This is a genomic window from Mesorhizobium australafricanum, from assembly GCF_033977265.1.
Lineage (GTDB): Bacteria > Pseudomonadota > Alphaproteobacteria > Rhizobiales > Rhizobiaceae > Mesorhizobium > Mesorhizobium australafricanum.
Genome location: NZ_JAVIIT010000002.1, coordinates 339,430 through 454,772, shown reverse-complemented (window position 1 = coordinate 454,772; position 115,343 = coordinate 339,430). Strand labels below are relative to the sequence as shown.

Here is a 115,343-nt window from a genome sequence, read left to right as displayed (position 1 = left end):
TTCAGCGTCACCATATATTGCAGGCAGCTTTTGCCGAGCGAGCTCATGCCGATGCGTGGTCTGGACTCGTCGGGTTTCACGACGGCCCGCGCGGCCCCCACCACAGCACCGCTGGCCTGCGACAGCACCGCCTTGCAGGCGCTGTTGAGACCATAGAGGCCGCCCGCCCACAAGATCATCATCAGGTCGGTGGCGATCCGCTCCGGCGGTACCAGATGCGAATAGGCGATCGTCGAGACGACGAATTTCGGCACGCCGAGCGGCAGCGCCAGCGCCACATCGAGCGCAAGGTCGGTGCCCATCGAGCCGCCCAAGGCGATGAAGCCCTCGATCTCGCTCTTGTCGTAGAGCGAGCGCGCGAGCCGCGAGGCGCCGAGCGCCATCAAGGTCATCGCCGAATTCTCGTCACCGCTGGCAATGATCGCCTCGATCGTCGTGTCGGCGGCTTTAGCCACGGCATGCCGGTCGTGTTCCGGTCTATAAGGCGGGTCGCCAAGCACGCTGACGTCCATCATCACTGCGACGCCGCCGACGGCCTCGATGCGCTCGCGCATGAACAGAAGCTCGTCGGCCTTGGTGTCGCCGGTGCCGATAACCAGGATTCGGCGTTTCTCCTCCACGTCAATCTCCCTGCAAGGTGTCGTTGTTGTTACGCGCGCTTGCGGCCGGGCGGGCTCTGTCGCCCGAAAAGCCGCGCGCTGATGTCGCGCGCCGCCATCGCGACGCTGGCGCCATAGTGCTCAATGTCGCCCTTGTTGATACGCACCCGGGGCGCCGCAACCGCGATGGCGCCAATGGCGAAGCCATCGGCGCCGAGGATCGGCGCGGCGACGCTCATGACGCCTTCCTCGAAGCCCTGCGAGCCGGTCGAATGACCGCGTGCGCGGGCAGCAGTGACATGCTCGGCAAGCGTTGCCGCATTGCCGATGGTGAACGGTGTGAAGGCCGGCATCGGTCCGGCCAGGATTGTCTCGCGGATGCGCTCCTCGGTGAAGGCCAGAAAGGCGATCCCCGACGCCGTCGCATGCATCGGCAGCACTTCGCCGGGCGGCACGCTGACCCTGTTGGCTTTGGGCGATTCGACCACATGAACGGTGATCAGGCCGCGCCTTGAATATTCCGACAGATGCACCGTCTCGCCGGTCTCGGCGGCCAGCGCCTCGACCACCGGCACCGACATGCGCAGGAAGGGGAACTGCGCCTCGCGCATCAACGCCAGCCGCGTCAGGCCGGCTCCGAGCCGGTAGAGGCGCGTCGTCTCGTCCTGCTCGACCAAACCCTGGGCAATGAGCGAAACCAGCAGCCGGCGCGTCGTCGCCTTGTCGAAGCCGGCGGCCTTGGCAACATCGGCAAGCGCCGCCTCGGGCGCGCCGCTGCCCAGCATCTCCAGCAGCGAAATGGCTTTGGCCACCGTGCTCATCCCGTGTCTGCTCCTCCTCCAGATACTTAACGTGCGAATTAACTTGACAGCAAGTTGATTCCTTTGCAAGTCTAATATCGAAATGCCGTTGCAAATAATGAAATGAACACCGGCCCTCTCAGAAGGCCCTCGGCATCTCAGGGACACTTGGTTTCCGCTAAGCGGAATGGAGGGAAAAATGACGACCATTGAAGCCGGTTCAGCGAACCGGCTAAGGAAGAACAGCCTTGGCGTCGGCGCCATCACCTTCATGGTGATCTCGGCCGCAGCACCGCTCACGGCTGTCGCCGGCGGCACGCCGCTCGGAATGCTGATGGGCAACGGCGCCGGCTTTGCCGGCACCTATCTGATCGTGACGCTGTTGCTGCTCCTGTTCGCGGTTGGCTATGTCGCCATGTCGCGCCACATCGGCAACGCCGGCGCCTTCTACGCCTATGCCGCGCGCGGCCTCGGCGGCCTTGCCGGCGGCGCCGTCGCGCTGATCGCGATCCTTTCCTACAACGCCATGCAGATCGGCGTCATGGGTCTGCTGGGTGCGGCCACTTCCGGCCTGTTTGCCGGCTGGGGCATCAACCTGCCCTGGTGGGTGTGGAGCTTCATCGCCATCGCCATCGTCGCCGTGCTCGGCTACCGCCAGGTCGATCTGTCAGCCAAGATCCTGACGGTGCTGGTGCTTGCCGAATACATCGTCGTGCTGATCCTCGACCTTACCATCCTCAAGACCGGCGGCGACAGCGGCCTGTCGGCCGCACCGTTCAGCTGGAGCCAGATCACCAGCGGCGCGCCGGCGATCGCCATCCTGTTCTGCTTCGCAGCCTTCATCGGCTTCGAAGCGACGACGATCTATGCCGAGGAGGCGCGCGACCCGAAGGTCACCATTCCGCGAGCGACCTATTTCTCCGTCATCCTCATCGGCCTGTTCTACATGATCACCGCTTGGCTGATGGCGGTCGGCGCCGGCGTCGACAAGCTCTTGCCGTCGCTGCAGGCCTTGCAGGATCCGACCACCTTCCTGTTCGGCCTGTCCGACCGCTACGCCGGAACGCCGCTCACCCACGCCATGAGCATCCTCTTCGTCTCGAGCCTGTTCGCCGGCGTGCTGGCCTTCCACAACGCGGTCGCCCGCTACATCTACGTCGCCGGCCGCGAAAAACTTCTGCCGCAGTCGATCGGCGTGACGCATTCGGCGCATCAGAGCCCGCATGTCGCCTCGGTGATCCAGACCGTGCTCGCGGCCCTCGTCGTTGGGCTGTTCGCGGTGCTCGGCCTCGACCCGGTGCTGGCGCTGTTTTCCTGGTTGACCAACGTTGCGACGCTCGGCGTCATCGTCATGATGGCGGTGGCCTCGCTCGCCGTCGTGATGTACTTCCGCGCCAACCCCTCCAATCAGGAGAACGGGCTGAAGACCACGATCCTGCCGGCGCTGACCTTCATCGCCTTCGTCATCATCATCTATCTGATCGTCATCAATTTCGGCAGCCTGTCGGGGGCCGGCGGCTTCCTCGGCGTGTTTCTGCCGGCGCTGGTGCTGATCGCGGCCGTGGTCGGCCTGCTACTGGCGGCAGCCTTGAAGGGCCGGGACCCGACCGCCTTCGAACGGCTCGGCCAGCCGCTGACCGATTGATGGACAAGTGATTGATGAACAGAGGGGGCGGCGTCCGCGCCGCCCCATCTTAACCGCAGTGGGAAGCAGCGGCTGGGAGTTCCGCGCGCCGGCGACACTTCATGTAGCCTTTGGAGCAGACTGACAATGATCAACCAGGACACCATCGACGCGCTGCGCAAGGCGGAGGTCGGCGCGCGGCGTCTGTTCATCGACGGCGCCCACGCGGATGCCGAGAGTGGCGCAAGCCTTGAGGTGATCTCGCCGATCGACGGCCTCCCCTTCGCCAGCATCGCCGATGGTGGCGCCGCCGATGTCGATCGCGCCGTGGCTTCGGCGCGCAAGGCGTTCGCCAAAGGCTCCTGGTCGTGCGCAGCACCCGCCTTCCGCAAGAAGGTGCTGTTGAAATTCGCCGAGCTGGTCGAAAAGCACGCGCTGGAACTGGCGGTCCTCGGCGTGCGTGACAACGGCACCGAAATCGGCATGGCCTACAAGGCCGAGCCGCTCTCTGCCGCCGGCACCATCCGCTACTACGCCGAGGCGATCGACAAGGTCTATGGCGAGATCGCGCCGACGGCCGACAACGTGCTCGGTCTCGTCCACAAGGAGCCGCTCGGCGTCGTCGGCGTCATCGTGCCGTGGAATTTCCCGCTGATGATCGGCGCCTGGAAGATCGCGCCGGCACTCGCTGCCGGCAACGCCATCGTCGTCAAGCCGCCGGAGATCGCCTCGCTCACATTGCTGCGCCTGGCGGAGCTTGCCGCCGAGGCCGGGCTGCCGGAGGGCGTCTTCAACGTCGTCACCGGCCGCGGCTCCGTCGCCGGCGAGGCGCTCGGCCTGCACATGGATATCGACGCCATCGCCTTCACCGGCTCCGGCCCGGTCGGCCGCCGCCTGCTCGAATACTCGGCGCGCTCGAACCTCAAGCGCGTCTTCCTCGAGCTTGGCGGCAAGTCGCCCAACATCGTCTTTGCCGATGCGCCGAATTTGAAGCAGGCGGCGGTCGTCTCGGCCAACGGCATCTTCCGCAATTCCGGACAGGTCTGCGTCGCCGGCTCGCGGCTGCTGGTCCAGGCCTCGGTCTACGACCGCTTCATGGACGAGCTTCTGAAAGCAACCACGAAGCTGAAGGTCGGCGACCCGCTCGATCTCGGCTCCGACGTCGGCGCGGTGTCGAGCGCCGAACAACTGACCAAGAATCTCGGCTTCGTCGCGAAAGCTTCGGAGGAGGGCGCCCGTCTCGTCACCGGCGGCGAACGGATCCTGACGGAGACCGGCGGCAGCTATATGGCGCCGACCATTTTCGAGAACGTGACCGAGACGATGCAGCTCGCCCGCGAGGAAGTGTTCGGGCCGGTTCTCGGCGTCATGCGCTTCGAGACCGAGGAAGAGGCGGTGCGGCTCGCCAATGCGACCGTTTATGGTCTTGCATCGGCCGTGTGGACCTCGAACCTGTCGACCGCGCACCGCATGGTGCGTGCCATCAACGCCGGCGTCGTCCACGTCAACACTTATGGCGGCGCCGACATCACGGTGCCGCTCGGCGGCTTCAAGCAGTCCGGCTTCGGCCGCGACAAGTCGCTGCATGCCATCGAGAAATACACCGACCTCAAGACGGCGTGGATCAATCTCGGATAGCCTCGACCGTCGAGGGTTTCACCGTTTCCGTGAAACGGTGAAACGCTCTAGGCGTCGCTCACCAGGCTCCGCTGCAAATAGTCGCTGAAGGCGCGGGCCCTCTGCGGCAGGCGGCGTCCGTCGGGAAAGACAGCGTATGCCGTCATCGGTTCGAGCCGATAGTCGGCAAGCACCTCCACCAGTCTGCCGGAGGCCAGTTCATCGGCGCACATCCAGGCCGAAGCGATGGCGATGCCGAGGCCGACGCTGGCGCAGGTGACAGCGCCGATGGCCGCGTGGGTGCGGACCCGCGGTTCGACCCGCTGCATCTCCTCAACGCCATTGCGGCGCGCGGTCCAGTTCTGCTCGCCCTCATCGCCCGGGCCTCCGACGATGTGGTGGAGGCCAAGATCTGCAAGATTCTCAAGCCTGCCGCGGCGGGCGAGATAGGCGGGCGAAGCCACGAACAGGCGGCGGGTCGCGGCGAGCTTGCGCGTCACGAAACTGGAATCCGGCTGGCTGCCGAGGCGAAGTGCCATGTCGGCGCCTTCGGCGATCAGGTTCTCGTAGCGGTCGGACATCATCAGGTCGATCCTGATATCCGGATGCATCTCGAGAAACGCAGGCAGCAGCGGAACGATCTGCCTGACACCGAATGTCGGCGGCATGGCTACGCGCAACATGCCGGACAGCCGGTCCGCTCCGCGCGCGGCATTCTCAGCCTCCTCGACTCCGGCAAGCGCGTCGCGCGCCCGCGCCAGCAACGCCTCGCCGGCATCCGTCAATGAGAGCTGGCGCGTGGTCCTGGCGAGCAGCTTGACGCCGAGCCGATCTTCCAGCGCCGCGACCGTGCGCGACACGGAAGGCTGGGACAGCCCGAATTCTCGCGCCACCCTGGAGAAGCTGCCGGTCTCGACCGTGCGGACGAAGATCGCGAGCTGCTGGAGCCGATCATTCATACGGTCGACGTATATATCATATGACGCTTGTCCCGCTACTCGCTTCGCTACGCATAATCTACCTGTCCGTCAACACGCCGATTGTCGGTGGTTCGAGCAACTAAGGGAGAAAGACCGTGGACGAGTTGAAGGACAAGGTGGCGATCGTGACGGGCGCCTCGAAGGGTATAGGCGCAGCGATCGCGCGGCAGTTCGCCAGGGCCGGCGCAACGGTTGTGGTCAATTACGCGTCCAGCAAGGACGATGCCGACAAGGTGGTGGGCGACATTTTGCGCGATGGCGGCAAGGCTGTCGCGATCCAGGCCGACGTCAGCAAAAGCGCCGATGTGAAGCGACTTTTCGCCGAGACCAAGGCTGCGTTCGGCACGCCCGCCATCCTCGTCAACAACGCCGGCGTATACCGGTTCGCGTCGCTGGAGGAAGTGACTGAAGCCGAATTCCATCGCCAGTTCGACGTCAATGTGCTCAGCATCCTCTTGACCACGCAGGAAGCCGTCAGGGCCTTCGATGGTCACGGCGGCAGCGTGATCAACCTGAGCACGATATCGAGCGCCAATCCGGTGCCGAGTTCGGTTGTGTATTCGGCGTCCAAGAGCGCGGTCGACACCATCACCAGGGCCCTGGCCAATGAGCTTGCCGGGCGCAAGATCAGGGTCAACGCGATCGCCCCCGGCATGACCGAGACCGAAGGCCTCGCCGTGGCGGGCATCGGCGGCGAAATCGCCAAAAACATCGGTGGGACACTGCCGATGGGTCGGGTAGGGCAGCCCGATGACATTGCGCGTGTCGCGGTGTTCCTGGCTTCCGACCAGTCCGCCTGGCTGACCGGCGAACGCATCACCGCCTCGGGTGGACAGCGCTAGTCTGCGTCATGGTCCAAGGATGCAGCGGCAGGATACGGTCGCCCGCCGCTGCATTTGTCCCTACGTTGCCGACGACAAGCGGTGCGCCGGCTTCGTAGCTTACCTAGGATCCGTCAGGACAAAATCGGCGCAGCGGTCGCCGATCATGATGGCCGGCGCGTTGGCGTTGCCGCTGGTGAGGCGCGGCATGATCGAGGCATCCGCGATGCGCAGGCGCGGTACGCCGCGAACGCGAAGCTGCGGGTCGACCACCGCCCGGTCGTCCGTTCCCATCCGGCAGGCACCGCAGGGATGGTAGACGGTCTTGGCGTGGCGGATGATGTGGTCGACTATTGCCTCGTCGCCAAGGTCATCGGCCTTGCCGGGCGAAAGCTCCTCGCGGACGACCTCGCGCAGCGCCGGCTGGCGCAGGATCGCACGGGCGACCTTCATGTCGGCAAGCAACAGGGCAAGATCGTCGGCGTGTGACAGGAAGCCGGTGGTGAAGCGGATCGGGGCGCTTGCATCGGCGGAGCGCAGCCGCACCGAACCGCGCGGCTTTGGCCGCAGCACGCACGGGTTCAGAATTCCCGTCTTTCGCGGGATTGAGAAGCAACGGCAATGCCGATGCAACCGGATAGGAAGTTAACATGCTAATCATCTCCGCCGCAACGGCAGAGATGAGCAATGAACAGGGCCGGCGTTTCGCGCCGGCCCGTTCGTTGATTAGGTCAGGCGGCCTTGACCTTAAGCTCTTCGGCGCCGCGCACCATCCGGGTCACGCCGGCGAAGTCGAGCTTGCCGGAACCGAGCACCGGCACTTTCGGCACCACGCGCACTTCGGCCGGCACCATCAGGTCCATGGCGCCGTTCGCCTTGGCGAAGGCGAGGAACTCCGCGCGGGTGGCGTTGGAGGCCTCGGTGATCAGGATCAGCTTCTCGCCCTTGCGGGCATCGGGCAAGGTAGCGACGGCCGACAGCGAGCCTCTCCACAATTCGCCGGCCAGCGCCTCGACCGCCGCCAGCGAGATCATCTCGCCGCCGATCTTGGCAAAGCGCTTGGCGCGGCCGCGGATCGAGATGAAGCCCGCATCGTCGACGGTGACGACGTCGCCGGTATCGTGCCAGCCATCGGCAAGCGGCTCGATCACGCCCGGATTCTCGGCGCGCAGATAGCCGGCCATGACGTTGGGGCCGCGCACGTAGAGCCGCCCGCCTTCGTCGACGCCAGGCACCGGCTCCAGGCGATACTCCATGCCGGGCATGATTTTACCGACGCTACCCGACCTGTTGTACATCGGCGTGTTGATGGCGATCACCGGCGCGGTCTCGGTCACGCCGTAGCCTTCCAGGATGCGCAGGCCGAACTTCTCCATATAGGTCGTGCGCGTTGCGGCCTTGACCGGCTCGGCGCCGGCGAAGCAGTAGCGCACCGAGCGGAAATCGTAGGGATGCGCGGTGCGCGCATAGCCGGCGAGGAACGTATCGGTGCCGAAAATGATCGTCGCGTTCGACGCATAGATCAGTTCCGGCACGATGCGATAGTGCAGCGGCGAAGGGTAGAAATAGACCGGCACGCCCGAGATCAGCGGCAGCACCGTGCCCGCCGTCATGCCGAAGGAGTGGAAGATCGGCAGCACGTTGAACACCTTGTCGCCCGAGTGGAAGTCGATGCGCGAGGCGGCCTGGGCGGCGTTGGCCAGGATGTTGCGGTGGGTCAGCACCACGCCCTTGGGTGTGCCTTCCGAGCCCGAAGTGAACAGGATCGCCGCCGCGTCATCCGCCTTCCGCGCCACCCGTGGCGTTGCCCTGCGCAATAGACCGAGCAGCTTGTCCTTGAGGCCGATCGTGGCGCGCAGATCGTCGAGCCAGACGATGTCGACCGACCTGCCGATCTCCTCGACCATCGGCCCGAGCTTCGCCTGTTCGACGAAGGCGCGGGAGGTGAGCACGGTGCGTACCTCGGCGGCCTTGCAGGCAGAGACGATGTTCGCGGCGCCCGCGGTGAAGTTGATCATCGCCGGCACCTTGCCGGCCGACATCACACCGAGCAGCGTCGCGCACGAGCCGTTGGCATTGGGCAGCATGATGCCCAGCGTCTGCTGGCCGGCATAGAGATACTCGAACTTCTCGCCGAGCACCGCGGCGGCGGTGAGCAGCTTGCCGTAGCTCAGCGAGCCGGTGACCGGATCCTGCACGGCGAGCTCTTTCATGCCACGCTCGTTGGCCGTCTCGATGATCTTCTGAAGCACGGTCTTGTCGATGTCCTGGGTGCGGAAGACCAGGTCCGACATTACCTGATAGAGGGCGGAGCCCGCCGCGGCGCGGCGCTGGCGGCCCTTCAGCTCCTGCGGCACTTCGAGCTTCACCGGCTCCAGTATGGTCACCTTGACCTTCGGGAACAGGCGGCGGCGCACATGCTGCGAGCTCAGCCGCGAGAAATAGCTCTTCTCCAGCCCCTCGATGCGCACCGGCACCACCATCGAGCTGGTCTTGTCGGCGACCATGGCGGCGCCGTCATAGACCTTCATCAGGCCGCCGGTGACGGTGATGCGTCCCTCCGGGAAGATGACCAGCGGATCGCCGCCCTGCACGATTTTGATCAGCGTGCGCGTCGACATAGGTTTCGCCGGATTGAGCGGCAGCGCGCGGGCAAGCTTCATGAACGGCTTCATCCACCAGGCCTGGGCGATCGTGTAGTCGATGGCGAAGACCGGCTCCTCGTCGGTCAGCGTCAGCGCCAGCGGGCCGTCCAGGAAGCTGACATGGTTGAGCGCCAGGATCGGCGCCTTGCCGGCTGCCTTGAGATTGTCGAGCCCCTCGACCTCCAGGCGCAGGAAGGCGCGAAACAGGATCGAGACGAAATCGCGGAAGGGATTGGTCGGCAGGAATTTCAGCATCAACCAGGCGGCGACGGCATTGGCCGCGACGAGGCCGAACAGGATGCCGCCGATCGAAACGCCCGCCGCCTGGATCGCCGCGACGAGGATGCCGCCAATCGTCATAAAGCCGGCATTGACGATGCTGACCGCGGCAACGACGCGGGCGCGGCGCGCCTCAGGCGACCAGGCCTGCACGGCGGCGAAGGTCGGCACCACGAGGAAGGCGGCCGCGATGGCCATGCCGGCGAGGTCGATGGCGACGCGGATGGTGTTCGGCCCGGCGAAGAAGATCGTAAGCGTCTCGGCCTTCGGCGAAGGCTGCATGCTCCAGATGGTCCAGGCAAGGTGCAGGCCGAACAGCGCGAGCAGCGCCGTGCCGACCGGCGCGGGCAGAAGCACCATGCGCCCTTGCGACATCCAGGCGGCGATCGCCGAGCCGATGGCGATCGAGACGGCGAACACGGCGAGATAGGCGGTGACCGCGATCTCGTTGCCGCCGAGCGAACCCTTGATCATTGCCGGCAGGATCGAAAGCACGATGGCGCCGACCAGCCAGAACCACGAGGTCATCAGGCCGGCGCGCCAGATGCGCGTGTCGGTGCGCAACTCGCTGACTTGCCGCCAGGTCGAACGGAAGATGTTCTTGTCGATGACAAGGTTCGGGGCGGCTGAGCCTGTGGAAGGGATGTAGCGGCTGACGAACCAGCAGCCGACGGCCAAAGCCATCATGATCGGCCCGAATACCCAAACGCCGATGCCGTCGGCGGAGACGACGCCGCCGGCGATGGTGCCGCCGAGAATGGCGGCAAAGGTCGCCGACTCGATCCAGGCGTTGGCCTTGGGCAGTTCCTTGCGTTCCAGGTGATCCGGCAGGATGCCGTATTTGATCGGCCCGAACAGCGCCGAAATGATGCCGAACATCAACAGCGCCGTCATCAGCACCGGGATCGACGACAGCGCGATGCCGACGACGGCGACCGCCGCCGCGGCGATCTCGGTGAATTTCAGCCGGCGTGCGATCAGCGCCTTGTCGAAGCGGTCGGCGATCTCGCCGCCAAGTGCTGACAGCAGCAGGAAGGGCGCCATGAACACGGCGCCGGCCAGCGTCACCAGCGACGCGGCCTGATCCTTCGCCAGCGTGAAGAGAATGAGGAACACCAGTGTGTTCTTCAGGAAATTGTCGTTGAAGGCCGAGAGGAATTGCGTCCAGAAGAGAGGCGCGAAGCGCCGCGACATCATGAGATGGGTGTTCATGGCAATTTCCATTGGGCAAGGCCGTCCGGAGATTCAATTGGAATTGGACGGACACTTGCGCGGTTTGAGCCTCGTTGTATCGGCAAGCGGTTAAACTTCGTTACTGCGATTGATTCCAATCCACTTGTTTCTTGTTCTAGGTGCCCCGCATCTGTCGTCCGCGATTGGTCTCCAGTTTTTCCAGGCGCTCGAATATTTGCGGGCATGGCTGTCGGCGAACATCGATATGATCCTTTCGTTTCAGGGTTGGTGTGGCTCGGCGCAGGCTTGTTTCAGGCCGGATACAATCGGCTTGAACATTGTTCATAAGCGCATCATAGCACGTTATGAACGGCGTTCAAGGCAAAAATGAACGATGTTCACAAACCGAACGCGTAGGTTGAAAACGACCAAAGGCAGGGGCCCGGCGGCTTCGAGCGCCGGTGGGCGCCTCAAGCCTCGCCGGTCAGCCGGGCCGAGATCATGCTTGCCGCCTTGACCGCCGCCTCGCCTTGTCCGGCCGCCGTTGCGTCGTCGACACGCGAGACGGGCGAGGCCACCGCCAGCGTCCCGATCGGCTGGCCGTCGGCGCCGAGGATCGCGGCACCGATGCTATGCACGCCTTCCTCATAGCCCTGGGAGCTGCGCGAATAGCCGCGCGAAGCGGCAAGCGCAATTGCTTTCACCAGCTCGTCCGGCCGGGTCATCGTGAACGAGGTGAAGGCCTGCAATGGCTTTTCGAGATAGGCGCCGACCGCTTCCAGGCGTGATGCGGCAAGGAAGGCGATGCCCGACGCCGTCCCATGCAGCGGCAGCACCTGGCCGACATCGACATTGACGCGGTTGGCCTTGGCCGACAGCTCGACATGGAGCGTGAGCAGCGCGCCGGCGCTGAATTCCGACAGATGCACAGTCTCGCCGGTTTCGAGCGACAACTCGCGGATGACGGGCGCGGCGAGGCGCACGAAGGGAAAATGCGCGTCGCGGATGCGGGCGAGCCGCGACAGGCCGGCGCCCAGCCGGTAGCGGCGGCTCCGCGGCTCCTGCTCGATCAGCCGGTGCGCGGCAAGCGCCATCAAAAGGCGCCTGGCGGTCGCCTTGTCGAGGCCGGCGCGGCGAGCGAGATCGGACAGGCCGATCTCCGGCTCGTGAAGCGTGAACTGCTCCAGCAGCGACACCGCCTTGCCCACCGTGCTCATCGTCCATTCTCCGAGATACTTCGCATGTGAATTAACTTGACAGGCGCCATTCCTGCCTTCAGTGTGCCTATAACATACAAAACACCGGTTCAAATAGTGAACCATCTTGGGAACGGTTGGCGCCCCGGAAGTTTGGCGCGCCAGGGAGAACTCAGCGCCGTGACGGCCGCCAGCAAGACTGCATTGCAACCCGCAACGATCGAAGACCTGCTTGACCGCGAGCAGGCGCGGTTCCTCGACACGCATCCGCGGTCGGCCGTGGCCTGGGAGGAGGGCAGGAAGCACTTCCTCTATGGCGGACCGTCACACTGGATGCGCCGCTGGGCCGGCGGCTTTCCGGTGTATGCCGCTTCGGCGAGCGGCGCGCATATCCGGGACATCGACGGGCACGACTATGTCGATTTCGCGCTTGGCGACACCGGCGGCATGTGCGGCCACGCTCCCGAGGCGGTGACGCGCGCGGCACTGCTCCAATTGCAGAACGGTACCACCATGATGCTGCCCACCGAGGACAGCCTCCGGGTCGGCGCCGAGCTCACGCGCCGCTTCGGCCTGCCTTACTGGACGCTGACCACTTCGGCCACCGACGCCAATCGCGGTGCCATCCGTATTGCGCGCATGATCACCGGCCGCCCGAAAGTGCTGGTCTTTTCCGGCTGCTATCACGGCGGTGTCGAAGAGGCGCATGTCGAGATTCGCGACGGCAAGGTCGGCATGCGCAACATGATCCATCCGAACGGCGTCGATCATTCGGCCGTCTCCAGGGTGGTCGAATTCAACGACGTCGCGGCGTTGGAAGAAGCGCTGTCGCATGGCGACATCGCCTGTGTGCTGACCGAGCCGCTGATGACCAATTTCGGCATGATCCCGGTCGCCGAGGGTTTTCACACGGCACTGCGCGAGATCACGCGCCGCACCGGAACGGTGCTGATCATCGACGAGACGCACACCATCTCCAGCGGCCCCGGCGGTTACACGGCGCTGCACGGTCTGGAGCCGGACATGCTGGTCGCCGGCAAGGCGATCGCCGGCGGTATTCCTGCCGGCATCTTCGGCGTCTCGCGGGAAATCGCCGAGCGGCTTTGGAAAATCGTGCCCATGGTCAATCCGCGCGTGCGCCAGTCGGCGCATCTCGGCATCGGCGGCACGCTGGCCGGCAACGCGCTCACCATCGCCACCATGCGCGCGGTGCTGGAAGAGGTGCTGACGCCGGCCAATTTCGAACTGATGATCGCCAACGCCACGCGGCTGGCCGAGGCCGCCTGGAGCATCATCCGTGCCAACAGCCTGCCATGGCATGTGACGCAGACAGGCGCCCGCGCCGAGATCATGTTCATGCCGAACCCGCCGCGCAACGGCGCCGACGTCATAGCCGGCCGGCGCGGCGACCTCGAGACGCTGCTGCACGCCTTCTACATGAACGAAGGCATACTGGTGACGCCGTTCCACACCATGTTCCTGATGTGCCCGGCGACGTCACCCGCCGATGTCGACCGCCACTCGAAAGTCTTCGGCCGTTTCGTCGATCTCGTCCGTGGCGCGGGCGTCGTCTGAGAAATGGCGAACCCGTTCGATCTCGCGGGCAGGACAGCCCTGGTGACCGGCGGTGGGCGTGGCATCGGCGCTGCCATCGTCACGCGCCTTGCCGAGGCCGGCGCTTCGGTGGTCATCGCCAATCGAACGCTCGATGTCGCCGAGGCGCTTGCGGGCGAACTGTCGGCGCGCGGCCTCTCCGTCCGCGCCGTTGCGCTCGCCGGGCTCGACCGCGCGGCGCTGCATGCTCTCGTCGGCGATATCGTGCGCGAGGCTGGGCGGCTCGATATCGTCGTGCACAACGCCGGCGGCTGCCCCTGGGCCTCGGTCGAGGAGCTCGACGAGGACAAGCTCGAAGAGGCGCTGGCGATCAACCTCAAAGCCTGCTTCTGGTTGGCGCAAGCGGCAGCCCCGGCGATGCGCGCCAACCGCTTCGGCCGCATCCTCGTCACCTCGTCGGTCTCGGCGCGGGTCGCCATGGCCGGCGGCGCGCACTATTCGGCGGCCAAGGCTGGCGTCAATGCGTTCATTCGTGGTGCGGCGTTCGAGTTCGCGCGCGACGGCATCACCGTCAACGGCGTCGAGCCGGGTTTCATCGCCAAGCCCGGGCGCGGCACGATGAGCAAGTCGGAAGTGGCAGACAGGCTCGGACAATTCATTCCCGTGGGCCATCTCGGCGAGGCCGACGACATCGCCTATGCCATGCTTTACCTCGCCTCCGAACAGGCGAAATACACCACAGGCCAGACCATCGTCGTCGACGGCGGCTCGACCCTGCCGGAGACCGGCTACGCCGTCGAGCGGCACTGGGGGCTCGCATGAGCCGCCTCGAAGGCCGCACGGCCCTGGTGACGGGCGCCGCCACCGGCATGGGCCGTGCCACCGCCGAGCTGTTCGGCCGCCACGGCGCAAAAATCATCGCCTTCGGTCACGGCGGGGAGATGCTGGACGAAGCGGCCAAGGCTAGCGGCGGCATCGCCGTGCGTGGCGACATCACCAACGCCGGCGATATCGCGCGCGCCATCGATGCCTGCGACGGCCGCCTCGACATCGTCGTCAACGCCGCCGGCGTGATGATCCTCGACGAGCCGGAAACGCTGAGCGACGAGATCTGGGCGAAGAGCTTTGCCGTCAACGTCACTGGCGCCATGATGGTCTGCCGCACCGCACTGCCGCTGCTGAAGGCGCGCGGCGGCGCGATCGTCAACATCGCCTCGGTCGGCGCCTTCAACGCCAGCGCCCAGAACGCCGCCTATTCGGCGAGCAAGGCCGCACTCGTTTCCTACACCCGCACGCTCGCCTTCGCCCACGGCCCCGACGGCATCCGCGCCAACGCCGTGGCGCCCGGCTGGGTGCGCACGCCGATGAGCGCCTACGAGATGAAAGTGGCGGCAGCCGCCGCCGGCTCGACGCCGGAGGAGGAATTCAAGGCGCTGACCAATCGCATCGCGCTGCGCCGCGTCGCCGAGCCGCAAGAGATCGCCTCCTGCTGCCTGTTCCTTGCGTCCGACGAAGCGTCCTTCGTCACCGGCGCGGTGCTGGTGGCGGATGGCGGCGGCCGCGCGCCGACGCAGAACAGAGCGGTGTGACGTGATCTGAAGTTGGCCCGTTCGGCCGGCGTGGAGGCGCCGACGGACGGGAGAGGAGGAGAGAGAATGCCCGACAGAAATGCCGACCTGGTTTTCACCAATGGCCGCATCTACACGCTCGACCGCAAGCGGCCCTGGGCCTCGGCCGTTGCCGTCAAGGGCGGCCGCATCATCGCGGTCGGCGATGGCGCTGACGTCGCCGCGCTGACGGGCACTCCCACCCGCGTCGTCAACCTCGAGGGCGCGATGATGATGCCGGGCATCGTCGACGTGCATGCGCACCTGATGATGGGCGGCCAGGCCGAGCTCTTCGAATTGCGCTTTCCGCCGACCGCGAGTTTCGAGACACTGATCGCGCGCGTCGGCGAGGCGGTGGCCAAGGCGCCGGAAGGATCCTGGATCATCGGCGGACAATGGGGCAGCGACTTGCTGCCGAAGCTCAACCGGCTGGAGGCGCTGGCGGCGCTCGACCGGGTCAGCCAGGGCCGGCCGGTGATGCTGCGCGACGACACCTATCACAATCGGTGGATCAATTCGGAAGCGCTTGGCTTGGCCGGGCTTTCCGCTTCGTCGCCCGATCCGGAGAAAGGCTCGATCGGCCGCGACGCGGCGACCGGCGCGCTGACCGGCATGATGATCGAATCCGCCGCCGGCATCGTCGAGCGGACCATCGCGCAATCCGGCCATTACACTGAGGAGATGGACCGCGCGGCGATGGCGCGCTCGATCGCGACGCTCAACTCCTACGGCGTCACCGCCTTCCTCGACGCCGCCGCCATGCAGCCGATCCTCGCGGCCCTGAAAGGCCTCGACGACCGCGGCGAGCTCACTGCCTGGTCGGTCTCGGCCATGCCTGCTGTGGAACCGTCTTTCATGTTCGGCATTGCCGGCGACGAGCTGATCGCCCTGCGCGAGCAATATCGCGGCGTTCATGCGAAGCCGGATTTCGTCAAGATCTTTCTCGACGGCGTGCCGGGCGCCCGCACCGCCGCCTTCCACGAGCCCTACACCAAGGATCCGGTGCTCGGCTGCTGCTTCCGCGGCTCGACCATCGTCACCGTGCCGGAGCTGATCCGCTGGGTCGGCAAATGCGAGAAGCTCGGCCTTGGCGTGAAGATCCACTGCGCCGGCGATGCCGCCGTCAGCCAGGCGCTCGACGCGATCGACGTCGTACGTTCCTTCAACGGTCCAACCGAGCTTAAGCACCACATCGCGCATGCGAGCTACATCGCGCCGGACGACATCGCCCGCTTCGCCGAGCTCGGCGTTGTCGCCGATCTCTCGCCCTTCCTGTGGTATCCGACGAGCTTCCTCGAAGGCCACAAGCAGACCATGGGCGAGGCGCGCGCGCTGCGCTTCTGGCCGAACAGGGACCTGCTCGCCGCCGGCGCGCTGCTGGCCGGCGGTTCCGACTGGCCGGTCATGCCGAACCCCGATCCGTGGGACGGCATCGAAGGTCTGGTGACGCGCCGCAACCCGAGCGGCGAGTTTCCGGGCGCGTCGCTTTGGCCGGAGCAGGCGATCGACGTCGCCACCGCGCTGGAAATTTTCACCATTAACTCGGCCCGCGCCATCGGCCTTGCCGACACGGTCGGCTCGATCGAGATCGGCAAGTCGGCCGACCTCATCGTGCTCGATCGCAACGTGCTGGAGACACCGGCCGAGGACCTCGCCGACACCAAGGTGCTGACAACGTATTTCGAGGGGAGGGTGGTTTATGAGCGCGCCTGATCCTGTAAGCGACGCCGGGATCCCGGTGACGATCCTCACCGGCTTCCTGGGCAGCGGCAAGACGACCGTGCTCAACCGCCTGTTGCGCCAGCCGTCGCTGGCAGGTGCCGCCGTCATCGTCAACGAGTTCGGCGCGGTCGGGCTCGATCATTTGCTGATCGAGGCCAGCGAAGAGCAGTTCACGCTGCTCGACAATGGCTGCGTCTGCTGCACCGTGCGCGGCGATCTGGTCGCCACGCTGAAGGAACTCGGCCGCAAGAGCCAGGCCGGCGAAACGCCGCCGCTCAGCCAAGTGATCATCGAAACGACTGGTCTCGCCGACCCGGCGCCGATCCTGCATACGCTGATGGCCGAAGCTGAGCTTATGGCTCGCTTTCGCATCGGTGATGTCGTCACCACCGTCGACGCGGTGAATGGCGCCGCCACGCTCGCCCGTCATTCTGAAGCGGCGAAGCAGGTGGCGGTCGCCGACCGGCTGCTGATCACCAAGACCGATCTGGTCCCGGATAAGGAGCTCCGCGATCTTCGGCAGCGGTTGCGGCATCTCGCGCCGACTGTCGAGCAGGTCGTTGCCCGCAATGGCGAACTAGACGTCGATCTGCTTGCAAGCCGGCCTTCCGATGCGGCGGCCGATGTGACCCGGATCGCCATGCGGCTCGAAGCCGTCGCGCATCACGACCATGGCTGCGGACCGGACTGCCACCATGGTCACGATCATCATCACGGCATCCGGTCCTTCGCCTTCATCATCGACAAGCCGGTCGTGGGGGGCGGCTTTGCCCGCTGGCTCGACTATGTCGCGGCGCTGAAGGGCGAGGACCTGCTGCGCCTCAAGGGCCTGGTGCATGTCACGGACGAGCCGGAACGGCCGCTGGTGCTGCATGGCGTCCAGCATGTCTTCCATCCGCCGGCGCGGCTTGACCGCTGGCCGTCGGAGGACCACCGCACCCGCCTGGTGTTCATCGTCCGCAACATCGAGCGCGAGACCATCGCCCGCACGCTGGTGAAGTTCGCGGCAATCGATGCCGCCAGCATCGCCTCGCCGGCGCTCGCCGCCGCCTGAAACCGAATAACGCATGACAAAAATGGGAGAGTGAACATGCATTGGAAATCGAGACTGCTCGCGGCAGCACTTGCCGGCATAGGGTTTGCGGCCATGGCCGGCACCGCCTCCGCCGCCGGTCCGACCTGCAAGGACGGCGCCATCAAGGTCGGCGCCGTGTCGACCATCACCGGCCCGGCCGATTTCTCGGAAGTGCCGAAGGCAACCCAGGCTGCCTTCGACGCGGTCAACGCGGCCGGCGGTATCAATGGCTGCAAGATCGACTACACCATCGCCGACGACAAGGCCGACCCGGCAGTCGCGGCACAAGCCGCGCGCGACCTGATCGACAACAAGGAGGCAGTGGCGCTGGTCGGCTCCGCCAGCCTTCTCGACTGCGCGGTCAACTCCGCCACCTACAGCCGCAAGAAGATCCTTTCGGTTCAGGGTCTCGGCGTCGACGCCGCCTGCTTCTCCTCGCCCAACGTCGCGCCCGTCAATGTCGGCCCATACACGCTGTCGACTGCGATGGCTTACTACGCCACCAACGAGCTGAAGACGAAGAAGCTCTGCGCCTTCTTCATCATCATCGGCGGCACCCAGGAGGCCTACAAGAAGGCGATCGAGAATTGGGAGAAGATCAGCGGCCAGAAGATTCATCTGATCGACTTGACGCTGCCCTTCCAGGGCGATCTTACGCCCTATGTCATCAAGGCGCGTGACGCCGGCTGCGACGCGGTGCTGACCAACCAGGTCGAGCCGCAGGTGGTGCAGCTGATCAAGACCGTCGATGCCCAGAAGATCACCGGCATCAACTGGCTGTTCCTGGCGCCCGGCTACACCGAGCAGGTCGCCAAGGCGCTGGCCGACACCAAGCAGCCGATCTACGTCGGCACCGAGTGGGAGCCCTTCACCGAGAAGAACTCGGCCGCCAACGCAGAGTGGATTGCCGACATGCAGAAGGCGAACCGGCCGCTGACCGCCTTCTCGCAGGGTGGCTATCTGGCCGCCGAGCTGTTCCTCAAGGTGGTCGCCTCGATCGACGGCGAGGTCACGCGCGAAAGCGTCGCCAAGGCACTGCACGACATGCAGCCGCTCACCAACCCGCTGGCCGGCTGGCCTTACGTGTTCGGCAAGGCCAAGACGCATTCGCCGATGCAGGCCACCAAGGTGATGAAGCTCGAAAACGGCGGCTGGAAAGTCGAGACGCCGGACTGGGTCGTGCTGCCTCAGGCCAAGTAAGATCCTCCCGGGCGTCGGCGCCGCTCTTGCACCCAGCTTCTTTCTCCCCGTTCACGGGGAGAAATGTCCGGCAGGACAATGAGGGGCGGCGCCGACCTCGATAGGCCCTTTCCAGATTGGGAAAAAATGAACGCATTGCTCACATCCGCCGTGGCGGGACTGACGGCCGGGGGCACCTATGCCCTGCTCGGCGTCTGCGCCGTCTTCACCTATCGGCTCGTCGCCGTGGTGAACTTCACCGGGGCCGCGATCGGCGCCGCCGGCACTTTCGTGCTGATCGCGCTCTTCGAGGCCGGCTTCCCCATCTGGCCGTCGGTGCTGGCGGGCATCGCGGCGGGCACGCTGACCGGCGTGGCTATCGGCTATATCATGACCAGATGGTTCGGCGAGGCCGGCGCCTCGACCAAGGCGGCGGTGACGGTGGCGCTGCTGGTCGGGCTGATCGCCGTCGGGCTGCGCCTCACCGGCGGCCAGCATCCGCACAATATGCCGGATCTGTTCCCCGGCTCAGCTTTCCGCCTGGCAGGCGTCGAAGTAACCATCGCCTCGGTGCTCACCATCGGTCTGGCGGTGCTGTTCACCGTCCTCTCCGACCTCTTCCTCAACCGGACCAAGGTCGGCCTCAATCTGCGGGCGCTGGCCGACCGGCCGATGGCGGCGGAGCTGCTCGGCGTGCGCGTGCAGCTCCTGTCGCTGTTGGTGTGGGGCATGACGGGCGCCTTCACCACCTTCGCGCTGATGATCATCGCGCCGCAGCGCTCGCCGAACTTCATGACGCTCAGCCTGCTCGTGGTACCGGCGCTCGCCGCGGCGCTCATCGGCGTCTTCCGCAGCTTCTGGTGGACGCTGGCCGGCGGCATTGCGCTCGGCATCGTCGAAGGGCTGGCAAGCTCCATCGACAGCGTCAGCCAGTATCGCAGCGCCATCCCGTTCCTGGTGGTACTCGCCGTTCTCCTCTGGTCGCAGCGGGAGGCCCGCTGGGATGAAGCGCGCTAGTCTGAGAGCCTCGTTGATCCTCATCGTCCTGGCGCTCATCGCCGGCGGCGTGGCATATGTGGGCCTGCTGCCGTCCTATTGGGTGTTCCTTGCAACCTCGGTGCTGATTACCGGCGTCGCCTTGCAGAGCCTCGGTCTCGTTGCCGGCCGCACCGGCATGATCGCGCTCTGCCAGATGTCCTTCGCCGGCGTCGGCGCCTGGACGGTCGGCTATCTCAATCTCGCCGAGGCGCCGGGCGGCTTGGCCATATGGATCCTGGTCGGCGGCCTTGCGGCGGTGCCGTTCGGCGTTGCCATCGGCCTGCCGGCACTGAGGTTGCGCGGCATCAACCTCGCCATCGTCACGCTCTCTTTCGCCACCGCCTTCGACACCATCCTGGCCACCATGACCTATCCCGGCCAGACCGACTTCCTGCAGGTGCCGAGGCCGGAACTGTTCGACAGCGACGAGGGCTATTTCGTTTTCGTGCTGATCTTCTATGTGGCGATCGCCGTGGCGTTCGAAATCATCGGCCGCTCGCGGCTCGGCGGATCCTGGTTGGCCGTGCGTCACTCGGAGCGCGCCGCCGCCGCGCACGGCGTCAGCATCGCCACTGCCAAGCTCTCGGCCTTCGCGCTGAGCGCCTTCGTCGCCGGCATTTCCGGCGGCCTGCTCGCAGGCTATCTCGGCACGCTGGTCGCCGAGAATTTCGGCATGATGCAGTCGCTCTCGCTCTATGCGGTGTCGGTGATGACCGGCGCGCATTTTGCCGAGGGCGCGATCATCGGCGGCCTGCTGGTCGTCATGTTCCCCGAAATCCTGCGTCGGCTCGACTGGCCGCAGGACATCGGCAACGTTCTGTTCGCCATCGGCGCCACCCAGGCGCTATCGACCGGCGAGACGATGAGCGAAACCTTCCGGCGCCAGTTTCGCAAGCTGCTGCCGGCCCGCGCGCCGAAAGTGGCTGCCGCGTCTGCCTCGGAATTGCCGGCAGCAGTCGAGCGCCCCGCCGGCCCGGCGCTCACCATCGAGGGCCTGACAGTCCGCTATGGCAGCGTGGTCGCGCTGAACAATGTCAGCCTGAGCGTTGCCGCCGGCACGGTGGCTGGACTGATCGGCCCGAACGGCGCCGGCAAGTCGACCTTCATCGATGCGGTCGCCGGCTTCCTGTCTTCCTATCAGGGCAGTGTGCAGCTGGGAGGCGAGCCTCTCGAAGGCGTGCCGGCGCATCAGCGCGCCCGCGAAGGCGTGCGCCGCACCTGGCAGACCAACCGCATCGCGCCGGACCTCACCGTGGGCGGCTATCTGGCTTTAGCCGCCAAGGGCCTGTCGGCGAACGAGACCAAGGCGGTGCTCGACTGGCTGGACTGTCCGCGTCCCGACACGCTGGTTGCTACGGTCGATGCCGGCACCAGGCGGCTGCTCGACGTCGCCGGCGTTGTCGCCGCTCGACCGGCCGTGGTGCTGCTCGACGAGCCAGCCGCCGGCCAGTCGCATGAGGAAACGCTGCGGCTCGGCCAGCGTATCGCCGAGATCCCAAGGTTGTTCGGCTCGGCGGTGCTGCTGGTCGAGCACGACATGGACCTGGTGCGGGCGGTCTGCTCGGAGGTTACCGTGCTCGATTTCGGCCAGGTCATCGCCTCCGGACCGCCGGCCAAGGTGCTCGACGAGCGCGCGGTCAAGAAAGCTTATCTCGGCATCGAGGAAGAGAGCGTGGCGGCATGAGCAGGCTCGTCGTTTCCAACCTGTCGATCAACCGCGCCGAGCTGCCTGTCGTCACCTCGGTCGATCTCGTCGCCGAGAGCGGTGCGATCAGCGTCGTGCTCGGCACCAACGGCGCCGGCAAGACGACGTTGCTCGAAGGCCTGTCGGGCATCATCCCGGTTGCCGGAGGCACCATCGCCATTGATGGCCGCGAGCTCCAGAACGCGCGGCCGGGCGCCCGTTCGCGCGAAGGGCTTGCCCATGTCGAGCAAGGCCGCACCGTCTTCCGCCAGCTCACGACAGAAGAGAATTTGCGCGTCAGCCTGCATCCCGGCGCCGACATCGCGGAAGCCTATGCGCTGTTCCCCGAACTGGTGCAGCGCCACGCCGTGAAAGCGAGCCTGCTTTCCGGCGGCGAGCAGCAGATGCTGGTGATCGCGCGGGCGCTCCTCACCCGGCCGAAGGTGCTGCTGATCGACGAGATGTCGGCCGGTCTCGCCCCGGTCATCGTCACGCGGCTGATGACGGCCGTGCGCAAGCTCGCCGATGACGGTCTGGCCGTCGTGCTGGTCGAGCAGTTCGCCGCGTTGGCACTGTCGATCGGCAACCGCGCCTACGTCATGCGCCGCGGCCGGGTGGTCTACGACGGCGACTGCGCGAAGCTTCGGCAATCGCCGGATGAGCTGCATCGGCTTTATCTGGGGGCGGAAAGCGCTGTGCCGGCCTGACCGGTACTGTCAGGAGAGCAACGCAACGTTAGACAATGTCTCGATTTTGCGGCGGCTGGAGCTACACCAGCGCGCCGCAAACGGCTATCAATCGTCGCGAAATCATGCTTCGGGGTGGTGAGAGGCGCGCGGCTTGCAGCTGGATTTGAAAACAATCGAGGCTTTGGCCCCCGATCAGGCCTCGCTTGGCGCCGCCGCCAAGCTGACCAAACGGTCGAATTGGCCCCGGCTTGAGGCGCATGAGCAGCTGCCGTTGATCTGGGGTGAATGCCAGGGCTCCGGCTCGAATCCCTATCGGGTTGCATTCGATACCTCCGATCACGGCTATAAATGCACCTGTCCCTCACGAAAATTTCCGTGCAAGCACATATTGGCGCTGGCCTGGATCGGCGCCACCGCGCCGGCCAGCTTCGCGCGCGTCGACCAGACGCCCGACTGGGTCAACGACTGGCTCGGCCGGCGCCGCAAGCCCGGCCAATCTCCGATGCAAGCGACGGCCAACTCTGAAGGCAAAAGCATCAACGAGGCGTCGCGGCCCGCGGAAAGCGCGCCGGTCGAGGACGCCGCTGCCGAACGCCGCGAGGCGGCGCAGCGCAAGCGGGCGGAGGACACGCGCAGCGCGGTTTCCGCCGCGCTCGACGAGCTCGACCAGTGGATCGCCGACCAGCTGCGCCTCGGTCTTGCCGGCTTTGTCGATGCCTCGAGCGAGCGCTGCCGCCGCATCGCGGCACGGCTTGTCGATCTGAAGGCGACGGCGCTGGCCGGCCGCATCGACGAATTGCCGGCGCGGCTGATGGCGCTGCGCAGCGAAGAGCGGCCGGACGCCGCGATCCGCGAATTGGGCAAGCTGGTGCTGCTCGCCAAGGCCTGGCGCGCGGCGCCCGACGATGCCGAGCTGAAGCGCCAGGTCTCGACATCGGAGACGCGCGACCAGATCCTCGCCAATCCTGATGCGGTCCCGGTCGAGAGCGACTGGGAGGTGCTCGGCGAGAAGATCGAGACGCGCCGCGACGGCTTGGTCAGCCACGCAACCTGGCTGCTCGATCTGAAGAACGCGGTGCCGCGATTTGCCGTGCTGCTCGATTTCTTCCCGGCCTCGGCAGGGCGGCGGTCCGGCGCTTTCGCGCCGGGGGACCGCTTCAAGGCGAGGCTGGTGTTTTATCCGTCACGCAATCCGCTGCGGGCGCTGGTCGCGGAACGGCTGGGCGATGCGGCGCCGGGCAGTTGGCCTTCCTTCGCGCCGGACACGGCCGGCGATCCGCTGGCCGCTTACGCCGCTTTCCAGGATGGCGCACCATGGCTTGCCGATTGCCCTGTCATCCTGCCGGCCGGCGTGATCGCGCTGGACGAAAAGGATAGCGCCTGGTGGCAAGCGGCGAACGATCCGCATGGTATGGCCCTGCCTGTCGCAGGCTCCGTCAACCAGACTTTGCTCGGCCTCGATCTCACGACGACGGCGGCACTCTGGAACGGCGCCAGGCTCGAGCTTCTGGCGTCGCAAAGCAGCATCGGGAGGCTCGACCTGTCATGAACGAACTCGATCAGGCAGGGCTTGCACGGTTGCGCGACGGTTGGATTTCTGGCGGCGCCGCTTTCGAGCTTGCTCCCGCTGAATGGAAGGAGGTCGCCGCGGCTTCCAGCCCCGACGAGCAGGAGCGGCGTCTGTTGGCCATCGCCGCGCAGGCGCTCGATGTAGCGCTTCGCCCTGCGGCGCCGAAAGCTTTGAAGCGCCGTCCGCCGCTGCCGGTGCTGGCTTTGCCGATGCTTCCCGATCGGCTGCGCCCGCCGCTGCGGGCCGCGCTGAAGCAAGCCGCCGATGCGAGGCGCAAGGCGCAGGTCGTCAAGCTGATCGCCAGCCGCGGCTTCGTCTCCCATCCGATGGACTGGATGCCCGCCGCATCCGACCAGACCGCCCCGGACGTTTACGCGCCCTGGATCGACTGGCAGGCGAGCGCCGAAGAGGAACGGCTCTCGCATGAGAAGCTCACCTTGCAGAACTGGGCCGAGTTCTATCCGGCCGCGCGGCGCGTCGCGCTGGCGGGGATGCGCAGGATCGAACCGGCGGTGGCCAGGCTGCTGATCGAGGCCAAGGGGCCGGCGGAAACGGCCGAGGTCAGGCTGCCGCTGGTCGAGCTCATCCGCATCGGCCTCGGCCCGGACGACGCGCCCTTCCTGAAAAGCCTCGCCACCGATCGCTCTCCCAAGGTCCGTGAGCTGGCTGGCCGCATGCTGGCGATGCTCGGCCAGCACGGCGAAGGCGGCGCGGATGTCCCCGTGGCGGAACTCGCCGGTTTCATCGAGGAAGGCAAAGCTGGCTTCATCCGCCGCCGCACGACTTTCGGCCCGGCGAAAACCAAATCGCATGCGCAAGAGCAGCGCCGCGCCGAGCTGTTCGAACTCTGCAACCTGGTCGATTTGGCTGCCCGCTTTGGCGTGACGGAGATCGACTTCATCACCGGCTGGCAGTTCGGCACCGACAACAATGCCGACATCCTTCTCTCGCGCATGGTCGCCGCCTCGGGCAGCGATGCAGTAGTTGCGCATATGGCCGACACACTTGTCGCAGCGGGCGGTAAGCCGGCGCTCTTGGTGCTGCATCTGGCACCGCGCCTCGACGGCGGCCGCCAGCGCGCCCTCATTCGCCAGATCGTCAAGGACGCGCAGTTTCCCGCCGCGCTCGGCCAGGCGCAGGGCATCGAGGCCGGCTGGCTGGGCTGGGACGACCTTTCAAACGGACGCTTCCTCGCCGTCCTCCGCGACGGCATCTCTGCAAAGGAAGATCCGCCGCGACGGGCAGCCGAGGATGTCGTCGAAACGATCGGCTATCTGGCCACCGCGCCTGCAGCTGCGCGGTTCATCGACGAGGTCGTCGCCGCCGGCCTGCCGCCGGCTTCGCCATCGCTCAGCCTGCTGCGGCTCAACGCGGCGCTGACCGAAAACCCTTCCCAATCCGACAGATGATCAATCCGGAGATGATCGCATGAACGCAGCCATCCGCCTTCCCGCCGAACAAGTCTATGCCGCCGAATTGCAGGCGCTCGCGCGCGGCGACGACCGCCAGAAGCCAGCCGGCTGGAGTCTGTCGCCCAAGGCCGTGCTGACCTATCTGATGGGCGGCAAGGCAAGCGACGGCACGGTGATTTCGCCGAAATATGTTGGCCGCCGGCAATTGATGGAAACGGCGGTCGCCACGCTTGCGACCGACCGGGCGCTGCTTCTGCTCGGCGTTCCCGGAACGGCAAAATCCTGGGTGTCGGAGCATCTCGCCGGCGCCATCATGGGCAATTCAACGCTGGTCGTGCAGTGCACCGCCGGCACCGACGAGAACCAGATCCGCTATGGCTGGAACTATGCCCAGCTTTTGGCAAAGGGGCCGAGCCAGGAGGCGCTGGTGCCGACGCCGCTCTACCGCGCCATGCAGGAAGGCAAGCTCTGCCGCCTGGAAGAGCTGACCCGCATGGGCTCCGACGTGCAGGACACGCTGATCACCGTGCTGTCGGAAAAGATGATGCCGGTGCCGGAGCTGAACACCTCGATCTACGCGCAGCGCGGCTTCAACATCGTCGCCACCGCCAACAATCGCGACAAGGGCGTCAACGAGCTCTCCTCGGCGCTGAAGCGGCGCTTCAACGTCGTGGTGCTGCCTTTGCCGGACGACATGGCGGAAGAAGTTTCGATCGTTTCCCGGCGCGTCGGCGAGATGGCCGGCGGGCTGGACCTGCCAGTGCCGAAGAATGTCGGCGAGGAGATCGCCCGCGTGCTCACCATTTTCCGCGAGCTGCGTTCCGGCTCGACCGCGGACGGCAAGGTAACGCTGAAGACGCCGTCGGGCTCGCTCTCCACCGCCGAAGCGATCGCCACGATGGTCAGCGGCCTCAGCCAGGCGGCATGGTTCGACGATGGCAAGCTCCACGCCGGAGGTCTGGCGCCGAGCCTCGTCGGCGCGATCGTCAAGGACCCGGTGCAGGACAAGGTGGTGCTGGAGGAATATCTGGAGACGGTGCTGAAGAAGCGTCCGGACTATGCCGGCTATTACGCGGCGCTCAACGCGGCCATCTGAACCATGACGCAAGGCGGCATCAGCTATTTCGGCATTCGCCATCACGGGCCGGGCTCCGCCGAGAGCCTGGTCAAGGCGTTGCAGGAATTGCAGCCCGTCGCCGTGTTGATCGAAGGGCCGGTCGATGCCTCGCCGCTGCTGCCGCTGCTCGCCAGTCCCGACATGAAGCCACCGGTGGCGCTGCTTTGCTACCCGGAAGACGACCCTGCTGAGACCAGCTTCTGGCCCTTCGCCGAGTTCTCGCCGGAATATCAGGCGGCGTTATGGGCCGTCGCCAACAAGGCGGCGTTGCGCTTCATCGATCTGCCGTCGGCCGCGCGGCTCGCCGAGAAGACGGCTGAAGGTTCGACCGACACTGATGCCGGCGAAGCAGAGCCCACGGAAGAGCAGGGCGAAGAGCCCACGCGCATCCAGGATCCGATAGGCACTCTGGCGCGCGCCGCGGGCTATGAGGATGGCGAGAGCTGGTGGTCTGACATCATCGAGCAGAATCCCGAACCCGGCCCGATCTTCGCGGCCATCGCCGACGCGATGACGACGCTGCGCGACGGCGAGGGCGCGATCGGCAAATTCGAGGCGATGCGCGAGGCGCATATGCGCCTTGAGATCGCCGCCGCGCGAAAAGAGTTCGACGGGCCGCTGGCGGTCGTTTGCGGTGCCTGGCATGTGCCGGCTTTGCAAGCGGCGCACACGCAAAAGAGCGACCAGGCGCTGCTGAGGGGCATCGGCCGGCGCAAGACCACGATGACTTTCGCGCCATGGACCGCACCGCGCCTGGCGCTGGGTTACGGCTATGGCGCCGGCGTCGTCGCGCCTGGATGGTGCAAGCATCTGTGGCAGACGCGCGGGCAGGACGATGCCTCTATCCTGTGGCTGGCGCGGATCGCCTCGGTGCTGCGGGCCAAGGGCCACATGATTTCCATCGCCTCCCTGATCGAGGCGGAGCGTCTGGCGCGCGCGCTCGCCGCCATCCGCGAGCGGCCGAAGCCGGGCTTCGAGGAATTGCGCGACGCTTCGATCTCGGCGCTCTTCAACGGTGAGGCCTTGCTGTGGAAGATGGTCGAGGCTGAGCTGCTGCTCGGCGCCGATGTCGGCGAGATCCCGCCCGACACGCCGCTTGCGCCGCTGATCGACGATTTGCAGCGCAACCAGAAGGCCGCGCGGCTGAAACCTGAAGCGCTGGAGCGGGAGCTTTCGGTCGACCTCCGCAGCGAGAGCGGACTGTTTCGCTCGACATTGCTGCACCGGCTGAACGTACTCGGCGTCAGCTGGGGCAGGCTGACGGATGTCGGGCGCAGCCGCGGCACGTTCCGCGAGCGTTGGATGCTGGCCTGGCAGCCGGAATACGCCGTCCGCTTGGTCGAAAACCTGGTCTATGGCCCGACCATCGAGAAGGCCGCCAATGGCCGCCTGATCCAGATGATCGGCGCCGCTGCGACACTCGACGCTCTGGCCACGCTGGTCCAGAGCGCGATCACGGCGGCGTTGAGCGAAGCATCCGCTGCCGGCCTTACCGCGCTTGAGGAAAGGGCCGCGCACAGCAGCGAGTGCCTGGAGCTGTTGGCCTCGGTGCCGCCGCTGGCCGACATCATCCGCTACGGCGAAGCGCGCAAGACCGAGACGGAGCGGCTCGCCGGCCTGCTGGAGCGGCTGATCATCGAGGGTTCCATCGCGCTGCCTTACGCGGCGCGCGATCTCGATGCGCAGGTCGCCGCCGCGCTGATGGGCGCGTTGCGCAAGGCCGACGAGGCGATCAAGCTGGTCGAGCCGGACGAACACGTGCTGGAAGCCTGGCGTAACGGGCTGGCGGCCGTGCTCGATTCGTCTCGCTCGACGGCGCTGGTCGCCGGCTGCGCCGCGCATCTGCTCTACGAGGCGGGGCGGCTCTCCGCAGAGGCGACCGCCGATCTTCTGGCAAGGCGCCTGTCGCCTGGAACGCCTGTTCTCGATGCCGCCGCCTTCTTCGAAGGTTTTTTCAGCGGCGCCGGCCAGCGGCTGATCTATGACGAAGGCTTGCGCGGCGCCGTCGATGCCTGGCTGGGGTCGCTCGACGAGGAGGCTTTCGTGGCGCATCTGCCGCTACTGCGCCGCGTCTTTTCCAATCTCGACAGCATGGAGCGCCGGCGGCTGATCGAGGCCGTGCTCGGCAAGAGAGCGAGCCTGCCCGCCGGGCTTACGCCCGCGCCTGACGGTGGCGCGGCGTGGCGCAGGCATTTCGCTCTTCTCGGCAAATTGCTCGCGGGGGAGGCCAGCCATGGTTGATGAAGCCACCGGGCCGGAGCTCGATCCGACCGGAGACAACAGGGAGCGCCGCTGGCGGCTGGCGATCGGCGCCGACGACGCGACATCATCGGCGCTGTCGGCTGAGGACCGGCGCCTATCGGCGGCGCTCGACGCGCTCTATGGCGACGGCAGCGGCGACACCGCCGGCGACCCGCGCAAGCGGCGCGGCGGGCTCGGCCGCTCGGCGCCGCGCGTCGCGCAATGGATGGGCGACATCCGCTCCTTCTTCCCCGAGCAGGTCGTCCAGGTCGTGCAGAAGGACGCCTTCGAGCGCCTGAACCTGAAGCAGATGCTGATGGAGCCGGAATTCCTCAAGGCGATCGAGGCCGACGTCAATCTCGTCGCCGACCTGATCTCGTTGCGCTCGGCAATGCCGGACAAGACCAAGGACATCGCCAGGTCCATCATTTCCGACATTGTCGCCAAGCTGATGCAGCGCCTCGAGCAGAAGACCGCCGAGGCGATCCGCGGCGCGCTCGACCGTTCCAGGCGCACCAACCGGCCGCGCCAACGCGACATTGACTGGCCACGCACCATCACGGCGAACCTTCGCCACTACCAGCCGGAGCACAAGACCGTCGTGCCGGAAAGACTGGTCGGCTTCATGCGGCGCCAGCGCCGCCTGGTCGATCTCGACGAGGTAACGCTCTGCGTCGACCAGTCCGGCTCGATGGCAAGCTCGGTCATCTATGCCTCAATCTTCGCCGCGGTGATGGCTTCGCTGCCGGTGGTGCGGACGAAACTCGTCTGCTTCGACACCGCGATCGTCGACCTGACGGAAGAGCTCAGCGACCCGGTAGAGGTGTTGTTCGGCGTCCAACTCGGCGGCGGCACCGACATCAACCAGGCGGTCGCCTATTGTGCCGAACGCATCGAGCGGCCGACCAAGGCGCATTTCGTGCTGATCACCGACCTCTACGAAGGCGGCAACGGCAAGGAGCTTCTGCAAAGGCTGGCGGCGCTCGTCCGTTCGGGCGTCAATGTCATCGTGCTGCTCGCGCTCACCGACCAGGGGCGTCCGGGCTACGATCCGTCGATGGCCGGTTCGGTCGCGGCGCTGGGCATCCCCGTCTTTGCCTGCACGCCCGATCATTTTCCGGACATGATGGCTGCGGCGCTGCGCCGCGAGGACATCGGCGCCTGGGCGGCCGGAGCCGACATCAAGCTCATCCGGGCGGACGCCGAAACGCCAAACGCGGCCGAGTAAACCTGCCGCTTGCGCTCAGAACGGTTTTTCGCCGATCACCTCGAAGCGCTCGACTTCGCAGTGCTCGCCGACCAGCGCCAGGACGTCCGTCGAAGGTTCGACCGCGTCGGGTTGTCTCCATTGGACATTGAAGGAAAACACGAAACGGTCGCGGTCGGCATCGTGCTCCACGCCGACGAAGCGCGCGTCATAGCCGAGTGGTCGTATCATCTCTTGGAGATCAGGCGGCGAGTTCTTCGGCCATGAAACCGACAGGATCGCCTTGTGGTCGCGGGGGATCTTCAGATCGACCCATTTCAGGGCCTGCAACGTCACCAGGGTCAGCACCGTTGCGATCCCGCCGAGGCCGAACTGGCCGCCGCCGAAGGCCAGCCCGATCATCGTCATGATCCACATCGTGGCGGCGGTGGTGACCCCGGTGACCAGATCGCCGCGCCGCAGGATGGCGCCGCCGCCGATGAAGCCGACGCCGGTGAGCACGCCGAGCGCGAAGCGCATCACGTCCATGCGCACAAAAGAGTCCGGCGCTTTGCCGGAGATATCGAGCAGCATGTTGGCCTGAACCATGGCCACACAAGCCGCCAAACCGACCAATATGGTGGTGCGCAGCCCGGCGGAATGACCGCGGGCTTCCCGGTTCAGGCCGATGAGGAAGCCGGCGAGCAATGTCAGCAGCAGTCGCCCGACAAGATCCGGCCAGGTCGGGTGAAGCGGCATGTCGCAGCAAAGCGGCTCGAACATCTGAGACGTTCAACCAATCAGAGCCGGGGATGGTTCCCTGGTCAACGCCTCGGGCATCTGCACCGCCTTCAATGCGCGGCGAGGCTGACCATCAGCGCCAGCACCATGATGCCGACCAACCCGGCGATGAAAATGATGCGGCGGGTACGCGTGCGCAGGATGATCTCGCCCTGTCGCGCGTCCTGGCCTGAAAAGACCGGTCCTTCGCTGTCGCGATCCTTGCTCATGAAGCGCTCCTTCCCAGCGGGTGAGCGCGGGAGGTATCAGAACAGGAACCGATCTGCCGGCGTGTGGTTCCGCCGAATTCCTATCGGCTGAAAGTGTTCCCGCGACCGGATTCGGTCGGTCGCGGGAAATTGTCAGTTAGCCGAATTTCGGATCCAGGCTGCCCGATTTGTAGCGCTTGGCCATGTCCGCCAACGGGATCGGCTTGATCTTCGGCGCGTTGCCGGCGGTGCCGAACTGCTCGAAGCGCTCCTTGCAGAGCTTCTTCATCGCCGCCATGGCTGGCGTCAGATATTTGCGCGGGTCGAACTCCGACGGATTCTCGGTCAGCACCTTGCGGATCGCGCCGGTCAGCGCCATGCGGTTGTCGGTGTCGATGTTGATCTTGCGCACGCCGTGCTTGATGCCACGCTGGATTTCCTCCACCGGCACGCCCCAGGTCGGCTTCATCTGGCCGCCATATTTGTTGATGATCTCCTGCAGGTCCTCCGGCACCGAAGACGAGCCGTGCATGACGAGATGCATGTTGGGCAGACGGCGGTGGATCTCCTCGATCACGTTCATCGCCAGCACCGCGCCGTCCGGCTTGCGCGAGAATTTATAGGCGCCGTGGCTGGTGCCCATGGCAACGGCCAGCGCATCGACATGCGTGTCGCGCACGAACTGCTCAGCCTGCACCGGGTCGGTCAAAAGCTGATCGTGGCTGATCGCGCCTTCGACGCCGTGGCCGTCTTCCTGCTCGCCGCCGCCGCTCTCCAGCGAGCCCAGCACGCCGATCTCGCCTTCCACCGACACGCCACCCCAATGCGCCATGTCGACGACGCGGCGCGTGATGCCGGAATTATAGGGATAGTCGGCCGGCGACTTGCCGTCTTCCTTCAGCGAGCCGTCCATCATCACCGAAGTGAAGCCGTACTGGATCGCGGTGACGCAGGTCGCTTCGTTGTTGCCGTGGTCGAGATGCATGCAGACCGGGATGTCGGGATGGATCTCGACCAGCGCGTCGATCAGCTTGGCCAGCACCACGTCATTGGCGTAGGCGCGCGCGCCGCGGCTGGCCTGCAGGATGACCGGCGACTTGGTCTCCTCGGCCGCCTCCATGATGGCGAGGCCCTGTTCCATGTTGTTCATGTTGAAGGCCGGCACGCCATAGCCGTGTTCGGCGGCATGGTCGAGCAATTGTCTCAGTGTGATGCGAGCCACCCAATAGTCTCCTGTATTTGGTTGCAGGCTGGTCAGGCTAGGCCCAACCCATTTGCTTCTGGCCGGATTTCCGACGGACCGCAACCACTCTCGTTGCGGCCCTGAAATCCAAATCGGTTTAGTTCCGGCGCACCGGTCGGGCTCAGGCGGCGATGCGTGCGCGCGCGGCAAGGATTTCGAAGCAGGCTCTCGCCGCTTCCTTGCCCTTGACCTCGAAATGCTCGTGGAAGAAGCGGTGATGCTCGACGCTGTCATGGTAGTTGTGTGGCGTCAGCACGGCCGACAGCACCGGCACGCCGGTCGCAAGCTGCACATTCATCATGCCATCCAGAACGGCACCCGCCACGAAGTCGTGGCGATAGATGCCGCCATTGACGACGAAAGCGGTGCCGAGGATCGCCGCATAGCGGTCGGTCTCGGCCAGCGTCTTGGCGTGCAACGGGATCTCGTAGGCTCCCGGCACGTCGAAGACATCGACGGTGAAGCCGCCGAGCGCGGCAAGCTCCGCCTCGAACGCCGTCACGCACTGGTCGACGATGTCGGCATGCCAACGCGCCCGGATGACGGCCACGCGACGGTATGGTTGGTCTTTGGGGAAATGCTGATTCATGGGTCCTTCCTTCCGTTTCGAACCAGAATCAGGACGCACGACGCAAAATGCGGCCCGCGCGAGCGGACCGTCTTCTGCGATCGTTCTCTTTCATCCGGACTGTAACCGTCGGCCCCGGAATTGCACCGGATCTGCTGACCTTTCCGACAGGCTGGAAAGCGCTCGCGGGCTTGGGTCCCGCGCATGACCCCGAAAACCGGAACCCGGTTTTCGGAAAGGAATCATGCGCAACTAGGAGTCCTTACCGCCGGTGGGGACTTTCACCCCGCCCTGAGAACATTGACGCAGGTTTTATGAGAGAGCAGGGCGGCGCTGTCAATTGGCGGCTGGCCAATCTCCCCCCTCGTGGGGGAGATGACCGGTAGGCCAGAGGGGGCTGTCCGCCGGCGTATGCCGTTTGGCTTGGTGCCTCAACTGCACTTCGTCATCCTCGGGCTTGACCCGAGGATCCAAAGCCGTGACTTTGGACGTAGAGTGCAGCGGCGCAGAATTCTGTAACCATTGCAAAGCCTTAGCGTCACGGCATGGATTTCTAGGGTCTGCGCGCGTCGCTTCGCTGCTTGCTCCGCCCTAGGATGACGACTGCAATGGTTCGTGTCCCACATTTGCGAGGAGATCAGCCAATCACTCGCGCTCCGGGAACATCGCCTTCAGCCCCTCGCGCGAGGCCTTCGCCACGCCGCGCTCGGTGATCAACCCTGTCACCAGCCGCGCCGGCGTTACGTCGAAGGCAGGGTTCGCCGCCGGCGTCGCGTCGGGCGAGACGCGCACCTGGGCAATCTTGCCGTCCGCTGTCTTGCCCCAGACCAGCGAAACCTCGTCGCCGGAGCGCTCCTCGATCGGGATTTCGGCAAGCCCGTCGGCCACGGTCCAGTCGATGGTGGGCGACGGCAGCGCGACATAGAAGGGTACGTGATTGTCGGCGGCGGCGAGCGCCTTCAGATAAGTGCCGATCTTGTTGCAGACGTCGCCGTTTGCCGTGGTGCGGTCGGTGCCGACGATCACCATGTCGATGTCGCCATGTTGCATCAGATGGCCGCCGGCATTGTCGACGATCAGCGTGTGCGGCACGCCATGGCCGGCCATCTCCCAGGCGGTCAGCTGGGCGCCCTGGTTGCGCGGCCTGGTCTCGTCGACATAGACATGCACCGGAATGCCAGCCTCGGTCGCCAGATAGATCGGCGCGGTGGCGGTGCCGTAGTCGACCGTCGCCAGCCAGCCGGCATTGCAATGAGTGAGGATGTTGACGCTCTCGCCCGGCTTCTTCTTCGCCGCGATCTCCCTGATGATGGCAAGGCCGTTCTCGCCGATGGCGCGGTTCAGCCCCACGTCCTCATCGGCGATTTCGGCGGCGCGCCGATAAGCGGCGTCCGCGCGCTCGCCCGGCGCGAGCGGCTTCAGAAAGCGCCGCATCTCCTCCAGCGCCCAGCGCAGATTGATCGCGGTCGGCCGCGTCCTGTGCAGCGTCTCCCACACCGCGTCGAGCGCCTCGTCCGAAGGATCGTCCGTCATCTGGATGGCGACGCCATAGGCGGCGGTGACGCCGATCAGCGGCGCGCCGCGCACCCACATGTCGCGGATCGCGGTGGCGATGCCGGCGACGCTTCCTATGGTCTCGACACGGAATTCATGCGGCAGCCAGCGCTGGTCGATGATCTCGACCGAACGCTTGTCGTCGCTGAGCCAGATGGTGCGATAGTGGCGTTCGCCGACGTTCAAAGGCTCGTCTCCTGTTCGATCAGCGCGGCCAGCTTGTTGACCTCGTCGATGCTGTGGATGTGGCGCCGATTGACGGCGATGTGGCGGCCGAAGCGCAAAGCCTTGGCCTCACATGTGGCGCGCAGGTCTTGATCGGCAATGGTCTCGAAATCGGCATTGTGGGCGAGGCCGAGGATGCGCCGGTGCACCTCGATGCCGGCAAAGCCGAGCAGGTCGGTCCAGATGCCGGAAAGCATGTGGTCGAGCGCCTGTTCGGATGCGAGCAGGTCGCCCTGATCCTCGAACAGGCTTTTCTGGTAGAGCATGCCGGTGCGCTCGGTCCGCCACAGATGGGAGAACTCGGCGCGGAACACGGCCCAGGTCTCGGCCGTGACCTCAAGCAGGTAGGCGCGCATCGAGTCCCGGCTGCCTTTCTCCTCATGGCCACGCTGCGAGAAGAAGGCCATCCAGAAATTGGCCAGCAGCATGCCGACATCGAAGGCGATCGGGCCGTAGAAGGCGAATTCCGGATCGATCATCCGGGTCTCTGTGTCGGTCACCATGATCGAGCCGGAATGCAGGTCGCCATGCAGCATTGTTTCGGCATTGGCGGCGAAAAGATGCTTCAGCCGCTGTGCCTCGACCTTGAGGTCGCGATCAGCGCGCAGTTCGGCCACCAGGCCGTCGAGCTGCGGGCTGGTGTGCCGGTTCATCCTGGCGTCGAAATACGGATCGGAAAACACCAGGTTCTCGGTGATGTCGCAGAGCTCGACATTGTCGGCGAATAAAGCGAGATCGGCCTTGCGATCCTTTGCCACCATCGCCAGGTCCGAGCCGCGGAACAGCGTGCGGGCCATGAACAGGCCGATGTCGCGCGCGATGTTCGGCAATTCGCGGCCGTCGATCAGCGCGCGCCTGAGAATAATGTGTGGCGGCGCCAGATATTCCATGACGATAAGCGCCTGTGTTTCGTCGAAATGGTAGATCGCCGGCACCGAGCCAGGCGCACGGCGCTCCTGCCTCGTCAGCGCATGATACTCGAAGAAGGAGCGCTTCAGGGGCAGCGGCCAGCTGTCGCCGACCAGCCGCACATAGGGGAGCGCCTGTTTCACCACCGCCGCGCCCTGGTCGCCCTCGACGATGAAGACGAGGTTGAGATTGCCATCGCCGACCTCGCGGACCTTCCAGCGGCTGGCGTCCTTGCCGATGCGCTCGGTCAGCGCCGCTGTCTCGCCAAGGCGCTTCGGCAGCGTCTCCGCCGACAATGCTTCGAACTTCCCGGTCATTCTCTCCCCTCCTGCTCGTGGTGTCCGACGATAGCGGAGCCACGGCGGCGGGGCCAAGCTAGGAAGCGCTCTGGCAAATGTCAATCGTGTTGACAATTGCCGAATGAGCCCATAGCGTCACGGATCAGGGAGGAACGAATGGGCGCAGATGCCGTGTTCCGTGTGGAGGGCCTGAGGAAATCCTTTGGCCAGAACGAGGTGCTTGGCGGCATCTCGCTCGACCTTTTTGCGGGCGAGGTGACCGTGCTGATGGGCGCCAACGGCGCAGGCAAATCCACCCTGGTCAAGATCGTCAGCGGCGTCTACGCGCACGGCGGCGGGACCATGCGGCTCGCCGGCAAGGCCTTCGACCCGCAGACCCCCGCCGAAGCTATCCGCGCCGGCGTCGTCACCGTGCATCAGAACATCAATGACGGCGTGGTCGCCGATCTCGATGTCGCCACCAATTTGACGCTCGACCGCTTGAGCGGCAAGGGCGCGTCGATGCTGTTCAAGCCGCGCACTGTCCGCGCCGAGGCCAGAGCTGTCGCCGACCGCATGGGGCTCACCATCGATCTCAAGGCGCGCGTTGCCGATCTTGCGCTTGCCGACCGCCAGATGGTGGCGATTGCGCGCGCCATGGCGCATCGGCCCAAGGTGCTGATCCTAGACGAGCCGACCTCGTCGCTGTCGAGCGCCGAGGCCGACCGGCTGTTTGCGCTGATCGACCGGCTGCGCGGGCAGGGGGTCGCCATACTCTACATCTCGCACCGCATGTCCGACATCAGGCGGCTCGCCGATCGTGTCGTATCGATGCGCGACGGCCTCATCTCCGGCGTGTTCGACCAGAAGCCGCTCGATTACGAAGGCGCCGTCAACGCCATGCTCGGCCGCAAGATCCATCTCGACAGGGTGGTGGCGAGAAGCTCGGCCCGCGCGGTCTTCACCGCCGAAGGCGTGCGGCTCGCGCAAGGATCGAAGCCGATCTCGATGACGCTCGGCACCGGCGAGGTGGTGGCGATCACCGGCCTGGTCGGCGTCGGCAAGACGGCTTTGGCCGAGACGCTGTTCGGCGTACGCCGGCCGCTCGCCGGAACCATGCATATGGACGGTAAGCCCTATGCGCCAGGCTCGGCGCGCGAGGCGATCGCCGCCGGCGTCTTTCTTGTCGCCAAGGACCGTGCGGCAAGCGGCATCGTCGGCGACTTCAACATCGAGCGCAACATCAGCCTGCCGTTCCTCAAGCGCATGTCGGGCTTCGGTGTCATGAAGAAGCGTTCCGAGCGCGCTGTCGCGCGCCGCCAGATCGACGAGCTTGGCATCGTCTGCCGGTCCGAGAAGGACGAGCTGTCGGCGTTATCCGGCGGCAACCAGCAGAAGGTGATGGTGGCGCGCTGGATGTCGCAGGCCTCGCGACTCTTCATCCTCGACGAACCGTTCCAGGGCGTCGACATCTCGGCGCGGCGCGACATTGCCGCCAAGCTGAGAGCCAGCGCCGACGGCCGCGCGACGCTGATCTTCGTCACCGAGATCGACGAGGCGCTTGAGACCGCCGACCGCATCCTGGTGATGTCGGAACACACGATCGTAGGCGAACATCGCAACGCCGAAATCGACCTCGACCGGCTGCTGGCGGAAGTGGCCGGCGGACCGCTTCACAGCGCGGCATGAGGTCAATGCATGTTGCCCAAAAGTGCGCAGCGGTTTTGGGAAAACGACATGCATGAAAACAAAGCTTTAGGAATTGCATGAAGTGGAGTTGGAATGAGTTTCTGTCGGACAGCCGCGCGGCGGGGTGCTGAATGATGCGCGACTACGCCATCCGCTACGGCTTCATCGTCCTGCTGGTCGGGCTGATCGCCTATTTCGCTGTTGCCGCCGACGGTTTCGTTTCGCCGCAAAGTGCCGTCTTCATCTTCCAGTCGGTGGCAATCACCGGCGTGCTGGCGCTCGGCGTCACCGCGACGCTTGTCGTCGGCGGTTTTGACCTGTCGATCGGCTCGGTCGCGACCAGCGCCATGATGGCGGCCTCCTACGCCATGGTGGTGCTGGAGCAGAACGCCGTCGTCGCCGTCATCGCCTGCCTGGTCATCGGCGTGCTCGTCGGCCTGATCAATGGCTGGCTGATCGTCTACATGCGTGTGCCCGATCTCCTGGCCACACTCGGGATGATGTTCCTGCTGCTCGGCCTGCAGCGCATCCCCACCGAAGGCCGCTCGATCGCCACCGGCATGACCATGCCCGACGGCTCGGTCGCCAACGGCAAGTTCTCAGAGGCCTTCCTGGCGCTCGGCCGTCACCGCATCGACTTCTTCATCCCGAACCTGATCCCGGTCTCGGTGGTGGTGCTCATCGTGCTCGCGGCGCTGATCTGGTTCTTCCTCGAATACACCCGCTTCGGCCGCATGATGTATGCCGTCGGCAGCAACGAGAGGGCGGCCGAACTCGCTGGCGCGCCTGTCAAGGCATACAAAATCTGGGCCTATGTCATTTCGGGAGTTTTTGCCTCGATCGGCGGGATTTTGCTCGCCGCCCGGCTTGGACGCGGCGACATCGCCTCGGGTAATAATCTCTTGCTCGACGCAGTAGCGGCGGCGCTCATCGGCTACGCGGTGCTCGGCGCCGCCAAGCCCAACGCCTTCGGCACTGCCGTCGGCGCGGTGTTCGTCGGCGTCCTGCTGCAAGGCCTGACGATGATGAACGCCCCTTACTACACGCAGGATTTCGTCAAGGGCGCGGTGCTTGTCGTCGCCCTTGTCTTCACCTTCGCCCTTTCCGGCAGGGGCAAGAGATAGTTTCGACCGGGGGTATTGAGACAAAAACGGAGGAAAACAAAGTGAGCATCACAAGAAGACTTTTGGGGAAGGCGGCACTCGGCCTCGCCGGCGCGGCGCTGCTGATGCAGGGCACGGCATTGGCGGCGGACAAGCCGGCGCCGTTCGACAAGCCCGGCGTCAAGATCGCGCTGGTGCGCTATCTGTCGACCGGTGACTTCTTCCAGGCCTATCTCTCCGGCGTCGAGGCGCAGGCCAAGGCGCTTGGCGTCGACCTGCGCGTGCTCGACAGCCGCCAGGACGCGGCGCTCCAGGCCGACATGGTCGACCAGGCGATCGCGCTCGGCGTCCAGGGCATCATCATCCAGCACGGGCTGACGGAATCGATGAAGGACGCCGCCCAGCGCGCGGTCGATGCAGGCATCAAGGTCGTCGCCTTCGACGTCAATGTCGAGAACCCGAAGATCCCGCAGATCGAACAGTCCGACAAAGACCTCGCCAAGCTCGCGCTCGAGCAGGCCGTCAAGGACAATGGCGACAGCTGGAAGGCCGGCTATGTCTATGTCGCCGGCATCGCCCCGCTCGACCGCCGCAACGAGACCTGGGTCGACGTGAAGAAGAAATACTCGGGCATCGACGAGGTCGCCATGTTCGGCACGCTCGACAACCCGATCGCCAACTCCGTCGCCAACCAGGCGCGCTCGGTGCTGCAGGCGCATCCCGACATCAAGGTGATGTTCGCGCCCTATGACGAGTTCGCCAAGGGCGTGAAGATCGCCGTCGACGAGGCCGGCCTGAACAAGGGCATCAAGATCTATTCGGCCGACATCTCGACCTCGGACATCGCTGCGATGCGCGAGCCGGACAGCGCCTGGGCGGCGACCGCCGCCACCAATCCGGCCGTCGTCGGCCAGGTCTCGGTGCGCGCGCTGGCGCAGCTGCTTGCCGGCGAGGATCCCGGCCACAACGTCATCGTGCCGCCGACGCTGATCACCCAGAAGGAGCTCGTCGACAAGGACATCAAGAACATGGAAGACCTGTCGGCCAGGCTGCCGCAGTTCGCCCATGCCGATGTCGCGATGCCGGCCTGGATGCCGAACCCGAACGCCAAGTAAGGTTCAAGCCACTCGAAAAGGAAAGAGCGGCCCCTGGGGCCGCTCTTTTCGTATTGGCCTTCCAACTCTGCGCTTAAGGCTGGCGCTGCCAGAAAGGCAGCTTCGCGATCTCTTCCTCGACCTGCCGGTTCGTCAGGCCGATGTCGTCGATCAAATGCGGATTGTCCCTGGCCATCCGCTTGAGGTCCAGGCGAAAGCGGGCTCGCTCGCGCGAGGCCGCTATCCTGCTCCGCAAGGCCGTCAGGCAGTAGCGCCAGCGCCCTGCGTGCATCGCCGGGCGTGCGGTCAAGGGTGCGCAAGGCGCAAGAATATCGGTCATGGCAACCTCCATGCGGTTGAAGGTCTGGAGACCTTCGGTCTGAATTGAGATTGCAGTCTGCCGCAGGCGAGCGGCGGCGTAATTAAGCCCATCCAAATAGTTCTCAAAACTTCCAAATCGGCTATAGATGCGCCGCATGCAGGGATCGCGCTTTGCTTTTGGACCGTTCGTGTTTGATCCTGCCGCGGGGACGCTGCTGCGGGGCGATGTTCCCGTCGCCGTCGGCCACCGTGGGCTGAAGCTGCTGGAGGCCCTCGTCGCGCGGCCCGGCGAAATCCTGGCCAAGGCCGAGTTGATGGACGCGGCGTGGCCGGGCACGGCCGTCGAGGAAGGCAATCTCACCGTCCAGATCGCCCAGCTCAGGAAGCTGCTTGGACCGGCGGCCGACGGCGGCGAGTGGATCGCGACGGTGCCGCGCGTCGGCTACCGCTTCACCGGCGCCGTCGAAAAACTCGATGGCACGCAGCAAAGGCCTTTGCCGCTGCCCGACAAACCGTCGATCGCAGTGCTGCCCTTCGTGGCCTTCGGCAGCGATCCCGAGCAGGAGTCCTTCGCGGACGGCTTGACCGAGGATCTGATCACCGACCTCTCCAGGATAGGTGGCCTGTTCGTCATCGCCCGCAACTCGGTGTTTGCCTATAAGGGTAGGGCGATGGATGTGCGCATGATCGCCAAGGACCTTGGCGTGCGCTTCTTGCTGGAAGGCAGCGCACGGCGCGCCGCCGGGCGCGTGCGCATCAATGCCCAGCTGGTCGACGCCGTGAGCGGCGAGCATCTCTGGGCTGAGCGCTTCGATCGCAGCCTGGAAGACATCTTCGCCGTCCAGGACGAAGTGACGGCCAAGATCGTCGAAGCACTGCTCGGCCGGCTGCGCGCGCCGCCGGCGCGCAACCGGCCGCGAAATTTCGAGGCCTATGATCTGTGCGTGCGGGCACGCAAGCTGATCGACGATTCACCGCAGACGGCGCGCGAAGCGCATCTGATGCTGACGCGTGCGATCTCGCTCGATCCGGACTATGCCGAAGCCTACCGCTGGCTTGCCATGAACCATTGGATGGGATGGGTGCATTGGGGCCAACCCGTCGAGCCAAACCGCAGCGTTGCGCTCGAACTGGCGCGCAAGGCCGTCGCGATCGATCCCAACGATGCCGGCTGCCGCTGGGTGCTTGCCAATTTGCTTGCCTATGAGCGCCGCTTCGAGGAGGCGGATACCGAATTCGCCAGGGCAATCGAGCTCGATCCGAACGAGGCCGACACCTGGGCGACATTGTCCGACATCGAAGTGCTGGCCGGGCATGTCGAGGACAGCCTTGAGCACATCCGCAAGGCGTTCCGGCTGAACCCGTATCCGCCGAGCTGGTACTATCTGACGCTCGGCGCGGCGCAATATGCGGCCCGCGAGTACGAAGCCGCCGTCGAGACGCTGCGCCGCGACGAAACCTATCGGACAAGCTCGCGCCGTTTTCTGGCGGCAAGCCTCGCGCAGCTCGGCCGGCTCGACGAGGCGCGCGCGGAGGTCGAGATGTTCCTCGTCGCCAACCCGCATTTCACCACCAGCCACTGGGTCTGGACCGAGCCGTTCCGCGACGACGCGACGCTGAAGCATTTCGTCGATGGCTTCCGCAAGGCCGGTCTGCCGGAGTGACGCGCCGACCCGAGCGGTTGGTCGCTCGTGAGATTTCCTCCGAGCCTTGGCCTCACCGGCCGGCGCGCGCCAGCCCGTGGGCCACCAGCCGGTCGATGACCTCCGGATAGCTGACACCGCTGGCCGCCATGGCCTTGGCGTACATGCTGATGTTGGTGAAGCCGGGAATGGTGTTCAGTTCGTTGATCAGGAACGTCATGTCCGGCGCCAGGAAGAAGTCGACACGGGCCATGCCGTCGCAGCCGAGCGCTCTGAACGCCCTTGCGGCCGTGTCGCGCATGGCTTCCTCGATCTCGGGCGAAAGGTCGGTCGGCACGATCAGGGCCGCGCCATTTTCGTCTATGTACTTGGCGTCGTAGTTGTAGAAGCCGTGACTCCGTGCGGGCACGATCTCGCCCGGCCGCGAGACGAAGAGTTCGCCCGAGGGGGCCTCCAGCACGCTGAATTCTATCTCGCGGCCACGAACGAATTCCTCCGCCAGGAGCTTGCTGTCGTGCCGGAAGGCTTCCGCCAGCGCTCTATCGAATTCCTGGCTGGCATTGACCTTTGCGACGCCGACCGACGAGCCCTGCCGCGCCGGCTTGATGAACAGCGGCAGGCCGAGCTGGTCTTCCAGCTCGGCAAGGGACGGCGCCGCATCCGCATCGATCGTCACCGAGCGTGCGACAGGCAGTCCGGCCGCCTTCAACAGCCGCTTGGCGATATCCTTGTCGAGGGCCGTGGCGGAGCCGAGGATGCCGCAGCCGGCGAGCGGCACGCGCGCTACTTCGGCCAGCCCCTGCACCGCGCCATCCTCGCCATTCAGTCCGTGCAGCACCGGAAACAAAATATCGATGCCAGGCATGTCGTGGGCTGCGCCGCTGGCGGGGATCGCCAGCATTCGTCCGTGCCCGCCCGGCACCAGGCAAAGCTGCGTGCCAACCGACGGTGTGGCCAGCGCGCCATCCTCGAAGCGGCTCAGCAGCCATTGCCCTTCGCGGATGACGAAGATCGGAACGGCATCGTATTTCGCCGGCTCCAGCGCTGCCATGACATTGGTCGCCGAAAGCAACGATACCTCATGCTCGGCGGAGCGCCCTCCGAAGAGCACGCCGATGCGCAGTCTTTTCACGGTCATCGACAACTCCACCAAGGATCAGGATTGGGGCTCGCAGGCGAAACACCAGGCATCCCGTTCAACCGTAGTAAGCCGAGGATTGGAGTGGGACTTTGACCGGTTGCAGCAGTTTTTCAGCAGAAGCGCGAAAGGCTGTCCGACCTGAACGGCGTCGTGTCAGATTTCCAGATCCTTGAACAACTCGTCGGCCGAAGCGAAGCGCTTGCCCTTGCCGTTCTCCAACTCGGCCATGGCCTTGCGGGTGGCTGCGTTGGGCACTTTCACCGGAAAGGGAAACTCCTTGTCGGCGGCAACGCGGACCAGCAGCAGCCGAATGGCGTCGGAAACCGACAAGCCCATGGCCGCCAAGGCTTCCGTTGCCTGATCTTTCGTTGCGGTATCGATCCGAGCGCGGACTACTGTATCTGTTGCCATATGCGACTCCTTGAAGCTACAATGTAGCTACAGAGGATCGTCCTTGCAAGCAGGCGCCCTGTTTTTTTGCAGGATAACCATCACCGCAGCGCTGCCGCGATGTTGCCACCGTCCACCGTCGTCACGTCGGCGGTTGTCCGCTCGGCCAGTGCCTGGTGCAGGAAGGCCTGTGCCACGTCGTCGGCCGTCACTTCCTGTCCGAGCAGATTGCCGGACATGTACTCCTTCTCCGAGACGCCGCGCGCGCCGGACCGGCTGGCGATCATCGCGTCGGTCAAGAGACCCGAGCGGATGCGGTCGGCATTGACCGCATTGGAGCGGATCCCATAGGCGCCGTAGTCAAGCGCATACTGCCGCGACAGGAACAGCGTCGCCGCCTTCGGGATGCCGTAGGCGCCGAATTTCGGCCCGGGATTGATCGCCTGTTTGGAGGTGTTGAAAAGAAGCACGCCGCCGGTGCCCTGTTCCAGCATGATGCGCACCGCGTTCTGCGCCGCCGACTGGTGGGCGAAGAAGTTGAGCTCGAAGCTCTTGCGCAGCGTGGCGTCGTCGAGTTCGCCGATGCGGCCTTCCCAGGCGGCGCCCGCATTCGAGACCAGGATGTCGACGCCGCCATAGACGGCAACCGCCTTGTCGAAGGCGGCGCGCATTTCGGCCGGATTGGTGATGTCGGCACCGACGCCGATCGAATTGTTGCCGGCGGCCTTCGCCGCCTCCGCGGCCTTGGCGGGGTCGAGATCGACGATGACCGCATGCGCGCCGTTGGCGGCGAACAGTTTTGCCGTCGCAGCGCCGATGGCGCCGGCGCCGCCGGTGATCAGCACGACCTGGCCGGTCAGCGGCTTGGGCTTGTTCGAGGCGAGCTTGGCCTGCTCCAGAGACCAGTATTCGAGCGGGAAGAGGTCGGCCTTGGAGAGCGGATGGAAATTGCCTATCGCCTCGGCGCCACGCACCGCCTCGATCCACATCTCGCCGACATCCGACGCGATCCTGGCGTCCTTCAGCGTGCGGCCATGGCCGAACATGCCGAGGCCCGGCACCAGCGTCAGGCGTGGCATCGGGTCGAGCATGGTGCGCTTGACGTCGTCCAGCGCGTCGTTGGTCTCGAAATAGGCGGTGTAGTCGTTGACGAAGGCCTCGACATGGCTGCGGACCACAGACTTGTAGTCGCCGAGCTTGTCGGCATCGGGCGCCGGCACCGCCATCGGCCCGGTCTTGATGCGGATCGACAGATCCGGCGTCGACACGCCACGGCGGGCATAGTCGGCGATCTTCGCCGAATTGATGAAATCGATAACGGCATCGGACGTGCGGAAGTCGCTGATCATGCGGTCGAAGCGGCCTTCGCCGCGCGCCACGGCCACGGCGCCGCGCAGCGTTGGCGCGATGTCGTTCGGCTTGGCGAGCGTCGCCGGCAGCGCCGCCTTGGCCGCCTGCGGCTTGCCGTTCTTCGCGATATAATCCTCGGCCACATTCACGTAGCGGATCATCCGGTCATAGGCCTGCCTGGCATCGTCGCCGAAGGTGAAGATGCCATGCTTGTCGAGGATCAGCCCTTCGACGCTCGGGTCGGCGTCGAAGACTTCCGCGGCGGCTTTGGCAAGGTCGAAGCCCGGCTTGATGTAGGGCACGTAGCCCATCTTGTCGCCGAACACGGTCTTGATCAGCGGTTTGCTGTCTTCCTGGTCGACGATGGCGAGGATCGCGGTCGAATGCGTGTGGTCGACAAATTTGTGCGGCAGGAAGGCGTGCAGCAGTGTTTCGACCGACGGGTTGGGGGAGGCGGGATCGATGAGGTTAGAGCGCTGCAGCGCCACCATGTCCTCGTCGGCGAGCTTGTCCAGGATGCGCGCCTTGAGCAGCGCGCCCATCTTCACCGCCGGCAGGCCTTGCGGTTCGATGACGGCCATGTCCCAGCCGCTGCCCTTGACACAGAGCACGTCCCATTCGTCGCCGACCAGATCGGTGGCCTTGGTCTTGCAGGAAGTGTTGCCGCCGCCATGCAGCACCAGCCGCGGCTCGCCGCCGAGCAGGCGGGTGGTGTAGACGCGCAGCGCAAGGTCGCGGCCGACGCCCTTCCTGGCATAGTCGGCAACCATCTTTTCCGCGTCGGCGTCATTCCAAAGGTTCTTCATGTCGTTGCGTCCGATTCCGTCTTGTGCTGCTCATGAACAGGAAGCCGCGACGTCTTGATGACAGAAGCGGCGAGGGTGGTTTTTCCACAGCATGATGCCGAAAAGTGTGAAGCGGTTTTCGGACGACATCATGCTCTATCTCTTTGATTTAGAGCCGGATTCAGATTTCAGGTCGAACAGACCTGAAATCATCCGGCTCTAGGAGGCCTTTTTGGTTGCCGTGCCGGCGTGCTGGAGCAGGCGCCCGGCCATATGCGCGCCGACCACCAGATGCGTGCAGAGCCCGCCGGCAATTGCCGAAAGCAGCGGCTCGAACTTGGTGTCTTCCTGCACCACCATCAGCCGCTTCCCGATGGCGCGCAGCGAGGCGAGCTCGGCGGAGATGACGCGGCGGTTGTAGCTGCAGTCGAGCACCTCGCCGGCGGCGTCGATGATCTGCCCGGCGATGACGCCGGCAGCGCCCTCGTCACGCAAGGCGGCCATTTCGGCCGCTGACAGCGCGCCGCACTTCACCAGATGGCTGTCGGCGTCGACCGCGCCGACGGAGTAGAGCGCGAGATCGCAGTCGGCGATGCCGGCCAACTGGTCGCGGATCACCGGCTCGGCGCGCAGGCCTTGCGCCAGCGCCTCGGTCGACAGCACCAGCGGCGCGTAGAAGTTCAGGCCCTTGGCGTTGAGCCGCCGCGCGATCTCCATCGTGCATTGGTCGGGCCGGTAGGAATAGGGCGCGCCGAGATTGCCGCAGAGCTGCACCACGGTGACGTCCTGCAGGTCGGCATAGGACATGATGTCGGCGATGGTGTAGACGGTGCGGCCCCAGGCGACGCCGATCCGGTCGCCCTTTTTGACAAGCTCGAGAAAGACGCTCGCCGCCAGCACCGCGATGTCGGTCGAAGGATCGGCCAGATAGGCGTTCTCCGGCGCGATCCAGACGGCGTCGAGGCCGAAAGCATCTTCCAGCCGGCGCGCCATGACGTCGTCGGTGAAGAGCTGGGTCGAGGTCGAGATGTTGACGATGCCGGTCTCGCGCGCCTTGCGCAGATACATGGCAACCGATGCCCTGGAAATGTTGAGCTGGTTCGCCACTTCGTCCTGGCGAAGGCCATGGGCGTAGTAGAGCCAGGCGGCCTTGTGGATGAGCTGTTCTGCCGGTCTGATCGCCATGCCGTCTCCTCGGCTGACATTAGTCACGGCTCTCGACAAAAGTCAAACATGGAAACCGAAGTGACAATCTCCTCGCGGCGCGGATCAATCCGGATCGCCATTCCACCAAGCCGGAGCAGCATAGCATTTTCAGCCATGCGAGGGGGATAGCGCGACGACATGCTCAAGGTTAGAACGTTCGAAAAGGACTTTGGGGAGAACGGGATGGCCAATCCCTACGAACAGGATCTCGACAGGAACGCCGCCAACCACCAGCCGCTGACGCCGCTGACCTATCTTGAGCGGGCGGCCAAGACCTATCCCGACCATGTCGCCATCATCCATGGCAGCCAGCGTATCACCTACCATGATTTCTGGCGCCGCTCGCTGAAGCTCGCCTCGGCGCTGTCGAAACGCGGCATCGGCAAGGGCGATACGGTGACGGTGATGCTGTCCAACACGCCGCCGATGCTGGAAGCCCATTTCGGCGTGCCGATGACCAGGGCGGTGCTGCATTCGCTGAACACCCGCCTCGACGCCGCCGTCATCGCCTTCCAGCTCGACCATGCCGAGAGCAACGTGCTGATCGTCGACCGCGAATTCTCGGGCGTCGTCAAGGAAGCGCTGGCATTGGCCAAGGCCAAGCCATTGGTCATCGACTATGACGATCCCGACTACGCCGCCGATGCCCCCTATCCGAAGGGCGAGCGGATCGGCTCAGCTGACTATGAGGATTTTCTCGCCGGCGGCGACGAGGCTTTCGCCTGGTCGATGCCCGACGACGAATGGGACGCCATCTCGCTCAACTACACCTCGGGCACGACAGGCAATCCGAAGGGCGTCGTCTACCACCATCGCGGCGCGGCGCTGATGGCCTACACCAACACCATCCATGCCGGCATGGCCAAGCACGCGGTCTATCTCTGGACGCTGCCGATGTTCCACTGCAACGGCTGGTGCTTCCCCTGGACGCTCGCCGTGCAGGCCGGCACCCATGTCTGCCTGCGCTGGGTACGGGCGAAGCCGATGTACGACGCCATCGCCGACCACGGCGTCACTCATCTCTGCGGCGCGCCCATCGTCATGTCGGTGCTGATCAACGCCAAGGACGAGGACAAGCGCGCGTTTCCGCAGACCGTCACCTTCAACACCGCCGCAGCACCCCCGCCCGAGGCCGTGCTTTCCGGCATGGCTGACGCCGGCTTCGCCGTCACCCATCTCTACGGCCTGACCGAGACCTACGGCCCGGCCGTCGTCAACGAATGGCACAATGAGTGGGATGGATTGGAGAAGGGCCCAAGGACGGCGAAGAAAGCCCGCCAGGGCGTGCGCTACGCCTCGCTCGAGGGGCTCACGGTGATGGACCCTCAGACGATGCTCGAGACGCCGGCCGATGGCGAGACCATCGGCGAGGTCATGTTCCGCGGCAACATCGTCATGAAGGGCTATCTCAAGAACCGCAATGCGACCAACGAAGCCTTCACCGGCGGCTGGTTCCACTCCGGCGATCTCGGCGTCATGCATCCCGACGGCTACATCCAGCTCAAGGACCGCTCCAAGGACATCATCATTTCGGGCGGCGAGAATATCTCGTCCATCGAGGTCGAGGACGCGCTCTACAAGCATCCCGCCGTCGCCTCGTGTGGGGTGGTTGCCCGCGCTGACGACAAATGGGGCGAGGTGCCGGTCGCCTATGTCGAGCTGAAGCCCGGCAAAGCAGCGACCGAGACCGAGATCATCGAGCACTGCCGCTCACTCTTGGCTCGCTTCAAGGTGCCGAAGGCGGTGGTGTTTGCGGAAATCCCGAAGACCTCGACGGGCAAGATCCAGAAGTTCCGGCTGCGGGAGATGGCGAAGGGGGCATAATTCGCTCCCACGTTCTCTTGGTCAGCAGCCGCGGCGTCGTCATCCTAGGGCGAAGCAAGGAGCGAAGCGACGCGCGCAGACCCTAGGATCCATGCCGTGACGTCGGCCGAAGAACGAAGGCGGATCAAGAAGTTACGCTGATATACACTCGACATAGGCCATAAGCTATTCGCAACCGCCGGAGCGCGGCCGCAAGGTCATGGCATGGATCCTAGGGTTTCCGCGACGTCGCTTCGCGACTGCTCCACCCTAGGATGACGACGGCGCAGAGCCATCGGCTAATCGCGGGCTGCTCGCTTGTTCCTGTCACCATCTGTCACCAAATTATACGCGTACGTCGATTTCGCGTTGACTCATCGCTGCTTTCGTTTTACGACTGATGAAAATTGAAATTCGTCACTCATCAAAACGAAAGTGCCATGTCAGAAGCCGCCAACATCGTGGCAGACCCCGCCAGACAGGAGAATGTGACCCGCATTCTCGACTGCGCCGAGCGGCTGTTCCGCCATTACGGCTACGGCAAGACCAATGTCGCCGACATCGCCCGCGAGCTCGGCATGTCGCCGGCCAACATCTACCGCTTCTTTGCCTCCAAGGTTGAAATCCACCAGGCCGTCTGCGGCCGTATGCTCGGCGCCAGCTACAAGATGGCTTACGAGATCATGCACCTGCCGCTCAGCGCCGAGGAGCGGTTGCGGCGTTACATCCATGCCCAGTACAAGATGACGCTGGAGACCATGCTCGACGAGCAGAAGGTCCATGAGATGGTCATCGTCGCGCTGGAGCGCGATTGGGGCGTGATCGACAAGCATGTCAACAGCATCCACGACCTGTTCGCCGATGTGATCCGCGAGGGCATCGAGGCCGGCGAGTTCAGGCAGCAGGATCCGGAGACGGCTTCGCGCTGCTTCGGCGCCGCCACCGTCATTCTGTGCCACCCGCAGATGGTGGCGCAGTGCCTTGCCAAGACCAATCGGGCGATGCCCGACGAACTTATCGACTACGCCATCAGAGCCTTGAAATAGAAGCTGCCCGCCGGGTGCGGTGTCGAGAAATCATCTCCAGTCCGGGAGTGCTAAGGTGTCTTTGTCCAGTTCCATCCTCCGCAAGCTGCCGGCCACCGGCCTCCCGGCCGTCGGCATCATCGTGGCAGCGCTCGGCCTTGCCGGCTGCAGCCAGGAAAAGGCCGAGGTCGTCCAGGAGGTCGTCCGTCCGGTCAAGGTCGTCGAGATCGGCGAGGCGCAGACCACCCGCCAGCTCGACTATTCCGGTTCGGTGCGCGCCCGCACCGAGATGAACCTCGGCTTCCGCATCGCCGGCAAGGTCACCGAGCGCCTCGTCGACATCGGCCAGCATGTGAACGAGGGCGACGTGCTCGCCCGCGTTGACCCTTCCGACTATGAGCTGTCGGTGAAGAGCGCCGCGGCTAGCCTCGACGCCGCCGAGCGCCAGGTCGAAACCGTCGACCTCGCCAGGAAGCGCGCCGAGCAGCTCTATGCCAAGAATTTCGCGCCGAAGTCGCAGCTCGACCAGGCCCGGCTGACCTACGACCAGGCCGTGGCGACGCGCGATGCCGCCCGCTCGACGCTGGCCCAGGCACAGAACCAGGTCCAGTACGCCGATCTCAAGGCCAGCAAGAGTGGCATCGTCACCGCGATTTCCGCCGATGTCGGCCAGGTTGTCGCCGCCGGCACGCCGGTGATGACTGTCGCCGTCGACGGCGAGAAGGAAGTGTCGATTGCGGTGCCGGAAATGGATATCGCCGGCTTCAAGCCCGGCAAGGAGGTCAAGGCGAGCTTCTGGTCCGACGAAGGGCTTGCCCTTGACGGCAAGGTCCGCGAGGTCGCTGGCAGCGCCGATCCGCAGTCGCGCACCTTCGCGGTCCGGGTTTCCCTGCCCAACGATCCGCGCGTGCTGCTCGGCATGACCGCCAATGTCCAGGCGACCGTGGGCAGCAAGGCGCAGCTCGTGTCGGTCCCGCTGACCGCAATGGCCGAGAAGGATGGCAAGCAGATCGTGTGGACAGTCGATCGCGCCTCCGACACCGTGCATCCGCGTCCGATCAAGGTCGCCAACTTCACCGCCGATGGCGTTGCCGTGGCCGACGGCTTGAAGCAGGGCGATGTCGTGGTCGCAGCCGGCACCCAGTTCATGACCGACAACCTGAAGGTCAAGCTTTCCAGCGACGCCCAGCAGTCCGCCTCGGCGGAGGATGACGTCGCGACCACCAGCAGCCTGCGCTAACCAGGCGTAACAGACGCCTTTCCCGCTCTCGCTGCGTCAAGCCGCGAGCCGGGGAGGGCATGGGTTCCGGGCGGCGAACGCCCGATCGTGAGATGCCGGCATGTTGGCTCCCCCGCAGCAGTGCCGCGTCCAGCGCGATTTGCGAGTCTCTCTCCGCTTGAGGGGTCTCGCCGCCCGGAAGCCCGACCGAGAGTTCACGGGCAATGCCAGGCTGGCATTGCCGATCAATTGGACTGGACTTGCGCCATGACCACCGACAGCAGCACTGAAAAGCGGCCCTTCAACCTCTCGCGCTGGGCGATCGGACATCCGAGCATCGCGCGTTTCCTGTTCGGCCTGATCATCCTCGCCGGCGCGCTCGGCCTCATGCGCATGGGCCAGAAGGAAGACCCGGACTTCACCTTCCGCGTCATGGTGGTGCAGGCGATCTGGCCGGGCGCCTCGATCCAGGACATGGAGGATCAGGTCGTCAACAAGATCGAGCGCAAGCTGCAGGAAACGCCGCATCTCGATTTCGTGCGCTCCTACACGCGAGCCGGCAGCGCCATCATCACGCTCCAGGTGAAAGGCGACACCAATGCCGAGGAGGTGAAGGACGCCTTCTACCAGGTGCGCAAGAAGGTCGGCGACATCGCCAGCGATCTGCCGCAAGGCCTGCTTGGTCCTTATTTCAACGACGAGTTCGGCGATACCTTCATCACCCTGCATTCGATCAGCGGCGACGGCTTCACCTATCCGGAGCTGAAGAAATTCGCCATCCAGGCGCGCGACATGCTGTTGACGACGCCGGGCGTCGAAAAGGCCGTCATCATCGGCGACCAACCGGAGAAGATCTACATCGACGTCTCGTCCAAGGCGCTGTCCGAGCGCGGCCTGACCATCGTCGACCTGCAGAACGCCGTGAAAGGCCAGAACGCCGTCGATCCGGCGGGCTCGGTCGACACTGGCCTGCGCTCGGTGCGCATTTCGGTCGAGGGCGACGTCACCAAGGCCGCCGACATCCGCGAGCTGAGGCTGCGCTCCGGCGATCAGGTGACGCGTCTCGGCGACATCGCCACCGTCTCTTCCGGCCTTGAGGATCCCTACGAGCGCAAGTATCGCTTCAACGGCCACGAGAGCGTCCAGGTCGGCGTTGTCATGGCCAAGGGCTTCAACGTCAGGGATGTCGGCAAGGGTGTCGAGGCGACCTACCAGCGCTTCGAGGCTGGGCTGCCCTACGGCGTTTCGGTCGACCAGATCTCCGACCAGCCCGAGGTCGTCAAGGATGCGGTGAACGAATTCATGGAAGCGCTCGGCGAGGCGCTGCTCATCGTGCTGGCCGTCTCGCTGCTGTCGATCGGCTGGCGCTCCGGCCTGGTGATTGCGATCGCCATCCCGCTGGTGCTCGCCGCGACTTTTGCCATCATGTATGAGATCGGCATCGACCTGCAGCGCATCTCGCTCGGCGCGCTGATCATCGCGCTCGGCCTGTTGGTCGACGACGCCATGATCGTCGTCGAGATGATGGAGCGAAAGCTCGAGGAGGGGCTGGTCAAGATCGAGGCGGCGAGCTTCGCCTATACCTCGACCGCCTTCCCGATGCTCACCGGCACGCTGATCACCACGGCTGGCTTCATCCCGGTCGGCTTCGCGGCGTCCACCGCCGGTGAGTATGTGCGCACGCTCTTCTATGTCGTCGGCATCGCGCTGATCGTGTCGTGGTTCGTCGCGGTCTATTTCACGCCGTGGCTGGGCTACATGATCCTGAAGCAGCGCAAGCACGCCGGCAGCCATCACGATGTCTTCGACACCGGCTTCTACCGCCGCCTGCGCGCGACCGTCACCTGGGCCGTGCGCCATCGCATCATCGTTTTGGTGATGACGCTGGTCACCTTCGCCACCAGCCTGTGGGCCTTCCAGTTTATCCCGCAGAACTTCTTCCCGCAGTCCTCGCGTCCGGAGATCCTGGTCGATCTGTGGCTGCCGGAAGGCACCTCGATCAAGGAGGTCGAGAAGCAGGCCCAGGCGCTGGAAGCCAAGATGATGGACGATCCCGACAAGCGGTTTATCGCCACCTATATCGGTGAAGGCGCCCCGCGCTTCTTCCTGCCGCTCGACCAGCAGCTCCGCAATCCGAACTTCGCCCAGCTGCTGGTGATGGCCAAGGACGAGCCGGCGCGCGAGCGGCTGATCGTCAAGATGCGCGGCATCCTGGCAAAGGATTTCCCCTCCATTCGCGGCAAGGTCGACCGTCTCTTCCTCGGACCGCCGACGGGCTGGCCGGTGCAGATGCGCGTCATGGGTCCGGACCGCCAGGAGGTGCGCCGCATCGCCGACGAGGTGAAGGCGAAGTTCCAGGCCAACCCGCTGCTCGGCGCCATCCATGACGACTGGCTGGAGCCGGTGCCGGCGATGAAGCTGGTGATCGATCAGGATCGTGCCCGCGCTCTCGGCGTCACCTCGCAGCGCATCCGCCAGATGCTGCAGGCCACCATGACCGGCGCGCAGCTCGACGACTTCCGCGACGGCGAGGAGACGGTCTCGATCGTCGCCCGCGAGCCGGAGGCGACCCGCCATCTCTTGTCCTCGGTCGACTCGGTCTACATACCGACCGACTTCGGCGGCTCTGTGCCGCTGTCGCAGGTGGCCAAGGTCGTGCCCGTCATGGAGCAGGGCATAGAATGGCGGCGCGACCGCCTGCCGACGATTAGCGTGCGCGCCACGCTGCCGGACGGCGTGCAGTCGAACGACGTCGTCACCAAGATGTACAACGACATGAAGGATCTGCGCGCTGGCCTTGCGCCCGGCTACAAGGTCGAGATCCAGGGCGGCGCCGAGGATTCGGCCGAGAGCCAGGCCTCGATCGCGGCCAAGGCGCCGATTATGCTCGCCATCATCGTCGTGCTTCTGATGGTCCAGCTGCAGCATTTCGGCAAGTCGATGCTGGTGCTGGCCACCGGCCCGCTCGGCATCATCGGTGCCGCGGCGGCACTGCTGATCAGCGGCGCGCCGTTCGGCTTCGTCGCCATTCTCGGCGTCATCGCGCTGCTCGGCATCATCATGCGCAACTCGATCATCCTGGTCGACCAGATCGACCAGGATATCGCGGCCGGCATGGAACGATCGGAAGCGATCGTGGGTGCTGCCGTGCGCCGCTTCCGGCCGATCATGCTGACCGCGCTGACCGCGGTTCTGGCGCTGATCCCGATCTCGCGCGCCGTCTTCTGGGGGCCGCTGGCCTACGCCATGATGGGCGGCATTCTCGTCGCCACCGTGCTCACCATCCTGGTGCTGCCGGCGGGTTATGCCCTGTTCTTCGGCCGCGCGCCCAAGCAGGCCAAGACTGACGAGCAGGCACCGGAGCCGGAGAAGGTCGAAGGCATCGAAAGACCGCAGCTGGCCTTGGCTGCAGAGTAGGGCATGATCCCGAAAGGGCGCGCGGCGGTTTTGCTTCGCTGAACATGCTGAAACGATAAGGTGGCAACCTCGGATCATCCGCCATCGGTGAAAGCCGGTGGCGGATGAACCACAACAAAAGGTCCCGCCGGGCGAAAATGCTCTGCGGGAAGGTTGCAGCAAAACAGAATTCCTTTTCATTCCTTTTTAGCAACGCGACGCAGGCCGATCCCCTATCTGCCTGCCGGCTCGACGATTTCGCCGAAAAGGTGGTGCCCGAGCTGCAGCGGCGCGGCATATTCAGGCGCCAATATGAAGGATCGACGCTGCGCGAGAATCTCGGCCTGAAGCGGCCGCTCAACCGGTTCTTCGAAGAAGCGGTGGTCCGTAAGGCCGGCTGATGAGACCGTAAAAAGAAACGGGCGCGCCGAGGCGCGCCCGTTATTTTCAGGCCGTCACTGTCAGATGACGAACACCCAGTTGGCGATCAGCATTACCGCCACGCCCGCCGCAAGCGTCAGGTAGGGCAGCATCCCCGCCTTCTTGACCGAGAGGTCGGCTCCCGCCATGCCGAGATCGGCCAGCATGTGGTCGGGGAATTTGCCGCCGTCCTGAATGTAGTGGCGGAAGCAGAACACCGGGATGATCAAAGCCGCGGTGATCAGGCCGGCCCACAACGCCATCGGGTTCCAGACCTTGGCGCCGGCGCCCATGAAGATGGCGTTGACATAGGCGAAGATCGCTCCGATGCCGAGCAGCCAGGACGGCGCCCGCCACGGCCGGTTGATATGGCCGTTGTCGATGCGGTGAATCCAGCCCGCATTGAGGTTGAGGAAGTTGAAGATGATGTAGCCGCAGTTCGACACGGCGAGGATGAAGAAGAAGCTCGTCGCGTCGGCCGAGGCAATGGCCAGCACGATCAGGTTGAAGCAGAGGTCGGTCCACATCGCCCGCGTCGGCGCGCCGTGCTCGTTGACATGGCTGAGATAGCGCGGCAGCCAGCCGTCGACCGAGCCTTGGTAGAGCGTGCGCGAGGAGCCGGCCATCGCCGTCATGATGCACAGCACCAGCGCCAGGATCATCAGCATGACCAGCAGGCTGTGGATGATCTTGCCGCCGCCGACCATATCGGCCAGCGCGTCAGCCACGCCCGAGCCGTCGACGATCGGCGTCGCCAGCATGCCGTTCAAGCCAAGCGCGCCCTGGAAGGTGAAGGGCACCAGGATGAACAAAAGCATGCAGAGCAGGCCTGAGTAGAAGATCGCCTTGAAGGTGTCGGTGCCCGGGTTCTTGAACTCCGACGTGTAGCAGACGGCGGTCTCGAAGCCGTAGGTCGACCAGGCCGCGATGAACATGCCGCCGAGCGCCAGTGTCCAGCCGGCGATGTTCCATGATCCCGGATCGGGAGCGTAGGCGGCGGCGAGCGGCACCAGCGGCGAGAAATTCGCCCAGTCGATTTGGCCGGTGAAGATCGGCACGACGCCGACGATCAGCATCGGGATGATGACGAGCAGGCCGATATACTTCTGCACATTGGCCGTGCCCAGGATGCCGCGATGCTGGATGGCGAAGATGATCAGCATCAGCACGGCGCCGATGAAGAAGGTCGCGTTGAACGTGAACGAGACCGGCCCCAACGTGTGGCTGAACAGCGTCCAGTTGCGGATGGCGGGCGTCGCGGCGGCAGTCACCGCCGCAATGGCGTCGGCCGGAGCCGTCCCTACATGCGCGGCGATATAGGCGACCACCTCCGGTGAGGTCTCGCTGAAGATCGGGATGGGCGCCAGCGCATTGAGGATATAGGCGGCGGCGATCGAGCAACCGAGCGACAGCACCGGCGACCAGGCGAACCAATTGCACCACACCGACAGCGGCGCGATGAATTTCGAATAGCGCAGCCAGGCCGTGGCGCCGTAGATCGACGCGCCGCCCGACTTGTTAGGAAACAGGCCGGCGATCTCTGCATAGGTGAAGGATTGCAGGAAGCCCATGATCATGGATACCGTCCAGATCAGGAAGGCGAGCTTTCCTGTCGTGCCGGCAATGCCGCCGATCGAGAACAGGACCAGCGCCGGGACGCCGCTCGCCACCCAGAAGGCGCCACGCCAGTCGATATGCCTAAGCAGCTTGCTTTCGGCAGGCTGCTCCAGGGCCGTGCTTATGGTGCTCATATGTTTGTATTCCCCTTTTTGTTGTTCCCCGCCAGCGATGCTTCGGCTCTCGCGAAGCTTGCTCCCCGGCTGTGATCGGCACGACTGTCATGTTTCCACTCAGTCGTATTTTTTTCTTAACAGTGAAGATTGATCCGACGCGCTTTCGCGTCAAGCGTTTTGTGAATGTCATGCACATCACGCTTGCGAAACAGGCTCTTACCTTCTCCTACAGGGGGAAAAGGGCAAAGGTTGCAACCATCAGGAGCGTGGCTTGGTCTTCTGCGGATCGTAGTGGGCGAAGGCCACGACGCGTGCCGGCAGCCGCTTGGACTGGCCGTCGAGCTTGCCGATCTCGACCTCCGTGCCGATGTCGGCGTGGGTGACGTCGAGCCTTGCCAGCGCGATGGTCTTGCCGAGCACCGGCGAGCGCATGCCGGACGTGACGACGCCGATCTGGGCGCGGCCGACATGGACGCAGTCGCCATGGCCGACGGCGACGTTGGCATCGATGTCGAGCCCGACAAGCTTGTGCTGGGGATGCTCCTTGCGCCGGATCAGCGCTTCGCGGCCGATGAAGTCGTCCGCCTTGGTCTTGAGCGGCACGGTGAAGCCGATACCGGCCTCGAACGGATCGGTCTGGTCGGAGAATTCGTAACCGGCGAAGATCAGCCCGGCTTCGATGCGCACCATGTCGAGCGCCTGCAGGCCCATCGGCTTCAGCCCATGCGGCTGCCCTGCCTCCCACACGGCGTCGAACACCTTTTCGGCGTCGCGCGGATGGCACCAGATCTCGTAGCCGAGCTCGCCCGTATAGCCGGTGCGCGAGACCACGACGGGCACGCCGTTGCCGCCGCCGATGCGTGCAACGGCGAAACGGAACCATTCGAGCTCGCCGATCGAGGGCTGCACCGGCGAGGTCCAGACGACCTCCTTCAATATGTCGCGGCTCTTCGGCCCTTGTACGGCGATGTTGTGCATCTGGTCGGTGGACGAGCGCACCAGCACGTTGAGGCCGAGTTTCCTGGCGGTCTCGCGCAGCCATTCGCCGGACAGGTCGTCGCCGCCTACCCAGCGGAAATTGTCCTTGCCGAGTCGCAGCAGCGTGCCGTCGTCGATCATGCCGCCATGCTCGTAGCACATCGCCGTATAGACGACCTGGCCGACGCCGAGCTTCTTGACGTCGCGGGTCAGCGTGTATTGCAGCAACGCTTCGGCATCGGGTCCGGTGACCTCGAATTTGCGCAGCGGCGACAGGTCCATGATCACCGCGTCCTGCCGGCAGGCCCAGTATTCGTCGATGGGGCCTTGCCTGGCGAAGGAATTGGCGAGCCAATAGCCCCTGTATTCGACGAAGTCGCGCGTGTGCTTGGCAAAGCTCGAATGAAAGGCTGTCTCGCGGGTCATTTTCGGTTCCGAGTCGGGCTTCATGCGTCTGGCGATCGCTCGCGAGAATTTGTGCTGGCCGGAATAGCTGCGCACATGGATGTCGGTCAGGTCCCAGCCATTGGCGGGCGTCGTGTCGTCCGGGCAGGCCGAGGACACGCAGACGATATCGGTCAGGGCTCTCAGAAGCACATAGTCGCCCGGTCGCGACCACGGCTCGTCCGACACCATTACGCCATGCGCGTCGATCGCCGTGTTGAAGAAGAAGTTGATCGCCATCCAGCCGGCGCGGGGCGTCACACCCTTGTCCGAGAGCGCCTTGTTGAAATTCTCCGAGCAGTTGGTGTGGCCGGGATAGCCGATATCGTCGTAGTATTTGGCAGCACAGGCGAGCGCGAAGGCGTCGTGCCGGCCGCATGTGTCCTGCACCACCTCGACCAGCGGCTCCATGTCCTGGTCGTAATATTTGGAATGCAGTCCGGGCATCGGATAGGCCGCGCCCATCAGCGTGCGGGTCGTCGTCACGTCGAGCGGCAGGTCACGCCCCTTGTCAAGCTTGCGCGCCGAAAAACACTGGAAGTCGGTGCACTGGCGCCCGTCGACATCGATGATCTGCAGGTAGTCGCCGGCCTTGACGAAATAGGCCTCGGCGGTCGCCGACTTCACTCGAAGATCGAGCACCGGATCGGCGAGCGGATCGGCAAGCTGCCCTCTTGTCTTCAGCCGGATCGTGGCGCGGCGCACCATGACGGTCAGCGGCGTTGCGGTGTTGTGGCTGTCGACCAGCATCGGCCCGCCAGGCGCCGCGATCAGCAGCGCACCGTCGCGCTGTATCGAAAAGCTCTGCTCGGTGCCGGCCGGCGTGGCGCCGCCGAACACGCGCACGGCCTTCGGCTGGTCGAGCTGCACCTTGCGGCGCTCGAGTTTCAGCCGCAGCGCCGACAGACTGTCGTCGCCTTCGGCAAGCAGCGCCTTGACGCCGGCCGCGTTGCTGTTGGCCCGTTCGCCAAAAATGCCGGGATCGGTGGCGCCGGATTTGTCCCAGGCCAGCAGCTCGCAAGGCTGGCCGCCCTCGACATTGCTCACGCTGACGCTGTCGCCGGCCTCGACATCGACCAGCACCGCGCCATTGCCTTGCACGGTGTAGCGCTCGAGGCCAGGCGGCAGCGCAATCTCGCCAGGTCTCAGGATCACGCTCGGGCGCGGCGGTCCGGATAGGACGGCAGGGTAGGGCGACTGGCTCATCTCAAACCCTCCTCCGAGCGAGAAACTAGTTTGCCTGTGTGTGAAATTATTTTAGCAGCGTGAATGGGTTTGGCAAGCACTGGCTCCACCTTCTCCCCTTGTGGGAGAAGGTGGCCGCGCAGCGGCCGGATGAGGGGTGCTCCAGGGAAAGCCGACGTCTCACTCCGCTGGAACACCCTTCATCCGTCTCGGCGCTTCGCGCCGATCCACCTACCCCCACAAGGGGAGAAGGGGAAACCGCGCATCTACACCAATTCCTCGGAATGGCCGATCGTGACACCGTACTCCGCAGCCGAGTCCAGCATCGTGTGCCACAGGCTCTCGGCGAAAGTCGCGAACACCAGCAGATTGAACACCGCCTGTCCATCCGCCCGATCCTTGCCGCGCCAGAGCGTGATGCTGGTGTGATCCATCGACGTGGCCGCCGCCGCGCCGACCGCAAACAGCTCGGGATGCAGGTCGATCGACGACAGCTTGGCGAGCATCGCGCGCGCCTTGTCGCCGGAAACGCTGATCAGTGCTCGCGCATGCGATTGGTCGCAAAGCGAGGCTGACCCGGCGAAGCCGGGCAAAAGTGCCTCCATCGTGTGCTTGCCGCCTTTCGACAGCACAAAAAACTGATCCGGTCCCGACCAGATCAGCGTCGCGTCGGAAGCGCCGACCGCCTTGGGCGTTTCCGGCGCGACGACGCCGAACTGTGCCTTAGCGGCCTTCGCCATCTCGCCTGCCTTGCCGCGCCGCGCCATAAGCTGGACGAGGCCGACATTGCGGATCTCTGACAGCGATACGCCGGCTTCGCCCTGCGCGCCGTAAGGGCCGGCGACCAGCGCGCGGTCGAGCGGGCTGCGGACCTCCCAGGAAAAATCAACCACGCTGGCGCCCCCCATCCGGATCGTAGAAGACGGAATTGCAGAGCTCGACATCGTAGTCCTCGCCGCGCAACGGATCATGCGCGCGCACGATCTCGCCGATGCGCTCGCGCCCGCGCTCGACGAGCCCCAGCCCGATCCACTGGTCGAGCACCGGCGAGAAGCAGACCGAGGTGACATAGCCCTGGTCGTTGTCGGGGCCAGGGGTCTCGCCCTTTGGAATGATATGCGCGCCGGAGCGCAGTCGGCGCGCCTTGTCGGTCGGCTTGATGCCGACGACCACCTGCCGGTTCGGCGCGACCAGCGCCTCGCGGCCGGCCATGACGCGCCCGATGAAGTCCTTCTTGGTCGACATCATCTTGCCGAGGCCGAGATCGGCCGCGGTGGTCGTGCCGTTGAGTTCGGGGCCGGCGACATGGCCCTTTTCGATGCGCATCACGCCGAGCGCCTCGGTGCCGTAAGGCGTCACGCCGAATGGCATGCCGGCAATCATCAGATTGCGCGCCATGGCCTCGCCATAGCGTGCCGGCACCGAAATCTCGAACGCCATCTCGCCGGAGAAGGAAATGCGGAACAGCCGCGCCTTGATGCCGCCGCGCAATTTGACTTCGCGCGCGCCCATGAACGGAAAACCTTCGTTCGAAAGGTCTTCGGCCGGATCGACGACCTCCTTCAAGAGATCGCGGGTCTTCGGTCCGGCGATCGAGAACTGCGCCCACTGATCGGAGACCGAGGTCAACTGCACGTCGAGCTCGGGGAACAGCACCTGCCGGCAAAATTCGAGATGCTGCATCACCAGTCCGGCCTTGGCCGTTGTGGTGGTCAGGAAGTAATGGTCCTCGGCCAGGCGCGAGGTCGTGCCGTCGTCATAAACAAGGCCGTCCTCGCGCAGCATCAGCCCGTAGCGCGCCTTGCCGACGGCAAGGCTGGAGAAGGCGTTGATGTAGACCCGGTCGAGGAAGCCGCCGGCATCGGGCCCGTGCACGTCGATCTTGCCGAGCGTCGAGACATCGCAGAAGCCGACGCCGCCGCGCACCGCCTTGACCTCGCGGGTCACCGATTCCAGCCAGTCCTTCTCGCCGGCGCGCGGATACCATTGCGCGCGCTTCCACAGCCCGGTGTCGACAAACACCGCGCCCTGTTCGGCCGCCCAGTGATGCGACGGCGTCAGCCGCGTCGCATGGAAATTCTCGTCGCGGTGATGGCCGGCGAAGGCGCCGATGGCGACCGGCACATAAGGCGGCCGGTAAATCGTCGTGCCCGTCTCGGGGATCGACTTGCCGGTGACGGCCGCCATGATGGCCAGGCCGGCGACATTCGAGGTCTTGCCCTGGTCGGTCGCCATGCCGAGCGTCGTGTAGCGCTTCAGGTGCTCGACCGATTGAAAACCCTCGCGCTGCGCCAGTTCGACATCGGAAGCGGTGACATCATGCTGCTGGTCGACGAAGGCTTTGCCCTTGCCCGCGACATGCCAGAGCGGCGTCAGCGAGAAAGCCGCGTCGTCGGCGACCGGCATGGAGCTCGTGCTGCCGCTGCGTCCGGCATCGCGCGCGGCGGCGGCACCGGCCTCGAAACCTTCGCGCAGGCAGGCGCCAAGCCCGAAGGCGCCGTTGGCCGCACCCGCGGCGACCATGCCGGGCGGTGCGCCACCCGGCACGAAGGCGGCGATGTCGTCGCGCCATTTCGGCCGGCCGCGATGGTAGGAGGTGAGGCCGACCGTCGGGTTCCAGCCACCGGACACGGCAAGCCCGTCGGCCTCGACTTCGGCGCGGGCGCCACCGGTCAGCGACACGGAAATCTTGCGCACGCCGTTCTTGCCGCCGTCGACGCCGGCAACGGAGCCATGCAGCACCGGGAAGCCACCCTTGCTGGCAAGCGAGCGATGGGCCGGCGAAACGTCCGGCCGCGCATCGATCACCGCCGCCACCTGCAGTCCCGCGGCGATCGCCGTTTCGGCCGTCCGCCAGCCATCCTCATTGTTCGTGAACAGCGCGATGCGCCTGGCCGGCGTGGCAGCGTAGCGGTTGATGTAGCTGCGCATGGCCGACGCCATCATCACGCCCGGCGTGTCGTTGCCGGCAAAGACGATGGGACGTTCGATCGAGCCGGCCGCGACCACGCAGCGCTTGGCGACGATACGCCATAGCCGCTGGCGCACCTGATGCTCCGGCGGCACCGGCAGATGGTCGTTGACGCGCTCGATGGCGCCATAGGTGCCGCCGTCAAAGACGCCGAACAGCGTCGTGCGCGTCATGATGCGCACATCCGGCATCGAGCCAAGTTCGGCCAGCGTGCGCGACAGCCACTCAGCCGCCGGCAATCCGTCGATCGTGCCGCCATCGGCAAGCAGGCGTCCGCCGGGGACGAAATCCTCCTCGCACAGGATCACGCGCGCGCCGCTACGTCCCGCGGCAAGGGCGGCCGCCAGGCCGGCAGGACCGGAACCCGCGACCACCACATCGCAATGCGCCCAGGCCTTGTCATAGTGGTCGGGATCGGAAACGACAGCGGCGCGGCCGAGGCCGGCGGCGCGGCGGATCGCCGGCTCGTAGATCGCCTCCCAGAACTTTGCCGGCCACATGAAGGTCTTGTAGTAGAAGCCGGCGACGAAGATCGGCGCGAACAGCTGGTTGACCGACATCACGTCGAAATTGAGCGAAGGCCAGCGGTTCTGGCTGGCGGCCTCAAGGCCGTCATAGAGCTCGGCCGTCGTCGCCCTGGTGTTCGGCTCGCGCCTCGGGCCGCCGCGCAATTCGACCAGCGCGTTGGGCTCCTCCGAGCCTGCCGTCAGGATGCCGCGCGGGCGGTGATACTTGAACGAGCGGCCGACGAGCTTGACGCCATTGGCGACCAGCGCGGACGCCAGCGTGTCGCCCTTGAAGCCCGAAAAAGTCTTGCCGTCGAAACGGAAGCTGAGCGGCGTCGAGCGGTCGATGAGACCGCCGGATGTCAGCCGGTTTGCCTGGTTGTCGTCCATCACGCACCAACCTTGGCGGCGCCGGCGCCCGCCGCCGGCTCGACTGCCGAAATCTCATGCGTCAGCGTGTTGCGGGTGACCTTCAGCCAGGACCGGCAGCCGCCGCCATGGTACCAATGCTCGCTCATCACGCCGGCGATGTTGTCGCGCAGGTAGACGTAGTCGTAGACGACGTCCTCGCCGGCATCCGCCGCGGGGCGCTGTGGCTTGGCGTCGCCGAGATAGGTGAACTCGCCGAGTTCGCGTTCGCCGCAGAAGGGACAGACTATGCGCATCTTGTTCCGGCCGCCTTCAATGCAGGTTCGGTTGGGCGCCCTGGCCCTTCTCGTCGATCATGGCGCCGCGCTGGAACCGGTCGAGGCGGAAGCGGGCAGCCTCCTTGTGTGATTCGCCGCGGGCCAGCAGATGGGCAAAGACGAAGCCCGAGCCGGGGGTCGCCTTGAAGCCGCCATAGCACCAGCCGGCATTGACATAGAGGCCGTCGACCGGGCTCTTGTCGATGATCGGCGAGCCGTCCATCGACATGTCCATGATGCCGCCCCACTGGCGCAGGAGCCGCACGCGGCCGATCATCGGGATCAGCGCCATGCCGCCCTCGCAGACATCTTCCATCACAGGCAGATTGCCGCGCTGGGCATAGGAATTGTAGCCGTCGATGTCGCCGCCAAAGACCAGGCCGCCCTTGTCGGACTGGCTGACATAGAAGTGCCCGGCACCGAAGGTCATGACACCGGGGATGAGCGGCTTGATCGCTTCGGAGACGAAGGCCTGCAGCACATGGCTTTCGATCGGCAGGCGTAGTCCCGCCATCGCCGCGACGCGCGACGAGGAGCCGGCGACCGCCATGCCGACCTTGCCGGCGCCGATCTTGCCGCGTGAGGTCTCGACGCCGCTCACCTTGCCGTTGGCGTCGCGCGTGAAGCCGGTGACCTCGCAGTTCTGGATGATGTCGACGCCAAGTTCGCTCGCCGCATGGGCGTAGCCCCAGACCACGGCGTCGTGCCGTGCCGTGCCGCCGCGCCGCTGCAGGAGCCCGCCTTGCACGGGGAAGCGCGCATTGTCGAAGTTCAGGAACGGCAGCATCTTCCTCAGCGCCGCCTGGTCGAGCAGTTCGGCGTCGATGCCGTTGATGCGCATGGTGTTGCCGCGCCGGGCGAAGGCGTCGCGCTGTGCGTCGGAATGATAGAGGTTCAGCACGCCGCGCTGGCTGACCATAGCGTTGTAGTTGAGGTCCTGCTCCATCTTCTCCCACAGCTTCATCGACAATTCGTAGAAGCCGGTGTTGCCGGGCAGGCCGTAATTGGAGCGGATGATTGTGGTGTTGCGGCCGGCATTGCCGGAACCGATCCAGCCTTTCTCCAGCACGGCGACATTGCGGATGCCGAACTCGCTGGCGAGGAACCAGGCGGTGGCGAGCCCGTGGCCGCCGCCGCCGATGATGATCACGTCATAGCGATCCTTGGGCGATGCGTCGCGCCAGGTCGGATTCCAGTTCTTGTGGCCGGTGAGAGCGGCGCGGGCGAGCGAGAAGATCGAATATTTCATCAGTTCATTCCGAGGTCGCCCGCACCGCCGTGATACCTAGATATCCAGCGTGTGGTCGCGCTCCCACTGCGTGAAGTGCGAAGCATAGGAATTCCATTCCTGTTGCTTCAGCTTTAGGTATGCCGACGAGAATTCCTCACCCAGCGCCGCCTTCAGCGATTTGTCGTGGTCGAACTCGCGCAACGCGTCGAGCAGGTTGAGCGGCAGTTTCGGCGCATCCGTGACGGTATGGCCGAGCTGGTACATGTCGATGTCGTAGCGCTTGCCGGGATCGGCCTTGGAGCGGATGCCGTCTAGGCCGGCGGCGATGATGACGGCCTGCAGCAGATAAGGGTTGGCCGCGCCGTCGGGCAGGCGCAGTTCGAAGCGGCCGGGGCCTGGCACGCGCACCATGTGGGTGCGGTTGTTGCCGGTCCAGGTCACCGTGTTCGGCGCCCAGGTCGCGCCCGAAATGGTGCGCGGCGCGTTGATGCGCTTGTAGGAATTCACCGTCGGATTGGTGATCGCGGCAAGCGCCGAGGCATGTTTCATGATGCCGCCGAGAAAGTTCTTGCCCTTGGCCGAGAGGCCGAGTTCCATTGAGTTGTCGGCAAATACATTGGTCTTGCCGGTCTCGTCCCACACCGAGATATGGGCATGGCAGCCATTGCCGGTCAGGCCCTGAAACGGCTTCGGCATGAAAGTCGCGCGCAGGCCGTGCTTTTCCGCGATCGACTTGACCATGAACTTGAAGAAGGAGTGCTTGTCGGCCGTCGCCAGCGCGTGGTCGAAGGACCAGTTCATCTCGAACTGGCCGTTGGCGTCCTCATGGTCGTTCTGGTACGGGCCCCAGCCCAGCGCCAGCATATGGTCGCAGATCTCGGCGATCACGTCGTAGCGGCGCATCACCGCCTGCTGGTCGTAGCAGGGCTTCGAGGCGGTGTCGTATTGGTCGGAAATGGCCGTGCCGTCCGGCGAGATCAGGAAGAATTCGGCCTCGACGCCGGTCTTGACATGCATGCCGTCGCGGGCGGCTTCCGCGATCAGTCGCTTCAGCGTGTTGCGCGGCGCCTGGTCGACCTCCTTGTCGTCCATGATGCAGTTGGCGGCGACCCAGGCGACGTCGGGCTTCCACGGCAGCTGGATCACCGAAGCCGGATCCGGCACGGCCAGCATGTCCGGATGCGCCGGCGTCAGGTCGAGCCAGGTCGCGAAACCGGCAAAGCCCGCACCGTCCTTCTGCATGTCGGCGATCGCCTGCGCCGGTACCAGCTTGGCGCGCTGGCCGCTGAACAGGTCGGTGTAGGAGATCATGAAATATTTGACGCCGTTCTCCTTGGCGAATGCGGCGAGATCGTTCCCCATTATAATTCCTCGCAGTGGTGTTTTTGCTGATGTCCTAGAAGCCGTTCTTCCCCGGTATCCAGTTGGTGCCGGCGAGCGGCACGCCGGCCATGGCGGCGGCTTCGATCGAGAGCGCCACGAGATCCTCGGGCTCGAGATGGTGCAGGCTGTTCTTGCCGCAGGCGCGAGCGATGGTCTGAGCCTCCAGCGTCATCACCTTGAGATAGTTCGCGAGCCGCCGTCCGGCCGCGATCGGATCGACCCGCTTCATCAATTCCGGGTCCTGCGTGGTGATGCCGGCCGGGTCGCGGCCCTCGTGCCAGTCGTCATAGGCGCCGGCGGTGCTGCCGAGCGCGTTGTACTCCGCCTCCCAGCGCGGATCGTTGTCGCCGAGCGCGACGAGTGCCGCCGTGCCGATGGACACCGCGTCGACGCCGAGCGCCAGCGCCTTGGCGACATCGGCGCCGTTGCGGATGCCGCCGGAGACGACAAGCTGCACCTTGCGGTGCATGCCGAGGTCCTGCAGCGCCTGCACCGCCGGCCTGATGCAGGCAAGCGTCGGCTGGCCGACATTTTCGATGAACACTTCCTGGGTCGCCGCCGTGCCGCCCTGCATGCCGTCGACCACGACGACGTCGGCGCCGGCCTTCACCGCGAGCGCGGTGTCGTAATAGGGACGGGCGCCGCCGACCTTGACGTAGATCGGCTTTTCCCAGTCGGTGATCTCGCGCAGCTCGAGGATCTTGATCTCGAGATCGTCCGGCCCGGTCCAATCGGGATGGCGCGAGGCCGAGCGCTGGTCGATGCCCTTGGGCAGCGTGCGCATCTCGGCGACGCGGTCGGAAATCTTCTGTCCCAACAGCATGCCGCCGCCGCCGGGCTTGGCGCCCTGGCCGACCACCACTTCGATGGCATCGGCGCGGCGCAGGTCGCGCGGGTTCATGCCGTAGCGCGATGGCAGATACTGGTAGACCAGTTGCTTGGAATGGCCGCGCTCTTCCTCGGTCATGCCGCCGTCGCCGGTCGTGGTCGAGGTGCCGGAAAGCGTGGCGCCGCGCCCCAAGGCTTCCTTCGCCGGGCCGGAGAGCGACCCAAAGCTCATGCCGGCGATGGTGATCGGGATCTTCAGCTCGATCGGCTTCCTGGCATGGCGCGAGCCGAGCACCACCGAGGTGTCGCAGCGCTCGCGGTAGCCTTCCAGCGGATAGCGCGAGATCGAGGCGCCAAGGAACAGAAGGTCGTCGAAATGCGGCAGCTTGCGCTTGGCTCCGGCACCGCGGATATCATAGATGCCGGTCGCCGCGGCGCGGCGGATTTCGGACAGCGTGTAGTCGTCGAAGGTCGCGGATTTGCGCGGCGTCGTCGGCGGGTTGCGGTAGGTCATCTTGCCTCAATACGCGTCGGCGTTGTCGATATTGAAATTGTAGAGTTTGCGGGCCGAGCCGTAGCGCTTGAACTCCGACGCCTTGACGCCGGTAACGCCGGCCTTGTCGAGCAGGCCCTGCACCAATTCGATATGCTCCGGCCGCATCTCCTTGGCGATGCAGTCGGCGCCGAGGCTTTCGACCTTGCCGCGCACGAAGAGCCGGGCCTCGTAGATGGAATCGCCCAGCGCGTCACCGGCGTCGCCCAGCACCACCAGATTGCCGGACTGCGCCATGAAGGCCGACATGTGGCCGATATTGCCGTGCACGACGATGTTGATGCCTTTCATCGAGATGCCGCAACGCGACGAGGCGTTGCCCTCGATGACCAGCAGCCCGCCGCGGCCGGTGGCGCCGGCATACTGGCTGGCGTCGCCCTTGATGACGATCGAGCCCGACATCATGTTCTCGCCGACGCCGGGGCCGGCCGAGCCATGCACGGTGATCGCGGCACCGTCATTCATGCCGGCGCAGTAATAGCCGACGCTGCCGCGCACATCGATGGTGACCGGCTGGTCGACGCCGACGGCCACCGAGTGGCTGCCCTTCGGGTTGAGCACTTCCCAGGCGGTCTCGTTCGAGCCGGGCGCGAGCTTGTGCAGCGCCTGGTTCAACTCGCGCAGCGAAAGTTCGGAGAGGTCGAAGACCCTCGCATTGCCTTGCTCGCGCTCGGCTTTCGACATCGTGTTTGCCGGCATCGGCTCAATGCTCCCAGAAATAAACGGTTGCGGGCTCCGGCTCCCAGACCCGCGCATTGTCGATGCCGGGCAGCTTGGTGAGCGCGCGATATTCCGAGCCGAAGGCGACATACTGGTCGGTCTCGGCCATCACGGCGGGCTTGCAGGCAATCGGATCGCGCACTACGCCGAAGCCGTTCTTGGTGCCGACGACGAAAGTGAAGAAGCCGTCGAGATCGGAGAGCGTGCCTTCCAGCGCCTCGCCAAGATTCTTGCCATGCGCCATCCGGTTGGAGAGATAGGCGGCCGCCACTTCGGTGTCGTTCTCGGTCTCGAACCTCATGCCGTCGCGGATGAGTTCCCGGCGCACATTGTTGTGGTTGGAGAGCGAGCCATTATGCACCAGGCACTGGTCGGCGCCGGTCGAGAATGGATGCGCGCCCATCGTCGTCACCGCCGATTCCGTCGCCATGCGGGTATGGCCGATGCCGTGCGTGCCGGTCATGGAGCGCACGTCGAAGCGATCGACGACGGCTTCGGGCAGGCCGACTTCCTTGTAGATCTCCACCGCCTCGCCAGCGCCCATGATGCGGATGTCGGGCCGCAGCGACTGCAGCGCCTGGCGCGCCGTGTCCACCTTGTCCGGCGTGGTCCTGATGACCGCATGCGTCGATTTCACGGCGACGCTAACCGGCGCGCCGATCGCCTTGGCGAGCTCGGCGTCGAGACCGCGGAAATCGCGATCGGGCTTCGGCGACTGCACGGTGATCTTGGCCTCATTGCCGGTGGCGGCGCCGTAGATGGCGATGCCGGCGCTGTCAGGGCCGCGGTCGCTGAGCGACACCAGCATCTCCGACAGCATCGCGCCGAGCTTCGGCTCCAGCGCCTTGTCCTTCAAGAAAAGTCCGACGATTCCGCACATGCCAGCCTCCGACGTTTTTTGGCTCTCAGATTGATGTACCGAATGAGTTTGCCGAATTCAATGGTATGAAAGAAATTTTCCTGTCGTTATATATTGGATGGCGCATTGCTCTTGGCACTATCGCCGTCCCGACGCGCCTTGTGAACCCAGACCGCATGGCGGATGCGCGCGATCCTGTAGGCGTCGAGGATCGAGAGGGCATAGATCAGGAAGCCGCCGGCATGGCGGCCGATGAAGCCGGCGTCGGCCGGCGCCAGCTTGGTCGTTATCCAGCCAAGGATCACCATGAAGAACAGGAACTGCAGGCCGCGCACCGGCACGCCGAGCACGACATGGCCGCTTGCCGGCAAAACGATCGCCGCGCCGAGCACGAGATACGGATTGGCCGGGGAGGAGGAAGCGGCTCCGTCGGTCATGCTGCCTGCCTTTCGCGCCGGTTGATGGCTTCGCGGAGATCGGACGCCACGTCGAGCAATCGTTCGACCAAGGCGGGATCGATGCTGGCATCGCTGAAGGCGGCCTGCCGGAACACGCCATAACGAGCACGCTCGGCTTCGGCCAGCAGCCAGACGATGCGCACGCCCTTCGGCGTGATCAGCAATTCCTTGGCGCGGCTTTCGGCAAAAATATCGGTGTGCGACGCGATCAGATCCTGCGGGAAGGCGACGCCCTTCTTGTCGGTGCGCAGCACCGCTTCGGCGGGAAGGCCGAGCACCTTCGGCAGCGTGTGCGCAAGATGGTCGAAATTGGAGAATGTCGTCGCCGAATTTGGCCGCATCATCATGTCGAAAATACCCGGTACCGCAACCGGCTCGGTGATCGAAACGGCGAGCCAGCGCGTCGGCAGCTTTCGCGTCGCCAGCGTGTCGACGATGGTGCGCAGCTGAACGCGCTGACCGTTCCAGGAACCGGCCCAGGTGACGACGCCGGCCGTGCCATCGGAAATGTCGGCGGCATCGCGAATGACGCTGCGAACGCTGGCCATATCATCGGCCAAGGCTGCCTTCGCCCTGTTACGGCCGGCACGCGCGAGCCAGGCGATATGGGCGACGACGACCAATGCGATCGCCCCGACAAGCAATACTGACGTCAGCTCGGACATCTCGACACGCCACGGCCCGCCGTCAACAGGCGGGCCTTACTCCACTCAGTAACCCTGCGGCTTCGGCCACGGCATGGAGAACTGGTCGCCGCGACGCACGAATTTGTAGCGGTAGAAGTGGAACCACACCGAAATCAGGAAATAGAAGACGGTCATCGCGATCAGCTGCGAGCCGAAGCCGAGGAAGATGGCGAAGAAGGTCACCATGCACAGGCAGAACAGGACGATTGCCGGCAGCGGATGGAAGGGGTGCGTGTAGCCGCGACGGATTGTGCCCAGCGGCCACTTCTTGCGGAACATCATGATGTTGATGCTCATGAAGGTGTATTGCAGCACGCCCGACAGGATCGAGAAGGTGATTGCCTGGTTGAGGTCGGCGATGAAAGCGAAGGCCAGCGCGATCGGCAGCAGGAACAGGATCGAGCGATAAGGCGTGCGATACCTCGGATGCACTGCCGAAAACCAGCTTGGCAGATAACGGTCGCGGCCGAGCGAGAACCAGGCGCGCGCCGCGTCGTTGATGCAGCCATTGGCGGAAGCGAGTGCCGCAAGCAGCGTCGCGACGAACAAGAGGTTCTCCAAGAGCGGGCTGCCGGTTAATTTGCCGGCGTCCCACAACGGATAATAGGTGATGCCGAGATATTCCCAGGGCATCAGCGAGGCGCAGACATACCAGGTCATCGCGGCGGCGATCAGCAACGTGATCATGCCGGCCATCGTGCCATAGGGCAGGGAGCGCGCCGGCGAGCGCACTTCCTCGGCCGCCTGGGTCGTCCCTTCGATGCCGAGGTAATACCAGATGCCGAACTGGAAGGCGGCGATCACGCCGATCCAGCCATAGGGCAGCGCATTGGCGGGGGTGACCAGTTCGTTGAGCTTCAGCACCGCCCCTTGCGTCCACGGGCTGACGGAAAAGAACAGGATGACGATCGAGACATAGGCGATCGCGGTGATGACGAAGTTGACGTTGAGCGTCATCAGCACGCCGCGATAGTTGAGCCAGGCGAGCACGACGATGGTGGCGGCGATGAAGGAATTATGCGTCAGCCCTTCGACGCCGGCCTTGGCGACGATCGTATCGCCGAGCAGGATCGCGTCCGACACTTCGAGCATTGTGTAGGCAAACACCAGAAACAGCGCAACGTTGAAGGCCATCAGCGGTCCGATGATATGCTTGGCCTGCGCGTACTGGCCGCCGGCGGCGGCGACCGTGGACGTCACCTCGGAGTCGATCATGGCGACCGATGTATAGAGCAGCCCGACGACCCAACAGACGATCAGCGCCGCGAGCGCGCCGCCCTTGTCGGCGGAGAAGTTCCAGCCGGTGAACTCGCCGACCAGCACGATGCCGACGCCGAGCGCCCACACATGCGCGGGGCCGAGCACCCGAAGCAGCGAGACCCTGTCGCCGTGGATCGTCGTGGTTTGTGCCGTTTCAACCGCAGCCGTCATGTCAGTCCCCACTCAGATCCGGTGTTTTTCGGAAACGGCTTCAAGCTCGCCCTCGCGCGAGGAGGTCAGCACGGCCTCGGAATAGGTCGTGTCGACCTTGAACCAGTCGTAGAGCATCCACGACGCAAGCACGACCGAGATGCCCCAGCAAACGTAAGACAGTCCCATCCACATGGTGTTTTCCCCGAACTATTTGTCGTCGTCGTCGAAAATCTATTTGTCGTCGAACTTCTCGTTGATGACCTCGCGATATTCCTTGTCGGAGGCGCGGAACAGGAAGACGAAATAGGCGATCAGCACGATCGCCATGATGATCAGCGTCGGCCAGTCGATGATGTAATGGAAGTGGTTCTGGATGATGTCGTGCGCCGTCTCCGGAGTGTAGCCGAGCTTCTCCCAGATCGAGGCCATGGTCGCGTTCTGGCCGAGCGCATCCCATGTCTTGGTGTCAAGCGGGTCGATCGACTTCGCCGCTCCGGCGAAGCCGAGTTCCAGCGGCAGCCAGAGCGCCACGAAAATAGCGACCACCACGACCGCGATGTCGAAGACCTGTCCGGCCTTGCTCTGAACGGGCGGGATATAGCGGGCCATGGTTTCTCCCCTCAGGATTGACGGTTGCGGGCAGCGTCGGCGTTCTTGATGTCGAGCCCGTAGATGAAGTCCTTGTCTTCCTTGTAGTGGTTGAGCATGGCGAGGATCGCCGCGGTGTTGAAGATCAGCACCGCGGCGGCTGCAACCGCCACCACGAGCTTGATCCCGCCGTGCGGGATGTATGGCCATGTCATCAGGAGGACGAAGAGGATCGTTGCCCACAGGCACACGATCAGGAGCACGGATCCGCGCACGTCGGAACGGTACAGCGCTTCGACGCGCTGCTGCAGGTCGGACATAGGTTTTTCCCCTTCTGGCGACGTCCGGCCCCGAAATCGACCGGGCGTCCACTCTTTCAACAGAGTGAAATTTTTTTCATAAGTTCTGCCCGATCTCCGGAATTGTCAAGCCGGATTTACGCGCCGTAAACTGTTTGTTCCAGGCAAGAAATTTGCCTGACAATGAAATTATTTGCTTCAAGGGGATTGCAGGGCTTCGCCGTTTGCGGTCAATATTCACCCAAGCTCCGCCGCCAAGCAGGAGCAGGGAACAGCAACGACTTAAACGCACGGAGGACGATCGGATGACGGCATCCTGGAGATTCTCGACCCTGGCGGATCGCCATCGCGCGCTCGGCTCGAAACTCGAGGACTGGAGCGGCATGGGCACCGCCTGGACCTACGACAAGGATGCCGACGAGGAATATGTCGCGATCCGCACCAAGGCCGGACTGATGGATGTCTCCGGCCTGAAGAAGGTCCACATCACCGGGCCGCATGCCTCGCATCTGATCGACCTCGCCACGACGCGCGACGTGGAAAAAATCTATCCCGGCAAGTCGGCCTATGCCTGCATGCTGAACGAGGCCGGAAAATTCACCGACGACTGCATCCTCTACCGCACCGGCCCGAACGCCTGGATGGTCGTGCACGGCTCCGGCACAGGCCATGAGGAACTGCAGCGTGCGTCCGTTGGGCGTGATGTGTCGCTGCGTTTCGACGACAATCTGCATGACCTTTCGCTGCAGGGCCCGACTGCGGTCGATTATCTGGCCAAGCATGTGCCCGGCATCCGCGACCTAAACTATTTCCATCACATGCAGACGCAGCTCTTCGGTTTCCCGGTGATGATCTCGCGCACCGGCTACACCGGCGAGCGCGGCTACGAGATTTTCTGCCGCGGCCAGGATGCCGGCACGATCTGGGACAGAATCCTCGAGGAGGGCAAGAGCGCCGGCATCATCCCTTGCCGCTTCACCACGCTCGACATGCTGCGCGTCGAGAGCTACCTGCTCTTCTACCCCTACGACAATTCGCAGAAATATCCGTTCGAGAATGAAGGCCCCGGCGACACTCTGTGGGAGCTCGGCCTCGACTTCACCGTCAGCCCCGGCAAGACCGGCTTCCGCGGCGCCGAGGAGCATTACCGGCTGAAAGGCAAGGAACGCTTCAAGATCTATGGCGTGCTGCTCGACGGCAAGGAGCCGGCCGACGAGGGCGCGCCTGTCTACCGCGACGGCAAAAAGGTCGGCGTGGTGACCTGCGCCATGTATTCGCCGCTGGTCGAGAAATCGATGGGCATCGCCCGGCTCGACGTCGACTGCGCCGTCAAGGACACCAAGCTCGAGATCCGCAACAAGAGCGGGTCCATCAAGGCGACGGCGCAGCCATTGCCGTTCGATGATCCGAAGAAGACCAAGCGCACCGCCAAAGGTTGAGGCATCATCAACGGGGAGGGATTTCGAGGCACTAGAGCATGATCCCGAAAAGTGGGAACCGGTTTTCGGAAAAGATCATGCTCCAACAGGGAGTTAGATCAGAGTGGCGATTCAACGATACGTCACCCTGATCCAAGAGAGAATGGCAGCCAAGACGATCATCAGCCGGCCCATCTACGGAACCCTGTCTCCGCAGCCCGGCAAGCATCACCTCTTCATCGCCGATGCCGAAGGCGCGCTCGCGATTATCGACATGGCTGGCAAGGCCCCGTCCGGCTTTTTCGACGGCGCGGAAATCGTCTTCATTCCAGGCGCCGAGGGCAAGCACATCGCTGGCCTCGAAGCGCTGAAGCCGATGCAGCTCCATGTCGCGCCGTCCTTCGCCAGCCTCTTGCCGCGGCTGAAGCAGACGTTGGCCAACGCCCATATGGGGCTGCGCGTCTATCTTGCCGGCACCGAGGGCCTGATCGGCCAGGCCATGCAGGCGGCGCTCGAGGCCGGTATCGACCACACCTCGATGCAGACCGAGCATCGCGGCTCGCTGGCGCGGCGCATGCAATGCGTGCACTGCAAGGGCATCACCGAGAATGTGACGACGCAGCCGGCCACTTGTTCGCATTGCGGCCTGCTGCTTCTGGTGCGCGATCACTATTCGCGCCGGCTGGCCGCGTTCCAGGGCGTGTGCATTAATGCCGAGGATCGCTCCGAGATTCCTCCGATGGAGGAGGCCTTCCCGTGAGCACCGGCACCACCAAGCTCGATGTCGTCGTCAGCGACGTCGTTCCCGTCAACGACCTCGTCACCCGCTTCCATTTCCGCCGCCGCGATGGCGAGCTGCTGCCGACCTTTTCCGGCGGCGCCCATGTCGTGGTCGAGATGCGCGATGGCGACCGCACCAGGCTCAATCCCTATTCGCTGATGGGCTCGCCGCTCGACACGCGCGAATACACGATCTCGGTGCGGCGCGACGATGTCGGCCGCGGCGGCTCGCTGTTCATGCACCGTCAGGTCAAGCCCGGCCTGGAAATGGTGATCAGCTATCCGGTCAACCTGTTCTCGCTAGACCTTAGGGCGAAAAAACACCTGATGCTGGCCGGCGGCATCGGCATCACGCCTTTCATGGCGCAGACGTCGCAACTGGCGGGCGCCGGCGGCAATTTCGAATTGCACTACACTTGCCGCACCGCTTCGCTGGGCACCTATGCCGATGTGCTGCGAGAGCGCTATGGCAGCCGGGTCCGGCTCTATCACGACGACCGCGAGGAGCGTATCGACATCGAGCGGCTCTTGTCCTCGCAGCCGCTCGGCACGCATCTCTATGTCTGCGGCCCGGCCGGCATGATCAACTGGGTACGCGATCGCGCCGCCGCGCTCGGCTGGCCGCCGGAGACGGTGCATTTCGAGCATTTCGCGGCACCCCAGCCCGGCGCGCCTTTCGATGTGACCTTGGCCGTCAGCGGCAAGACGATCCATGTCGGCGAGCAGCAGAGCCTGCTCGAAGCCATCGAAGCCGCCGGCGTCGACCCGCCTTACCTGTGCCGCGGCGGCGTCTGCGGCCAGTGCGAGACCAATGTGATCTCGTATGACGGCAAGTTCATCCACAACGATCACTGGCTGAGCGAGCAAGACCATCGTTCCGGCTGCAAGATCATGCCTTGCGTCTCGCGCTTCGAGGGCAAGTCGCTGGTCTTGGAAAGATAGGAGGCGAGCATGGGTATCACCTTTCGCAAGGAAACCTTCCGCGACGACTTCACCTTCCGGAACAGCCCGGAATATGTCAGGCGCTTTCCCTTCCCGTTCAACGAAGACGCCTACATGTATGCCGTCAACATCGAGCCGCATGTCGTCGGACCGAAAGGCAGCGTTCTCGAAAACCTGATCGACGTCGACGAGCACTATGTCGCCGAGATGCAGGACCGTGCGCTGGTGCTGGCCGAGGATCCGCTGCGCTGCCAGTCTCTGCCCCACATGACGCTCGCCGGCTGGGATCTGCTCGAGCTTCTGATGGAGCAGCAGGCGCTCGGCTACCCTGAGCATTTCACGCTGACGCGCGACGGCGACCGCTGGCGCTGGATCAACCGGCCGCTCGGCATCGACGACACCTTCACCTTCGGCGACACCTCGACGCTGCCTTATGGCCCGATGGAATACATCACTCGCCAGAGCCAGGGCGACTTCTGCATCCTCGACCAGCGCGACGGCAATCTGTGGATGGATGCCGGCATGGTCACCACCCAGGCCGACTGGTCGCTCGATTTCGACATCGGCATGAATTTCTTCGAATGGCATGCGCCGGTGCCGCTGGCGCATGAAAAGGGGATTTTCACCCGCGCGCTGAAATTCCTCACCAACATCCAGCAAGGCAAGCCGGCCAGGCGTCTCAACTGGACGATGACCATCAATCCGCGCCTCGATACCAGCCCTGAGAATTATCACAAATGGGGTCCGGACCGCGCCACCGTCACGCCCGAGAATGTCGGCGACAAGGTGCATCTGCGCGTCGAACTGCAAAGCTTCTGGCGGCTGCCTCGTTCCAACGGCATCGTCTTCCCGATCCGCTGCTACCTGATCAAGATGGACGAACTGGTCACGCAGCCGAAATGGGCGCGGCGCCTCCACCGCGTCATCCGCGATCTGCCCGAGGAACTCGCGACCTACAAAGGCCTGACCCGCTACCGCCCGACGCTGGTCGAGTGGCTGTCCAAGCTCGACGACGGCAGCCCGACGTCACCGGGGTTTGGGCCGGACTGAGCAAGGCCCCCTCATCCGGCCCTTCGGGCCACCTTCTCCCCGAGGGGAGAAGAGACTTCGCGCGCCGGCGCCAGCTCTTCCTCTCCCCTCGGGGAGAGGTCGGATTGCCCCGAATTGCACTTCGCAATCCGGGTGAGGGGGCTTTCTTAGAGTTCCACTCATCCCGCGCTGTTCTGCGGATAGCAGATGATCGACAGATAGCGCATCGGCAGTTGCGTCAGCTCTTCCGGTCCGTGCGGCGCGTCGGCGTCGAAGAACAGGCTGTCGCCCGGCTTCATCGGATAGAGGTTGTTGCCGTGCCGGTAAACGACTTCGCCTTCGAGCATGTAGAGGAACTCCATGCCCGCATGCTGGAAAGTCGGGAACACGTCCGAATTCTCGGTCAGCGTGATGAGATAGGGCTCGACGACGACGCCGCTGGTGTTGGCACCGATATGTCCCAGCAGATTGTACTGATGCCCGGCGCGCGTGCCGCGCCGTTCGACATCGACGCCTTCGCCGGCCTTGACGAAAACCGCGCTGTGCTCTTCCTCGAAGCGGCGGAAGAAGGCGGTCACCGGAACCCCCAACGCCCGCGACAGCGCCTGCAGCGTCGTCAGCGACGGCGAGGTGATGCCGTTTTCGATCTTCGACAGCATGCCGAGCGAGATATCGGTTGCCGCGGCGAGATCGGCGACGGTGATGCCGAGCTTCTTGCGGAAAGCACGCACCTCATGGCCGATCGCCACTTCGAGCACCTTTTCGCGTGTGTCGCGGATGGCGTGCGGATCTTGCGTCAGCGGCGTGCGGATCGTGCGCCCGTCCACCGAAACACGCTTCGGCGGCGCCTTGCCCTTGGCGACCGAATCGCGGGGCTTTGGGTCAGAAGTCTTGTTCGCCATGTCGCCCTCGATTCCCACGATTTATTTCACTCAAGGTGAACATATTCGGTGCCGGTACAGAAGCGCAACCACCACGACAGGCCGCCGGATGTAGCAGCCAGGGTCTCCGGCATTTCCGTTGCCACAGCTTTTCCGCCGGAAACCCGTTTTGCGCAAAGCCCTTATCCCAGATGTCTGTTGACAGCACCGAAGGGCCAATTAATGTCACTGTCAGTGAAATTTGTTTCGCTGGGGAAATCAAAAAGAGGAGGCCCGCAATGAAAACTCGTGTCGCCGTCATCGGAGCCGGACCGTCGGGCCTGGCGCAGCTGAGGGCCTTCAAGTCGGCTGCCGACAAGGGTGCCGAGATCCCGGAGATCGTCTGCTTCGAAAAGCAGAGCGACTGGGGCGGCCTGTGGAACTACACTTGGCGCACCGGCCTCGACGAGCATGGCGATCCCGTGCACGGCTCGATGTACCGCTATCTGTGGTCGAACGGCCCGAAGGAATGCCTCGAATTCGCTGACTACACCTTCGAGGAGCATTTCGGCCGGCCGATCGCCTCCTATCCGCCGCGCGCCGTGCTGTGGGATTACATCAAGGGCCGCGTCGAGAAATCCGGCTTGCGCGAATGGGTGCGTTTCAACAGCCCGGTGCGCATGGTGACCTATTCCGACGAGACGAAGAAATTCACCGTCACCGCGCATGACCGCACCAACGACGTGACCTACTCGGAAGAGTTCGACAACGTCGTCGTCGCTTCAGGCCACTTCTCGGTGCCGAATGTGCCCTTCTTCGAGGGCTTTCCGACCTTCAACGGCCGCATCCTGCACAGCCACGATTTCCGCGACGCGATGGAATTCAAGGGCAAGGACATATTGATCATCGGCCGTTCCTATTCGGCCGAGGATATCGGTTCGCAATGCTACAAATACGGCGCCAAGTCGATCACTTCCAGCTACCGCTCCAAGCCGATGGGCTTCAAATGGCCGGAGAACTGGAAGGAAGTGCCACTCTTGCAGAAGGTCGTCGGCAAGACGGCGCACTTCAAGGACGGCACCACCAAGGACGTCGACGCCATCATCCTGTGCACCGGCTACCTGCATTCCTTCCCCTTCCTCACCGACGACCTCAAGCTCAAGACCGCCAACCGCATGTGGCCGCTCGATCTTTATGAAGGCGTCGTGTGGGAGAAGAACCCGAAACTGTTTTATATCGGCATGCAGGACCAGTTCTACACCTTCAACATGTTCGACGCGCAGGCCTGGTACGCGCGCGACGTCATCATGGGCCGCATCAAGCTGCCATCGGCCGAGGCCATGGCCGAGCACGGCGCAAAGTGGCGGGCACGTGAGGAGACGCTCGAGGACGCCGAGCAGATGATCTGGTTCCAGGGCGACTACACCAAGGAACTGATGGACCAGACCGATTATCCTGGCTTCGACGTCGAGGCGGTCAACCACACCTTCATGGAGTGGGAACACCACAAGATGGAAGACATCATGGGCTTCCGTGACCATGCCTACCGCTCACTGATGACCGGCACGATGGCACCGCTGCATCACACGCCGTGGCTGCAGGCGCTGGACGATTCGATGGAGAGCTATCTCGAAGTGAAAGGGGTGGCGGCCGAATAGAACGGCGCGCTCACGCCAACGTTCCCGAAGCGAAATCGGCAACGTGTGGGGTGTCTCGCGGGGACACCCCATCGGTCTACCAGCAGACGTAGCCGCCATCGACGATGAGGTCGAGGCCGGTAACGAAGCTGGACGCGCGGCTGGCCAGGAACACGGTCGGTCCGACCATTTCCTCCGGCGTCGCCATGCGGCCCATCGGCGTGTCGCGCTTGAAGATTTTTATCTCCTCCGCCACTTCGGGCCGCTTGTTCATCGGCGTCAGCGTGTAGCCCGGGCTGACGACATTGACGCGCAGGCCGCGATCGGCCCACTCCATGGCCAAGCTCTTCGACATGTGGATGACGGCGGCCTTGGAGGAGTTGTAATGCGCCTGCGTCAGCCCCCGGTTGACGATGGTGCCCGACATGGAGGCGATGTTGATGATGGAGCCGGCGCCCCGAGGCAGCATGACGCGCGCTTCGGCCTGACAGGACAGGAACACGCCTGCTACATTGACCTCGTGCACCTTGCGCCATGTCTCCAGTGACATGGTCTCAGCCGCTTCCGAGCCGGCGATGCCGGCGTTGTTGACGGCGACGGTCAGCGCGCCGAGTTCAGCTTCGACGCGATCGATCGCCATGGCCAGGTCGGCCTCGGATGTCACACTGCCTGTCAGCACCAGCGCCTTGCGGCCGAGCGCCTTGACCTTCTCGGCCGTCTGCTCCAGTCCGCCGTTCGAGGCATGCCCGAAACAGGCAACAGCGGCCCCGGCTTCCGCAAGCCCGATGGCGATCGCCTGGCCGATACCACTGCCGGCGCCCGTTACCAGCGCCACGCCGCCGTCCAACGAAAACAGATCCATGATACCCTCCCAATGCAGCGAGGGTATTCGCTAACCTGTCTTCCGATCAACCTCTTCAGAAATCGCAGGCCTTTGGGCGCATTTCAGAGGACCAGTCCTTCAGCGGCACCGGCCTGAACTTGCCCTTGATCGGCTTGCCCTCTTCCAGATCCTTGGAGGCGGTGGCCCTGCCGGTGAGATAGTTGATGTCGCAATCGCCAAGCGTCGTCTCGACGCCGCCTGATGTCTGCTGGTTCCAGTCCCAGTTTCGGCTATAGCCGCCGATCAGAAACTTGCCGTGGCGATTGACGATCGTCAGCGTCTCTTCCGTCGACTTGCTGGCGCCGCAGCCGAAGCAGGAAGTGACCGCCAGCGATCCCTTGCCCTTGCTTTCGAGGCCGATGAATCCGGTCTTCTGTCAGCCCTTTCCTGACGAAATTCGGCTGGCGCGCGGGATCGGGCTGCTCCTCGTCAAGATAGATGTAGAGATCGGCGGGACCGCCGGCTTCCTGTATCACGACCGCCCGGTCGGTCTTGCCGTCCTGGTCGATGTCGAGCTTCAGTTCGAGACCGGGAGCATTTTCGGCAAGCACCGGCATCGGCGTCGCCGCCAGGACGACAAGGCAGGGCCAAACCGCATGATGGAATGCTTTCCTCATAAGCAGACGTCCGCCGCGCGCCGCAAAATAGCATCGCCGCGGACGGACACAAACTCCAATCCCAAGCTGGACGAGATTCTGGGCGGCCCGAGCGTGAAGGTCAGAAATACCCGTCCGACGCCGCCGTCGCTTCCTTCGGGATCTCCACCCCGTCGACCAGGATCTTGTCGACCAGTTCGTGATGGAAGCACACCAGGCCCTTGATGCGCTCGGCCTCATGCACCGGCTCCGGATAATACCAGACCAGGTTCTCGTGCCGCTTCTTCGGTGTCGTCACATGGTAATAGTTGGAGATGCCCTTGTAGGGGCAGCGCGAGATGTAGCGGCTGGGCGAAAACATATCGAGCCGTGTGTCCGAGATCGGCAGATAGTGGCGCACCGGGTGGCCGGTCTCGAACAGGAACACGCCGCGCCGTGAATCGGCCACCTGCTCGCCATCGAGGATCACCTGCACGCGCCGCGACGAAGGCAGGCAGTCGACGCGGCGGAATGGATCGCGGGCGTGGACGAAAATCTCTTCGTCCTCTTCAAACCAGTGGGTCATCTTCGGCCAGTAGAAGGAGATGTAGTCGGCGATCGGCGGGCAGCCCTTGACGGGGTCGAGGTAGCGCCAGGCGCCGTCCTCGACCAGCGTGATGCCGGTGTTGAGCGAGTAATGCGTGGCGGTGCCCTTGAACGGGTCTTCCGTCGTCGTCCGGCTCGGCAGCAGGAACTCCTCGCGCACGTCGCTCATCGGGAAGTAATAGACCGGCAGATGATCGCTCTCCTGGAACACCAGCGCCTTGGTGGTGTCGGCGACGATCATCGGGCCGACCTGCACGCGCAGCCGCTTGGGCGAGGGCATGGTGAAGGCGACATAGCCCGGTTCGAACTCATACTGCACGATATTGTCGAGCACCGGGAAATGCGGCCCGCGGCCGCGCAGATGGGGCTTGCGAATGGTCGTCGTCCTCTTCTCGTCGTTTTCCGCCGGGTTCTTTCGCGCAACCATGCTCATGACGCCACCGATACGCGATCGAGCAGCAGGCCGGCGGCGATCGGCGGCACGCCGCTGACATTCTTGCGCACCGGCACCAGAAGGTCCGGGAAATAGCTGAAGATCACCGGCGTCTCGTCGAGCAGCAGCTTCTGGATGTCGGAAGCCGCCTTACGCTGCGCGTCGAGGTCGAGCGCCTTGAGATAGCCGGCGACCAGCCCGTCATAGGTCGCGTTCTTGAAATGCGCCGCGTTCCACGGACCGTCGCTGACCAGCGGGCTCTTCAGGAAGACGTTCGGCACGCTGCGATGCGCGTAGTCGGTGATGCCGAGCGGGCTGTCCAGCCAGTCCGACTGGCCGAACACCGCCTTGCCGTAATATTTGTCCTGGTCCTCGATGTTGAGCGAGATGCGGGCGCCGATCTCCTTGGCGAAATTCTGGAAAAGCTGCGCGTAGCCGGGAATGTCGGAATAGCGCAGCGTGGTCAGCGTCATGTCGAAGCCGCTCCCGAGCCCCGCCGCCTCCATCAGTTGCTTGGCCTTGGCGATGTCCTGCGTACGCTGCGGCACCGACTTGTCGGTGACGGGGAAGGCCGGCGCGAACGGGCTGTCATTGCCGGTGGCCGCCATGCCGCGGCAGAGACCGTCGACCAGCTTGGAGCGGTCGATGCACAGCGCCAGCGCCTGGCGCACGCGCTTGTCGGTGAAGGGCGCCATGTCGCAGCGCATGTGCAACTGGCGATGCGCGGTCGAGGCGACGCGCAGCACGGTGATGTCGGGGTTGCCGAGCACCACCTGGCTTACGTCGAGCGGAATGGCGTCGAGCACGTCGACCTCGCCCGCCTGCAGCGCCAGGATGCGCGGCTGCACGTCGGCATAGAACTTGAATTCGAGCCGGTCGGGCAGCGCCTTTTCGCCCCAGTAGTCGGGATTGCGCACGAAGCTCGCACCGACCTTGGGCGTGTAGCTTTCGAGCCGGAACGGACCCGTGCCTTCAAACGTCTTCTCGTAGTCGCCCTTGTAGCTCGCCGGCAGGATGACGGCGTTGTAATTGTCGATCGACACCGAATAGGGGAAGCTGCCGTTCGGCGCGTCGAGATGGAATTCCACTGTGTGGTCGTCGACCTTGCGCGTACCGCCTTTCGACAGCAGGCCCTTGAACACCGACAGCGCGTTGGATGTGCCGCTCGGATCGGCAAGGCGATCGAAGGTCGCCACGACGTCGTCGGCCTTGAAAACCTCGCCATTGTGGAATTTCACGCCCTTGCGCAGCTTGAAGGTCCACACGCTGCCGTCGGCATTGGGCGACCAGCTCTCGGCCAGCACCGGCTTCAGCGTCAGGTCCGGCTGCGTCACGCACAGGAACTCAGCCACCTGGAAGACGAGCTGGTAGCTGCCGCTGTCATAGAAAGTGACCGGGTCGATGGCGCCGCCGGGCACCGCAATGCCGGCGCGCACCGTGCCGCCCGGCTTGCCTTGCGCGCGCGCCTGCGGAGCGCCGAGGCCGACCGCCGAAGCGATGCCGCCGAGGAAGGGCAGCGACAGGCCCAGCACGCTGCCATGGCGCAGGAATTCGCGCCTGCCGATCTTGCCGGTGAGCAATTCATCGATAGCGGAATTTTCGATTGCGCTGAGAGTTTTGCGAGCGGCATCGATCGTCCTGAAATGCTTCGGCATGGCTGCATTCCTCGCTTCTTGTGGGTGTGCCGTCATTTAGGTCACTGTTGACCGCAGCCGGAAAGCGATATTTTTTGATTGCAGCCATCGAAATTTTCGATGGCGATCCACTGAAAGGCCGGAAGCGATGGACACCGAGAATCTGCGCAGCTTCCTGGAGGTTGCCGCGCATGGCAGCTTCACCGTCGCGGCCAGTCGCCTGAACCTTGCCCAGTCGACGGTCAGCGCGCGCATTCGCGGCCTGGAAGAGCAACTGGGGCGCAAGCTGTTCGTCCGCGACAGCGACGGCGTCACGCTGACGCCCGCCGGCCGGCAGTTTTTGCCGCATGCCTCGACGATCACCCGCACCTGGGAGCAGTCGCGCCAGGACATCGCCGTTCCCGATGGCTACGAAACGCTGCTCAGGCTGACCGCTCCCGCCTATCTTTGGGACAGCATAACCTCGCCCTGGATCAGCTGGATGCGGGAGAGGCGGCCGAATGTGGCGCTGCGGCTGGAAGGCAGTTTCCCGGACCTCGCGATCGACCAGATAGCCGAAGGACTGCTCGATATCTGCATCCTCTATCTGCCCAAGCCGCATCCGGGCATCGTCTATGAGACCTTGGCCGTCGACCAGGTGGTTCTCGTCCAGCACACCGAGCAGCCCGGATCGTGGACCGACAATTACATCCTGATGGATTGGGGGCTCGAGTTCCGCATCGAGCACGACCGTGCCTTTGCCGGTATCGTGAAGCCCGCCATCTCGGCCGGGCTGGTTTTCATCGGGCTGCAGCACGTCCTGTCGCAGAAGGCGGCCGCTTACCTGCCGCTCAGCGCGGTGAGCGCGCATATCGAGCGCGGCGAGCTGAAGCGCATCGAGGGCACCCCGGTGTTCCAGCGCCCGATCTATCTCGCCTATCCCGCCAATCCGGCATCGTCCGACGCTCTCGACATTGCGCTGAAGGGCCTGCGCATGCTGGTCAGGGACTGGGCGGATGCAAGCGGCTTTGCCGAGGGCGACCGCGCCCACAGCATGGCGGATGCGTTCGTGCCCTAAGCCGGCTCCATGGTCTTCGGCTTCTGCAGCCTTGCCAGTTCCGCATAGGGGATATGGCAGCGGATCGTGTGGCCGGGCTGGGCCTCGGTGAGATGAGGCTCCTGCGTCTCGCAGATCGTGCCGATCTTGCGCGGGCAGCGCGTGTGGAAGACGCAGCCCTTCGGCGGATTGGCGGCACTTGGGATTTCGCCGTCGAGGCGGATGCGCGAGGTTTCCGCCCGGTCGAGCTTCGGCACGGCCGACAGAAGCGCTTCCGTGTAGGGATGGTGCGGGCCGGAGAACACCGCTTCCGACGGCCCGAACTCCATGATGCGGCCGAGATAGAGAACGGCGATCTTGTCGGAGAGATAGCGCACCACGCCGAGATCATGCGAGATGAAGATGTAGCTGACATCCTGCTTCGACTGCAGGTCGGCCAGAAGGTTGAGGATCGCCGCCTGCACCGACACGTCGAGCGCCGAGGTCGGCTCGTCGCAGACGACGATGCGCGGATCGCCGGCGAAGGCGCGCGCGATCGCCACGCGCTGCTTCAGCCCGCCCGAGAGCTGGCGCGGCTTGACCGCCAGATGCCGGTCGGTAAGCCGCACCGAGCGAACGAGCTCTTCGAGACGCGTGGCCAGCGTCTTGCCGGTGAGCCCGCCCAGCCGCTTCAAGGCGCGGCTCAGGATATGCCGGATCGAATGCGAGCGGTTGAGCGCGGAGTCTGGATTCTGGAAGACGATCTGCACCGCCTTGACCTGGTCCTCCGAGCGGCTGGCAAGCCGTGGCGCGAGCTTCTTGCCTTCGAGCTCGATCGACCCGCCGTCGTCCGGCGGGACAAGGCCAAGCAGCAGCCTGGCGAAGGTCGTCTTGCCGCTGCCCGATTCGCCGACCAACCCGAGCGTCTCGCCAGGTCTCAGGCTGACCGAGACATCCTTGACTGCCCTGAGCGGATGGCCATGGCTGCCATAGGTCTTGCTCAGCCCTTCGACCTGCAGCACGGGCCGCGCATGCTTCGCCACGACGGCCGGAACGTCGGCCGGCGTGGCGCGCGGCAGCGACTGCGCCTTGTCGTGGTAGTGGCAGCGCGACAGCCGGCCGTTGCCCAGGTCATAGAGCGGCGGCGGCTCGGCGCGGCAGCGTTCGGTCGCCAGCGCGCAGCGGTCGGCAAAGGCGCAGCCGACGATGGTGGCGCCGATGCCGGGCAGGAAGCCCGGAATGGTGTCGAGCCGGCCCTGGTCCTTGCGCTGGCCGCCGCGCGGCAGGCAGCGCAGCAGCGCCACCGTGTAAGGATGGCGCGGATCGTTGAAGACGTCCTTGGTCGAGCCTTCCTCGACCAGCATTCCGGCATAAAGCACGCCGACGCGGTCGCACATGTTGGAGACGACGGCGAGATTATGGCTGATGAACAGGATCGAGGCCGACAGCTCGCGCCGCAGCTGCCCGATCAGGTCGAGCACCTCGGCTTCGACGGTGGCGTCGAGGCCGGTGGTCGGCTCGTCGAGGATCAGCATCGAGGGGTCGTTGGCCAAAGCCATCGCGATCGCCACGCGCTGCTGCATGCCGCCGGAGAGCTGGTGCGGATAGCGCTGCATGACGCTGACCGGATCGGAGATGCGCACCCGGTTCAGCATCGCGGTCGCCTTCTCGGTGGCTGCTTGTCCGGTGATGCCGGCGAGTTCGAAAATCTCAGTCAGCTGGCGGCCGATGCGCAGCGACGGGTTCAGCGCCTTGCCGGGATCCTGATAGACCATCGACACGCTGTCGGCGCGGGCACGCCGCAGCGCCTCGCTGTCGAGCTTCATGACATCCTGGCCGTCGAGCGAGATCGAGCCGCCGGTGATCGAGCCGTTGCGCGGCAGATAGCGCACCACCGAAAGTGCGACGGTCGACTTGCCGCAGCCGGATTCGCCGACCAGCCCATAGGCCTCGCCGGCCTTGATGGTCAGGTTGACGTTGCGCAGCACGGCGCGGTTGCGGCGGCCAACGCGATAGGCGACCGAAAGGTCCTTCAGTTCGAGCGCGTTGGCGGCTTGGCTGGGCTCAGTCATTGAACGCTCCATGCACACCGTCGGCCACCAGGTTGACGCCGATCACCAGCGAGGCGATGGCCAAGGCATCGAACAGCACCGTCCACCAGAAGCCGCCGCCGATCATGCCGTAATTGGAGGAGATCGAGAGGCCCCAGTCGGGCGAGGGCGGCTGGATGCCGAAGCCCATGAAGGAGAGCGTGGCGACGGCGAAGATGGCGTAGCCAAGCCGCACCGTCGTCTCGACCAGGATCGGCGGGATGACGTTGGGCAGGATCTCGACGAACATCGTATGCAGCGCGCCCTCATGGCGCAGCTTTGCCGCCGCGACATAGTCGAGCTCGCGTTCGGCCAGCACCGCCGAGCGCACCGTGCGGGCGATGATCGGCGCGAAGCTAAGCCCGATGACGACGATGACGGTCACCTTCGACGTGCCGAGCGCGACGATGGCGAGCAGCGCGATGATCACCACCGGGATCGCCATGAAGGCCTCCAGCACGCGGCTGACGATGTCGTCGACGATGCCGCGGAAATAACCGATCAGCAGGCCGAGCGCGGTGCCGGCCATGGTCGCCAGGATTGTCGCCAGCGGCGCCACCGTCAGGATGTCGCGCGAGCCGACGATGACGCGCGAGAAGACGTCGCGGCCGAGCTGGTCGGTGCCGAACCAATGATCGGCCGCCGGCGGCGTCAGCGCGTTGATGATGTCGCTTGCCAGCGGATCGTAGGGGACGAAGTGCTGGCCGAACAGCGCGCAGACGACCCAGAACAACAGGATGAAAAGTCCGGTCAGGAAGGTGCCGGACCTGGAGAGCGAATGCAGCACCTCACCCCAGGGGCTGCGCTGTGCGGTGTCGGGTGCAGAGGGCGCCGGCAGGTGGGCGGGCGTGTCGGTTGCGCTCATTGCTCTGCTCCCAGGCGGATGCGCGGATTGAGCACGGAATAGAGGAAGTCGGCGACCAGCGTCGCCACCGCATAGACGATGCCGATGGTCAGGATGCCGGCCTCCAGCATTGGAAAGTCCTTGCCGCGCGCGGCGGTGAAGATCAGCGAGCCGATGCCCTGATAGCGGAACAGCGTCTCGATCACGACCAGGCCGCCGATGAGATAGCCGGTCTGGGTGGCGATCACGGTGATGGTCGGCAGAAGCGCGTTGCGCAGCACATGGCGCCAGATCACCGTGCGCCACGGCAGGCCTTTGAGCACCGCGGTGCGCGTATAGTCGGAATCGAGCGCCTCGATCATGCCGGACCGCGCCATGCGCGCGATGTAGCCGAACAGCACCAGGAACAGCGGCAGCGAGGGGAGGATCAGGTAGTAGAGCTGGGTTAAGAAGCCGGCGCCTTTCGGCCAGGCGGCGGCGATCGGCAGCCAGCGCAGCCAGACCCCGAAGATCAGGATCAGGATGATGCCGGTGACGAACTCGGGCAGCACCGTGACCGACAGGCCGCCGAGGCTGATGATGCGGTCGAGCGGCCGGTTGAAATTGAGCGCGGCAATCACGCCGCCGAGGATGCCGATCGGCACCACCAGCACGAAGGCGACCAGCGCCAGCTTCATCGAGTTGCCCAAGGCATCGATGACGAACGGCGCCACCGGCGCGCGGAAGACGTAGGAGGTGCCCATGTCGCCATGCAGGAAATTCCAGATCCAGCTTCCGTACTGGACGAGCAGCGGCCGGTCGACGCCGAGCGAATGGTTGAGCGCATCGACCGCGCGCTGGTCGGCGAACGGCCCGAGAATGGCCCGCCCGACATTGCCGGGCAGCACCTGGCCGCCGAGGAACACCATGACGCTGAGCAGGAACAGCGTGATGAGCGACAGAGCCAGGCGTCGGGTGAGGAAAGCTAGAATGGCAGCGTCTCCTTACGAAAGACCTTTGCGCCCGGGCAGATCGGACGCATCGGACAAGCTCATAGTGGCAGGCGGATCGAATGCTGTCACCGGCGGAACGGGTCCCGCAAACCGCGACACCTGAACCAGCGTCGAATTGCAGGTCGGCGACTGCGCAAGCCGCGACGTGCCGCGATCGGGTGTCAGCACGTTCGGATTGCCGTGCTTTTCGAGGCCCTGCGGTTCGCCCGGACGGGCCGGATCGAACCAGGCGCCCGTCGGCAGTTGCACGACGCCCGGGATCAGGCTGTCGGTCAGCACGGCGCCGGCAAGGCATGATCCGCGCTCGTTGAAGACCAGGACCACCGCGCCGTCGGCGATGCCGCGTGCCGCCGCGTCCTTGCGATTGATCAGCAGTGGCGCGCGGCCCGCGACCTTGCTCGCCCGGCTGACCGATCCGTGGTCGTACTGGCTGTGCAGCTTGTCGGCCGGTTGCGGCGACAACAGATGCAGCGGAAACCGTTCCGCCAGGCTGTCATTGCCCAGCCACTCCCGCGGCTCGCGCCACACGGCGTGGCCAGGGCAGTCGTCATAGCCGAAGGACTCGACCGTCGCGGAGAAAAGCTCGATGCGTCCGGACGGTGTCGCCAATGGATGCCGCTCGGGATCGCCGCGGAACGCGCCAAGGAAGGTCTGCGAGGTCACCGAACGGGCAAGCTCGGCATGGCCGTCCTGCCAGAAGCGGTCGAAGGGCGGCATCTCCACGCCGGCAGCATTGGCATTCGCTGCCGCCTGGGCATAGAGATGCCGGATCCATTCGTCGGCGCCGCGCCCTTCGGTGAAGGCATCGCTCGTGCCGAGCCGCGCCGCGAGACCGGCGAAGATGGCAAAATCGTCGCGCGCCTCCTGGAACGGCTCGATCGCCTGCTTCATGGCGACGATGAGGTTTTCGCGGTTCGAGAAGGCGAGATCGTTGCGCTCCAGCGGCGTCGTCACCGGCAGCACGATATCGGTGTGACGCGCCGTCGCTGTCCAGAACTGCTCGTTGACGATGATCGTTTCGGGTCGCTGCCAGGCCTCGACCAGGCGGTTGAGATCCTGATGGTGATGGAACGGATTGCCGCCGGCCCAGTAGACCAGCCGGATGTCGGGATAGGTCAAGGCTGCCCCGTTGAAGTCGAACGACCCGCCCGGATTGAGCAGCATGTCGGCCACGCGCGCGACAGGTATGAAATGCGCCACGGCGTTCCTGCCTTGTGGCACCGAAGGCCAGCGGAACCCCATCTCCGGCCTGCCGGCGCCGTTCGTGGACGAATAGCCGAAGCCGATGCCGCCGCCCGGCAGTCCGATCTGGCCGAGCAGCGCGGCGAGCGTGATCGCGGCCCAATAGGGCTGCTCGCCATGGTCGGCGCGCTGCAGCGACCAACTGACCATCAGCATCGTGCGCTTTGCGGCCATCTCTCGGGCGAGTGCATCGATCGTTGCCGCGTCGACGCCGCTGAGTTTCGCCGCCCATGCCGGATCCTTTGGCTGGCCGTCGCTTTCGCCCAGTATATAGGCGCGCACCGTCTCGAAGCCGGTGCAGTAGCGCGCGAGGAACGCCTCGTCGTGCAGGCCATCGCTGATCAGCACATGGCAGAGTGCCAGCATCACGGCGGTGTCGCTGTTCGGCCGCAGCGGCAGCCATTCGGTCTCGACCCCGCGCGGCGCGTCGTCGCGCACTGGCGAGACGTTGATGAGCCGCGCGCCGTTGGCGAAGGCGTTGCGCAAAGCCGCCGACGCCTCGTGCCGCGCCGAACCGCCGCCCTGCACCTGCGTGTTGCGCCAAGGCAGCCCGCCAAAGGCGACGATCAGCTTGGCATGGCTTTCGATCCCGTCCCAGGTGGTGTGGTTGCCGGTCAGAGCATCGGTGCTGCCCAGCACATGCGGCAGGATGATCTCCGCCGCGCCATAGGAATAGCTCAGCACCGAACCGGTATAGCCGCCGATCGTGTTGAGGAAGCGGTGGACCTGGCCCTGCGCATGGTGGAAGCGCCCGGCGCTCGCCCATCCATACGAGCCGGCATAGATAGCGCTGTTCCCATACGACGAGCGAACGCGATCGAGCTCCGCCGCGACGATGTCCAGCGCCGTCTCCCAGGAGACTTCGATGAAGGGCTCGTCGCTTCGCCTGCTAGCCGGACCGGACCTGTCTCCCTCCAGCCAGCCGCGCCTGATGGCGGGGCGGGCGACGCGCAGCTCGCCTTGCACCGTGCCGAGCATCGATCGGCCGATCGGCGACGGGTCGGGATCGCCGCTCCACGGCTCGACGCCGACGAGCCGGCCGTTCTCGGCGCGGACTTCGTACGTCCCCCAATGCATGGTGGTGAGCAAGGTTGCGGTTCCCATGCGACGCATCATCCCGCCGCGGCGGCTGAGGGCAGGGCGCCTGGCGCCCTGTCCCGGCCGGCCACGAACCACCAGCCCCTCGGGGCAGGCGGTTCGGGATCTATGCTTGCCTCATGCTCAGCCTTTCGACGCCTTGTCGAGGAAAAGCTGCGACATGGCGGTGGGCTGCACGCCCGCCACGCCTTTCGCCGTCGCCGTCAGATAGTCGTAGAAATAGCCGAAGATCACAGGCGTTTCCTCAAGCAGCAGCTTCTGGATCTTGCCGGCGGTGGCCTTCTGCGCCTCGAGGTCGAGGGCTCCGATATAGCTCGCCGCCATCTGGTCGTAGTCCTTGTTCTTGAAATGGGCGGCATTCCAGGTGCCGTCGCTCTTCAAGGGTGCCGCGAGATAGACGTTGGGCACGCCGCGGTGGCCGTAGTCGGTGATGCCCATCGCCGAATCCAGCCAGTTCGACTTGCCGAACACGGCATCGCCGTAATAGGCGCCCTGGTCGAGGATGTTGAGCTCGAGCTCGATGCCGATTTCCTTGACCCAGTTCTGGATGAGCTGGGCGTATTCCGGGATCTCCAGATAGCGCTCGGTGGTGAGCGTCATCTTGAAGCCCTGGGCGACGCCGGCCGCTTCCATCAGCTGCTTGGCTTGGGCGATATCCTGCTTGCGCTGCGGCACGCTGGTGTCGGTCGAGGGGTAGACGGCGGCGAACGGGCTGTCATTGCCGAGCGACGCGCGGCCCTTCATCAGGCCGGCGGCGAGTTTCTCGCGATCGAGGCAGAGCGCGATGGCGCGGCGCACGCGGGCGTCCTTCGTCGGGCCTTCGTCGCAATGCATATGCAACTGCTGATGCGCGGACGACTTCAGGCTGATGACGTCGACATTCGGATCGTTGAGGACGGCCACGCCCGCCAGCACCGGCATCTGATTGATGATGTCGATCTGGCCGCCCTGCAGCGCCAGGATCTGCGGCTGAATGTCTGTGAAGAAGGTGAATTCGGTGCGATCCGGCAGCGCCTTGTCGCCCCAGTAATCGTCATTGCGCACGAAGGAGGCGCCGACCTTCGGCGTGTATTTCTCGAGCTTGAACGGACCGGTGCCGTCGAAGCTCTGTTCGTAGCCGCCCTTGTAGCTCGCCGGAATGATGACGGCGTTGTAGTTGTCGGACGACACCATGTAGGGGAAGTTGCCATTCGGCGCGTCGAGATGGAATTCGACGGTGTAGTCGTCGACCTTCTTGGTGTTGCCTTTCTGCAGGATGCCGCTGAACACCGACAGCGCGTTGGACGAATTGGCCGGATCGGCGAGCCGGTCGATGCTGGCCACCACGTCTTCGGCCTTCATCTCGCCGCCTGAGTGGAACTTCACGCCCTTGCGCAGCGTGAAGGTCCACACCGTGCCATCGGCATTCGGCTTCCAGCTTTCCGCCAGCGCGGGCTTCAGCACCAGGTCGGGACCGTCGACGCAGAGGAATTCGGCCACCTGCTGCATCACAACTAGGCCGCCGGCGTCGGCGATGGTCACGGGATCGATCGCCGCTGCCGGCACGCTGCTGCCGACGCGGATGGTGGCGCCGGCGGCACCGGCGGCACGAGCGAGCGAGGGCGCGGAGCCGAAGCCGGCCGCCATGCCGATGCGGCCGAGCAGCGGCAGCGACAGGCCAAGCAGGCTGCCGTGGCGCACGAATTCGCGGCGGCTGATGCGGCCGTCGATCAGGCCGTCGATGAGATGGTTTTCGAGCGGCGTGCGGCCGCGCCGGATGAGATCGAGAATGCGATAGTTCTTGCTCATGGGTCTAAGCCCTTTCCCCAGTTCCTGTGGTTGGCGAGTGCATTCAATTTGTGAGTTCCGTGGAGTTCTCCTGTTCCCGGCCCTCATCAGTATCGGTCGATGGACTGTAGCATGCGGTTCCGACCGGTCCATCCGCTCGTTGGGACGGAAAGGTCAGATTTTCTTGATGAATTGTCTGTCGGCCAAGCGGCGCATGGCCGCCCTTTTCCAGATAAATCCTGCTTGCTTTTCGACACCCTCCTAATTCAGCGGCAGTCTGCGGTAGGTCCCGGGCTTTTCCGGGTCGTGATACTTGTTGCAGGGGCCGTTCTCGGCGAAATCGCGATGGCAGGCGGCGAGCTTCTCCTGCGACAGCGTGACCCCGAGGCCGTGGCCTTCGGGCACCGGCACGGTATTGTTCTTCGGCGCGAACGGGCCTTCCTCGATGATATCCATCGGCTGCATGCGAAACAGCGACTGGTTGGGCTCCCTGATCCAGCCGAGCGCGGCACAAAGATGCAGGTAGCAGGCGCTGCCGATGCCGGTGTCGCCGCTGTAGCACCAGTAGTCGATGCTCGCATGCTCGCAGGCGCCGACGAAGCGCAGCATCCGGTTAATGCCGCCATGCGCCGTCGGGTTGCCGACGAAGGCGTCCGGCACCTTCAGCGCCATGGCGCGCGCGATGTCGATATTGTGGGTCGAGAACGGGATCGAGGTGTGACGGCGCAGCTCGCGCATCTCCTCGATGGTGGCCACCGGATCTTCCCAATTGCGCACGCCGAGCTCTTCGAGCGGCCGCGCCAATTGCCGGGCGGTGGCCAGCGAATAGGCTTGGTTGGAATCGATGCGGATCATCGCATCGTCGCCGAGCTTCCTGCGGATCAGCTCGACCATCTTCATCGAGACCTTTGGGTCCTGCGTCGAGAATTTGCCCTCGAAGAAGGTCGTGCCGTGGCGCTCGTTGAGTTCGACGCAGTAGTCGGCCACTTCTTCCGGCGTCTTCTCGCCCTTCATCCTGGCGCCGTCGCCGCGCAGCGAGAAATAATCGGTGAAGGGGATTTCCTTGCGCACCGCGCCGCCGAGCAACTGGTAGAGCGGCTGCTTCCAGGCCTTGCCGCGCAGGTCCCACAGCGCCATTTCGACGGCGCCGAAAGCCATGATGCGGCTGCGGTCGTTGATCGACTGCACGCCGCTCCAGAAGGGAAGGCAGACTTCCTCGGCGCCGGCGATGTCGAAGGCGTCGCGGCCGGCGAGCCTCGGCGCCAGCACATCGTTGATGATGGCCGCCGCGCCCGCCGTTGGCGCCTCGCCGATGCCGACGAGCCCATCCTCGGTCTCGACCTCGACAATGGTCGGCGAGAAGCCGTCGAGCTCGCCGAAGACCCAGACGTAAGGCGCCTCCAGCCGGTAGTTGATCGGGGTTGCCTTGACGCGCCTGATCTTCATGTCAGCCGATCTCGAAGAAAGGTTCGCCAAGCAGGCTCGGATCCACGTCGATGCCGAGGCCGGGGCCGTCGGGAACGCCCATATGGCTGCCTGTCACCGGCGGCGCGTTGGTGGCCGTGCGCACCGTCACCCATTCGTGGAAGGCGATGGCATGCAGCCGGCGCTCCGCTGGCGTCGACAGCGACAGATGCGCCATGGCGGCGGTGTCGATCTCGGCGCCGCCGGTGTCCTCCACCGTGATCATGAAGCCGAGATCGACGGCGACGTCACGGATCAGGCGGGTCTGCGTGACGCCGCCCAGCCGCGAGATCTTCAGCGTCAGCCCATCGGCCGCGCCACGGCGATGGATTTCCAGCATCTCGCCCAGCGAGGTGACGGATTCGTCGAGCACCATCGGCTTGTCGAGCATGCGGCGCACCGACATGTTCTCCTCGATCGTGGTGCAGGGCTGCTCGAACGTATAGTCGATGCCGCGCGTCGCGTCGGCGAACTGGCGCGCCTGATAGGGCGTCCAGCCGGCATTGGCGTCGCAGAAGATCACCGTGCCCTTCGGCACCGCGGCGGCAACCGTCGTCACCCGCTCGATGTCGTCGCGCACATTGCCGCCGACCTTGACCTGCAGGCGACGGCAGCCTTCGGCGATGATCCGCTTGGCCAAAGCCGCCATCTGATCGAGCGTGCCGTGGGTGACGACCCGATAGGTTTCCGCCATATCGCTTTCGCGGCCGCCAAGCATGGTCACCAGCGGCACGTCGGCCGCTCGCGCCGCCAGGTCCCAGCACGCCATGTCCAGCGCCGACTTGATGTAGGGATGGCCCTTGAACACCGTGTCCATCAGCCTGCCGATGCCGGCAAACCCGCGCGGATCCTGGCCGATGAGATGCGGCGCGATTTCCGGCACGCCCGCCCGCGTTCCCGCCGGAAACGCGGCCGAGTAGAAATTGCCGAGCGGCGCCATCTCGCCCCAGCCGGTCACGCCGCTGTCGGAGGTGATGGCGACGATCACCGCGTCGAAGCAGTCGGCGACGCGCCCTTTGGACATGCGGTAGGGCCCGTCCACGAAGGGCTGCACGACATGATAGGCCTTTATGCTCTTGATCTTCACTTTGCTGTCCGTTGTCCGCTGCGTTTCAGTTCTTCGATGCGCGCTTTTCGAGGCCGCGCGCATAGGAAAGCAGCTCCTCGAAATCGAGATCGATATGCTCGCGCGCATGGCGCTGGGCGGCGTGCATGTCCGAGCCCTTGAGAAGCGTCACATAGGTCTCGTGCACATCCTCGGCCGGAACCGGCTCGTTGCGCGCGCGCTGGTGCAGGGCGAAATACATCTGCAGCCGGCTCGTCAGCCGCTGCCAGGTTTCGAGCAGCACCGAATTGTCGGCCCACTCATAGATCAGCCCATGCAGTTGCAGCGCGGTTTCAATCTGGCGCGTGGTGTCCAGTGCCCGCGTCGCCTGCTTCACCGCTTCATGGCGGCGGTCGAGCTCGTCGAAGAAGCGCTGGTCGCGCTGCGGCCAGGTCTGCTCGATGGCGAATTCGTCCAGCACCTGGTTCAGGGAGTATGCGTCGACGATATCCTTGGCGGTGACGTCGATGACGAAGGTTCCGGCATAAGGGATGCTGGTCAGGATGCCTTCCTGCACCAGCTCGCGCATCGCCTCGCGCAACGGCGCGCGGCTCACCCGCATCTGCTCGGAAATCCTGAGCTCGTTGAGCTTCTGCCCAGGCTCCAGCTGTCCGGTCAGGATGGCGCGCCTGAGCAGGGCGACGATCTCCGCCCTGCGCGTCGTATCCGCGATCGGACTGAAATCCAGTTTTGCCATAGTCGACCCTCAACAGGAATTTCTGCAAGACAAGCAGATTGTCGACAATCTAACAAGAGCCGATTTTTACGACCTCCGGATTTTAATTGCAGTTTCAGGCCGCCCGGCCGTAGAAGCCGATCCGCTCCTCGTCGGTGAACATCACGCCCGGCCGCTCATAGTAGGAGAACACCGCGATCATGCGCTCGCGATTGCCTTCGACGGTGGTGACGCGGTGCGCGGTGTTCTTGCCGCGGAAGACATTCAGCGTGCCGGCCTTGATGCGCAGGATCTTGGCCTCCGGGTCGCGCCCCTCGAGCAACTGCGCCACGCCGTCATAGTTCGGGTCGCTGTCCGAGCGCAGGTCGGTGCGGTACTCGAAATCGCCGCCGATCTCCGGGGCCTGCAAAAGCAGCGTCGTGGTGAATTCCGAGCGATCGAAATGCCAGTTCAGCGCTTCGCCGGCGCGGTAGCCCATGACGTTGGCACGGGCCAGCGGATCCTGCATGACATGCAATTGCGGCTTGTCCATCGTTGCCGCCAGGAATCGCACCAGCGGTTCGTATTCGTAGATCGACAAAACCGTGCTGCCCGGGATCTGGTCGGCGCAGACCGTATGGCTGATCGTCTCGACCTTGCGCAGCGCCGGATGGTCCGGTGCGAGTTCCGGGATCGAGGGCTTGAAGTAGATGTTGTGCATGCGCCTGTGGACATGCGAGCGCGTGTCCATCACCGGCCGGATTTCGGCGACGGCCTTCTCGGCGACGCCGGGGCGCAGGAAGCCTTCCAGGTTGAACATGCCGTTGGCCGCGAGCGCCGCCTTGGACTTGTCCACCAGCCGCTGCCATTCGGCACTGCCTTCGCGGTTCAGCGGATAGCGGTCCAGGTCGAGAATGGTTTCGATCATTTGCATCCTCCAAAATCCGAAATCACTACACCGCAAGGAAAACTTTGCCGCAACGCGGAAAATTGTTAGGCTCTCGCAAGAAAATCTTTCGAGGATGGCGCGTGGAAAAGCTTCCGCCTTTGAACGCGATGCGGGCCTTCGAGGTCGCGGCCCGCGCCGGCTCCTTCACGCTCGCCGCGGGCGAGCTTGGTGTCTCCTCGGCCGCGGTCAGCCAGCAGATCCGCAACCTGGAAGACTGGTTCGGCAAGCAGCTCTTCGTGCGCAACGGCAACCGCATCGCGCTGACCGACGCGGGCCACGCCATCTATCCGCAGACGGCGCATGCGCTGGGCGAGATCGCGGCGGTCGGCCGGCGCATGCTGGAAGGCGGCTTGCGCACGCGCCTCGTGGTGAGCGTGCCGTTTTCGCTGGCAGAGCTCTGGCTGGCGCCAAGGCTTGCGGTGCTGCTCGACGGTTTTCCGCAAATGGCGATCGATGTCCGGGTCGAGGACGATCCCGTCGATGTGGTGCGCCAGAACATTGACCTGCGCATCAGCTACGGCGATTACCACTATCCGGCGCTGAAAATGGTCAGGCTCGTCCATGACGAGGTGTTGCCGGTCGCAGCCCCTGAGTTTTGGCAACGCTACGGCCAAGGAGCTGCCGGCTTGGCCGATATGCATGAGAGCCATTTCATTCACACCAACTGGGGTCCCAACTACGCCTCGCATCCGAGCTGGGCGGATTGGTTCGCCGCCGCCAGCGGCAACCGCGCGCCCGACCCGTCGCATGGCCGCCGCGTCGGCCTGTCCAGCCTGGCGATCGGCGCCGCGCGGCTGGGGCTGGGGATAGCTTTGGGGCAGAAGGTGATGGCGAACGCCGATCTGGAGGCGGGCCGATTGATCGCGCTGTCTTCCGTCTCCGTCCGCTTGGGCCAGTCCTATTGCGCCTTCATGCTGCCGGCCAAGGCCGAGAGGGCGGATATTGCCGGATTGGTCGCGCTGCTTGCAGGCAATGCGGCGAAGCCGGGAGCCGTCTGAGACCTCATAACAAAACGGCACCCTCGACGTGGGAGTCGAGGGCGCCGTCGGACCGGAAACTGATGGGGGTTATCAGCTGGCCGGTTTCGGTTGCGGCAAGGGAGAAACCGGCATTCCGGGTCCGATCTTCTGCAGATTGCCCGTGATCACCTGGTCGGTCTCGGAGATGCCGGAGGTCACGGAAATCAGGTCGCCGTCGGTCGGCCCAAGCGACACCAGCTTCTGATCGACGGTGTTGCCCTTGCCGATGACATAGAGGTACTTGCCGAGCTGGCTGGAACCCAGCGCCACCTGCGGCACCATCAGCGTGTTGGGCTGCTCCTTCACATGCAGCCGCACCCGCACATATTGCCCGGGCAGCAGCGTGAACTTGGCGTTGCCGATCGTGGCGCGCGCCGTGATCGTGCCGGTCGAGTGGTCGATCGTGTTGTCGATGAAGGTCAGCTCACCCTTCTGGCTGGGCTGCGTCTCGCCGGGCAGGAGCACGTCGACGGCGATCGGGCCATTGGCCTTCGCCTGCTCGATCTGCACGAGGTCCGTCTCGCTCGGATTGAAGGTCACATAGATCGGGTCGAGCTGCACCAGCGTGTTGAGCACCGTGCCGGCGACGCTGACCAGCGCGCCGACCGAGGCCTGGTTACGGCCGATGCGGCCCGGGAACGGCGCCTTGATCTCGGCATAGCCGAGATTGAGCTCGGCCGTCCGTACCGCCGCCTGGTCGACGGCAAGGGCGGCCTGGGCCGTGCGCAGATTGCTGGTGCGCTGGTCGAAGCTGTCCTTGTCGAGATAGCCGGCCTTGGCGAGGTCGGTGCCGCGGCCGAGATTGGACTTTGCATAGTCGAGCGTCGCGGCATCGCGCTGCACCTGCGCCTTCGCCTGGTCGAGCGCGGCCTGATAATCCTCCGGCGCGATGCGGTAGAGCAGGTCGCCCTGCTTGACGTCGCTGCCGTCGGCCGCGGTCTGCTCCTGCAGATAGCCCGGCACGCGCGCCTGCAGCGTGATGCTGCGGATCGACTCCACCCGCGCGGCATAGTCGAGATAGATCGGCAGCGTCTTCTTCACGACATTCACCACCGGCACCGGCATGACGAAGGCCGCCGGGGCGGGCGCCGCGCCCGCCGTGCCGCCGCCGAGATACCCCGGATTCAGCAGGTGAACGCTTGCCACCGACACTGCGCCCACCGCGACGGCGGCGCCTAAAGCGATTTTCCATCTACGCATTTTGGTCTCCAATCCTATTCGGCCGCCTGGGCGAGCGGCTGAAGCGCCGGCTCGGCGGTCGATTCAATTTCCTTTGACTCAGGGGCGTCGTGGTGTCCCTCGGCTGGTTGCTTTTCGCCGCGTTCGCGCAGCTGTTCGATCACCGCGTAGAAGACGGGCACGAAGACCAGCGACAGGATGGTCGCCGCCACCATGCCGCCGAAGACCGTGGTGCCGATCGACTGCCGGCTGGCGGCGCCCGCGCCGGTCGCGAACATCAGCGGCAGCACGCCGAGGATGAAGGCGAAGGCGGTCATCAGGATCGGCCGCAGCCTCAGCCGCGCGGCCTCCATCGAGGCCTCGACGATGGTGAGACCCTCCTCGCGCCGGCGTCTGGCGAACTCGACGATCAGGATCGCGTTCTTGGCCGCGAGGCCGATCAGCATGACGAAGCCGATCTGCGAGTAGACGTCGATCTGCATGCCGCGCAGCAGGAGCACCACGAAGGCGCCGAACAGAGCGAGCGGCACGGCGAGCAGCACCATGAACGGCATCGCCCAGCTTTCATACTGCGCCGCCAGGATCAGGAAGACGAAGACGATCGCCAGCCCGAAGACGACAGAGGCGATCGATCCGGCCTTGAGCTCCTGGAAGGTGATGCCGGTCCATTCATAGCCGAAGTCGCGCGGCAGCACGTTCGCTGCCGCCCGCTCCATGGCCGCCACCGCCTGTCCGGACGAGAAGCCGGGGGCTGCGCCGCCATTGATCAGGGCCGAGGCATTGTTGTTGTAATGCGGCACGGTCTCCGGTCCGACGATCGGCACCAGCTTGCCCAGCGTGCTCAGCGGCACCATGCCGCCAGACGCGTTGCGCACATAGAGCCTGGAGATGTCGGTCGCGTCGGCGCGCGCGTCCTTGTCGGCCTGGATGGTCACACGGAAGGTGCGTCCGAACAGGTTGAAGTCGTTGACGTAGAGCGAGCCGAGATAGATCTGCAGCGTGTTGAAGACGTCCGGCAGGTTGAGGCCGAGAAGCTTCGCCTTGCTGCGGTCGAGGTCGTAGTTGAACTGCGGCGTCGAGGTCGAGAAGGACGAGAACAGCTGCTGCGGATTGAGCTCGGGCTGCTTGCGCGCCTCCGCGATCAGCGCCTGCGTGACATCGTTCAGCGCAGCGCTGCCGCGTCCCGACAGATCCTCCACCTGGAACTCGAAACCGCCGGTGGTGCCGAGGCCCGGGATCGACGGTGGATCGAAGGACAGCGCGAAGGCTTCCGGAATCTGCAGGAGCTTGTTGCGCGCATCGGCGACAAGCTTCGAGGCGCTCTGGTCCGGTCCGCGCTCGTCCCACGGCTTCAGGATGGCGAACTCCACCGCCGAGTTCGACTGCGCGGCGCTGGTGAGGAAGTTCAGGCCGCTGATCGAGCCGACGATGTCGACGCCGGGGGTGTTCTGCAGGATGTCGCGCGCCTTCTGCGCCACCGCGTCGGTGCGTTCGAGCGAAGCGCCGTCCGGCAGCTGGATGACGACGAAGAAATAGCCCTGGTCCTCCACGGGGAGGAAGGTCGAGGGCAATTTCTGCCAGACGAAATAGGTGGCGACGAGACCGGCCGCGAACAGGCCGAGCATGATCCAGCGCAGCTTGATCAGGATGCGCACGCCATGCGCATAGGCATGCGACAGCCAGTCGAAGCCGGCGTTGAACCAGCGGAACAGCACGAATTGGGTTTCGCCGCGATGGCGCAGGAACGCGGCGCTCAGCGCCGGCGACAGCGTCAGCGAGTTGAAGGCAGAGATGCCGACCGAGATCGCGACGGTGAGCGCGAACTGATTGTAGAGCCGGCCTGAGACGCCCGGGATGAAGGCGACGGGGACGAACACCGCCATCAGCACCGCCGTGGTGGCGATGATCGGCCCGGTGACTTCGGCCATGGCCGCGCGTGTCGCGGCAAGCGGCTTCAAGCCCGCTTCCAGCTGTCGCTCGACATTCTCCACCACCACGATCGCGTCGTCGACGACAAGGCCGATCGCCAGCACCATGCCGAGCAGGGAGAGCATGTTGAGCGAGAAGCCCAGCATATACATGATCGCCAGCGTCGCGATCAGCGACACGGGGATGGCGATGGTCGGGATGATGGTGGTGCGCCAGCTCTGCAGGAAGATGAACACCACCGCCACAACCAGCACCAGCGCTTCGCCGAGCGTGATCAGCACGTCATGCATCGAGGCCGACACAAAGCGCGTCGTGTCGTAATGCATGGCGTAGTGGACGCCCTTCGGGAAGCGCTGCGACAGCTCCTGCATCTTGTCCTTGACCCGCTGCTGCAGGTCGAGGGCGTTGGAGCCGGGCATCTGGTAGACGGCGAGCACCACGGTTGGGTCCTTGCCGAAGAAGGCGGATGACGAATATTGCAGCGCGCCGAGCTCGATGCGGGCGACATCGCGCAGCCGCACGAGCGAGCCGTTCTGCGAATTGGCGCGCACGACGATGTCGCCGAATTCCTTCGGGTCGCTCAGGCGGCCGACGGCATTGACCTGCATTTCGAAGGCGGTGCCGGCAGGCGCCGGCGACTGGCCGATCTTGCCGGCGGCCACCTGCACGTTCTGCTCGGCGATGGCGTTCTGGACGTCGACGGCGGTGATGCCGAGATTGGCGAGCTTATCTGGGTCGAGCCAGACGCGCATCGAATAGCGGCGCTCGCCGAAGATCTGCACGTCGCCGACACCGGCCAACCGCTTCAGCGGATCGACGACCTGCAGATAGGCAAGGTTGCTCAGCGCCACCGGATCGACGGAACCGTCCGGCGAGGTGAGGTCGACGATCAGCACGAAATTGGGGTTCTGCTTCTTGATCGTCACGCCGCCCTGGTTGACGATTGCCGGCAGCGAGGACGCCGCCTGGCTGACGCGATTCTGCACGTCGACGGCCGCCGTGCTCAGCGGATAGCCGACATCGAAGGTGATGGTGATGGTGGACGAGCCGTCGTTCGAGCTGGTCGACGACATGTAGGTCATGCCCTGCACGCCGTTGATCTGCTGCTCGAGCGGCGTGGTGACCGTATCGGCCACGACCTGCGCGCTGGCGCCGGGATAGTGGGCGCTGACCACGACCTGCGGCGGCGTGATGTCGGGGAACTGCGAGACCGGCAGCAGGAAATAGGCGATCGCGCCGGCAAGCACCATGATGATGGCGATCGCCGACGCAAAAATCGGGCGGTGGACGAAGAAGTTTACCATGATGCGCTCACCTCGCCGAGTGGCTTTGCGAAATGGCGCAGGCGCCGGGTCCGGCCGGAACCGGAATCCTGCAGGAAGGAAGGCAGGACGTCATCGTCCGGCGCCTGTTCCGCCGCGCGCTGGCGCAGCAGCCGTTCGAAGGCTTTGGGGTCGATTCCGTCCGCCTTCATCACCAGCCGGATCATCGGATCCCGGATGGCTTCGTCGATCGTCAGGTCTTTGCGCTTTTGCATAGGAGCGGCTCCTTGCTCGGTCCGCATCGATTGATCACGGACCGCTTTTCTCTCTTTTCACCGGCCGAAGCCGCATGACAGGCTGTTTTTTCGTCCTATCTCACTCTGGCAGGCTATCGGAGGGCCTTGTCGTTTGACGGGGAGTGATATAGGTGTTACCAGTAAGTAACATCTAAAAGTTACAGACCGGTAACACCCTAGTCAAGAGGTGGCGACGGTTTTTTTGGAAACGACGAAAGGAGATCATCATGAGTGACGGCGTCGCGGAGCGTTCCCGCCCCCGGGATCGGATCCTGGAGACGGCGCAGGACATGTTCCACAAGCACGGCATCAAGGGCGTTGGCGTCGACGCCATCACCGAGGCTGCCGGCACCAACAAGATGACGCTTTACCGCCATTTCGAGTCCAAGGACGAGCTGGTCGTTGAATGCCTGCGCGCCACGGCGGCGAAGGCTTCAAGAATATGGGACGAGTTCGAGGCCCAGCATCCCGGCGACAAGCTCGCCCAGCTGCACGCCTGGGTTCAAAAGGCTTCGCAATTGCTCAGCGCCGACAGCCGTGGCTGCGACATGGCCAATGCCGCGGTCGAGCTCACCGAGACCGACCACCCGGCCAGGCGCGTCATCAAGGAACTGAAGGAAGCCCAGCGCGAGAAGCTGGTAGCGCTTTGCCGCGATGCCGGCATCGGCCAGGCGGAACTGCTTGCCGACACGCTGTCGCTGCTGCTCGAAGGCGCCCGCGTCTCGATGCAGAGCGTCGGCGCCGAAGGCCCAAGCGCGCAATTCGTGCGCATGGCCGAAAGCCTGATCGCCTCGTTCCGCGCGCGCTGATCTCTTCGCCTCGTCCTGATTCTGTTATGCTGTCCCGGAAACGGGCGCTAGACGATGGGTCAGGCAAGTTTTCCGGAGATGTACGAGCGCTGGCTCGTGGGGCCTCTCTTCCGCCCCTGGGCCGAAGCGACCTTCGAAGAGCTGAAGCTCTCTCCAGGCCACCGCGTGTTGGACATCGCCTGCGGCACGGGAATAGTCGCGCGCGTTGCCAGGGAACGGCTCGGTGCCGCCGGCTATGTTGTCGGCATCGACATCAACGTGGATATGCTTGCGGTCGCGCGCACCGTGGCGCCAGACATCGATTGGCGCGTAGGTAACGCCGGTGCGCTGCCGCTCCGCGACAGAGAGCAGTTCGACGTGGTCGTCTGTCAGCAGGGGCTGCAGTTCTTTCCTGACAAGCCCGCCGCGGCTGCGCAGATGCGGCGAGCTTTGGCGCAGGGTGGCCGGTTGGCAGTTGCCACGTGGCGCCCCGATGAGGAAATCCCCTTCTTTCGCGATCTCCGCCGCGTCGCCGAGCGACTCCTGGGCCCGATCGTGGACCTGCGCCACAGCTTTGGCAATGCGGCGCTGATCGAGGCGCTGCTCCGGGACGCCGGCTTCCACGACGTTCGATCAAGGACGATATCGCGCAGGATACGCTTTGAGGACGGGGCGCCGCTCCTTCGATTGAACACGATGGCGTTGGTCGGCATGAGTGCTGCCGGCAAGGCAATGGCCGATCAGGAACGCAAGCGCGTCGTGGAGGATATAGTGGGCGGGAGTGCGCCCGTGCTGCAGTCCTACGCCGATGGATCGGGAGTCGCTTTCGAACTCAGCTCCAATCTGGTGACAGCGAAAGGCTAGAGCAATTCCAGGAAAAGTGTGAGCGGTTTTCCGTCCGGAATTGCGTTAATCAAAGAGATAGCTCGTACCTGCTCAGCATCAGATGGGCTGGCTTCTCCCGCCTTATTGCGCGCAAAGAAAAAGCCCGCTGCCGGGAGGAGGTGGCAGCGGGCTTGATTTCGAATACGGCACGGGAGGAGGTGTACCGTACTCAGCGTCAGCATCACATCTGGGAGGAGGAGATGGCCGACACCCGGATAAATACGGGGTGCCTAACGATTCGGCAATTGCGAAACGTGCATAGCTGCTGTGCAGAATTGCGGGATCAATCGTCAGACAAATCCGAAAAGCCACCCGCCGGCACCCGTCGCCGGCCTACTGCACCGGCACGTTTTCCTTGAAGATCAGCCGCGGCTCGATGAATTTCTTCGTCAAATAGGGCGCCGAGGAGGCGATCGAGCCGAGCAGGCGGATCACCGACTGCTCGGCGATCAGCCGCGCATTCTGGTCGATGACGACGTCGGCGAGATCGTCGACGAGATAGCGCCGTGTCTCCTTGGTCAGGTCGTGGCAGATGAAGACCGGCTTCCTGCGCGGCTTGGCTTCCAGCAACGCCTTGGCGACGCCGGAGCGTCCGGCGCCGACACAGTAGATGCCGAGCAGATCCGGTTCGTCGTGCAGCGCCTTGATGGTGGCGCGGTAGCTGGCGTCCGGCTCGTCATTGATCTCGACGGCGCTGGACACGGTGAGGTTGGGGAACTCCTCGCTCAGCACCGAGCGAAAGCCCATCTCGCGCTCCTCATGGCCGCGATAGGAGCGCGAGCCGACCATCATCGCCAGATGCCCGGTGCGGCCGCCGAGGAAGCGGCCCATCAGCAGCGCCGCTGTGCGGCCGGCCACGCGGTTGTCGATGCCGACATAGGCCGAGCGCGGTGCTGCCGGCACGTCCGAGACCAGCGTGACCAGCCTGATTCCCGCCTCGACCAGCTCGCGCAGGATGTTGCGCGTGCGCGGGTGGTCCACGGCGATGACGCCGACGCCATTGGCCTTGAGCGACAGATTCTCCACCGCGCCCTGCAGCGCGCCGGGCGAGATGCCGGCAAGGTTGTGGATGCGGCAGGACGCGACCAGGGGCAGGCGCGCCGCATAATCCTCGATGTGGTGGGCAAGATCGGCCATGAAGGCGTTGGAGCCGATCGGCAGGAAGAATTCGAGATGCGCCGGCTTCGACGGCAGCACGACCTGGTCGAGCGTCGGCAGATAGCCGAGCTGCTTGGCCGCTTCCATCACCCGCTGCCGGTTGGCCGCGCTTGCGCCCGGACGGTTGTTGAGCACCCTGTCGACGGTCGCGGTCGACAGGCCGCAGCTCCTGGCGATGTCGGCTACGGTGGCTTTCATGGGTCCAGTCATAGGATGGGATGCGAGCCCCTGTCACGCCAAGTCAAAGTCAGCCGAAATCAACCATGCGAGTCCCGGCCGTCTGAAATCGCATCGCGGATTTCCTTGTCCGACATGCCGGTGATGACGCGCTCGACCTCGGCCACCGTCGTCTTCTTCGGATCGATGTCGTCGGCCACCACCTTGCCCCGGCGCATCACCACGATGCGGTCGACCACCTGGAAGACGTGGTGGATGTTATGCGCGATGAAAATGCAGGAATGGCCTGAATCGCGGGCGCTGCGCACGAAGCTCAAGACACCTTGCGTCTCGGCGACGCCGAGATTGTTGGTCGGCTCGTCGAGGATGATGAGGTCGCTGTCGAAATGCATGGCGCGCGCGATCGCCACCGCCTGCCGCTCGCCGCCCGACAGCGAGCCGATCGGCGTCGTCGGCGGGATGTTCTTGGTGATGCCGACTTGCCGCAGAAGGTCGCGCGCCACCGCGTTCATCGCCTCCTGGTCCATTCGGTTGAGGAAGCGCGGCGGCTTGATCGGCTCGCGCCCGAGGAACAGGTTGCGCGCGATCGACAGCTGCGTGACGAGCGCCGAGTCCTGGTAGATCGTCTCGATGCCATGCGCGATGGCATCGCTGGTCGAGCGGAGCGTGACCTTCTTGCCGCGAATGAAGATGTCGCCGCTGGTCAGCGGCACGGCGCCCGACAGCACCTTGATCAATGTCGACTTGCCGGCGCCGTTGTCGCCGAGCAGGCCGACGATCTCCTTTTCGTTGACGTGGAAATTGGCATCCACCAGCGCCTGCACGCGCCCGTAGGACTTGCGGATGTTTGCCATGCGGATCAGAGGCTCGGCCATCGTCTTAAGTCCCTGCCTGGTGCCGGCGTTCGAGCCATGAATGCAGCGCCATCATGCCGAGGATGATCGCGCCGATGAAGATGTTGTAGGCGAGCCCCGGCACCCCGATCAGCACGATGCCGTTGCGCATGACGCGCAGGATCAGGATGCCGAGCACCGTGCCGATGATGGTGCCGCGTCCGCCGGTCAGCGCCGTGCCGCCGATCACCACCATGGCGATGACCTCGAGCTCATAGCCTGTGCCGCTGTTGGGATTGGCCGCGGAGGTGCGCAGCGACGAGATCACGCCGGCGAGCGAGGCCATCACCGCCGACAGGACGAACAGGCCGACCTTGACGCGGTTGACGTTGACGCCACGCGCACGCGCCGCGCTGGGATTGCCGCCGGCGGCCTGGATCCAGTTGCCGGTTCGGCTCTGCGTCAGCACATAGCCCAGCACAATCGCTGCGCCAGTGAACCAGAACAGCGAGGCATAGATGCGGAACGGACCGACATAGAAGTCGCCGACCAGGATGTTCGCCAGCCAGCTGCCTTCGGCGCTCCAGGTCCGTTGCGGGAAGCCGTCGGTGATGAACAATGCCGTGCCGCGCACGACCAGCAGCATGCCGAGCGTCACCAGGAAGGACGGGATCTTGAGCTGGGTCACGAACCAGCCATTCACCAGCCCGATCAGCGCGGCGACGACCAGCGCGATCAGCAGCCCCACTTCCAGCGAGGTGACGCCGCTGTTGTAGAGCGTCCACATCAGCACCGGCGAGAAGCCGAACAGCGAGCCGACGGAAAGATCGAATTCACCTGATGTCATCAGCAGCGTCATCGCCAGCGCGATCAGGCCGAGCTCGACGGTGAAGGCCAGGATGTTGGAGATGTTCTGCGGCGACAGGAAGTCGGGATTGATGCCCCAGAAGACGGCGAGCTCGACGATGAGCAGAACCAGCGGACCGAATTCGGGCCGCGCGATCAGGCGTTGGACGAAGGAACGGTTTTCCATTGAACCCGCGACGTGAGGGCCGGCCTGCCTGCGAAGGCGGGCGCGGCGGGACAGGAAAAGGCGGTCGCGGCGTTGCCGTCGCGACCGCTCGGATCAGGGGTTATTTGCCGGACAGGATCTTGTCGTAGACGCCGGCCGTGTCCTTCTCATAGAGCGCGCCGGTGATGACGTTGAAGCCCGGAGGGATGCCGCTCGCGGCCATGTTGGCCAGCGACAGCGCCACATAGCTGGTCGCCTGCGGGTCCTGCCACTGCGCGGCGTTGACATAGCCGTTCAGCACTTCCTGCGTGGTGTCGAGCGAGTTGCCCCAGCCGACGACCGGGATCTCGCCCGGCTTGACGCCGACCTGGTCGAACACGCGCTTGATCGATCCGGTGACGAGGTCGCCGAGGCCGATGATGGCCTTCACCTTGCCCTTGTGAGCGGTGAGGTAGTCGACCATGCGGTTGATCACCTCGGCCTGGTCGAGCGTGGCTTCGGTCACTTCGTAAGTGATGCCGGCCGGCCCGAACACGCTCTTGATGCCTTCCTCTTCCTGCACGCCATAGGTGGCGCCGGGGATCTCGACCGGCATCCAGACGAAGTCGCCCTGCTTCACCAGGCCCTTGTCGACCAGGTATTGCGCCCAGTGCTTGCCGAAGGTGACGTTGTCGCCGCCGACATAGGCGTTGAAGTTGGCTTTCGGGTCGGGCGTGTTGAAGTTGATGATCGGGATGTTGGCCGCGCGCGCTTCCTTGGCGAGCTCGATCAGGCTGCCCGGATCGGGGCTGGTGGTGACGATGCCGTCGGCCTTGGCCGAGATGGCGGCGCGGATCGCCTCCTGCTGCGAGGCAACGTCGCCATTGTGGAAGGACGTGTTGACCTTGTTGCCGGTGTCGCTTGCCCATTGCTTGGCGCCGGCCAGAAAGTAGGTCCAGACCGGATCAGCCGGTCCGCCATGCGAAATCCAGTAGAACGTCTTGGCCTCAGCCATCGCCGGAATGGCGATGAGCGCGATCAAGCCAAGCACGAGCAGTCTTAGCCGCGAAAGCATTCGATTTCCTCCCATGTTGAAACTCTCCTCCATCAAGCGCGATGCGGCCCTCGGACCACATCTCCTGCCAGCGCCGAACGGGACGCCCAGAGCATTCCCTTTTTCGGGCGGTGGCAAGCCTCCGTCGCCAATGGATGTTGGGTGAGGCGCGCACGCCATCAGCAATCCCATCAGATTGCATCAGTTCAGGCGCTATTTTCTCGGGCAGGCGGTGCCGTTAGCGCTCGCTCTCTGCGACGGGCTTGGTCAACGCCGCGTCGGTTGCGCGCTAGAGAAGATTGGCCTTTGCCAGGTCGCGCATGAGGTGGCTGGCGCCGTAGGTCCAGTGCGGACAGTCCGGCGACAGGCGCACGCGGTTGGTGAGCGCGCCGAGCTTTTCCGACGAGATGGTGACGATATCGCCGACCTTGTGGGTGAAGCCCTTGCCCTTCTCGCCGCGATCCTTCGACGGCACGAACATCGTGCCGAGATAGAGCGCCAGCCCGTCGGGATATTGGTGATGCGGTCCCATCGCCGCCTTGACCAGCTCTTCCGGCGAACGGCTGATTTCGGCCATCGAACTAGCGCCTTCCAGCGAGAACCCGTCCTCGCCCTCGACGCTGAGCCGCACCGTGGCGCGCTTCACGTCGGCGATGGAAAAGGTCTCGTCGAACAGCCGGATGAAAGGCCCGAGCGCTGCCGAAGCATTATTGTCCTTGGCCTTGCCGAGCAGCAGCGCCGAGCGTCCCTCGACATCGCGCAGATTGACGTCGTTGCCGAGCGTCGCGCCGACGATGCGGCCCGAGCTGTCGGCGATCATGGCGATCTCCGGCTCGGGATTGTTCCAGGTGGAGACGGGGTGCAGCCCGACATCGGCGCCGAAGCCGACCGAGGCCATCGGCTGGCATTTGGTGAAGATCTCCGCGTCCGGGCCGATGCCCACTTCCAGATATTGCGACCAGGCGCCGCGCGAAATCAGCTTGGCCTTGATCTCTATCGCTTCCGGCGAGCCGGGTTTGAGCTTGGAGAGGTCATGACCGATCAGTCCGGCGATGTCTGAGCGGATGGCCTCGGCTTTCTCCGCCGAGCCGCGCGCCTGCTCCTCGATGACGCGCTCGAGCAGGCTGACAACGAAGGTGACGCCGGAAGCCTTCACCGCCTGCAGGTCGACCGGTGAGAGCAGGATCGGCTTCCTGGCGTCCCGTTCGGCCGCGAAACTGTTCGCCGCGATGTCGGCGAGCGCGCCGATCGCCTTGCCCTTTGCCGAACGCAGATAATCGGCCGGATCCTTCAACTCGCAAAGGTCCCGCACCGTGGGCGCCGCGCTCGAGGTGATGTCGATCACCTGGCCGTCGCGCACCGTGACCAGCAGCGGATGGGAGACAGCCGGCAATCGAGCGCGGCCGAGAAAAGCGCCGTCGGCGGGGAGGTTCGTTATGTTCGTCATCGTTCTCTCATTAGGCAAGTCTGTTCAGATCGTGAAATTCCGACGGTCTCTTCTTCAAGTCAATTCGCGCCGAAGGAAATACGACGCTGACAATTTACGGGGCGAAACGCTCATTCCACGCTGTGGTCTTGCCGGCATCAAAACTCGTGGCAATCCATTCGCATTTGCGAGGTCATCGATTCCCCCGGCTCGAGTGTCCTCAGGCCGCCGGTGTGATGAGCATCCACGCTATGCGAGACAGGTTCGAAACAAAAGAAATCAGCGTCTCGCGCCGGCGAATAGAGAATGAAGACGTTCAGCGCCGGCGATGCCTCGATCGAGATGGCTACGGCATCATCGGGCTGGACGATCGAGGCGCGTCCATCCCAGCCCTCGAACGCATTGTTTATCCAGGCATCGGGAAGCGGCGCATGTTTCGAGAAACCCCAGCCGGGGTGGGCGGTGAGGGGCACAATCCTGGTCGGCAAGTGGTTTTCATCTTCAAGCCAGACGCTGTTGGCCGATGCCTGGAGCAATGTGCGCGCGGTGCGCGGAAACCAGGGATGGAAGCCAAGCCCATATGGCAGTCGAATGTCGGCCCGGTTCTCTACGGTCAGAATAGTACTCAACGCGCCGTCCTCCAGTGTGTAGAGCACGCTCGCACAGTAGCGATAAGGCCCGATCGCCCCATCCCTCAGAACTAATTCCGCCTCGGTCCCGGTCCGCCGAGCCAGACGCCAGGGCTTCTGAAAAGCGTCGCCATGAAGCGGAAACGGCTCGCCTTCGACGTTGGGTTCTATCGCATGGAAACGCTTGTCGAACTCGAAGCCCCCGCCGGAGATCCGGTTCGACCACGGCGCCAGCAACTGGGAGCCGAATTTCAGCAGTCCTTCCGACGGTTTTATCAGGGGCGTGAACACGCCATCGGAGCGAAGCGCGTCGTAGCGCAGGATCGCTGCGCCCCGGTGAGGGCTGACAACCACCTTGGCGCGCTCGTCGGCAAGTTCGATCGCATCGACGTTCATCATCGACTAAATGACACGACTACCAGCCACCATCGATGTGGACGTTCTGACCGCTGATCATGTCCGCGGCAGGCGAAACAAGAAACAGCACGAGATCGGCGACGTGATGTGGCTCAATGCGGCGCTTCAGGCTCTGATTGCCCATGATCCAGTCACTGTACTCCTTGAGCCGCTCCCCGAAGACGCGTTCCTCCGCTTCGGAAACGACGGCGCCCGGAGACACTGCATTTACGGTGATACCATGCGGCCCCAGTTCCCGCGCCAGCGACTTCGTCAGACCCAGCATGGCGCCCTTCGACGCGACATAGGGCACATAGCCGTCCCAGCGGCCGTTCAGCGTTATCGAGCAGAAGTTGACGATCTTGCCATATGCCTTCGCCTTCATGCCTGGCGAGCAGGCCCTGGCCAGCGCGAAGGCGGCCGAGGAATTGACGCGGATCTGGTCCTCGTACTCGGACAGCGAGAACGCCTCGAACGGCCGGTTGATGATCAGCGCGGCGTTGTTGATCAGGATGTCGATGCCGCCTTCCCTTTGCGCCAGCGCTGCGACATCGGCCTCTGCCTCGGCAAGCCGGTTGAGATCGCAGCCGACGAAGGCGATGTCGCCGCCGGCCTCGCCGGCCAGCGCCTCGACGATCTTCGGCCCATCCGCGATCTCGGGGCGATCGAGCACCAGCACGCGCGCACCGGCGCGGGCCAGCGTCACTGCCTGGGCCCGGCCGAGCGAGCCCAGTCCGCCCGTCAGCAGCACGACACGATCGGCAAGCATCGTCATCACCGCCTCACAAGACGCCGTGGACTTCATCGATCGAGGTGTCCTCGATGCGATTGTCCAGCACCACCTCGCCACGCGCCATCGCCACCACGCGGTCGCAGCATTCGAAGACGTGATGCATGTTGTGGCTGATGAAGACGCCGGTGACGCCCTGCTCCTTGAGGCCGCGCACGAAGCCGATCACTTTTTTCGTCTCCTTGACCGAGAGATGGTTGGTCGGCTCGTCGAGGATCATCACCTTCGACTTGAAATGCATGGCGCGGGCAATCGCTACGCCCTGGCGCTGGCCACCGGAGAGCTCGCCGACAAGCGCTTCGGGCGAGCGCAGATGCAGGTCGACATTGGCGATGGCGCGGATGCTTTCTTCAGCCATCTTCTTCTGGTCGAGGATGCCGACGCCGAGGACCGAGAGGCGGGTCGGCTCACGGCCGATGAACAAGTTCCTGGCGATCGACATGGTTGGAACCATGGAATTGTATTGGTAGATGGTCTCGATGCCGAGATCCATCGCGTCGCGCGGGGTGGCGATCGAGACCGGCTTGCCCTCGACCTTGATCTCGCCCTGGTCGGCGCGGTGGACACCGGACAGGATGTTGATCAGGGTAGACTTGCCGGCGCCGTTGTCGCCGACGAGGCCGAGCGCCTCGCCGCGCTTGAAGTCGAGGGTCACGCCCTTCAGCGCATGGACGCCGGAATACCATTTGTGGAGGTTGCGTACGGAGATGATCGCATCGGTCATCGTCTTAGCGCTCCATCTTGATCGCCTTGGCGCGCTTGCGCATCCAGGCGTTGGCGACGACGGCGAAGATGGTCAGGAAGCCGATGGCGAACTTGAACCAGTTGGCGTCGACATGGCTGAGCACAAGACCGTTGTCGATGACGCGGATCAGCGTCGTGCCGATTATGCCGCCCATGACCGTGCCGATGCCGCCGGCGAGCGAGGCGCCGCCGATGACGGCCGACGCCACTGCCTGCAGTTCCATGCCCTCGCCGATCGACGGCAGCGGCGAGCCCAGCCGCAGCACCTGCAGCATGCCGGCAAAGCCGGACAGGATCGAGCAGAGCATGAAGCAGATGATCTTGACCCTGGCGGTCGGGATACCCATCGAGGCGGCGGCCGGCAGGAAGCCGCCGGTGGCCTTGATCCAGTTGCCGAAATTGGTGCGCGACAGCATCAGCGATGTGAGCACGGCTATGCCGGCAAACCACAGGAACGACATGCGGAACATGTTGCCGGGGCCGACGAAGGAGGTGAACAGCCAGTTGGGCAGGTCCGCCGGCAGCAATGGCGGGAAGCCACCCGAGACGACGACGGTGAGCGAGCGCGCCATGAACAGCATGCCGAGCGTGGTGATGAAGCTGGGGATCGCGAAGCGGATCGTGATGTAGCCGTTGATGAAGCCGATCGCCGCGCAGACCAGCAGCCCGACGAGCAGCGCCAGCGGGAACGGCCAGCCATGCACCATCAGCACCGCCATCGTCATAGGCATCAGCGCGAAGACCGAGCCGACCGAGAGGTCGAACTCGCCGCTGATCATCAGGATGGTGACGCCGATGGCGACGAGGCCGGCCTCCGGCAGGATGCCGAGGATGCCGCGCAGATTGTCGGCGTTGAGGAACACGCCATGCGAGCGGACCTGGAACACCACTATGAGCAACACCAGCAGGATCAGCCCGGCCAGTTCCGGTTTTTCGAGATAGGTCTTGAACAGGCGCTTCAACGAAAGGCTCCGGCGGTTGATTTTCAAGACGGATCGGCGGCGCCACGCACCGCCGATCGAAGAGCTGTCGGCAGGAGACTTAGCGCATGCCTTGCGCGGACAGCGCCATGATGCTGTCGGCCTCCTTCGGCCGCACGATGCCCTGGCCGGTGTCGATGTCGGAAGGAGCCAAGCCGATCTTCTTGTTGAGATAGGCCTCCATCACCGGCATGAAGCCCTGCATGTAGGGCTGCTGGTCGACGAGCGCCTGAACATAGCCCTTCTGCATCTGCTGCAGCACCTCGGGCACCAGGTCGAAGCCGCCGAGCAGGACCTTGCCCGGCGCCACGCCGCGATCGGCCAGCACGCGCGCCACGCCGGCGCACCAGAAGCCGGTATCGAAATAGGCCGTGGTGTCGGGATGCGCGTTGAGATGGGCGCCGACGCGGTCGGAGGTGATGGCGAGGTCGGTGCCGCTGTCGATGCGCTCCCACGACACGTCGCGGTCCTTATGAGCGGCCTTGTATTCCTCGAGGAACTGCATGACGCCTGCGCCACGGCTTTCCGACCAGTTCTGGCCGGGAGCGGAGATGCCGACCAGTACCTTGATCGGGCCATCCTTCGGGAAGCTCTCAGAAATGGCCTTGGCCAGCGAGTAGCCGGCCGGCTTGAAGCCCTGGCCGACGAAAGCCTGGCGGGCATTGCCCTTGGCGCCTTCGGTGTCGTCGACATTGACCGCGATCACCAGCACACCGGCGTCGCGCGCCTCCTTGATGACATCGTCGAAGGCATGGTCGTCGACGATGGAGGTTAGAAGCGCGTCGGGTTTGGCGGCAAGTGCGGCGCGCATGTTGGCAACCTGCTGCTCGACCGAACCCTCGGTCTGGGTGAAGACCATGTTGCAGTTCGCCTCGACCTTGGTACAGGCATCGTCAAAGCCCTTCTTCACCGCCTGCCAGAATGTGTTCGAGGCCGAGGAATGGTGGGTGAAGACGATGTTGAGGCCGTCGGCGCGGGCGGCGGATTGCCCGCCAAGCAGGGCTGCGCCAAGCAGAAGCATTGCAGTCAGTTTTCTCATGTCTGTTCCTCCCGTTGATTCTCTCAGATGTCCGCCTTGTCGCTGACGCGGCGGTGGACGGTGTAGGCCTTGCCAAGATCGGGGTTGAGCGCCAGCCCGAGTCCAGGTCCAGGCGGCACGGTGATCATGCCGTTCTTCACTTCCGGCAGCGCGGTTACCAGGTCGCGGTACCAGGTACGGTAGAAGGCGCGTACGCTTTCCTGGACGAGCGCGTTGGGCGCGTTGAGCGACAGATGGGTGGACGCGGCAAGAACGACTGGACCGGTGCAGTCATGTGGGGCGACCGGCAGCCGCCAGGCCTCGGCCATCGAGGCGATCTTGCGCGCCTCCGACAGGCCGCCGCACCAGGAGATATCGAGCATGACGATGCCGGCCGCCCCGGTTTCCAAAAGGTCGCGGAAGGCCCAGCGGCTGCCAAGCGTCTCCGATGCCGAGATTGGCGCGGGGCTGACCGCGGCGTAGCGCTTCAAATCGCCGAGGCTGTCCATGCGGATTGGATCCTCGTGCCAGTAGGTGGCGAAGGGCCTCAGCGCTTCGGCGATCTTGATCGCCGGCAGGAGCTGCCACATCGAATGGAACTCGACCATGACATCCATCTTGTCGCCGACGGCTTTGCGAATCTTTTCAAAAGGCTCGAGCGCAGCCTTCAGGTCGGCTGGCGAAATGTCGTTGCCGCGCGTCTTTTCCGCTGCATGGTCGAACGGCCAGATCTTCATGGCCGTGATGCCGTCCTCCAACAGTTCCTCGGCTAGTTCACCGGCGCGGGTGAGGAAGCCATTCAAGTCGTCATAGTCCCGCCGTGCGCCGATGCCGTAATTGGCCGTCGTCTGGCCTTTGGCGTCCTTGATGTATTCGGTGCCGGCGCAGGTGTTGTAGGTGCGGATCGACTGGCGGCTGAAGCCGCCGAGCAGCTGTGCGACCGGCTGACCGGTAGTCTTGCCGAAAATGTCCCATAGCGCGATGTCGAAGGCGGAGTTGCCGCGCACCTCAGCGCCGCTGGAGCGGAAGCCGAGATAGCCGACCAGATCGGCGGCCAGGAGATCGATCTGCAGCGGATCGCGGCCGATAACGCGTGGCGCGACATATTCGTGCAGGTATTCCTCGACGGTACGCGACAGGAAGAAAGTCTCACCGAGCCCGGTGATGCCTTCATCTGTGCGGACCTCGACCCAAAGCAGGTTGGGCCGTTCCTCGATACGGATGGTTTCGATTGCAGTGATCTTCATGTCAGGCAATTCCAGCGTCGAGAAGCGCTTTGACGCTCTTGTCGAAATGTTGCGCCATATGCTCGGCGGCGAGCCGCGGATCGCCCTTGAGGATCGCTTCGGCTATGTCCTCGTGCCCCTTGATCATCTTGAGCTGGTCTTCGTCGGACGAACGGGTTCGCCAGCCGATCACCCAGGTACGCCGCGTGACCCCGCTGAAGGCGGTGACGATCAGCGAGAAGACCGGGTTGTGCGAGGCCGCCGCGATCGCCTCGTGGAAAGCGATGTCATGCTCCATGACGGTTTCAGGGTTCTTGAAGCTTTCGCGCATCAGTCTTGCCGAGCTGGCGATCGCGGCGGCTTCCGCATCGGTGCGCCGCAATGCCGCGAGCGCCACGGTGCGCATCTCGATCGTGCGCCTGACGTCATAGACCTGATGGACACTGATCTGCTGGGTGGTGATGCCATGCTCGATGACCATCGACATGGCGCCGGTGTCCAGCTTGGCGACCGTGGCGCGGCGCCCGGCGCTCATGTCGATCAGACGCATGGCTGAAAGCGAGCGGAAGGCTTCGCGCACCACGGTGCGGGAGACGTTGAGCTGGCGCGTCATAGCGGCTTCGCTGGGCAGCGCATCTCCCGGCGCCAGACCCTCGTGGCGGATATGCTGAGTAATCGCCTGGATCGCCGCGCTCACCAGGCCGGGGCTCGGCTCACCCGCTGTGTCCGTCCGATTCTGCATCTCGCTCTCGCAAAACCTGTATGACAAGTTCGTATGTAATTGCTCATATTTCAGCAGGAAGATATATGTCAAGATGATTTGTGGATAGCTTGACTGGAGGAACCTCATGAGCAACACGCAAGC

97 protein-coding genes, 1 pseudogene and 1 riboswitch (2 of these 99 only partly in view) are annotated in these 115,343 nt (G+C 64.7%); of the genes and pseudogenes, 36 read left to right on the top strand and 62 right to left on the bottom strand.

Features of this window, described 5'->3' with window-relative positions:
- Together RFM98_RS05605 and RFM98_RS05600 are read right to left on the bottom strand one after the other, a co-directional pair.
- A protein-coding gene (locus RFM98_RS05605) for a Tm-1-like ATP-binding domain-containing protein (protein WP_320307902.1) crosses the window boundary here: on the bottom strand, positions 1-620 show its 5' portion. Its footprint begins 631 nt before the window's first position; 620 of the gene's 1,251 nt are visible here — the first part of the coding sequence; it begins with the start codon at positions 618-620; the stop codon falls past the left edge of the window.
- A 29-nt stretch (positions 621-649) separates the two neighbouring features.
- On the bottom strand, positions 650-1,420 hold the full coding sequence (locus tag RFM98_RS05600) for an IclR family transcriptional regulator (RefSeq protein WP_320307901.1): 771 nt from the start codon (positions 1,418-1,420) through the stop codon (positions 650-652).
- A 178-nt stretch (positions 1,421-1,598) separates the two neighbouring features.
- On the opposite strand from RFM98_RS05600, the gene RFM98_RS05595 reads away from it, so the two are divergent.
- Positions 1,599-3,044, top strand: coding sequence for an APC family permease (locus RFM98_RS05595; RefSeq protein WP_320307900.1), 1,446 nt, complete (start codon positions 1,599-1,601; stop codon positions 3,042-3,044).
- A 126-nt stretch (positions 3,045-3,170) separates the two neighbouring features.
- Complete coding sequence (locus RFM98_RS05590) at positions 3,171-4,661, top strand: aldehyde dehydrogenase (protein WP_320307899.1); 1,491 nt, start codon at positions 3,171-3,173, stop codon at positions 4,659-4,661.
- Positions 4,662-4,708: 47 nt separating this feature from the next.
- Here the strand turns inward: RFM98_RS05590 and RFM98_RS05585 are convergent, their stop codons facing one another.
- Entirely contained in the window at positions 4,709-5,599 is an 891-nt protein-coding gene (locus tag RFM98_RS05585; RefSeq protein ID WP_320307898.1) for a LysR family transcriptional regulator, read from the bottom strand.
- 116 nt (positions 5,600-5,715) lie between these two features.
- On the opposite strand from RFM98_RS05585, the gene RFM98_RS05580 reads away from it, so the two are divergent.
- Positions 5,716-6,462: an SDR family NAD(P)-dependent oxidoreductase gene (locus RFM98_RS05580; RefSeq protein WP_320307897.1), complete on the top strand. Its 747-nt coding sequence runs from the start codon at positions 5,716-5,718 to the stop codon at positions 6,460-6,462.
- 99 nt (positions 6,463-6,561) lie between these two features.
- On the opposite strand, the gene RFM98_RS05575 is transcribed toward RFM98_RS05580, so the two are convergent.
- The 3 genes from RFM98_RS05575 to RFM98_RS05565 all read right to left on the bottom strand — a co-directional run bounded on the left by RFM98_RS05575 (position 6,562) and on the right by RFM98_RS05565 (position 11,755).
- Positions 6,562-7,014, bottom strand: coding sequence for a GMC oxidoreductase (locus RFM98_RS05575; protein WP_320307896.1), 453 nt, complete (start codon positions 7,012-7,014; stop codon positions 6,562-6,564).
- Positions 7,015-7,172: 158 nt separating this feature from the next.
- Positions 7,173-10,577, bottom strand: coding sequence for an acyl-[ACP]--phospholipid O-acyltransferase (locus tag RFM98_RS05570; RefSeq protein ID WP_320307895.1), 3,405 nt, complete (start codon positions 10,575-10,577; stop codon positions 7,173-7,175).
- 431 nt (positions 10,578-11,008) lie between these two features.
- Complete coding sequence (locus RFM98_RS05565; RefSeq protein WP_320307894.1) at positions 11,009-11,755, bottom strand: IclR family transcriptional regulator; 747 nt, start codon at positions 11,753-11,755, stop codon at positions 11,009-11,011.
- Between the two features lie 159 nt (positions 11,756-11,914).
- Here RFM98_RS05565 and RFM98_RS05560 point away from each other — a divergent pair, with 159 nt between their 5' ends.
- The 14 genes from RFM98_RS05560 (at position 11,915) to RFM98_RS05495 (ending at position 29,850) form a co-directional block, all read left to right on the top strand.
- Complete coding sequence (locus tag RFM98_RS05560; RefSeq protein WP_320307893.1) at positions 11,915-13,309, top strand: transaminase; 1,395 nt, start codon at positions 11,915-11,917, stop codon at positions 13,307-13,309.
- A 3-nt stretch (positions 13,310-13,312) separates the two neighbouring features.
- Entirely contained in the window at positions 13,313-14,110 is a 798-nt protein-coding gene (locus RFM98_RS05555; RefSeq protein ID WP_320307892.1) for an SDR family oxidoreductase, read from the top strand.
- Complete coding sequence (locus RFM98_RS05550) at positions 14,107-14,877, top strand: SDR family NAD(P)-dependent oxidoreductase (protein WP_320307891.1); 771 nt, start codon at positions 14,107-14,109, stop codon at positions 14,875-14,877. The genes RFM98_RS05555 and RFM98_RS05550 overlap by 4 nt, the downstream gene beginning before the upstream one ends.
- A gap of 66 nt (positions 14,878-14,943) precedes the next feature.
- Positions 14,944-16,608, top strand: coding sequence for an amidohydrolase (locus tag RFM98_RS05545; protein WP_320307890.1), 1,665 nt, complete (start codon positions 14,944-14,946; stop codon positions 16,606-16,608).
- On the top strand, positions 16,595-17,671 hold the full coding sequence (locus tag RFM98_RS05540; protein ID WP_320307889.1) for a CobW family GTP-binding protein: 1,077 nt from the start codon (positions 16,595-16,597) through the stop codon (positions 17,669-17,671). The genes RFM98_RS05545 and RFM98_RS05540 overlap by 14 nt, the downstream gene beginning before the upstream one ends.
- Positions 17,672-17,707: 36 nt before the next feature.
- Positions 17,708-18,892, top strand: coding sequence for an ABC transporter substrate-binding protein (locus RFM98_RS05535; protein ID WP_320307888.1), 1,185 nt, complete (start codon positions 17,708-17,710; stop codon positions 18,890-18,892).
- A gap of 126 nt (positions 18,893-19,018) precedes the next feature.
- The gene (locus RFM98_RS05530) at positions 19,019-19,888 is read left to right on the top strand and encodes a branched-chain amino acid ABC transporter permease (RefSeq protein WP_320307887.1); all 870 of its coding nucleotides are present in this window, start codon (positions 19,019-19,021) and stop codon (positions 19,886-19,888) included.
- A complete protein-coding gene (locus RFM98_RS05525; RefSeq protein WP_320307886.1) occupies positions 19,875-21,593 on the top strand; it encodes a branched-chain amino acid ABC transporter ATP-binding protein/permease in 1,719 nt (572 codons plus the stop codon). The genes RFM98_RS05530 and RFM98_RS05525 overlap by 14 nt, the downstream gene beginning before the upstream one ends.
- Positions 21,590-22,300 carry an ABC transporter ATP-binding protein gene (locus RFM98_RS05520; protein ID WP_320307885.1) on the top strand — a complete coding sequence of 237 codons (711 nt, stop codon included), beginning with the start codon at positions 21,590-21,592 and terminating at the stop codon, positions 22,298-22,300. The genes RFM98_RS05525 and RFM98_RS05520 overlap by 4 nt, the downstream gene beginning before the upstream one ends.
- A 145-nt stretch (positions 22,301-22,445) precedes the next feature.
- Entirely contained in the window at positions 22,446-23,831 is a 1,386-nt protein-coding gene (locus tag RFM98_RS05515) for an SWIM zinc finger family protein (RefSeq protein ID WP_320307884.1), read from the top strand.
- Positions 23,828-25,261, top strand: coding sequence for a DUF5691 domain-containing protein (locus RFM98_RS05510; RefSeq protein ID WP_320307883.1), 1,434 nt, complete (start codon positions 23,828-23,830; stop codon positions 25,259-25,261). The genes RFM98_RS05515 and RFM98_RS05510 overlap by 4 nt, the downstream gene beginning before the upstream one ends.
- Before the next feature lie 19 nt (positions 25,262-25,280).
- Positions 25,281-26,360 carry an ATP-binding protein gene (locus RFM98_RS05505; RefSeq protein ID WP_320307882.1) on the top strand — a complete coding sequence of 360 codons (1,080 nt, stop codon included), beginning with the start codon at positions 25,281-25,283 and terminating at the stop codon, positions 26,358-26,360.
- A gap of 3 nt (positions 26,361-26,363) precedes the next feature.
- A complete protein-coding gene (locus RFM98_RS05500; protein WP_320307881.1) occupies positions 26,364-28,622 on the top strand; it encodes a DUF5682 family protein in 2,259 nt (752 codons plus the stop codon).
- Positions 28,615-29,850: a VWA domain-containing protein gene (locus RFM98_RS05495; protein ID WP_320307880.1), complete on the top strand. Its 1,236-nt coding sequence runs from the start codon at positions 28,615-28,617 to the stop codon at positions 29,848-29,850. The genes RFM98_RS05500 and RFM98_RS05495 overlap by 8 nt, the downstream gene beginning before the upstream one ends.
- 15 nt (positions 29,851-29,865) lie before the next feature.
- Here RFM98_RS05495 and RFM98_RS05490 read toward each other — a convergent pair whose 3' ends face one another.
- The 6 genes from RFM98_RS05490 to mtnK form a co-directional block, all read right to left on the bottom strand.
- On the bottom strand, positions 29,866-30,591 hold the full coding sequence (locus RFM98_RS05490) for an MgtC/SapB family protein (protein WP_320307879.1): 726 nt from the start codon (positions 30,589-30,591) through the stop codon (positions 29,866-29,868).
- Positions 30,592-30,659: 68 nt separating this feature from the next.
- Complete coding sequence (locus RFM98_RS05485) at positions 30,660-30,818, bottom strand: peptide ABC transporter permease (RefSeq protein ID WP_320307878.1); 159 nt, start codon at positions 30,816-30,818, stop codon at positions 30,660-30,662.
- A gap of 136 nt (positions 30,819-30,954) precedes the next feature.
- Positions 30,955-32,019 (bottom strand): class II fructose-bisphosphate aldolase, encoded by a 1,065-nt coding sequence (gene fba / locus RFM98_RS05480; RefSeq protein WP_320307877.1) that lies wholly within the window; start codon positions 32,017-32,019, stop codon positions 30,955-30,957.
- A gap of 142 nt (positions 32,020-32,161) precedes the next feature.
- A complete protein-coding gene (locus tag RFM98_RS05475; protein WP_320307876.1) occupies positions 32,162-32,629 on the bottom strand; it encodes a 6,7-dimethyl-8-ribityllumazine synthase in 468 nt (155 codons plus the stop codon).
- Positions 32,630-32,707: 78 nt separating this feature from the next.
- Positions 32,708-32,911, bottom strand: a riboswitch (FMN riboswitch).
- A 342-nt stretch (positions 32,912-33,253) separates the two neighbouring features.
- Positions 33,254-34,348 (bottom strand): S-methyl-5-thioribose-1-phosphate isomerase, encoded by a 1,095-nt coding sequence (gene mtnA, locus RFM98_RS05470; protein WP_320307875.1) that lies wholly within the window; start codon positions 34,346-34,348, stop codon positions 33,254-33,256.
- Positions 34,345-35,613, bottom strand: a complete 1,269-nt coding sequence (mtnK, locus tag RFM98_RS05465; protein WP_320307874.1) for an S-methyl-5-thioribose kinase — start codon at positions 35,611-35,613, stop codon at positions 34,345-34,347. The genes mtnA and mtnK overlap by 4 nt, the downstream gene beginning before the upstream one ends.
- Before the next feature lie 138 nt (positions 35,614-35,751).
- Here mtnK and RFM98_RS05460 point away from each other — a divergent pair, with 138 nt between their 5' ends.
- The 3 genes from RFM98_RS05460 to RFM98_RS05450 all read left to right on the top strand — a co-directional run bounded on the left by RFM98_RS05460 (position 35,752) and on the right by RFM98_RS05450 (position 39,481).
- Entirely contained in the window at positions 35,752-37,263 is a 1,512-nt protein-coding gene (locus RFM98_RS05460) for a sugar ABC transporter ATP-binding protein (RefSeq protein ID WP_320307873.1), read from the top strand.
- Between the two features lie 131 nt (positions 37,264-37,394).
- Positions 37,395-38,387 (top strand): ABC transporter permease, encoded by a 993-nt coding sequence (locus RFM98_RS05455; RefSeq protein WP_320307872.1) that lies wholly within the window; start codon positions 37,395-37,397, stop codon positions 38,385-38,387.
- Between the two features lie 41 nt (positions 38,388-38,428).
- Entirely contained in the window at positions 38,429-39,481 is a 1,053-nt protein-coding gene (locus RFM98_RS05450; RefSeq protein WP_320307871.1) for a substrate-binding domain-containing protein, read from the top strand.
- 73 nt (positions 39,482-39,554) lie between these two features.
- Here RFM98_RS05450 and RFM98_RS31345 read toward each other — a convergent pair whose 3' ends face one another.
- Positions 39,555-39,938 (bottom strand): DUF1127 domain-containing protein, encoded by a 384-nt coding sequence (locus tag RFM98_RS31345; protein ID WP_430682259.1) that lies wholly within the window; start codon positions 39,936-39,938, stop codon positions 39,555-39,557.
- On the opposite strand from RFM98_RS31345, the gene RFM98_RS05440 reads away from it, so the two are divergent.
- Complete coding sequence (locus tag RFM98_RS05440) at positions 39,928-41,445, top strand: winged helix-turn-helix domain-containing tetratricopeptide repeat protein (protein WP_320307870.1); 1,518 nt, start codon at positions 39,928-39,930, stop codon at positions 41,443-41,445. The genes RFM98_RS31345 and RFM98_RS05440 overlap by 11 nt on opposite strands.
- Before the next feature lie 52 nt (positions 41,446-41,497).
- Here RFM98_RS05440 and RFM98_RS05435 read toward each other — a convergent pair whose 3' ends face one another.
- From RFM98_RS05435 to RFM98_RS05420, 4 genes are all read right to left on the bottom strand, one after another.
- On the bottom strand, positions 41,498-42,562 hold the full coding sequence (locus tag RFM98_RS05435; RefSeq protein ID WP_430682258.1) for a D-alanine--D-alanine ligase family protein: 1,065 nt from the start codon (positions 42,560-42,562) through the stop codon (positions 41,498-41,500).
- Positions 42,563-42,718: 156 nt separating this feature from the next.
- The gene (locus RFM98_RS05430) at positions 42,719-42,976 is read right to left on the bottom strand and encodes a type II toxin-antitoxin system RelB/DinJ family antitoxin (protein WP_320307868.1); all 258 of its coding nucleotides are present in this window, start codon (positions 42,974-42,976) and stop codon (positions 42,719-42,721) included.
- Positions 42,977-43,056: 80 nt separating this feature from the next.
- Positions 43,057-45,111: a bifunctional aldolase/short-chain dehydrogenase gene (locus RFM98_RS05425; RefSeq protein WP_320307867.1), complete on the bottom strand. Its 2,055-nt coding sequence runs from the start codon at positions 45,109-45,111 to the stop codon at positions 43,057-43,059.
- A 198-nt stretch (positions 45,112-45,309) separates the two neighbouring features.
- Positions 45,310-46,275 (bottom strand): sugar-binding transcriptional regulator, encoded by a 966-nt coding sequence (locus RFM98_RS05420; RefSeq protein WP_320307866.1) that lies wholly within the window; start codon positions 46,273-46,275, stop codon positions 45,310-45,312.
- A 204-nt stretch (positions 46,276-46,479) separates the two neighbouring features.
- Between RFM98_RS05420 and RFM98_RS05415 the strand changes: the two genes are divergently transcribed.
- From RFM98_RS05415 to RFM98_RS05395, 5 genes and pseudogenes are all read left to right on the top strand, one after another.
- Positions 46,480-48,120, top strand: a complete 1,641-nt coding sequence (locus RFM98_RS05415; RefSeq protein ID WP_320307865.1) for an acyl-CoA synthetase — start codon at positions 46,480-46,482, stop codon at positions 48,118-48,120.
- 419 nt (positions 48,121-48,539) lie between these two features.
- Positions 48,540-49,145: a TetR/AcrR family transcriptional regulator gene (locus RFM98_RS05410; RefSeq protein WP_320307864.1), complete on the top strand. Its 606-nt coding sequence runs from the start codon at positions 48,540-48,542 to the stop codon at positions 49,143-49,145.
- Positions 49,146-49,200: 55 nt separating this feature from the next.
- Positions 49,201-50,364, top strand: coding sequence for an efflux RND transporter periplasmic adaptor subunit (locus RFM98_RS05405; protein WP_430682257.1), 1,164 nt, complete (start codon positions 49,201-49,203; stop codon positions 50,362-50,364).
- Between the two features lie 246 nt (positions 50,365-50,610).
- Complete coding sequence (locus RFM98_RS05400) at positions 50,611-53,760, top strand: efflux RND transporter permease subunit (RefSeq protein ID WP_320307863.1); 3,150 nt, start codon at positions 50,611-50,613, stop codon at positions 53,758-53,760.
- A gap of 210 nt (positions 53,761-53,970) precedes the next feature.
- Positions 53,971-54,140, top strand: a pseudogene (locus RFM98_RS05395) (LLM class flavin-dependent oxidoreductase); the annotation flags it as partial.
- A gap of 60 nt (positions 54,141-54,200) precedes the next feature.
- Here RFM98_RS05395 and RFM98_RS05390 read toward each other — a convergent pair.
- The 16 genes from RFM98_RS05390 to RFM98_RS05315 form a co-directional block, all read right to left on the bottom strand.
- Positions 54,201-55,910 (bottom strand): trimethylamine N-oxide permease, encoded by a 1,710-nt coding sequence (locus RFM98_RS05390; protein ID WP_320212014.1) that lies wholly within the window; start codon positions 55,908-55,910, stop codon positions 54,201-54,203.
- Positions 55,911-56,150: 240 nt separating this feature from the next.
- Complete coding sequence (locus RFM98_RS05385) at positions 56,151-58,520, bottom strand: trimethylamine N-oxide demethylase (protein WP_320307862.1); 2,370 nt, start codon at positions 58,518-58,520, stop codon at positions 56,151-56,153.
- 245 nt (positions 58,521-58,765) lie between these two features.
- Complete coding sequence (locus RFM98_RS05380) at positions 58,766-59,392, bottom strand: sarcosine oxidase subunit gamma (RefSeq protein ID WP_320307861.1); 627 nt, start codon at positions 59,390-59,392, stop codon at positions 58,766-58,768.
- Complete coding sequence (locus tag RFM98_RS05375) at positions 59,385-62,366, bottom strand: sarcosine oxidase subunit alpha (RefSeq protein WP_320307860.1); 2,982 nt, start codon at positions 62,364-62,366, stop codon at positions 59,385-59,387. Before RFM98_RS05375 ends, RFM98_RS05380 begins: the two co-directional genes overlap by 8 nt.
- The gene (locus RFM98_RS05370; RefSeq protein ID WP_320307859.1) at positions 62,366-62,641 is read right to left on the bottom strand and encodes a sarcosine oxidase subunit delta; all 276 of its coding nucleotides are present in this window, start codon (positions 62,639-62,641) and stop codon (positions 62,366-62,368) included. Before RFM98_RS05370 ends, RFM98_RS05375 begins: the two co-directional genes overlap by 1 nt.
- Before the next feature lie 16 nt (positions 62,642-62,657).
- Positions 62,658-63,911 (bottom strand): sarcosine oxidase subunit beta family protein, encoded by a 1,254-nt coding sequence (locus tag RFM98_RS05365; protein WP_320307858.1) that lies wholly within the window; start codon positions 63,909-63,911, stop codon positions 62,658-62,660.
- 36 nt (positions 63,912-63,947) lie between these two features.
- A complete protein-coding gene (gene glnT / locus RFM98_RS05360; protein ID WP_320307857.1) occupies positions 63,948-65,255 on the bottom strand; it encodes a type III glutamate--ammonia ligase in 1,308 nt (435 codons plus the stop codon).
- A 34-nt stretch (positions 65,256-65,289) separates the two neighbouring features.
- Positions 65,290-66,618 carry an FMN-binding glutamate synthase family protein gene (locus RFM98_RS05355; protein WP_320307856.1) on the bottom strand — a complete coding sequence of 443 codons (1,329 nt, stop codon included), beginning with the start codon at positions 66,616-66,618 and terminating at the stop codon, positions 65,290-65,292.
- 6 nt (positions 66,619-66,624) lie between these two features.
- A complete protein-coding gene (locus tag RFM98_RS05350; RefSeq protein WP_320212006.1) occupies positions 66,625-67,356 on the bottom strand; it encodes a GltB/FmdC/FwdC-like GXGXG domain-containing protein in 732 nt (243 codons plus the stop codon).
- Between the two features lie 4 nt (positions 67,357-67,360).
- A complete protein-coding gene (locus RFM98_RS05345; protein ID WP_320307855.1) occupies positions 67,361-68,257 on the bottom strand; it encodes a class II glutamine amidotransferase in 897 nt (298 codons plus the stop codon).
- Positions 68,258-68,343: 86 nt separating this feature from the next.
- The gene (locus RFM98_RS05340) at positions 68,344-68,673 is read right to left on the bottom strand and encodes a hypothetical protein (RefSeq protein WP_320307854.1); all 330 of its coding nucleotides are present in this window, start codon (positions 68,671-68,673) and stop codon (positions 68,344-68,346) included.
- On the bottom strand, positions 68,670-69,359 hold the full coding sequence (locus RFM98_RS05335) for a hypothetical protein (protein ID WP_320307853.1): 690 nt from the start codon (positions 69,357-69,359) through the stop codon (positions 68,670-68,672). Before RFM98_RS05335 ends, RFM98_RS05340 begins: the two co-directional genes overlap by 4 nt.
- 45 nt (positions 69,360-69,404) lie before the next feature.
- A complete protein-coding gene (locus tag RFM98_RS05330) occupies positions 69,405-70,811 on the bottom strand; it encodes an APC family permease (protein ID WP_320307852.1) in 1,407 nt (468 codons plus the stop codon).
- A gap of 12 nt (positions 70,812-70,823) precedes the next feature.
- Positions 70,824-70,985 (bottom strand): hypothetical protein, encoded by a 162-nt coding sequence (locus RFM98_RS05325; protein WP_320307851.1) that lies wholly within the window; start codon positions 70,983-70,985, stop codon positions 70,824-70,826.
- A gap of 39 nt (positions 70,986-71,024) precedes the next feature.
- Entirely contained in the window at positions 71,025-71,402 is a 378-nt protein-coding gene (locus RFM98_RS05320; protein ID WP_320307850.1) for a hypothetical protein, read from the bottom strand.
- 11 nt (positions 71,403-71,413) lie between these two features.
- Complete coding sequence (locus RFM98_RS05315; RefSeq protein ID WP_320307849.1) at positions 71,414-71,701, bottom strand: hypothetical protein; 288 nt, start codon at positions 71,699-71,701, stop codon at positions 71,414-71,416.
- A gap of 284 nt (positions 71,702-71,985) precedes the next feature.
- Between RFM98_RS05315 and RFM98_RS05310 the strand changes: the two genes are divergently transcribed.
- The 4 genes from RFM98_RS05310 (at position 71,986) to RFM98_RS05295 (ending at position 75,870) form a co-directional block, all read left to right on the top strand.
- Entirely contained in the window at positions 71,986-73,119 is a 1,134-nt protein-coding gene (locus tag RFM98_RS05310) for an aminomethyl transferase family protein (protein ID WP_320307848.1), read from the top strand.
- 142 nt (positions 73,120-73,261) lie between these two features.
- On the top strand, positions 73,262-73,858 hold the full coding sequence (locus tag RFM98_RS05305) for a dimethylamine monooxygenase subunit DmmA family protein (RefSeq protein ID WP_320307847.1): 597 nt from the start codon (positions 73,262-73,264) through the stop codon (positions 73,856-73,858).
- A complete protein-coding gene (locus RFM98_RS05300) occupies positions 73,855-74,820 on the top strand; it encodes a PDR/VanB family oxidoreductase (RefSeq protein WP_320307846.1) in 966 nt (321 codons plus the stop codon). Before RFM98_RS05305 ends, RFM98_RS05300 begins: the two co-directional genes overlap by 4 nt.
- 9 nt (positions 74,821-74,829) lie before the next feature.
- Positions 74,830-75,870: a heme-dependent oxidative N-demethylase family protein gene (locus RFM98_RS05295; RefSeq protein WP_320307845.1), complete on the top strand. Its 1,041-nt coding sequence runs from the start codon at positions 74,830-74,832 to the stop codon at positions 75,868-75,870.
- A 158-nt stretch (positions 75,871-76,028) separates the two neighbouring features.
- Here the strand turns inward: RFM98_RS05295 and RFM98_RS05290 are convergent, their stop codons facing one another.
- Complete coding sequence (locus RFM98_RS05290) at positions 76,029-76,751, bottom strand: helix-turn-helix domain-containing protein (RefSeq protein ID WP_320307844.1); 723 nt, start codon at positions 76,749-76,751, stop codon at positions 76,029-76,031.
- 257 nt (positions 76,752-77,008) lie between these two features.
- On the opposite strand from RFM98_RS05290, the gene RFM98_RS05285 reads away from it, so the two are divergent.
- Positions 77,009-78,367, top strand: a complete 1,359-nt coding sequence (locus RFM98_RS05285) for a trimethylamine monooxygenase (protein ID WP_320211993.1) — start codon at positions 77,009-77,011, stop codon at positions 78,365-78,367.
- 76 nt (positions 78,368-78,443) lie between these two features.
- Here RFM98_RS05285 and RFM98_RS05280 read toward each other — a convergent pair whose 3' ends face one another.
- From RFM98_RS05280 to RFM98_RS05265, 4 genes are all read right to left on the bottom strand, one after another.
- The gene (locus RFM98_RS05280) at positions 78,444-79,208 is read right to left on the bottom strand and encodes an SDR family oxidoreductase (RefSeq protein WP_320307843.1); all 765 of its coding nucleotides are present in this window, start codon (positions 79,206-79,208) and stop codon (positions 78,444-78,446) included.
- A gap of 251 nt (positions 79,209-79,459) precedes the next feature.
- A complete protein-coding gene (locus RFM98_RS05275) occupies positions 79,460-79,786 on the bottom strand; it encodes a hypothetical protein (RefSeq protein WP_320307842.1) in 327 nt (108 codons plus the stop codon).
- 160 nt (positions 79,787-79,946) lie between these two features.
- Positions 79,947-80,837 (bottom strand): DUF427 domain-containing protein, encoded by an 891-nt coding sequence (locus tag RFM98_RS05270; protein ID WP_320308141.1) that lies wholly within the window; start codon positions 80,835-80,837, stop codon positions 79,947-79,949.
- A 2-nt stretch (positions 80,838-80,839) separates the two neighbouring features.
- Positions 80,840-82,498 carry an ABC transporter substrate-binding protein gene (locus tag RFM98_RS05265; protein ID WP_320307841.1) on the bottom strand — a complete coding sequence of 553 codons (1,659 nt, stop codon included), beginning with the start codon at positions 82,496-82,498 and terminating at the stop codon, positions 80,840-80,842.
- 127 nt (positions 82,499-82,625) lie between these two features.
- Between RFM98_RS05265 and RFM98_RS05260 the strand changes: the two genes are divergently transcribed.
- The gene (locus RFM98_RS05260) at positions 82,626-83,534 is read left to right on the top strand and encodes a LysR family transcriptional regulator (protein ID WP_320307840.1); all 909 of its coding nucleotides are present in this window, start codon (positions 82,626-82,628) and stop codon (positions 83,532-83,534) included.
- Here RFM98_RS05260 and RFM98_RS05255 read toward each other — a convergent pair.
- The 9 genes from RFM98_RS05255 to RFM98_RS05215 all read right to left on the bottom strand — a co-directional run bounded on the left by RFM98_RS05255 (position 83,531) and on the right by RFM98_RS05215 (position 95,677).
- Positions 83,531-85,564, bottom strand: coding sequence for a dipeptide ABC transporter ATP-binding protein (locus RFM98_RS05255; protein ID WP_320307839.1), 2,034 nt, complete (start codon positions 85,562-85,564; stop codon positions 83,531-83,533). The two genes, RFM98_RS05260 and RFM98_RS05255, sit on opposite strands and share 4 nt — an antisense overlap.
- Positions 85,557-86,447 (bottom strand): ABC transporter permease, encoded by an 891-nt coding sequence (locus RFM98_RS05250; RefSeq protein ID WP_320307838.1) that lies wholly within the window; start codon positions 86,445-86,447, stop codon positions 85,557-85,559. Before RFM98_RS05250 ends, RFM98_RS05255 begins: the two co-directional genes overlap by 8 nt.
- Entirely contained in the window at positions 86,444-87,397 is a 954-nt protein-coding gene (locus RFM98_RS05245) for an ABC transporter permease (protein ID WP_320308140.1), read from the bottom strand. The genes RFM98_RS05250 and RFM98_RS05245 overlap by 4 nt, the downstream gene beginning before the upstream one ends.
- Before the next feature lie 12 nt (positions 87,398-87,409).
- A complete protein-coding gene (locus RFM98_RS05240) occupies positions 87,410-89,764 on the bottom strand; it encodes a molybdopterin guanine dinucleotide-containing S/N-oxide reductase (protein ID WP_320307837.1) in 2,355 nt (784 codons plus the stop codon).
- 117 nt (positions 89,765-89,881) lie between these two features.
- Positions 89,882-91,546 carry an ABC transporter substrate-binding protein gene (locus RFM98_RS05235; RefSeq protein WP_320307836.1) on the bottom strand — a complete coding sequence of 555 codons (1,665 nt, stop codon included), beginning with the start codon at positions 91,544-91,546 and terminating at the stop codon, positions 89,882-89,884.
- 240 nt (positions 91,547-91,786) lie between these two features.
- Complete coding sequence (locus RFM98_RS05230; RefSeq protein ID WP_320307835.1) at positions 91,787-92,971, bottom strand: mandelate racemase/muconate lactonizing enzyme family protein; 1,185 nt, start codon at positions 92,969-92,971, stop codon at positions 91,787-91,789.
- Between the two features lies 1 nt (position 92,972).
- Positions 92,973-94,076 carry a mandelate racemase/muconate lactonizing enzyme family protein gene (locus tag RFM98_RS05225; protein WP_320307834.1) on the bottom strand — a complete coding sequence of 368 codons (1,104 nt, stop codon included), beginning with the start codon at positions 94,074-94,076 and terminating at the stop codon, positions 92,973-92,975.
- Between the two features lie 25 nt (positions 94,077-94,101).
- A complete protein-coding gene (locus RFM98_RS05220; RefSeq protein ID WP_320307833.1) occupies positions 94,102-94,791 on the bottom strand; it encodes a GntR family transcriptional regulator in 690 nt (229 codons plus the stop codon).
- Positions 94,792-94,885: 94 nt separating this feature from the next.
- Positions 94,886-95,677 carry a HalD/BesD family halogenase gene (locus tag RFM98_RS05215; protein WP_320307832.1) on the bottom strand — a complete coding sequence of 264 codons (792 nt, stop codon included), beginning with the start codon at positions 95,675-95,677 and terminating at the stop codon, positions 94,886-94,888.
- A 101-nt stretch (positions 95,678-95,778) separates the two neighbouring features.
- Between RFM98_RS05215 and RFM98_RS05210 the strand changes: the two genes are divergently transcribed.
- Entirely contained in the window at positions 95,779-96,696 is a 918-nt protein-coding gene (locus RFM98_RS05210; RefSeq protein WP_320307831.1) for a LysR substrate-binding domain-containing protein, read from the top strand.
- Between the two features lie 72 nt (positions 96,697-96,768).
- On the opposite strand, the gene RFM98_RS05205 is transcribed toward RFM98_RS05210, so the two are convergent.
- From RFM98_RS05205 to RFM98_RS05195, 3 genes are read right to left on the bottom strand one after another with little or no spacing between them, the layout of a single operon-like run.
- Positions 96,769-97,917: an efflux RND transporter periplasmic adaptor subunit gene (locus RFM98_RS05205; protein WP_320307830.1), complete on the bottom strand. Its 1,149-nt coding sequence runs from the start codon at positions 97,915-97,917 to the stop codon at positions 96,769-96,771.
- A gap of 14 nt (positions 97,918-97,931) precedes the next feature.
- Complete coding sequence (locus RFM98_RS05200; protein ID WP_320307829.1) at positions 97,932-101,129, bottom strand: efflux RND transporter permease subunit; 3,198 nt, start codon at positions 101,127-101,129, stop codon at positions 97,932-97,934.
- Positions 101,123-101,362 carry a hypothetical protein gene (locus tag RFM98_RS05195; RefSeq protein WP_320307828.1) on the bottom strand — a complete coding sequence of 80 codons (240 nt, stop codon included), beginning with the start codon at positions 101,360-101,362 and terminating at the stop codon, positions 101,123-101,125. The genes RFM98_RS05200 and RFM98_RS05195 overlap by 7 nt, the downstream gene beginning before the upstream one ends.
- 248 nt (positions 101,363-101,610) lie before the next feature.
- Here RFM98_RS05195 and RFM98_RS05190 point away from each other — a divergent pair, with 248 nt between their 5' ends.
- Together RFM98_RS05190 and RFM98_RS05185 are read left to right on the top strand one after the other, a co-directional pair.
- Positions 101,611-102,192 (top strand): TetR/AcrR family transcriptional regulator, encoded by a 582-nt coding sequence (locus RFM98_RS05190; protein WP_320307827.1) that lies wholly within the window; start codon positions 101,611-101,613, stop codon positions 102,190-102,192.
- Positions 102,193-102,246: 54 nt separating this feature from the next.
- Positions 102,247-103,035, top strand: a complete 789-nt coding sequence (locus RFM98_RS05185) for a class I SAM-dependent methyltransferase (RefSeq protein ID WP_320307826.1) — start codon at positions 102,247-102,249, stop codon at positions 103,033-103,035.
- A 354-nt stretch (positions 103,036-103,389) separates the two neighbouring features.
- Here RFM98_RS05185 and RFM98_RS05180 read toward each other — a convergent pair whose 3' ends face one another.
- The 12 genes from RFM98_RS05180 to RFM98_RS05125 all read right to left on the bottom strand — a co-directional run bounded on the left by RFM98_RS05180 (position 103,390) and on the right by RFM98_RS05125 (position 115,220).
- Positions 103,390-104,412, bottom strand: coding sequence for a LacI family DNA-binding transcriptional regulator (locus tag RFM98_RS05180; RefSeq protein WP_320307825.1), 1,023 nt, complete (start codon positions 104,410-104,412; stop codon positions 103,390-103,392).
- Positions 104,413-104,471: 59 nt separating this feature from the next.
- Positions 104,472-105,266 carry an ATP-binding cassette domain-containing protein gene (locus tag RFM98_RS05175; protein WP_320307824.1) on the bottom strand — a complete coding sequence of 265 codons (795 nt, stop codon included), beginning with the start codon at positions 105,264-105,266 and terminating at the stop codon, positions 104,472-104,474.
- 4 nt (positions 105,267-105,270) lie between these two features.
- On the bottom strand, positions 105,271-106,257 hold the full coding sequence (locus RFM98_RS05170; RefSeq protein WP_320307823.1) for an ABC transporter permease: 987 nt from the start codon (positions 106,255-106,257) through the stop codon (positions 105,271-105,273).
- A 100-nt stretch (positions 106,258-106,357) separates the two neighbouring features.
- Positions 106,358-107,290 (bottom strand): sugar ABC transporter substrate-binding protein, encoded by a 933-nt coding sequence (locus tag RFM98_RS05165; protein WP_320307822.1) that lies wholly within the window; start codon positions 107,288-107,290, stop codon positions 106,358-106,360.
- A 268-nt stretch (positions 107,291-107,558) separates the two neighbouring features.
- Positions 107,559-108,716, bottom strand: a complete 1,158-nt coding sequence (locus RFM98_RS05160) for a fumarylacetoacetate hydrolase family protein (protein ID WP_320307821.1) — start codon at positions 108,714-108,716, stop codon at positions 107,559-107,561.
- A gap of 137 nt (positions 108,717-108,853) precedes the next feature.
- Positions 108,854-109,723: an aldose 1-epimerase gene (locus tag RFM98_RS05155; RefSeq protein ID WP_320307820.1), complete on the bottom strand. Its 870-nt coding sequence runs from the start codon at positions 109,721-109,723 to the stop codon at positions 108,854-108,856.
- Positions 109,724-109,739: 16 nt separating this feature from the next.
- Complete coding sequence (locus RFM98_RS05150) at positions 109,740-110,495, bottom strand: SDR family oxidoreductase (protein ID WP_320308139.1); 756 nt, start codon at positions 110,493-110,495, stop codon at positions 109,740-109,742.
- A gap of 7 nt (positions 110,496-110,502) precedes the next feature.
- Positions 110,503-111,234, bottom strand: coding sequence for an ATP-binding cassette domain-containing protein (locus tag RFM98_RS05145; protein WP_320307819.1), 732 nt, complete (start codon positions 111,232-111,234; stop codon positions 110,503-110,505).
- Between the two features lie 4 nt (positions 111,235-111,238).
- Positions 111,239-112,216, bottom strand: a complete 978-nt coding sequence (locus tag RFM98_RS05140) for an ABC transporter permease (protein WP_320307818.1) — start codon at positions 112,214-112,216, stop codon at positions 111,239-111,241.
- A gap of 79 nt (positions 112,217-112,295) precedes the next feature.
- Positions 112,296-113,273: a sugar ABC transporter substrate-binding protein gene (locus RFM98_RS05135; protein WP_320307817.1), complete on the bottom strand. Its 978-nt coding sequence runs from the start codon at positions 113,271-113,273 to the stop codon at positions 112,296-112,298.
- A 23-nt stretch (positions 113,274-113,296) separates the two neighbouring features.
- Positions 113,297-114,499, bottom strand: a complete 1,203-nt coding sequence (locus tag RFM98_RS05130; protein ID WP_320307816.1) for a mandelate racemase/muconate lactonizing enzyme family protein — start codon at positions 114,497-114,499, stop codon at positions 113,297-113,299.
- A gap of 1 nt (position 114,500) precedes the next feature.
- Positions 114,501-115,220, bottom strand: coding sequence for a FadR/GntR family transcriptional regulator (locus RFM98_RS05125; protein ID WP_320307815.1), 720 nt, complete (start codon positions 115,218-115,220; stop codon positions 114,501-114,503).
- Positions 115,221-115,326: 106 nt separating this feature from the next.
- On the opposite strand from RFM98_RS05125, the gene RFM98_RS05120 reads away from it, so the two are divergent.
- On the top strand, positions 115,327-115,343 hold the start of the coding sequence (locus tag RFM98_RS05120; protein WP_320307814.1) for an SMP-30/gluconolactonase/LRE family protein. It continues 883 nt past the right edge of the window; 17 of the gene's 900 nt are visible here — the first part of the coding sequence; it begins with the start codon at positions 115,327-115,329; its stop codon lies beyond the right edge, outside the window.

Bases quoted from the DNA above. Each gene is read 5' to 3' on its own strand.
- RFM98_RS05600 (WP_320307901.1), bottom strand. From the start codon at position 1,420: ATGAGCACGGTGGCCAAAGCCATTTCGCTGCTGGAGATGCTGGGCAGC.
- RFM98_RS05595 (WP_320307900.1), top strand. From the start codon at position 1,599: ATGACGACCATTGAAGCCGGTTCAGCGAACCGGCTAAGGAAGAACAGC.
- RFM98_RS05590 (WP_320307899.1), top strand. From the start codon at position 3,171: ATGATCAACCAGGACACCATCGACGCGCTGCGCAAGGCGGAGGTCGGC.
- RFM98_RS05585 (WP_320307898.1), bottom strand. From the start codon at position 5,599: ATGAATGATCGGCTCCAGCAGCTCGCGATCTTCGTCCGCACGGTCGAG.
- RFM98_RS05570 (WP_320307895.1), bottom strand. From the start codon at position 10,577: ATGAACACCCATCTCATGATGTCGCGGCGCTTCGCGCCTCTCTTCTGG.
- RFM98_RS05565 (WP_320307894.1), bottom strand. From the start codon at position 11,755: ATGAGCACGGTGGGCAAGGCGGTGTCGCTGCTGGAGCAGTTCACGCTT.
- RFM98_RS05555 (WP_320307892.1), top strand. From the start codon at position 13,313: ATGGCGAACCCGTTCGATCTCGCGGGCAGGACAGCCCTGGTGACCGGC.
- RFM98_RS05550 (WP_320307891.1), top strand. From the start codon at position 14,107: ATGAGCCGCCTCGAAGGCCGCACGGCCCTGGTGACGGGCGCCGCCACC.
- RFM98_RS05545 (WP_320307890.1), top strand. From the start codon at position 14,944: ATGCCCGACAGAAATGCCGACCTGGTTTTCACCAATGGCCGCATCTAC.
- RFM98_RS05540 (WP_320307889.1), top strand. From the start codon at position 16,595: ATGAGCGCGCCTGATCCTGTAAGCGACGCCGGGATCCCGGTGACGATC.
- RFM98_RS05535 (WP_320307888.1), top strand. From the start codon at position 17,708: ATGCATTGGAAATCGAGACTGCTCGCGGCAGCACTTGCCGGCATAGGG.
- RFM98_RS05530 (WP_320307887.1), top strand. From the start codon at position 19,019: ATGAACGCATTGCTCACATCCGCCGTGGCGGGACTGACGGCCGGGGGC.
- RFM98_RS05525 (WP_320307886.1), top strand. From the start codon at position 19,875: ATGAAGCGCGCTAGTCTGAGAGCCTCGTTGATCCTCATCGTCCTGGCG.
- RFM98_RS05520 (WP_320307885.1), top strand. From the start codon at position 21,590: ATGAGCAGGCTCGTCGTTTCCAACCTGTCGATCAACCGCGCCGAGCTG.
- RFM98_RS05510 (WP_320307883.1), top strand. From the start codon at position 23,828: ATGAACGAACTCGATCAGGCAGGGCTTGCACGGTTGCGCGACGGTTGG.
- RFM98_RS05505 (WP_320307882.1), top strand. From the start codon at position 25,281: ATGAACGCAGCCATCCGCCTTCCCGCCGAACAAGTCTATGCCGCCGAA.
- RFM98_RS05500 (WP_320307881.1), top strand. From the start codon at position 26,364: ATGACGCAAGGCGGCATCAGCTATTTCGGCATTCGCCATCACGGGCCG.
- RFM98_RS05495 (WP_320307880.1), top strand. From the start codon at position 28,615: ATGGTTGATGAAGCCACCGGGCCGGAGCTCGATCCGACCGGAGACAAC.
- RFM98_RS05490 (WP_320307879.1), bottom strand. From the start codon at position 30,591: ATGTTCGAGCCGCTTTGCTGCGACATGCCGCTTCACCCGACCTGGCCG.
- RFM98_RS05485 (WP_320307878.1), bottom strand. From the start codon at position 30,818: ATGAGCAAGGATCGCGACAGCGAAGGACCGGTCTTTTCAGGCCAGGAC.
- RFM98_RS05475 (WP_320307876.1), bottom strand. From the start codon at position 32,629: ATGAATCAGCATTTCCCCAAAGACCAACCATACCGTCGCGTGGCCGTC.
- mtnK (WP_320307874.1), bottom strand. From the start codon at position 35,613: ATGACCGGGAAGTTCGAAGCATTGTCGGCGGAGACGCTGCCGAAGCGC.
- RFM98_RS05460 (WP_320307873.1), top strand. From the start codon at position 35,752: ATGGGCGCAGATGCCGTGTTCCGTGTGGAGGGCCTGAGGAAATCCTTT.
- RFM98_RS05455 (WP_320307872.1), top strand. From the start codon at position 37,395: ATGATGCGCGACTACGCCATCCGCTACGGCTTCATCGTCCTGCTGGTC.
- RFM98_RS05440 (WP_320307870.1), top strand. From the start codon at position 39,928: ATGCGCCGCATGCAGGGATCGCGCTTTGCTTTTGGACCGTTCGTGTTT.
- RFM98_RS31345 (WP_430682259.1), bottom strand. From the start codon at position 39,938: ATGCGGCGCATCTATAGCCGATTTGGAAGTTTTGAGAACTATTTGGAT.
- RFM98_RS05435 (WP_430682258.1), bottom strand. From the start codon at position 42,562: ATGACCGTGAAAAGACTGCGCATCGGCGTGCTCTTCGGAGGGCGCTCC.
- RFM98_RS05430 (WP_320307868.1), bottom strand. From the start codon at position 42,976: ATGGCAACAGATACAGTAGTCCGCGCTCGGATCGATACCGCAACGAAA.
- RFM98_RS05425 (WP_320307867.1), bottom strand. From the start codon at position 45,111: ATGAAGAACCTTTGGAATGACGCCGACGCGGAAAAGATGGTTGCCGAC.
- RFM98_RS05420 (WP_320307866.1), bottom strand. From the start codon at position 46,275: ATGGCGATCAGACCGGCAGAACAGCTCATCCACAAGGCCGCCTGGCTC.
- RFM98_RS05415 (WP_320307865.1), top strand. From the start codon at position 46,480: ATGGCCAATCCCTACGAACAGGATCTCGACAGGAACGCCGCCAACCAC.
- RFM98_RS05410 (WP_320307864.1), top strand. From the start codon at position 48,540: ATGTCAGAAGCCGCCAACATCGTGGCAGACCCCGCCAGACAGGAGAAT.
- RFM98_RS05400 (WP_320307863.1), top strand. From the start codon at position 50,611: ATGACCACCGACAGCAGCACTGAAAAGCGGCCCTTCAACCTCTCGCGC.
- RFM98_RS05390 (WP_320212014.1), bottom strand. From the start codon at position 55,910: ATGAGCACCATAAGCACGGCCCTGGAGCAGCCTGCCGAAAGCAAGCTG.
- RFM98_RS05385 (WP_320307862.1), bottom strand. From the start codon at position 58,520: ATGAGCCAGTCGCCCTACCCTGCCGTCCTATCCGGACCGCCGCGCCCG.
- RFM98_RS05375 (WP_320307860.1), bottom strand. From the start codon at position 62,366: ATGGACGACAACCAGGCAAACCGGCTGACATCCGGCGGTCTCATCGAC.
- RFM98_RS05370 (WP_320307859.1), bottom strand. From the start codon at position 62,641: ATGCGCATAGTCTGTCCCTTCTGCGGCGAACGCGAACTCGGCGAGTTC.
- RFM98_RS05365 (WP_320307858.1), bottom strand. From the start codon at position 63,911: ATGAAATATTCGATCTTCTCGCTCGCCCGCGCCGCTCTCACCGGCCAC.
- glnT (WP_320307857.1), bottom strand. From the start codon at position 65,255: ATGGGGAACGATCTCGCCGCATTCGCCAAGGAGAACGGCGTCAAATAT.
- RFM98_RS05355 (WP_320307856.1), bottom strand. From the start codon at position 66,618: ATGACCTACCGCAACCCGCCGACGACGCCGCGCAAATCCGCGACCTTC.
- RFM98_RS05350 (WP_320212006.1), bottom strand. From the start codon at position 67,356: ATGCCGGCAAACACGATGTCGAAAGCCGAGCGCGAGCAAGGCAATGCG.
- RFM98_RS05345 (WP_320307855.1), bottom strand. From the start codon at position 68,257: ATGTGCGGAATCGTCGGACTTTTCTTGAAGGACAAGGCGCTGGAGCCG.
- RFM98_RS05340 (WP_320307854.1), bottom strand. From the start codon at position 68,673: ATGACCGACGGAGCCGCTTCCTCCTCCCCGGCCAATCCGTATCTCGTG.
- RFM98_RS05335 (WP_320307853.1), bottom strand. From the start codon at position 69,359: ATGTCCGAGCTGACGTCAGTATTGCTTGTCGGGGCGATCGCATTGGTC.
- RFM98_RS05330 (WP_320307852.1), bottom strand. From the start codon at position 70,811: ATGACGGCTGCGGTTGAAACGGCACAAACCACGACGATCCACGGCGAC.
- RFM98_RS05325 (WP_320307851.1), bottom strand. From the start codon at position 70,985: ATGTGGATGGGACTGTCTTACGTTTGCTGGGGCATCTCGGTCGTGCTT.
- RFM98_RS05320 (WP_320307850.1), bottom strand. From the start codon at position 71,402: ATGGCCCGCTATATCCCGCCCGTTCAGAGCAAGGCCGGACAGGTCTTC.
- RFM98_RS05315 (WP_320307849.1), bottom strand. From the start codon at position 71,701: ATGTCCGACCTGCAGCAGCGCGTCGAAGCGCTGTACCGTTCCGACGTG.
- RFM98_RS05310 (WP_320307848.1), top strand. From the start codon at position 71,986: ATGACGGCATCCTGGAGATTCTCGACCCTGGCGGATCGCCATCGCGCG.
- RFM98_RS05305 (WP_320307847.1), top strand. From the start codon at position 73,262: ATGGCAGCCAAGACGATCATCAGCCGGCCCATCTACGGAACCCTGTCT.
- RFM98_RS05295 (WP_320307845.1), top strand. From the start codon at position 74,830: ATGGGTATCACCTTTCGCAAGGAAACCTTCCGCGACGACTTCACCTTC.
- RFM98_RS05290 (WP_320307844.1), bottom strand. From the start codon at position 76,751: ATGGCGAACAAGACTTCTGACCCAAAGCCCCGCGATTCGGTCGCCAAG.
- RFM98_RS05285 (WP_320211993.1), top strand. From the start codon at position 77,009: ATGAAAACTCGTGTCGCCGTCATCGGAGCCGGACCGTCGGGCCTGGCG.
- RFM98_RS05280 (WP_320307843.1), bottom strand. From the start codon at position 79,208: ATGGATCTGTTTTCGTTGGACGGCGGCGTGGCGCTGGTAACGGGCGCC.
- RFM98_RS05275 (WP_320307842.1), bottom strand. From the start codon at position 79,786: ATGCCGGTGCTTGCCGAAAATGCTCCCGGTCTCGAACTGAAGCTCGAC.
- RFM98_RS05270 (WP_320308141.1), bottom strand. From the start codon at position 80,837: ATGGTTGCGCGAAAGAACCCGGCGGAAAACGACGAGAAGAGGACGACG.
- RFM98_RS05265 (WP_320307841.1), bottom strand. From the start codon at position 82,498: ATGCCGAAGCATTTCAGGACGATCGATGCCGCTCGCAAAACTCTCAGC.
- RFM98_RS05260 (WP_320307840.1), top strand. From the start codon at position 82,626: ATGGACACCGAGAATCTGCGCAGCTTCCTGGAGGTTGCCGCGCATGGC.
- RFM98_RS05255 (WP_320307839.1), bottom strand. From the start codon at position 85,564: ATGACTGAGCCCAGCCAAGCCGCCAACGCGCTCGAACTGAAGGACCTT.
- RFM98_RS05250 (WP_320307838.1), bottom strand. From the start codon at position 86,447: ATGAGCGCAACCGACACGCCCGCCCACCTGCCGGCGCCCTCTGCACCC.
- RFM98_RS05240 (WP_320307837.1), bottom strand. From the start codon at position 89,764: ATGGGAACCGCAACCTTGCTCACCACCATGCATTGGGGGACGTACGAA.
- RFM98_RS05235 (WP_320307836.1), bottom strand. From the start codon at position 91,546: ATGAGCAAGAACTATCGCATTCTCGATCTCATCCGGCGCGGCCGCACG.
- RFM98_RS05230 (WP_320307835.1), bottom strand. From the start codon at position 92,971: ATGAAGATCAGGCGCGTCAAGGCAACCCCGATCAACTACCGGCTGGAG.
- RFM98_RS05220 (WP_320307833.1), bottom strand. From the start codon at position 94,791: ATGGCAAAACTGGATTTCAGTCCGATCGCGGATACGACGCGCAGGGCG.
- RFM98_RS05215 (WP_320307832.1), bottom strand. From the start codon at position 95,677: ATGATCGAAACCATTCTCGACCTGGACCGCTATCCGCTGAACCGCGAA.
- RFM98_RS05205 (WP_320307830.1), bottom strand. From the start codon at position 97,917: ATGCGTAGATGGAAAATCGCTTTAGGCGCCGCCGTCGCGGTGGGCGCA.
- RFM98_RS05200 (WP_320307829.1), bottom strand. From the start codon at position 101,129: ATGGTAAACTTCTTCGTCCACCGCCCGATTTTTGCGTCGGCGATCGCC.
- RFM98_RS05195 (WP_320307828.1), bottom strand. From the start codon at position 101,362: ATGCAAAAGCGCAAAGACCTGACGATCGACGAAGCCATCCGGGATCCG.
- RFM98_RS05190 (WP_320307827.1), top strand. From the start codon at position 101,611: ATGAGTGACGGCGTCGCGGAGCGTTCCCGCCCCCGGGATCGGATCCTG.
- RFM98_RS05185 (WP_320307826.1), top strand. From the start codon at position 102,247: ATGGGTCAGGCAAGTTTTCCGGAGATGTACGAGCGCTGGCTCGTGGGG.
- RFM98_RS05180 (WP_320307825.1), bottom strand. From the start codon at position 104,412: ATGAAAGCCACCGTAGCCGACATCGCCAGGAGCTGCGGCCTGTCGACC.
- RFM98_RS05175 (WP_320307824.1), bottom strand. From the start codon at position 105,266: ATGGCCGAGCCTCTGATCCGCATGGCAAACATCCGCAAGTCCTACGGG.
- RFM98_RS05170 (WP_320307823.1), bottom strand. From the start codon at position 106,257: ATGGAAAACCGTTCCTTCGTCCAACGCCTGATCGCGCGGCCCGAATTC.
- RFM98_RS05165 (WP_320307822.1), bottom strand. From the start codon at position 107,290: ATGCTTTCGCGGCTAAGACTGCTCGTGCTTGGCTTGATCGCGCTCATC.
- RFM98_RS05160 (WP_320307821.1), bottom strand. From the start codon at position 108,716: ATGACGAACATAACGAACCTCCCCGCCGACGGCGCTTTTCTCGGCCGC.
- RFM98_RS05155 (WP_320307820.1), bottom strand. From the start codon at position 109,723: ATGATGAACGTCGATGCGATCGAACTTGCCGACGAGCGCGCCAAGGTG.
- RFM98_RS05150 (WP_320308139.1), bottom strand. From the start codon at position 110,495: ATGACGATGCTTGCCGATCGTGTCGTGCTGCTGACGGGCGGACTGGGC.
- RFM98_RS05145 (WP_320307819.1), bottom strand. From the start codon at position 111,234: ATGACCGATGCGATCATCTCCGTACGCAACCTCCACAAATGGTATTCC.
- RFM98_RS05135 (WP_320307817.1), bottom strand. From the start codon at position 113,273: ATGAGAAAACTGACTGCAATGCTTCTGCTTGGCGCAGCCCTGCTTGGC.
- RFM98_RS05130 (WP_320307816.1), bottom strand. From the start codon at position 114,499: ATGAAGATCACTGCAATCGAAACCATCCGTATCGAGGAACGGCCCAAC.
- RFM98_RS05125 (WP_320307815.1), bottom strand. From the start codon at position 115,220: ATGCAGAATCGGACGGACACAGCGGGTGAGCCGAGCCCCGGCCTGGTG.